This is a genomic window from Paenibacillus sp. NPDC093718, from assembly GCF_050279985.1.
Taxonomy (GTDB): Bacteria; Bacillota; Bacilli; order Paenibacillales; family Paenibacillaceae; genus Paenibacillus_AQ.
The window spans coordinates 115,343-230,685 of record NZ_JBNNUS010000009.1; the positions used below are offsets into that span (position 1 = coordinate 115,343).

At 50.6% G+C, this 115,343-nt stretch carries 94 protein-coding genes and 1 pseudogene (2 of these 95 running past the window's edge); 21 read left to right on the forward strand and 74 right to left on the reverse strand.

The window, feature by feature from the left end; translation table 11 throughout:
• On the forward strand, positions 1–738 hold the end of the coding sequence (locus ACQKPA_RS24750; protein WP_427495149.1) for a helix-turn-helix domain-containing protein. Its footprint begins 1,575 nt before the window's first position; only the last 738 of its 2,313 coding nucleotides appear in the window; its start codon lies beyond the left edge, outside the window; it ends in the stop codon at positions 736–738.
• 147 nt (positions 739–885) lie between these two features.
• A complete protein-coding gene (locus ACQKPA_RS24755; protein WP_427495150.1) occupies positions 886–2,460 on the forward strand; it encodes an FAD-dependent oxidoreductase in 1,575 nt (524 codons plus the stop codon).
• Positions 2,461–2,554: 94 nt separating this feature from the next.
• Here the strand turns inward: ACQKPA_RS24755 and ACQKPA_RS24760 are convergent, their stop codons facing one another.
• The gene (locus tag ACQKPA_RS24760) at positions 2,555–3,256 is read right to left on the reverse strand and encodes a 4'-phosphopantetheinyl transferase family protein (RefSeq protein ID WP_427495151.1); all 702 of its coding nucleotides are present in this window, start codon (positions 3,254–3,256) and stop codon (positions 2,555–2,557) included.
• Positions 3,257–3,514: 258 nt separating this feature from the next.
• Here ACQKPA_RS24760 and ACQKPA_RS24765 point away from each other — a divergent pair, with 258 nt between their 5' ends.
• Complete coding sequence (locus tag ACQKPA_RS24765) at positions 3,515–3,655, forward strand: aminoglycoside adenylyltransferase domain-containing protein (RefSeq protein WP_427495247.1); 141 nt, start codon at positions 3,515–3,517, stop codon at positions 3,653–3,655.
• 1,082 nt (positions 3,656–4,737) lie between these two features.
• The gene (locus tag ACQKPA_RS24770; protein WP_427495152.1) at positions 4,738–6,114 is read left to right on the forward strand and encodes a right-handed parallel beta-helix repeat-containing protein; all 1,377 of its coding nucleotides are present in this window, start codon (positions 4,738–4,740) and stop codon (positions 6,112–6,114) included.
• 262 nt (positions 6,115–6,376) lie between these two features.
• On the opposite strand, the gene ACQKPA_RS24775 is transcribed toward ACQKPA_RS24770, so the two are convergent.
• The 11 genes from ACQKPA_RS24775 to ACQKPA_RS24825 form a co-directional block, all read right to left on the reverse strand.
• Positions 6,377–6,859, reverse strand: coding sequence for a hypothetical protein (locus ACQKPA_RS24775; protein ID WP_427495153.1), 483 nt, complete (start codon positions 6,857–6,859; stop codon positions 6,377–6,379).
• A gap of 497 nt (positions 6,860–7,356) precedes the next feature.
• A complete protein-coding gene (locus ACQKPA_RS24780; protein ID WP_427495154.1) occupies positions 7,357–7,503 on the reverse strand; it encodes a hypothetical protein in 147 nt (48 codons plus the stop codon).
• 446 nt (positions 7,504–7,949) lie between these two features.
• Positions 7,950–12,599 (reverse strand): S-layer homology domain-containing protein, encoded by a 4,650-nt coding sequence (locus ACQKPA_RS24785; RefSeq protein ID WP_427495155.1) that lies wholly within the window; start codon positions 12,597–12,599, stop codon positions 7,950–7,952.
• Between the two features lie 124 nt (positions 12,600–12,723).
• Positions 12,724–14,262 (reverse strand): extracellular solute-binding protein, encoded by a 1,539-nt coding sequence (locus tag ACQKPA_RS24790; protein WP_427495156.1) that lies wholly within the window; start codon positions 14,260–14,262, stop codon positions 12,724–12,726.
• A 286-nt stretch (positions 14,263–14,548) separates the two neighbouring features.
• Positions 14,549–15,466 (reverse strand): carbohydrate ABC transporter permease, encoded by a 918-nt coding sequence (locus ACQKPA_RS24795; RefSeq protein WP_071222839.1) that lies wholly within the window; start codon positions 15,464–15,466, stop codon positions 14,549–14,551.
• Positions 15,467–15,482: 16 nt separating this feature from the next.
• Positions 15,483–16,451: an ABC transporter permease gene (locus ACQKPA_RS24800; protein WP_427495157.1), complete on the reverse strand. Its 969-nt coding sequence runs from the start codon at positions 16,449–16,451 to the stop codon at positions 15,483–15,485.
• A gap of 953 nt (positions 16,452–17,404) precedes the next feature.
• A complete protein-coding gene (locus ACQKPA_RS24805) occupies positions 17,405–19,015 on the reverse strand; it encodes a response regulator transcription factor (RefSeq protein ID WP_427495249.1) in 1,611 nt (536 codons plus the stop codon).
• A 37-nt stretch (positions 19,016–19,052) separates the two neighbouring features.
• A complete protein-coding gene (locus ACQKPA_RS24810) occupies positions 19,053–20,840 on the reverse strand; it encodes a sensor histidine kinase (protein ID WP_427495158.1) in 1,788 nt (595 codons plus the stop codon).
• 32 nt (positions 20,841–20,872) lie between these two features.
• The gene (locus ACQKPA_RS24815) at positions 20,873–22,429 is read right to left on the reverse strand and encodes an extracellular solute-binding protein (RefSeq protein ID WP_427495159.1); all 1,557 of its coding nucleotides are present in this window, start codon (positions 22,427–22,429) and stop codon (positions 20,873–20,875) included.
• Positions 22,430–22,742: 313 nt separating this feature from the next.
• Entirely contained in the window at positions 22,743–23,174 is a 432-nt protein-coding gene (locus tag ACQKPA_RS24820; RefSeq protein WP_427495160.1) for a zinc ribbon domain-containing protein, read from the reverse strand.
• 425 nt (positions 23,175–23,599) lie between these two features.
• Positions 23,600–24,223 carry a stalk domain-containing protein gene (locus tag ACQKPA_RS24825; protein ID WP_427495162.1) on the reverse strand — a complete coding sequence of 208 codons (624 nt, stop codon included), beginning with the start codon at positions 24,221–24,223 and terminating at the stop codon, positions 23,600–23,602.
• Between the two features lie 213 nt (positions 24,224–24,436).
• Here ACQKPA_RS24825 and ACQKPA_RS24830 point away from each other — a divergent pair, with 213 nt between their 5' ends.
• From ACQKPA_RS24830 to ACQKPA_RS24850, 5 genes are all read left to right on the forward strand, one after another.
• Positions 24,437–24,628, forward strand: a complete 192-nt coding sequence (locus ACQKPA_RS24830; protein WP_071222831.1) for a hypothetical protein — start codon at positions 24,437–24,439, stop codon at positions 24,626–24,628.
• Between the two features lie 141 nt (positions 24,629–24,769).
• A complete protein-coding gene (locus tag ACQKPA_RS24835) occupies positions 24,770–25,114 on the forward strand; it encodes a hypothetical protein (RefSeq protein ID WP_427495163.1) in 345 nt (114 codons plus the stop codon).
• A gap of 235 nt (positions 25,115–25,349) precedes the next feature.
• Complete coding sequence (locus ACQKPA_RS24840) at positions 25,350–25,841, forward strand: cation:proton antiporter regulatory subunit (protein ID WP_427495164.1); 492 nt, start codon at positions 25,350–25,352, stop codon at positions 25,839–25,841.
• A 3-nt stretch (positions 25,842–25,844) separates the two neighbouring features.
• Positions 25,845–27,089: a cation:proton antiporter gene (locus ACQKPA_RS24845; RefSeq protein ID WP_427495165.1), complete on the forward strand. Its 1,245-nt coding sequence runs from the start codon at positions 25,845–25,847 to the stop codon at positions 27,087–27,089.
• Positions 27,090–27,106: 17 nt separating this feature from the next.
• Complete coding sequence (locus ACQKPA_RS24850) at positions 27,107–27,976, forward strand: YitT family protein (protein ID WP_427495166.1); 870 nt, start codon at positions 27,107–27,109, stop codon at positions 27,974–27,976.
• 199 nt (positions 27,977–28,175) lie between these two features.
• On the opposite strand, the gene ACQKPA_RS24855 is transcribed toward ACQKPA_RS24850, so the two are convergent.
• From ACQKPA_RS24855 to ACQKPA_RS24875, 5 genes are all read right to left on the reverse strand, one after another.
• A complete protein-coding gene (locus ACQKPA_RS24855; RefSeq protein WP_427495167.1) occupies positions 28,176–28,376 on the reverse strand; it encodes a DUF2905 domain-containing protein in 201 nt (66 codons plus the stop codon).
• Between the two features lie 112 nt (positions 28,377–28,488).
• Complete coding sequence (locus ACQKPA_RS24860; RefSeq protein ID WP_071222826.1) at positions 28,489–29,322, reverse strand: carbohydrate ABC transporter permease; 834 nt, start codon at positions 29,320–29,322, stop codon at positions 28,489–28,491.
• A gap of 2 nt (positions 29,323–29,324) precedes the next feature.
• Positions 29,325–30,218: a carbohydrate ABC transporter permease gene (locus ACQKPA_RS24865; protein ID WP_427495168.1), complete on the reverse strand. Its 894-nt coding sequence runs from the start codon at positions 30,216–30,218 to the stop codon at positions 29,325–29,327.
• Positions 30,219–30,296: 78 nt separating this feature from the next.
• Complete coding sequence (locus ACQKPA_RS24870) at positions 30,297–31,625, reverse strand: ABC transporter substrate-binding protein (protein WP_427495169.1); 1,329 nt, start codon at positions 31,623–31,625, stop codon at positions 30,297–30,299.
• Positions 31,626–31,784: 159 nt separating this feature from the next.
• Complete coding sequence (locus ACQKPA_RS24875; protein WP_427495251.1) at positions 31,785–33,272, reverse strand: alpha-N-arabinofuranosidase; 1,488 nt, start codon at positions 33,270–33,272, stop codon at positions 31,785–31,787.
• A 422-nt stretch (positions 33,273–33,694) separates the two neighbouring features.
• Here ACQKPA_RS24875 and ACQKPA_RS24880 point away from each other — a divergent pair, with 422 nt between their 5' ends.
• Positions 33,695–34,612 carry an ArsR/SmtB family transcription factor gene (locus ACQKPA_RS24880; RefSeq protein WP_427495170.1) on the forward strand — a complete coding sequence of 306 codons (918 nt, stop codon included), beginning with the start codon at positions 33,695–33,697 and terminating at the stop codon, positions 34,610–34,612.
• A gap of 284 nt (positions 34,613–34,896) precedes the next feature.
• Here ACQKPA_RS24880 and ACQKPA_RS24885 read toward each other — a convergent pair whose 3' ends face one another.
• From ACQKPA_RS24885 to ACQKPA_RS24960, 16 genes are all read right to left on the reverse strand, one after another.
• Positions 34,897–35,757: a MurR/RpiR family transcriptional regulator gene (locus tag ACQKPA_RS24885; protein WP_076320497.1), complete on the reverse strand. Its 861-nt coding sequence runs from the start codon at positions 35,755–35,757 to the stop codon at positions 34,897–34,899.
• 94 nt (positions 35,758–35,851) lie between these two features.
• Positions 35,852–36,547: a hypothetical protein gene (locus tag ACQKPA_RS24890; RefSeq protein WP_427495171.1), complete on the reverse strand. Its 696-nt coding sequence runs from the start codon at positions 36,545–36,547 to the stop codon at positions 35,852–35,854.
• A 12-nt stretch (positions 36,548–36,559) separates the two neighbouring features.
• Positions 36,560–38,707, reverse strand: a complete 2,148-nt coding sequence (locus ACQKPA_RS24895; RefSeq protein ID WP_427495172.1) for a hydantoinase/oxoprolinase family protein — start codon at positions 38,705–38,707, stop codon at positions 36,560–36,562.
• Positions 38,708–38,768: 61 nt separating this feature from the next.
• Entirely contained in the window at positions 38,769–40,061 is a 1,293-nt protein-coding gene (locus tag ACQKPA_RS24900; RefSeq protein ID WP_256720371.1) for a citrate transporter, read from the reverse strand.
• Positions 40,062–40,107: 46 nt separating this feature from the next.
• Complete coding sequence (locus ACQKPA_RS24905; RefSeq protein ID WP_427495173.1) at positions 40,108–41,466, reverse strand: FAD-dependent oxidoreductase; 1,359 nt, start codon at positions 41,464–41,466, stop codon at positions 40,108–40,110.
• 392 nt (positions 41,467–41,858) lie between these two features.
• Complete coding sequence (locus ACQKPA_RS24910) at positions 41,859–43,046, reverse strand: sn-glycerol-1-phosphate dehydrogenase (RefSeq protein WP_427495174.1); 1,188 nt, start codon at positions 43,044–43,046, stop codon at positions 41,859–41,861.
• Positions 43,047–43,106: 60 nt separating this feature from the next.
• Positions 43,107–44,777 carry a ribulokinase gene (locus tag ACQKPA_RS24915; protein ID WP_339295959.1) on the reverse strand — a complete coding sequence of 557 codons (1,671 nt, stop codon included), beginning with the start codon at positions 44,775–44,777 and terminating at the stop codon, positions 43,107–43,109.
• Positions 44,778–44,822: 45 nt separating this feature from the next.
• Positions 44,823–45,512, reverse strand: a complete 690-nt coding sequence (gene araD, locus ACQKPA_RS24920) for an L-ribulose-5-phosphate 4-epimerase (RefSeq protein ID WP_427495175.1) — start codon at positions 45,510–45,512, stop codon at positions 44,823–44,825.
• Positions 45,513–45,606: 94 nt separating this feature from the next.
• Entirely contained in the window at positions 45,607–46,695 is a 1,089-nt protein-coding gene (locus ACQKPA_RS24925) for a GntR family transcriptional regulator (RefSeq protein ID WP_427495253.1), read from the reverse strand.
• A gap of 101 nt (positions 46,696–46,796) precedes the next feature.
• Positions 46,797–48,284, reverse strand: coding sequence for an L-arabinose isomerase (araA, locus tag ACQKPA_RS24930; protein WP_260064382.1), 1,488 nt, complete (start codon positions 48,282–48,284; stop codon positions 46,797–46,799).
• Positions 48,285–48,549: 265 nt separating this feature from the next.
• Entirely contained in the window at positions 48,550–49,245 is a 696-nt protein-coding gene (urtE, locus tag ACQKPA_RS24935) for an urea ABC transporter ATP-binding subunit UrtE (RefSeq protein ID WP_427495176.1), read from the reverse strand.
• On the reverse strand, positions 49,223–50,062 hold the full coding sequence (gene urtD / locus ACQKPA_RS24940) for an urea ABC transporter ATP-binding protein UrtD (RefSeq protein WP_427495177.1): 840 nt from the start codon (positions 50,060–50,062) through the stop codon (positions 49,223–49,225). The genes urtE and urtD overlap by 23 nt, the downstream gene beginning before the upstream one ends.
• On the reverse strand, positions 50,037–51,125 hold the full coding sequence (urtC, locus tag ACQKPA_RS24945) for an urea ABC transporter permease subunit UrtC (protein ID WP_427495179.1): 1,089 nt from the start codon (positions 51,123–51,125) through the stop codon (positions 50,037–50,039). The genes urtD and urtC overlap by 26 nt, the downstream gene beginning before the upstream one ends.
• 15 nt (positions 51,126–51,140) lie before the next feature.
• Complete coding sequence (gene urtB / locus ACQKPA_RS24950; RefSeq protein WP_220686106.1) at positions 51,141–52,046, reverse strand: urea ABC transporter permease subunit UrtB; 906 nt, start codon at positions 52,044–52,046, stop codon at positions 51,141–51,143.
• 58 nt (positions 52,047–52,104) lie between these two features.
• On the reverse strand, positions 52,105–53,364 hold the full coding sequence (gene urtA / locus ACQKPA_RS24955) for an urea ABC transporter substrate-binding protein (protein WP_427495180.1): 1,260 nt from the start codon (positions 53,362–53,364) through the stop codon (positions 52,105–52,107).
• Between the two features lie 307 nt (positions 53,365–53,671).
• Entirely contained in the window at positions 53,672–54,571 is a 900-nt protein-coding gene (locus tag ACQKPA_RS24960; RefSeq protein ID WP_427495181.1) for a glycerophosphodiester phosphodiesterase, read from the reverse strand.
• Positions 54,572–54,842: 271 nt separating this feature from the next.
• Here ACQKPA_RS24960 and kduI point away from each other — a divergent pair, with 271 nt between their 5' ends.
• From kduI to ACQKPA_RS24980, 4 genes are all read left to right on the forward strand, one after another.
• Positions 54,843–55,676, forward strand: coding sequence for a 5-dehydro-4-deoxy-D-glucuronate isomerase (kduI, locus tag ACQKPA_RS24965; protein WP_427495182.1), 834 nt, complete (start codon positions 54,843–54,845; stop codon positions 55,674–55,676).
• 40 nt (positions 55,677–55,716) lie between these two features.
• The gene (locus ACQKPA_RS24970; protein ID WP_427495183.1) at positions 55,717–56,466 is read left to right on the forward strand and encodes a DeoR/GlpR family DNA-binding transcription regulator; all 750 of its coding nucleotides are present in this window, start codon (positions 55,717–55,719) and stop codon (positions 56,464–56,466) included.
• Between the two features lie 74 nt (positions 56,467–56,540).
• A complete protein-coding gene (kduD, locus tag ACQKPA_RS24975) occupies positions 56,541–57,293 on the forward strand; it encodes a 2-dehydro-3-deoxy-D-gluconate 5-dehydrogenase KduD (RefSeq protein WP_427495184.1) in 753 nt (250 codons plus the stop codon).
• A 258-nt stretch (positions 57,294–57,551) separates the two neighbouring features.
• Positions 57,552–58,436, forward strand: a complete 885-nt coding sequence (locus ACQKPA_RS24980) for a transporter substrate-binding domain-containing protein (RefSeq protein WP_427495186.1) — start codon at positions 57,552–57,554, stop codon at positions 58,434–58,436.
• A 77-nt stretch (positions 58,437–58,513) separates the two neighbouring features.
• On the opposite strand, the gene ACQKPA_RS24985 is transcribed toward ACQKPA_RS24980, so the two are convergent.
• The 12 genes from ACQKPA_RS24985 to ACQKPA_RS25040 all read right to left on the reverse strand — a co-directional run bounded on the left by ACQKPA_RS24985 (position 58,514) and on the right by ACQKPA_RS25040 (position 74,853).
• Positions 58,514–59,143 carry a 50S ribosomal protein L25 gene (locus tag ACQKPA_RS24985; RefSeq protein WP_194541542.1) on the reverse strand — a complete coding sequence of 210 codons (630 nt, stop codon included), beginning with the start codon at positions 59,141–59,143 and terminating at the stop codon, positions 58,514–58,516.
• Positions 59,144–59,350: 207 nt separating this feature from the next.
• A complete protein-coding gene (pulA, locus tag ACQKPA_RS24990; protein ID WP_427495255.1) occupies positions 59,351–61,702 on the reverse strand; it encodes a type I pullulanase in 2,352 nt (783 codons plus the stop codon).
• 343 nt (positions 61,703–62,045) lie between these two features.
• Entirely contained in the window at positions 62,046–63,767 is a 1,722-nt protein-coding gene (gene ptsP / locus ACQKPA_RS24995) for a phosphoenolpyruvate--protein phosphotransferase (protein WP_427495187.1), read from the reverse strand.
• Positions 63,760–64,035 (reverse strand): HPr family phosphocarrier protein, encoded by a 276-nt coding sequence (locus ACQKPA_RS25000; protein WP_071222804.1) that lies wholly within the window; start codon positions 64,033–64,035, stop codon positions 63,760–63,762. Before ACQKPA_RS25000 ends, ptsP begins: the two co-directional genes overlap by 8 nt.
• Before the next feature lie 58 nt (positions 64,036–64,093).
• Entirely contained in the window at positions 64,094–66,169 is a 2,076-nt protein-coding gene (ptsG, locus tag ACQKPA_RS25005; RefSeq protein WP_427495188.1) for a glucose-specific PTS transporter subunit IIBC, read from the reverse strand.
• A 281-nt stretch (positions 66,170–66,450) separates the two neighbouring features.
• The gene (gene glcT / locus ACQKPA_RS25010) at positions 66,451–67,308 is read right to left on the reverse strand and encodes a glucose PTS transporter transcription antiterminator GlcT (RefSeq protein ID WP_427495189.1); all 858 of its coding nucleotides are present in this window, start codon (positions 67,306–67,308) and stop codon (positions 66,451–66,453) included.
• Between the two features lie 147 nt (positions 67,309–67,455).
• Complete coding sequence (locus ACQKPA_RS25015) at positions 67,456–68,991, reverse strand: flotillin family protein (RefSeq protein ID WP_427495190.1); 1,536 nt, start codon at positions 68,989–68,991, stop codon at positions 67,456–67,458.
• A 4-nt stretch (positions 68,992–68,995) separates the two neighbouring features.
• Positions 68,996–69,529 (reverse strand): protease, encoded by a 534-nt coding sequence (locus ACQKPA_RS25020; protein WP_194541537.1) that lies wholly within the window; start codon positions 69,527–69,529, stop codon positions 68,996–68,998.
• A 204-nt stretch (positions 69,530–69,733) separates the two neighbouring features.
• Complete coding sequence (locus ACQKPA_RS25025; RefSeq protein ID WP_427495191.1) at positions 69,734–70,897, reverse strand: iron-containing alcohol dehydrogenase; 1,164 nt, start codon at positions 70,895–70,897, stop codon at positions 69,734–69,736.
• A 177-nt stretch (positions 70,898–71,074) separates the two neighbouring features.
• A complete protein-coding gene (locus ACQKPA_RS25030) occupies positions 71,075–72,664 on the reverse strand; it encodes a UDP-glucose--hexose-1-phosphate uridylyltransferase (protein WP_427495192.1) in 1,590 nt (529 codons plus the stop codon).
• Between the two features lie 19 nt (positions 72,665–72,683).
• Positions 72,684–73,673: a UDP-glucose 4-epimerase GalE gene (gene galE / locus ACQKPA_RS25035; protein ID WP_427495193.1), complete on the reverse strand. Its 990-nt coding sequence runs from the start codon at positions 73,671–73,673 to the stop codon at positions 72,684–72,686.
• Between the two features lies 1 nt (position 73,674).
• Positions 73,675–74,853, reverse strand: coding sequence for a galactokinase (locus ACQKPA_RS25040; protein WP_427495194.1), 1,179 nt, complete (start codon positions 74,851–74,853; stop codon positions 73,675–73,677).
• Positions 74,854–75,046: 193 nt separating this feature from the next.
• Between ACQKPA_RS25040 and ACQKPA_RS25045 the strand changes: the two genes are divergently transcribed.
• Complete coding sequence (locus ACQKPA_RS25045) at positions 75,047–75,907, forward strand: AraC family transcriptional regulator (RefSeq protein ID WP_427495196.1); 861 nt, start codon at positions 75,047–75,049, stop codon at positions 75,905–75,907.
• Positions 75,908–76,039: 132 nt separating this feature from the next.
• Here the strand turns inward: ACQKPA_RS25045 and mgrA are convergent, their stop codons facing one another.
• From mgrA to ACQKPA_RS25060, 3 genes are all read right to left on the reverse strand, one after another.
• Complete coding sequence (mgrA, locus tag ACQKPA_RS25050) at positions 76,040–77,056, reverse strand: L-glyceraldehyde 3-phosphate reductase (RefSeq protein ID WP_260064453.1); 1,017 nt, start codon at positions 77,054–77,056, stop codon at positions 76,040–76,042.
• Positions 77,057–77,180: 124 nt separating this feature from the next.
• Positions 77,181–77,933 (reverse strand): NAD-dependent protein deacylase, encoded by a 753-nt coding sequence (locus tag ACQKPA_RS25055; protein ID WP_071222794.1) that lies wholly within the window; start codon positions 77,931–77,933, stop codon positions 77,181–77,183.
• Between the two features lie 37 nt (positions 77,934–77,970).
• On the reverse strand, positions 77,971–78,738 hold the full coding sequence (locus tag ACQKPA_RS25060; RefSeq protein ID WP_427495197.1) for an HAD family hydrolase: 768 nt from the start codon (positions 78,736–78,738) through the stop codon (positions 77,971–77,973).
• Between the two features lie 209 nt (positions 78,739–78,947).
• On the opposite strand from ACQKPA_RS25060, the pseudogene ACQKPA_RS25065 reads away from it, so the two are divergent.
• Together ACQKPA_RS25065 and ilvD are read left to right on the forward strand one after the other, a co-directional pair.
• Positions 78,948–79,187 (forward strand): annotated as a pseudogene (locus ACQKPA_RS25065) (KGG domain-containing protein); the annotation flags it as partial.
• Between the two features lie 237 nt (positions 79,188–79,424).
• Positions 79,425–81,113: a dihydroxy-acid dehydratase gene (gene ilvD / locus ACQKPA_RS25070; RefSeq protein ID WP_427495198.1), complete on the forward strand. Its 1,689-nt coding sequence runs from the start codon at positions 79,425–79,427 to the stop codon at positions 81,111–81,113.
• Between the two features lie 136 nt (positions 81,114–81,249).
• Here the strand turns inward: ilvD and ACQKPA_RS25075 are convergent, their stop codons facing one another.
• Positions 81,250–82,632 carry a polysaccharide deacetylase family protein gene (locus tag ACQKPA_RS25075; protein WP_427495199.1) on the reverse strand — a complete coding sequence of 461 codons (1,383 nt, stop codon included), beginning with the start codon at positions 82,630–82,632 and terminating at the stop codon, positions 81,250–81,252.
• A gap of 142 nt (positions 82,633–82,774) precedes the next feature.
• Between ACQKPA_RS25075 and ACQKPA_RS25080 the strand changes: the two genes are divergently transcribed.
• Complete coding sequence (locus ACQKPA_RS25080) at positions 82,775–83,938, forward strand: AI-2E family transporter (protein ID WP_427495200.1); 1,164 nt, start codon at positions 82,775–82,777, stop codon at positions 83,936–83,938.
• Here ACQKPA_RS25080 and ACQKPA_RS25085 read toward each other — a convergent pair.
• From ACQKPA_RS25085 to cymR, 15 genes are all read right to left on the reverse strand, one after another.
• Positions 83,887–85,677: a peptidoglycan D,D-transpeptidase FtsI family protein gene (locus ACQKPA_RS25085; protein WP_427495201.1), complete on the reverse strand. Its 1,791-nt coding sequence runs from the start codon at positions 85,675–85,677 to the stop codon at positions 83,887–83,889. The genes ACQKPA_RS25080 and ACQKPA_RS25085 overlap by 52 nt on opposite strands.
• Before the next feature lie 174 nt (positions 85,678–85,851).
• Positions 85,852–88,026 carry a methyl-accepting chemotaxis protein gene (locus tag ACQKPA_RS25090; RefSeq protein ID WP_427495202.1) on the reverse strand — a complete coding sequence of 725 codons (2,175 nt, stop codon included), beginning with the start codon at positions 88,024–88,026 and terminating at the stop codon, positions 85,852–85,854.
• Between the two features lie 215 nt (positions 88,027–88,241).
• Positions 88,242–89,585 (reverse strand): peptidase U32 family protein, encoded by a 1,344-nt coding sequence (locus tag ACQKPA_RS25095; RefSeq protein ID WP_427495203.1) that lies wholly within the window; start codon positions 89,583–89,585, stop codon positions 88,242–88,244.
• Between the two features lie 12 nt (positions 89,586–89,597).
• The gene (locus ACQKPA_RS25100; RefSeq protein ID WP_427495204.1) at positions 89,598–90,530 is read right to left on the reverse strand and encodes a peptidase U32 family protein; all 933 of its coding nucleotides are present in this window, start codon (positions 90,528–90,530) and stop codon (positions 89,598–89,600) included.
• Between the two features lie 108 nt (positions 90,531–90,638).
• On the reverse strand, positions 90,639–91,682 hold the full coding sequence (gene mltG / locus ACQKPA_RS25105; protein WP_427495256.1) for an endolytic transglycosylase MltG: 1,044 nt from the start codon (positions 91,680–91,682) through the stop codon (positions 90,639–90,641).
• A gap of 94 nt (positions 91,683–91,776) precedes the next feature.
• A complete protein-coding gene (locus tag ACQKPA_RS25110) occupies positions 91,777–92,091 on the reverse strand; it encodes a DUF1292 domain-containing protein (protein WP_427495205.1) in 315 nt (104 codons plus the stop codon).
• Positions 92,088–92,390 carry a DUF1292 domain-containing protein gene (locus tag ACQKPA_RS25115; RefSeq protein WP_071222779.1) on the reverse strand — a complete coding sequence of 101 codons (303 nt, stop codon included), beginning with the start codon at positions 92,388–92,390 and terminating at the stop codon, positions 92,088–92,090. The genes ACQKPA_RS25110 and ACQKPA_RS25115 overlap by 4 nt, the downstream gene beginning before the upstream one ends.
• 17 nt (positions 92,391–92,407) lie before the next feature.
• Positions 92,408–92,821 carry a Holliday junction resolvase RuvX gene (gene ruvX, locus ACQKPA_RS25120; protein WP_194541519.1) on the reverse strand — a complete coding sequence of 138 codons (414 nt, stop codon included), beginning with the start codon at positions 92,819–92,821 and terminating at the stop codon, positions 92,408–92,410.
• A gap of 12 nt (positions 92,822–92,833) precedes the next feature.
• Positions 92,834–93,094, reverse strand: a complete 261-nt coding sequence (locus tag ACQKPA_RS25125) for an IreB family regulatory phosphoprotein (RefSeq protein WP_006208869.1) — start codon at positions 93,092–93,094, stop codon at positions 92,834–92,836.
• Positions 93,095–93,322: 228 nt separating this feature from the next.
• Positions 93,323–95,950, reverse strand: a complete 2,628-nt coding sequence (gene alaS, locus ACQKPA_RS25130) for an alanine--tRNA ligase (protein ID WP_427495206.1) — start codon at positions 95,948–95,950, stop codon at positions 93,323–93,325.
• Positions 95,951–96,371: 421 nt separating this feature from the next.
• The gene (locus tag ACQKPA_RS25135; protein ID WP_071222776.1) at positions 96,372–97,439 is read right to left on the reverse strand and encodes an AI-2E family transporter; all 1,068 of its coding nucleotides are present in this window, start codon (positions 97,437–97,439) and stop codon (positions 96,372–96,374) included.
• Positions 97,440–97,597: 158 nt separating this feature from the next.
• Complete coding sequence (locus ACQKPA_RS25140) at positions 97,598–97,807, reverse strand: hypothetical protein (RefSeq protein ID WP_071222775.1); 210 nt, start codon at positions 97,805–97,807, stop codon at positions 97,598–97,600.
• 11 nt (positions 97,808–97,818) lie between these two features.
• The gene (locus ACQKPA_RS25145) at positions 97,819–98,340 is read right to left on the reverse strand and encodes a PRC-barrel domain-containing protein (protein WP_071222774.1); all 522 of its coding nucleotides are present in this window, start codon (positions 98,338–98,340) and stop codon (positions 97,819–97,821) included.
• Positions 98,341–98,479: 139 nt separating this feature from the next.
• A complete protein-coding gene (locus ACQKPA_RS25150) occupies positions 98,480–99,625 on the reverse strand; it encodes a cysteine desulfurase family protein (RefSeq protein ID WP_427495209.1) in 1,146 nt (381 codons plus the stop codon).
• An 11-nt stretch (positions 99,626–99,636) separates the two neighbouring features.
• Positions 99,637–100,056 carry a cysteine metabolism transcriptional regulator CymR gene (cymR, locus tag ACQKPA_RS25155; protein ID WP_071222772.1) on the reverse strand — a complete coding sequence of 140 codons (420 nt, stop codon included), beginning with the start codon at positions 100,054–100,056 and terminating at the stop codon, positions 99,637–99,639.
• Between the two features lie 299 nt (positions 100,057–100,355).
• Between cymR and mnmA the strand changes: the two genes are divergently transcribed.
• The gene (gene mnmA / locus ACQKPA_RS25160; RefSeq protein WP_427495210.1) at positions 100,356–101,465 is read left to right on the forward strand and encodes a tRNA 2-thiouridine(34) synthase MnmA; all 1,110 of its coding nucleotides are present in this window, start codon (positions 100,356–100,358) and stop codon (positions 101,463–101,465) included.
• A gap of 74 nt (positions 101,466–101,539) precedes the next feature.
• Here mnmA and nrdG read toward each other — a convergent pair whose 3' ends face one another.
• The 4 genes from nrdG to ACQKPA_RS25180 form a co-directional block, all read right to left on the reverse strand.
• Positions 101,540–102,043: an anaerobic ribonucleoside-triphosphate reductase activating protein gene (gene nrdG, locus ACQKPA_RS25165; protein ID WP_427495211.1), complete on the reverse strand. Its 504-nt coding sequence runs from the start codon at positions 102,041–102,043 to the stop codon at positions 101,540–101,542.
• Positions 102,040–104,274, reverse strand: a complete 2,235-nt coding sequence (locus tag ACQKPA_RS25170) for an anaerobic ribonucleoside triphosphate reductase (protein ID WP_427495213.1) — start codon at positions 104,272–104,274, stop codon at positions 102,040–102,042. The genes nrdG and ACQKPA_RS25170 overlap by 4 nt, the downstream gene beginning before the upstream one ends.
• A 233-nt stretch (positions 104,275–104,507) precedes the next feature.
• Positions 104,508–105,047 (reverse strand): PCYCGC domain-containing protein, encoded by a 540-nt coding sequence (locus ACQKPA_RS25175; protein WP_427495214.1) that lies wholly within the window; start codon positions 105,045–105,047, stop codon positions 104,508–104,510.
• Between the two features lie 57 nt (positions 105,048–105,104).
• A complete protein-coding gene (locus tag ACQKPA_RS25180) occupies positions 105,105–106,412 on the reverse strand; it encodes a replication-associated recombination protein A (protein ID WP_427495215.1) in 1,308 nt (435 codons plus the stop codon).
• Between the two features lie 243 nt (positions 106,413–106,655).
• Here ACQKPA_RS25180 and ACQKPA_RS25185 point away from each other — a divergent pair, with 243 nt between their 5' ends.
• On the forward strand, positions 106,656–106,961 hold the full coding sequence (locus ACQKPA_RS25185; RefSeq protein ID WP_427495216.1) for a hypothetical protein: 306 nt from the start codon (positions 106,656–106,658) through the stop codon (positions 106,959–106,961).
• 2 nt (positions 106,962–106,963) lie between these two features.
• The gene (locus ACQKPA_RS25190; protein WP_427495217.1) at positions 106,964–107,092 is read left to right on the forward strand and encodes a hypothetical protein; all 129 of its coding nucleotides are present in this window, start codon (positions 106,964–106,966) and stop codon (positions 107,090–107,092) included.
• 119 nt (positions 107,093–107,211) lie between these two features.
• Here ACQKPA_RS25190 and ACQKPA_RS25195 read toward each other — a convergent pair whose 3' ends face one another.
• From ACQKPA_RS25195 to ACQKPA_RS25220, 6 genes are all read right to left on the reverse strand, one after another.
• A complete protein-coding gene (locus tag ACQKPA_RS25195; RefSeq protein WP_427495218.1) occupies positions 107,212–109,389 on the reverse strand; it encodes a HelD family protein in 2,178 nt (725 codons plus the stop codon).
• A gap of 257 nt (positions 109,390–109,646) precedes the next feature.
• The gene (locus ACQKPA_RS25200; protein WP_113061422.1) at positions 109,647–110,402 is read right to left on the reverse strand and encodes a tRNA threonylcarbamoyladenosine dehydratase; all 756 of its coding nucleotides are present in this window, start codon (positions 110,400–110,402) and stop codon (positions 109,647–109,649) included.
• Positions 110,403–110,437: 35 nt separating this feature from the next.
• Positions 110,438–112,213: an aspartate--tRNA ligase gene (gene aspS / locus ACQKPA_RS25205; RefSeq protein ID WP_427495219.1), complete on the reverse strand. Its 1,776-nt coding sequence runs from the start codon at positions 112,211–112,213 to the stop codon at positions 110,438–110,440.
• A gap of 46 nt (positions 112,214–112,259) precedes the next feature.
• Entirely contained in the window at positions 112,260–113,513 is a 1,254-nt protein-coding gene (hisS, locus tag ACQKPA_RS25210) for a histidine--tRNA ligase (protein WP_427495220.1), read from the reverse strand.
• Positions 113,514–114,314: 801 nt separating this feature from the next.
• Positions 114,315–114,770 (reverse strand): hypothetical protein, encoded by a 456-nt coding sequence (locus tag ACQKPA_RS25215; RefSeq protein WP_427495221.1) that lies wholly within the window; start codon positions 114,768–114,770, stop codon positions 114,315–114,317.
• Positions 114,771–114,854: 84 nt separating this feature from the next.
• Positions 114,855–115,343, reverse strand: partial view of a type 1 glutamine amidotransferase domain-containing protein gene (locus ACQKPA_RS25220; protein ID WP_009592768.1) — the 3' portion only. The gene runs 18 nt beyond the window's last position; 489 of the gene's 507 nt are visible here — the last part of the coding sequence; the start codon falls outside the window, past its right edge; the stop codon is at positions 114,855–114,857.

Below are 115,343 nucleotides of genomic sequence, written 5' to 3' on the forward strand. Positions count from 1 at the left end.
CACCGCATCAAGCTGGGTACCGGCGTCATTATCCCTTATTTCAGCCTGAACTCCGGCAAGCATACCCGGGTCTATTTCTACCCGATGCAGGTGGAGAACGAGCTGATTGATGCCATCAAGCTGGCTGATGAAGATCGGGCCGAAGAGCTTCTGAAGCAGTGGTTGCACGAAGTGTTTCGCAAGGATCGGACCCCGCATGATTATCAAATCTCACTGATCCGGCTGTTGAATGATCTGATGATCGTGATGCAGGAGAATGGCATCATGCTGGAGCAGCTCGACATCCGGGACAGCTCTCTCGTGGAAGAGCTTCTTCGGCTCTACACCAATCCCGATATCGAAAGCTGGTTTAAATCCCGGATTATCCGGCCAATGGTGAGTGTATTCCGGGATCGCCAGGATTCTCAATACCAGAATCTCTCCGAGCAGATGATCGAGATCATCCGCAATGAGTTTGACCGCAATATTACGCTCGAGGAATGTGCTTCGCGCCTCCATTACAACAATTTTTATCTAAGCAGCGTGTTCAAGAAAGAAACCAATATGTCCTTCAGCGAGTACCTGTCCCAATACCGCTTCAAAATGTCCAAAAAATGGCTTGTCGAAACTGATATGCCCATTAAGGATATTGCGGAGAAGCTGAGTTACAACAATTCGCAGAACTTTATCCGCTCCTTCCGGAAGCTGGAGGGGATGACACCCGGGCAATACCGCAGCAAATACAAAACCGGACAATAAACCTTGTAATACGGCATCAGATTACCAAAAAAGGTCACCTGTGTCCCGTACTTTTCCTAAGGGTAAGCATCTACAATTAGAAATAGTCACTTGTGGTGCTGATCTTGTGGATCATTTATGAAACTATCCCAAAAGGAGAATCTGTCAATGATACGAGAAATGCAGGCCGATATCGTCATTCTCGGCGGAGGGACCGGGGGAACAGCCGCCGCGCTTGCCGCCGCTAAATCAGGAAAGACGGTCATCATGACCGAGGAGACCACTTGGATCGGGGGACAGCTAACCAGCCAGGCGGTTCCGCCCGACGAGCATCCGTGGATTGAATCCTTTGGCTGCACGCGCAGCTACCGTCAGTTCCGGGAAGGTGTCCGCCAGTACTACCGCGATTTTTTTCCCATGACGCCCAAGGCCAGATCCAATGTGCAATTGAATCCCGGCAGCGGCATCGTTAGCCGGCTGTGCCATGAGCCACGTACAGCTCTCGCCGTGCTGCATCAAATGCTGGCCCCGTACATTCATAGCGGACGGCTTACGATCCTGTATCAATATGCGGCGGAGTCTGCCGACGTTTCAAAGGATCGCGTGAACAGCGTAACCGTTCGTCATCTTGAAACGCAGGATCAAATCGCGCTTATCGCCCCGTTCTTCGTGGACGCCACCGAGCTCGGCGATTTGCTTCCGCTGGCGGGCATCGAATACGTTACCGGCGCCGAGTCCAAATCCCAGACAGGGGAACCGCATGCCGTTGACGGCGATCCGCTGCCGCAGGACATGCAGGGCTTTACGTATTGTTTTGCCGTGGATTATCTGGAGGGGGAGGATCACACGATCGAGAAGCCTGCCCTTTACGATTTTTGGCGGGAGTATAAACCCGACTTCTGGCCGGATAAGCTGTTAAGCCTGACCGCCGTCAAGCCGTCCACGAATGAGCCGATCGAGTACGAGATTTTTCCGGGACACGGCAAGTTCCCGCTCTACCAATACAGGCAAATCCTGGATCCAAAGCATTTCGCCGAAGGTACGTTCGAAAGCTCGGTGTCTCTAGTGAACTGGCCCCAGAACGACTACTGGCTGGGCTCCATTATCGATGTTCCGAAGGAAGAGGCTGACCATCATATCTATCAAGCCAAACAGCTTAGCTTGTCCCTGCTGTATTGGCTGCAGACCGAGGTGCCCCGGCCGGATGGCGGGCAGGGCTACCCGGGGCTTCGCCTGCGTCCAGATGTGGTCGGAACGGAAGACGGAATGGCGATGTATCCTTACATCCGTGAGTCGAGAAGAATTCAGGCCGAGTTTACGGTCCTGGAGCAGCATGTGGCAACCGAATCGCGGCCGGACGGCGCTTCGGAAACGTTCCCTGATTCCGTTGGCATCGGCTGTTACCGGATCGATCTGCATCCGAGCACGGGCGAGCGCCCATACATTGATATCTCGTCCCTGCCGTTCCAAATCCCGCTGGGCAGCTTAATTCCGAAGCGGATGAAGAATGTGCTGGCCGCCAGCAAAAACATCGGGGTCACCCACATTACCAATGGCTGCTACCGGCTGCACCCCGTAGAATGGAACATCGGCGAGGCCGCCGGATACTGTGTCAGCTACTGCCTGGACCATGATATTCTTCCGACGGAAGTCCGGAACGACGAAGAAAGACTCGCCAGCTTCCAGCAAAAGCTCGTCAATGAAGGCATCGAGCTGGCATGGCCGGCACTGCGCCCTGTCTGATCCACCACCATTATAGAAACGCCAAGAAACCAGCTCAAGGGCATCGTCCTTCGGCTGGTTTTCCTGGTTCCGTTCATAACTCATATCTCGTAACTCATAACTCCTCAGCGGTTACGAATCGGACATCCTTAGGGAAATGACGGCTAATGCCGCACACCGACAGCTTGTAACCTTCTTCCACCGCATACTGTTTAAAATAGTAGGTCTCTCCGTTCTCGCCAAGCACAGGTGCCCACACGCTGCCTTGCAGCTCCAGCGCAAAAGAATCCAAAGGTAAATGAAGGCCTTTTCCAACGGCCTTGATATAGCTTTCCTTTAACGTCCATAGATCAAAGAAGCGGGAAAGCCGGACGGAAGGATCACAGCTTAGCAGCGCGTTAAACTCAGTTTTATGGAAATAGCGTTTAGCGATATCCATATCGATGGCTTCCATTTTCTCCACGTCAATCCCAACCGGCTCGTGGCTAACAGCGCACACGATCCAATGCCCGGAATGGGAAACGTTAAAATGCAGGTTGTCATGCTCCTTTAAGAACGGCTTGCCATATGCGTTCCTTACGATTTCTATATTCATCGGATCTAGTCCCAGCTTATCCCGAAGGATTCGATGGACCATGGCATCACCAAGCACTGATCGCTGGTAATCGCTCGCTCTTCTGAATTTGGACACATAGTCCTGCCGATCGAGCGATAACGTCTTGAACAAGGCACGGAACGTCTCATCGCGAATTTGGTCCGAATTCTTAATTGCATATACTTCAATATGGCTTGGTTGGTCAGCATGAAAAGTATCCATAACTCCGTCCTTTCAACAAAACATAGTCATCGTGTTCACTTCGATATGTACGTTCTGATCCCCTGCTTCCTTTATTAGACCCCCTTTCCCCAATTCCATCTGTAAACAGACGAACGGATCGATGGATTGACAAAGGAAAGATTTCCTGAACATATGGATGAATATCATACAGGGTGAAAGGTGTGGGGTTCGATTGGACACGCAATGGGTTTTGGATCAAGCGGTCGACTTGTTTAAGGAGGCCATGGGGGCATTACTCTGTACGGCAAACCGGTTCAAGAGGTCTTTACACCCGTTGACCGCCAGTATTACATACAAGCTATCCTCCATGACGTGGAGGGTGCGACACTGGACATCGCTGGCTCCCCTATGTACTCACAAATACCAGTGCTTGAATAAGCACAAACACTACGAACCAATTCCATAATCCGGGAAGTTTACTTAATCCAATATATAGCAAGAAAGGAGTTAACCAACAGAGCGAAAAAGTAAAGTGAGTTGGTTTCTGTATATGGATGCACGACAAATTGGAGCATACCGCAACGCTATGCCCCTTCTCTGCTGTTTCCCTGACTTGTTCCTCCACTCCCCCGCTCACGAACAATAACCATCAATCTCTGTGGCAAAATTTTATTCATTAACAAATATAAAATCGGTATTGTAATAAAGTACGTGATACAAATTACTCCCAAACATATCATTATCTTGATAACGAGGATCGTTTATAATCGATGATGTTAAACATCCCATTACACCCCTCCTAAATCTCCGATATCACAATTCGACATCAAGAAGGTTTTCCCTGCTTCACACAAGGCCGTCTACTGCAGAACTGCTTCGTCCCTTTCATCATCCTGGATCAATCCGAATGTCCTCTGAAGCTGATGGGTGTAAAACTGATATCTCTCTGATATACCCAGCGCTGCTTTTCAATCAGAATCGTAGCTTTGGCCGTCTTATCAGCATGCAGATCCTCCTGAACGATGCAACGAGCTGCTTCGCCATCAAAGGCCACTTGTTTTAAATCTTCTTCGAATTTTTCAAAAAATCCTGCATGAGCATCGTCATTTCTTTATATTTTCCGAGCAGGAATTTTTTTCGTTGGATCTCCGCTTCATTTACTTTTTGGAAAGAGCTCTCCTTGTCCCCACTTCATCGCCATTCCTCTCAACCCCCTTTATGCTATATTATTGGGAGGAATATATTGCCGATTGCCCCCCGCCCCGGCCAAGGATTAGGGGGTCTTACATTTTCACTTAAGTCATGTCCTCTCAACCATAGCGAGCCGATTGGGTACATATATCTGTACTAAATTGGTAATTATCAATAATAAAAATAAGATCTTCCCGGTCAAAGCAAGTTAGTAAAGTCTGCCTACCATCTCTATCTTATACAGTATTGGATCACTGTGAGGTTATAGCACAAGAAAGTACTATAGAATCTTCATATATATAACCATACTAATTAAAGGGGGAGATTTCTTGGCTACTATAATTAATGTCCCAGCTGATCAACCAACAATTTCTGCAGCTGTCACAGCCGCTGCACCTTTTGACACAATACAAGTTGCACCCGGCATCTACAACGAAATCGTTGTAGTAAATAAGCCAATTCAACTTCTTGGTGCCCAAGCCGGTGTAGATGCCCGGATTAGACCAGGAACTGCTGCTGCAGAGTCAATCATTACTGGTGTAAATGCAAGTGGTATAGTTCAATTGACAAACGAGCGTGTCGTGGTTGATGGGTTTACCATTCAAAACAACACAGCAGGTCCAGGTATTTTTACAGTTGGTACAGGATCCGGATACTGGATATTTAATAATATTATCCGGAATAATGTCCTTGGTATTTATATGTTATCTAACGGTACACTAGAAACACAGGTTCGTTATAATTTCTTTATGTCAAATAATCAGGCTGGAGCCGCTAGTGGTAACGGTCTGCTATCAGAAACAGGTTCGAATTTTTGGGTAGATAATAACTTGTTCACTGGACACACGACAGCTTCTGTCAACTTATCACCTACCTCACTAACGTCAGTTAATGCCATTGTATCGAACAACAGGATGGTTACAGATAATTCAATTGCCTTAACCAACACAACTAACGTAAAAATTGCTGATAACACTCTGACAAATACCCAAGGCAGCGCTATATTCTTTGGTGGGAATACGGCGAATACTGATATCGAAGGAAATGTGATTCAAAATGGAATCTCAAATGGTGTCAATGTAACAACCGCATTTGTTGCTGTGCCTAATACTAACATTCGTATGAAAAACAACAATATTTCCGGTAATAGCGTGTCTGGTCTAAATTTACCTGCGGGTACCTATGCTGTTGGTGGAACGAATCTTCCATTGGATGCAACAAACAACTGGTGGGGGAGTCCAACCGGGCCTTTTCCACTCGGAACAGGTGATGCAGTCATTGACCCAAGTGGTTCTGCAGTCATAACACCTTTTCTAACAACACCTCCTAATTCACAAATCATTCCACAATCCACTCTTACTACGGGTCCTATCATGGTATCGAGTTCACCCATCGAAACTGCTGCCGTCCTTTTACTAAACGACGATTCCATATCCAATATGCAGGTTAACGTAACAGCTTTCGACATCTCAACAGGAATCAAAGTTGCCTATAATATATTCAACCTTACTATTCCCCCGCAAAATGTAAGGTATCTTGAAATTCCAGTTGGCTTCACGTATGTTTACGAATTGGTTTTCAATGTAGTCGGAACAACTCTGGCCGCAATATCTGTATGGAATCTTGATTCGATAAAGGTACAAATACCGGGCCAGCATCTTGTTGCTTCAGAAGAATTAGTACTTCAAAGGCTATCACCTCTCTAAGAATTACGCTCCTAAACAGCAATAACAGTACTCCCCTCAAATGAAAGTTAATCATCCCGGTAAGCATTTACCGGGATGATGACTGCACTCTTCAGGCTGCTCCTCCGTCTCTCATCATCTTGGTGACCATTTCCTTATACTTCTTCCACTTCGGCTGAATTTGGCTAGAAGGGATGCCGGTAATCTTTGAAATCTCAACCCTTGTCTTACCCTCATTTAGACGATGTTTTTCCAAAAACAACGGGAAATCCAATGGAATATCTTAAAAAGAAGGACGTTCTTTCAGAATGAACTGTTCCAGCTCCTCTTTGCTGATCTCTTCATCGCTGGATGTCTGAGGCTCCTTAACCTCAGAAACACCATCAGTTGCAGTATTCTGATCAGAATCCTCAAAGTTCATCTCTTGTCCATCCGGTTTTTCCTCATGCTGCTGTTCCTGCATCCATTCCGGGAGGTCGGAACCTTCTTGTGTTGAACCCTCGCCCATGATCTCCTTTTCGTAATCGTTCAGCTCGTCGCCTTCCTCTGCCGGCGGCGGGTCCCCTGCAGGATCCTCACCTTGTCCATCACTGTGTTCAACGGTTCCCTCTGATCCGGATCCTTCGAGGTCCAGCTCAACCTGATTCTCATCCTTTTGCTCATCCGGTTGTTCAACGGCTGTCACCACACCGGAAGCATCTGCAGTTACGCGACGACCACCTTGGTAAAGCTTGTAGGCGTCATCTTCTTCGAAATCGAATGACATTTGCGGATCTCCAAGGAATACGTTGAGTTCTTCCCCTTGATTGTTGTGCTGTTCGAAGCGACTTGGAAGCCCTTGATCTTTGCTCCAACTGCTGCTCTACTGCATTCAATCGATCTTTAAGCTCTTGAATTTCATTGCCTTGTCCCATTTCAGCCTCCTTTAACCGTTCTTCAAGCTATGTATCCGCTCAATAAATATGGACAGGTACCCGACCAAGGATGATTACATATGCGGATTCAGGAGCACCAACCTGACCGCTCTTCACACTGTACCTTATAACCCCCTTTATGATACAAACTGTTCATAGGAATATATTACCATGTTCCCCACTCCGATCAAGGTTATAGCTCAATGTTTTCATCAATTGCAACAATTATGTAGCATGCTTTTTCCTCCCTTGGAAGGACGCCAACAATTGCAATTGAATCAGCACTTGTTCAAGGAGCTCTAATGGGTCATCTGAGTCCTCCATCTGCTCACAAATTCGATAGCTTCTTCTACTGCTTTACTGAGTTCATCTGCACGTTTTTTCTCTTCTGCTGTTTGCTGGAGCCAGTATTTAAAACCTCCGGCGAAATGAAACTCTGGCCTTTGTCATCTAACCTACTGCAATACTCCATATCCTCATGCCAATCTCTACTCATTCCGCTACCTCCTGAAGTTCTAATTCATTTCACTCACGCTTTCTTCTGCTGAAAACTCCGCATTCCAAAATTCACACTTGCTTGTACATATACTACTTCCTATTTACTGGAACTTCCATTTAATCCCTGCGTATTTATCTTTAAGAATATGATTCGATACGAGTCGAACAAATTCATTTGAAATGAGGTTCATCATATGAAAAAGATTAACTGGCCTGGAAGAACAAAATTGGAGAAAATGGAGGCGACTACTACTCTCATTTTTGATGTCATCCTCTACATCCCACGATTGATCATGAAGCTGTTTTGAGGATCCCCTCCCCCACGGCGACCAGTGCGACATCTTCAAAAAAGATAGTACATCCATCAAGTTCACTGTTACGTTACTTCAAAAGCCTTATGTATAACAAAGGCCCGTTCGTTATTAACGAACGGGTCTTCTACGTTTAACGGTTAATGAATTCTGCCATCTGCAGCATTCGGGTTAATACGACCGCGCCTTCAGCCCGGGTGGAATTAGCTTCCGGAACGAACCGGTCAGAAGAACGTCCTTCCATCAACCCTGATTTGACGATGGCCGACACGGCCTCTTCGGACCAGGACGCAATGCGTTCGCGATCCTTGAATCCTTCCAATATGGAGTCCGAAACTCCTGTCTCCAGATCCGTACCGGCAAGCTTCAGTGTACGGAGCAGCAGGACACTCATCTGCTCACGGGTAATCTCCTCGTTCGGACGGAACGTACCATTGCTGAAGCCTTCGATAAGTCCATGCTCCACTGCCGTAGCAACAGCGGCTGCATACCAATCGTTTGCCTTCACATCCTGGAAGCTCGCATGATCTCCCTGATCCTTCAACCCTAGCGCACGGACGAGCATCGCCGTGAACTGCGCTCTCGTGATCGTCTCATTTGGACCAAAACGCGTATCACTTAATCCCTCGATCAATTGTTTCGAGGCCAGCAGCGAAATGTCCTCGCGGGCCCAATGGCTGCTTAAATCCTCAAATGTCTTCTCTTGGAAAACAACGGAGTAAACGCCGCCTTCCCTCCACTTAAACTCCGCTTGGGATTTGCCGTTCGACGTGCGAATGAGCGTCGGTACAAAGACCAGCTTGCCGGATGCCGGATCCATCCGCAGCACCGTCGTTTGGGATGGACTGACGACACTGGATAGAACCTTGGTAAACTTAGCATAAGGTCCTTTAAGCGCCGGCAACGCAGTTAACGTATCCCCCTGTTTCCAAGCCAAGATTATGGAAAGTGATGCATCCAGCTTGGAGGCTCCTGCCTCCAACGCTGCCTTTACCCGATCCTCTTCCTCTTTTGAAGCTAAACCGACGCGAATTTGCAGACTTTCCGCCGTTCCCCGTTGTTGTAAAGCTCCCGTCAGCGAATGCAGCGGAATTTCCAATCGGCCTTGGGAGGATTCCAACACGATGGAGCCCCCCGGCAGGTCCTTCACGGCAGCGCTCAGCCCCTGAACCGGCAAGTGAAGAACGACGGAATCCGAAGCGTCGGTCACCGAATACGTAAGCACGCGTGAAGCCGCCGGCTGCTTGCTGAGCCGTTCCACGTCGCCGAGCATGCCTTTCTCGCTCGCATCCGCTACGATGACCGTCCCACCGCCCGGTGTTGTCTCTTTCTTGATGCTCAACCGCTCGGGCTCTGACGGTTTAGGAGGTGGTGTTGTCGATCCTCCACCGGGTGAACCGGATCCTCCGCCCGGAGTTCCCGGATCGGATCCGCCGTCTCCCGTAGTAGTCCGGATGACCTCAAACGTCTTGCTGTTTGTTTTAAATTCGTCAACGAACACGTCCACCGTAATCGAATTGACGCCCGTTTGCAGCGGCACATTAGCTGTAAATTCACCTTTCGCCGACAGGGTCGCATCGGCACCATTCACCTTCACGGCCGCTTGGCCGGGTCCGAGAACTTCGACCAGCCCTTGCAACGCAAGCTGGCTGTCGCGCGTCTCTTTGCCCTCGTCGTCCATCAGCCCGCTTAATACGGCTGAACGAACCTGATCCCCGGTATTGTAGGCATTGGCAACGAGCTGACGCAGCGTTCTCGTGCCTGACGGGTCCAGGGTGGAAATGACAAAACCTCCCTGCGGAATAACGCTGTTATTCTCTTCCGGCGCTCCCCAGCTCCAGTTGATCGCTTGGTTCCGGTTGACCACGCGCGTCACGTGACCCGTGTTATCAACAACCACTTCAACCCCGAAGCGGTTCGTGCCCGTGGAGTATCCGAAAGCTTCCGTCATCACGTTGACGTTGCCCTCGATCCGGTTGATATTATAAAAATTGCCTTCAAGGAACGAATCCGGGCTTCCCGGCAAGCTCATGCCGAGCTGGTAATCCTTCACCCACTCCTTATCTTGGAGAGCAGCCGCTGCGATCGGCCAGTTGACCTGGGATGCGTCAAACAGCATCAGTCCGTTCGTGGACTTCAGCCCCGCCTGGAACACTTCGCGCTGTACGGCCGGCGCCTGCACATTGTTCATGGCAATGCCTGCATACAGCGGGATTTCCCCGTTCGTTACGATATTGCCGAGCGTAATGTATTTCTGGATTTCCTGGCTTGTGGTTTGATAAGCCCCGATCATCAGAAAATCCAAATGCTCGATATACCCGGTTTCATAATATTCCGGCGTATACACCGATTCGTCCGGCATGCCGAGTGCGGGATTGAATCGGAAGTTCTTGCTGCCCCAGTTCACGCCGTTCAAATAATACGTTTCATACCAGGATCCAACATAAGAGGATACCTCGATCTTTCTGCCTGTTGAATTTTCATAGGAATCCACCAGCGCCTTCACTTCGCCGAAGAAGCTCTGAATCGTTCCCGAGCGGAATTCCCACCAGTCCTGAATCAGCGGGCCGTATACACGAACATTGTTTTCATAATAGAAAATATCGTTTGGCCAATTGACAAGCTGCTTGCCCCGGGCCTGCAAAAACTGCTCGAACTTTACTCGGGTCTCGTCGCTGAAATCAGCCCCCTCGTTGTCGTATCTGCTCCGATCATGAACAACGCCGTCCACATTGTAATTCTTAATGATTTCTTCGAATGTTCGAAGCTGATAATTGCGAACCTCGTCATTGGACGGGTTGACGAAGGCTACCAGGCCCTGCTTTTTGCTTTCGCGCAGACGCTTGATCTCGCCATTGTTCTCCGCGAAATATACACGTTCCTCCCAATCGAGATGATCGTTCAGAACCGCGTACTCGTTATGGGCAATCGATCCTTCGGCAAATACGTTGATCGCCGCATGAATCTCTAATCCCAGTGCATGACCATGATCAATAAACTCCTGCAGGAGGTCAAGATCCGGGCTTGCGCCTGCTTTTTCGGGTGCCTTGATCTCGCTGACATAAGGTCTGCCCGTCAAATCGTTCTTCTTATAAGAGACATAACCTTCAACGCCTTTTACATCAAATGCCACCGAGGTAACGCCCGTTTCCTTGGCTTTTTGCAAGAATGCCAAAACATCCTCGCTCGTTTTAAACTTTCTGACATTGGAAGCCTGGTCCACCCATAGAATGACTTCTTTTTCCGGGGAGAAATCAGGTCTTGCAAACACCGCAAGATGACGTACATCCTGCTCGATGTCATTCTTCATCACTTTGACTTCGATATAATTGGTGCCGTTAGTCAACGTGTAGTTATGCGTGAAGGTACCATCCGCTTCAAAAGGCACCTCGTTACCGTTCACAAGAAGTTTGATCGCGGTAATGTCGTCCATGTTGTCGATGCGCCCCGTGATAGCGGTACTGCCTTCCGTTACAGTGTACATCGTCTGGTTATCCAGCGTGAGCCTTGCAATGAGGCCGTTGCCGCTCATGATGTCGCGTACCTGAACCACTTCCCCGTTCTTGCGCAGCTTGATCATATCCCCGACCTTAAAATTCTCGGCCAAATAGCGCTTGATGTTATTACCTGCGTAGCTGTTATCCTGTGCCATCAGCACATAACCGCCTTCGGGGATTTCAAGCTCGGTCGGACCGGTCCATACAGGCGGCTTCCCGTTAATAGAAGGATTGATCACCCGCAATACGCGGTTGTTGGCATCCACCTGCACGGCGACATTGGTCTGGGGAATCGTGATGGAGCTGCCGTAATCTCTTGTAAAAATCGCCACGATGTTTGGCACGCCCGCAACATCCTTGTCGACATAGTCCAGCTTCTTGCGTGGACCTTCGATGTCGATCGTAATATCCTTCGGCGCCGCTTCGACTTCAATATAATCCTGGTTCTCGATCGGTTCGTACACGATGTTCAGCGTTTGAACGGCCAATTCGCCGTCTCCCTTAAACAGCTTCACCTCAGCCGCGTTCGGGCCCGGCTCCAAATAAACATTCGTGCGAAACATGCCTTCCGCCGTAAGCGCAGTCTCATCGCCATTAACCGTTACGCTTAAATCCTGATCCGCGGTATAGTTCGCCACAAAACCTGCAATCTCAATGACCGGTATATCCACGGTCGTATCATTTTGCGTAATCAGATGCAGCTCGGGTGGCAGCGGATCCGGCCCTGGACCCGGCTGCTCCGGCAGGAAATCAACCGCAGTCACTTCTTCACCCGCCCGCATCAGCTTCACCATATCTCCCGTTTTGTTATGATTGAAGAGAGGTTTCTGAAAAACAGATTGATCCCATCCGGTGGTTCCGCCAGCCACTACAACGTAACCACCGGCCGGAATCGGAAGCAGCGTTCCCGGATCCCAAGTAGTCGGAGGATCGCCGTCCGGTCCGAGAATGTCCAGCACTTGACCGCCTGCATCCACGGAGACCGCGACATGAAGCGTAGGCACCCACACCTCATCGGTATATACGGAACCCGTAACCGTTGCGCCGCTGGTATACAGCGCCAAATAGTCGTTTTTCCCTTCCACCGTGTCGCCTGCTACGTTGATATCCGTGAACTCCAGACTCTCTCCGCCTTGGGAGACCAGGGTAACCGGTTCTGGACCCGCGCTTTGAGCCGGGGGAATTTCGTTATCCGCGAACGCGGAAGAACCAACCGGAACAATGAGAGAAACGATCAGTGACAGACTGAGAAACAGCGCGATCCGCCTGCGAAATAAACGATACATCAAGGAATACCACCCTTCTTTTATTCAGAATGAACGATCGAGTGAATATAAATTCAACAGTCACCCCCTTTACGAATTTTGAAAAAGCAGCTGCTTGCGCAGACTGCTTTTTCGCATAGGTCATTTACTTCGTGGACTGAAACCATTCATTTGCTGCGGTCACCATATCGGCTCCACCCTCGGCTCTCCATTGAGCCAGGAATTGATCATAAGCATCAATCGGCTTCGCTCCGGAAATGAATTGCAGCACATTGTCATCGAGCATGGTCGACAATTTCAACTGATTTTTGGATACAGCTTCAATTGGCGGGGCCGTTGACATCGGATCCACTACGATAATGCCCTCGGCATTTTTCTGGAAGGCTTCGAAATGCGCTTGCAGAATCGGATCCTTACGAACGCGTGCCTGCCAGTAAATCGGATACTTCTCTTCGTCTACCCCGGTTAGAAAATTGCTTGCGTTACTCAATTCATCATTGAAAATCGGCAAAATCGGATAGTACTTTCCGTCCTTCACTTCATGATGGACGCCCTCTTTACCCAGCGCGATGCCTTTGAATGTCTCCGGCTCCAACTTCGCGTTCAGGAATTCCATGGCGGCTTCCTTGTTCTTCGAGGATTTCAGGATAGCCACATACCAAGTGGTGTTCGTTTTAACACCGACAACGGCTTTGTCGTCTTTACCTTTCAAATAAGGAATGATGGACGTTTTGGCATCCGGGAAGTTTTTCGTCAACGCATCAATCGTCGTTCCGGCATTCCACCAGGCCAGCTCATACATCGCAGCTTTACCGCCCGAAAATTTTTCAATGGATTTCTGTGCGGTATTAATCGGAGTCTCGGTATCGAGCAATCCTTCTTTATACAGTTTATTCATAAAGGTGAGATACTCTTTCATCTCCGGCTGCTCGGCACGATGCACCAGCTTACCGTCGACCTCTTTCCAATCCGTCAAAACGCCAAATGTCGTGGCAATGTTGCCATAAATAGCAGGGGCCTTATTGCTCACCGTGAGCGGAATGACATTCTTCTTCTCTTTGATCGTTTTGAGCACATTGTACAGTTCATCGGCGTTTGTCGGTGTGGACAGTCCTAATTCATCCATCCAATCCTGTCTAACCACCAGTGCCTCCCCTATACTTACGCCTGCCCCAGTCTCGGGAATGCCGTAAATCTTCCCGTCGATAGTGGCACTGCCGAAGGATTCCTGCTTAATGGATTGCTTAATATAATTGCCGTGGGATTCCAGCAGCTCATCGATCGGCTCGAGCGCTCCCGCAGAGGCCAGATTGTAGAACTGGAGTGCATTCAATTTCACCAAATCATAGTTATCTTTGCTGGATACGAGCAGGTTCAGCTTCTCATCCGCGTTCTCGGCCGGCAGCAGTTCGTATTCCACATTGAATCCGGTTCTTTCCTGGATGTACTTGGCCACATATTCAGTCTTCGGATCAAACAATCCATATTGCATGATCATGCGCAGACCCGGTTTTTCGGCCGTTGTGTCTTTGTTCCCCTCATCTTTCGGGGTGCTTGCCGGTGTGTCCGATGGTTGAGCCGCCGGCGTGTCCGTCGTGCCGCCTCCCCCGCCGCCGCATCCGGACAGCGCCAGCGTGAATCCGAGAATCCCGGCCAGTACCGCGGATTTTTTAATCTTGATCATGGATAACCCTCCTTGTGATTGAGAAATTCAATGAATTCTGCCATCTGAGCAATACGAAGCGCATCACCACCTTTATAAGATAACCCCACAAAGTGGGGCCTTGCTCTGAAGTCTATTCAGGTACTTTGCGGGGACCCCGGAAATTATAATAATGTTAAGAAAAACGTCTATCGACGTACTCCCAAAGAAGACAGACCTCGTTTAGCGGTAGTTTTTCTTGCGCTATTCAGCCTGCAGATCCTCCAAAGTTTATACTTCCTTATCTCTTAAGAAACACCTGATAAACCTAGCCTTTAACCGAACCTACAAGCACGCCTTTGACAAAATACTTTTGGAGGAATGGATACACCAGCAAAATCGGGATCGTTGCCAGCAGGATCGAAGATGCTTGTATGGACTGAGGTGTTGCGTTAATCGCGGCGTCGACATTATCCTTCAGGAAGTCCCCGCTGGACGAAACCAGCAGCTCCTTCAGGTACAGCTGCATCGGTTTGATTGCCGGATCGGTGATGTAGATCATCGCCGCAAAATAGTCATTCCAGAAAGCGACCGCAAAGAACAATCCGATCGTTGCCATGACGGGAAGCGAGAGCGGCACTATGACCGAGACCAAGATGCGGATATTCCCCGCACCGTCCAGCTTGGCGGACTCCTCCAGCTCATCCGGAAGCCCCTCGAAATAGTTTTTAATGATGAGCATGTTGTACACGTTCACCATCGCCGGCAGGAATAACACCGGGAAGGAGTTCACCAGATTCAAATTCTGCATGAGCAGGTACGTCGGAATCAGTCCGCCGCTGAAGAGCATCGTGAATACGAAAATCAACAGAAGCCCTTTCCGTCCGCGCAGCCGGTATTTGGACAACGGATAAGCCGTCAGCGTGGTCAGAAACAAGCTGCAAGCTGTTCCGATGATCGTCAGAAAAATGGATACCTTGAGCGAATTCAAGAACATGGAATCCTGCAGCACATACTTGTACGTTTCGAATTGAACCCCGACCGGGAGCAGCCCAACCTGACCCGATATGACGGCTCCCTCGCTGCTCAAGGATTTCGCGATCAGGTTCATGAAAGGAAGCAGGGTCGTTAAGCCCATCACGATGAAGAACGTATAATTAAATACCGAGAAGCATTTTTCTGAGAACGACGTTTGGATGACACCTCGGGTGGTGTTTGTTCCTTCCAAAGCTTTTTTGTGATCCATTTGCGCCACCCTTTCTTTACCAAATCCCGCGCTGTAAGTATTTTCTGCTCATGGCATTGCCCATGATGACCAATGTGAAGGATATAACGGCTTCGAACAATCCAACCGCGGTCGAGAAACTGTAATCCTGGTTCCCGAGACCCTGCCGGTATACATAGGTTCCAATGACATCCGATACATGGTACACCACCGGATTGTACATGACGAGAATCTGTTCCGTTCCCGCTTCCAGCACGTTTCCGAGCCGCAGGATAAACATCAGGACAATAATCGGGGCGATCCCCGGGAGCGTAATGTGCCACAGCTGCTTCCATCGTCCGGCCCCGTCGATCTTCGCGGCTTCATACAGCATCGGGTCGATCATTGTAAACGCTGCTAAGTATACGATGGTGCTCCAGCCCGTTTCCTTCCAGCCTGCCGAGGTGATCAGCACGCCTCGGAACACGCTGTTATCCAGGAAAAACGCAATCTGCTCCATCCCCAGGGATACCAAAACTTTATTGACGATTCCTCCGTTCGTTGAGAGGATATCGATAAACAATCCGCCGACGATGACCCATGACAAGAAATGCGGAAGATAGATGACGGTTTGCACCGTACGCTTAAATACCATATTCCTCAGCTCATTGAGCATCAGGGCGATAACGATGGGGAGCGGAAACAAGATCACGATTTTCAGGAAGCTGATGATGACCGTATTTTTGAATACCTGAGCAAAGTCCGGCGACGTAAACAGCTTCTCGAAGTGCTTCCATCCCACCCACGGGCTGTCGGCAAATCCGGTGAATATGTTGAAATCCTTAAATGCAATCGTTATGCCGTACATCGGCGTGTACTTGAACAGCAAAATGAACAAGATGCCCGGTACGAGCAGCAAATAAAGATCCCACTCTTTCCATATGTCTGACCCTAAACGGCCCCAGTACCCTCGTTTTTTCTTCATCTCTCTATACGGTGCCGGCGATGGTTCTATCGTGGGTTTCATCGACTCGTCTCCCCCTTTCTATTGATTCAATCTCCTTGGTTACTACAAATTGTAATTCCCGGCGCAGGGACTGAGTAGGAGAGGATCATTACTATTTATGGTAATATGATGTTGTGTTGGGGCATGGACGTCAGTAATTGTGCCATGAGGTTACGGCGGGTGTTTCATGATGTGTTAACTTATCACGATCGGCTAACCGTTGCTCCCCTGAAATTCAAAACATTTGCTTTCAAAACCCCTAAGACCATTTGAACCCTAGTTCCAACATCGAAAAAAGAGGATTGTTCATCACTCCGCATGCGGATTGTTCTTCCGATCCCTGTTACCCCCGGATTTCTTCCGAATGAGAGAAACAATGTGGAAATCCGGGGATAAAGGGGACCGCTGCCGCTTCTCCAGAACAATTCCGCCTGCTCCGTTGAAGCTTACTCAAGAATGAAGTTGGCATTCGAAGCACGGAATTGCCGTGTTTCGTCGCCATATAGGAGGCCTCGCAGCTTTCTGCAAATCTCGGCCTTCGCCCCTCACCCATACTGCGCGGGTGATCACTTCCGCCCTGCCGATGGTTGAGGCTGGGGGTGTAAACCAAACGAGCCGTTCGGGATATACGCCCCGAACGGCTCGTTTGGTTAGTTTATGTAACTGCGCACGCTCTGCTGCGCTGCGTTTTGCCCCCCTCCCCCCATCATCATGGGGGAGGATGGGGACCCACACGTACCAGCGGAGCGGGCTTTCAATCTCCCCCTTTCCCCAACCTCAAGGGGGAGGCTTTTGGGTGGTTTGGACCCTCGCGAACCAGCGGAGAGGACGAATCGATTCCGGAAAAGCGTAGCGGTCGCCTTTGTTTCCAAATTTCCACCACAATAAAATCGTTCATGAAATTTGGAAACAACAGCGATTGGAGGAACGATACGACCGCGCAGCGGCATAGAGCAAAGGGTTTTCACCAAAGCTCACCCCTTAAACTCCCCCGGATTCACCCCCCAATACTTCCGAAACACCTTGGTGAAATAACTGACATCGCGGTACCCGACCAGCCGGGCGGCATCGTAAACCTTAAGTCCCTCCTGCAGCAGTGACTTGGCCCTCTCCATTTTGCGTTCCAGCACATAGGTCGAGAAGACAACCCCCATTTCCTGCTTGAACAGCCGGCTAAGATAGGACGAATTGACATAAAGCCGGTCCGCCACCGTATGGAGCGTAATTTCCTGATCCATCTCCCCCTCAAGCAGGTTCAGAATATCCTTCACCACCTGATTGCTCGTCGTTTTCCGCTGCTCGCTCATAAAGGAGACGATATGCTTCACCGTGCGCTCCAAGAGCGACCAGGTTTGCATTTTGGTGCTCAGCAGCTTGACGTTATGAAAATATTCGATATCCTCGCCGACGACTTTTTTTACCGTCCAGCCCTGCTTCTGGATCATCCGGGTAAAGAAGCTGTTCATGTACAGAACCGCCTCATGAAATTCGTCCGAGGATTCGGATCTGGAGAAGGCTTCTTCCCATAACCCCTTCAGCGCCTTCAGGGCTTTCATCTCGTCGGCCGTTTCCAGCGCGATCTCCAGCGTCTTCTCCAGATTCTGCTGCACGATCACGCCCTGGATATCCCGCTGGAGCTGCTCCCGGTAAGGAATCGCAAGGTCGTGTCCGTACACGACCCGGTCCTGAAGCGCCCGGCAGGCTTGCGCATACAGCAGGCTCATATCTTCAATTGCCCCGATGGAAGCACAGATGCCGGCACTTGCCGTCAACTTCAGCACTTCCTTCGTCTGGGAGAGTAGCTTGGATACATCAGCATTCAGCCGCAGCATGGCCTCCTTGGCGTCTTGGTTTTCCTCCACGATCCACACCATCAGCAGCATACTGCCAGAATCCGACGTGATCCAGAGAGAGGGATGAGACAACAGCTCCTTGGCCAGGCACTGCATCGTAAACTGCAGCAGCTCGACATCCCCTCGTTGAAAACGGGTCTCATGCTCCGGCAGCGGGTCTAGATCGACCACAGCTACCGCAATACGGTCGTCCTCCTTCAACGGAATATATAATTCCTTGCTCTTATGAAGAACATCCTGTTTTGCATATCTACCGTTGACCCATTGAATAAAAAAAAGATTTTGCAGATGCGGAAGATTGTCCTTCCATTTCTGCTCCAACGCCGCCTTGCGCTGCCACTGATCCAAATCCTCCCGCAGCTGCTGCCTCGCTTCAAGCACCGCTTCGAGAATATCCTCCTCGCCGGCGGGCTTCAATAAATATTTGGACACCCCGTATTCCAGCGCCAGCTGCGCAAACTCGAAGTTGTCGTGTCCGCTCAGAATGATCATTTTTGTCAATCGGCTGATGTCCTGCCGGCTTCGCAGCTCGCCGAGGAGCGTCAGTCCATCCATTTCAGGCATCTGCACATCGATCAGCATAATATCCGGTTTCTTCCGACTTACAAGCTCAAGCGCCTCGATGCCATTGGAAGCCATACCGACTACTTCAATACCATGCTTGTCCCATGGGATATTGTAAGCAAGTGCATTACGAAGCCGGGGTTCGTCTTCCACAATTATCAGATTCATCATGTCCTCCCCTTTCGAGCGATCTATATATGAGTACCTACATCAGGTTAACTTCCTTGCAGCGATCCAGCGGAATGGAAATCGTGACGGTTGTGCCTTCGCCTGGGACACTGTGAACCGTGAGTTGGGCTTCCCTGCCATAATACAGCTTCATTCGGCTCAGCACGTTCCGAAGGCCGAACAGATCCTTCACATGGTCCTCATCCCGGGAAGACGCCGGTACGCTGCGGGAGCCCATCATCTCCAGCTCATGCTGGATATAACGCAGCCGTTCTTCCCTAATCCCCGGCCCGTTATCCTGTACGCTGATGACCACGGTCTGCCCCTTTTCGATCCGGCTGGATATATCCAGGCTCCCTCCTGAGGATTTACCCTCCATGCCATGTATGATGGCATTCTCCACCAAAGGCTGAAGCAGAAGCTTGAGGAGCGGAACATCCTTACTCTCTTCCGAAATGTGATAATTCACGGTGAAATTGTCCATGAAACGAAGCTGCTGAATTCGTAAATAGTAGTGCAGATGGGTGATGCTCTCCTCAATCGTGAACACCTGCCTCCCCTTGTTCAGGCTCAGCCGGAAAAACTTCGACAGATTCATCACCATCTCGCTAATCTCATCCGCATCGTAATTTTTGGCCGTCCAGTAAATCGAATCGAGTGTATTGTATAGAAAATGCGGGTTGATCTGGGATTGCAGAAACTTCAGTTCCGTCGTCGTTAATCGCAGCTGCTGCTCATAATGATCCTCAATCAGATGTTTCTGTACGACGGCCATCTTATTAAACGACTGAATGAGAAAGCCGAACTCGTCCTTCCGCTTGGTATCGACATGAATATTCAGCTCCCCGCTGCTGAGCCGCTTCATCCCGCGCGACAATTTCAGCACAGGGGAGGCAATCCCGCTGTAAACCACCCATGAAATAATGATGGCCAGCAGGACGCTCAGCCCGATGATCGCAACCGTGAATAGGCGCAGCTGATCGGTCTCTTTGTACAGCTCGCTCTTCGGCTGTACCAGCGCGAGGCGCCATGTGGAGTAATCCGAGTCAATCGTTACGGTCATATCCTTGTCAGAAATGTTATCCTCATGCACTCTGCCAGTCTCCACTACCACTTCTCCCTTTTCGTTCAACAGGGCGATACGGCTGTTCTCGGAGGGAAGCAGCGTCTTGATGATATTTAACAGCTTGCTCTTGTTAAAGGACACCACCAGCAGGTTCGACTGCCGCTCGCTATTGTACAGGTCCATGGCCCGAATCAAGGAGACGCTGTCCGTATTCGTCATCTGGCCAAAAGTGATGCCCTCAGCCACTGGGGATTCCGACATCACGTAGGAAATCCCCGTTCCGTTCTTTCGGGCAGCTTCGACAAGCCATTCCTGCTGCGTCTCACCCGTCAGCTCTTTGCCTCCGTAATGGGTAGAGATAAACCTGTTGGACGCCCGATGATACACGGTAATTTGGGATACAAACCGGTTCACCGACACCGAATTCGATAACTGATCCAAAATATGCTTGAAATCCACGATCGATTGAGGAGAAAAGTTGGTGCTGTTTTTGTTCAGCAGCTCATTCATTCCAGGGTCGCTTGCAATCAGGGTTGATATCTCTTCCACGTTTTGCAGCGCCAGATCAAAATGATTCATCGCCGACGAAAGCGCCATCTCCGTACGCTCGACCGCCTGTTCATAGAGAATATCCCGGGACCGTTCCACCGCAAACAGGCTGATGATGACCAGCGGCAGCAGCATCAGTAGAAAATAACCGGTCAAGCGGGTTTGAATATTTTGCGAAAACCGATCCCGGATCCAGCGAAACAACGACATTATTCGAGTCCCCCCTCCTTTGGCGGCCGACATCATTGTTTGGAGTACCATTCATTCACTTCCTTCGTGATTTCATCTCCTCCTTCTTCCTTCCACGTCTTCACATAATCATCGAAGGCATCCAGCGGTTCCAGCCCCATAATGATCTTCGTAAACACATCCTCCAGATTTTTTAGCTTATTGCTGTACTTTGTCATGGCAGGTGTGGGAACTCCGTAGAATGCGTTAGGAACGATATGCTGATTAATCATCTGCAAGTTGTTGTATAAATTGAAATCGCCTAGGGAGTCAAGCCGCTCCTTAAACAGCAATTGGTCCGGCACATCAACAAGCGACTGGTAAATGCCACGGTACAAATGCTTGTCGTGAAGCGCAAAATCCGTAACAATCGCCCCGTCCTCCCAATGCCAGATTTCGTTCTCGAAGCCGAGCTTCAGCGTCTTATAGTCGCTGGCGATAAAGTCCAGAAACTTAATCACTTCATCTGCTTTCTCCGATTCGGCGGGAATAACATTGTAGCCACGGATAATATCCTTACCTTCTACCCCTTTAAATCCGTCCGGTCCCGTGGGATACGGAAGCGGCATCCATACAGCCTCCGAGTCTTTGCTCATATTGGCCGCAATCGGTCCCCGCGTGTCGTACCATGCTGCAGAGAACAAGCCCACCGTGCCATTTTCTATTTTTTCAAACACATTATTTTGCAGGTTAAGAGGAAACTCCCGATCGAGCAGATTCTCTTGATACAACTTGGCAAAAAACGCAAGGGTCTCCTTCGTTTCAGGCAGAATGCTTCCGTTCACCAGCTTTCCGTCCCGTTCAAACCATGTATTCCGCTGTGTGCCGAAGGCGCCGAAGAACGGGGAAGACCTGCCCAGATTCGATGTCAGGGTAAGGCCGATCGTATCCTGCACGCCGTTGCCGTCCGGATCATCGAGCGTAAAGGCACGGATGACTTCGTAATATTCCTCCAGTGTTTCGGGCGGCTCGAGCCCAAGCCGATCAAGCCAATCCTTTCGGACATACATCAGCTCTGCCCCGGTCACCTCATTCAAGCTCGGAACCGCATAGATTTTACCGCCATATCGAACCCGATCCCAGACCTCCGGCGGGATTTTCTCCTTGAGATGGGGACCGTACTTGTCAATTAACTCATCCAACGGCATAAATGCCTTTTGCTTGACATAATTGTCGAACCACACCGGTTCATACGTATGAAGCATATCCGGCAAGTTGCCGGAGGACATAATGACATCCAGCTTCTCGTTGTATACCTCAGGCGGCGGAAGATTAACTCCGATATCTAGCCCCGTGCGCTCTTCAATGTAATTTAGATACGGATTGTCATTCTCGTCCATCCCGGCAGGGAACGTCATCCCGAGACTGGAAATGACGATGCTGATGGATGCGCTCTTCGGTTGATTCTCCGGTGGATGTTCTTCCACAGGGTCCGTACTATTACACCCGGCAGCAACGAGCATCAGAAATACACAGACGGGAAGCAATAGAACGTTACCTTTAAGCAGCCTTGACACCCTTCGATTCCCATGTTGAAATAACTCATCATTACAGGCCTTGTTCATCGGCATATGTCCTCACTCCCTCAGCTAGTAAGCTACTATTACTATATAACGATTTTATGGTGAGTTAGCTCACCTTAATAATCATTCTGTAATGTTTTGCAGCTTCCTTCACCCCGGATAAAAAAGAAAAGAGCCTTCCCCGGTATTCCTAACCAGGGTGCGGCTCTATCTTTAACAAAAACATTCATCCTGACATCAAGGCCCATGACGTCCTTTTCACTGCTCGTGTTATTGTTCGGCACAACACGCATGCAAGAATAAGCTCCCGCTCCAATTGATCGGCCCACTCAAAATAGTAAGGACAATTAGACCAACAATACTATTTCGGTTCCTCTTGTTCGCTGCCGTCTTCCAGAAGCGGAATTTCTTTACGCTGCTCTTCCGATTGCACTTGGATCACTTCGAACGTACGGCCACAGTGGGCACAAAACTTAGCGTTCATAGCAGAGCTGTTCCCACAGCCTCTGCATACCTTCTCATCCGTAAGATTGGCGATTTGAAGCAGATTTTGTTCGATTTCAAAATTCAATTGATGAATCTTGGCCACGTAGCTCTGAATACTCGCCTGATCAGGCGGCCACTCCCCAGCTTCGGTTGCAGCAAATACAACCTTGCCAATTTCCAGAAGCTGTTCATCGATGTCGCTTTTTTTACCGTTGTTTTGCAGTTTTAACCGATTGATCTCCACCAGCGTTTTAGCTTTGTTTCCGGCGTCGGACACACCGGCTTTAAATTTATCAAAAAAACTCAAGTATGCTCACCTCTCTCTGTTCACCCGTTTGAAGCAGTATTTATTTTATTCCTATAAGAGGTTGTTCAAAAAGTCCTCTTTTGATAAGAAAACCAATCGAGGTCAATTCAAGGACGAGCGACCGCGATTTAAAGGTAGGTTTTCTTGCGATACAGAATTTCATCAGCGTAGCAAGATAATTTATAAATTCTATATCTAACACGAAGCGAATCAGGAAGCAGCTCGGCATCGAATCTTGAATTCAGCCGGGCCTAAGTGGATGCTTACGAAGTCATGTTTCCTGCGGAAACATCTTAGGTGCTCACGTACCCAAAACGTACGCTCCGCTCCTGACGTTCCTAGCTTCATCCAACTGAAGCGTTTTGAAGAAACGCACATCGGAAGCATAGGCTTTAGTGCTGAAAATCGACCTTTTTGAACCCGCACTACAAGGAGATTCTCAGAATTTTATCATGATCGGTATAGTTCACGCCAGCACCAAGGCCCCTTGTAAACACCTGAATCGGAACGTAAGTCACGCCGTCGATCACTTTGGGAGCGACCGTAATGGTTTCCGACTTACCGTTATAAAAGACGGTCTTGCTGCCAACCGTCAGTGTTATCTTATGATTGCCTCTTTGCACGCCAATACTGGCCGCTTCGCGATTCCAGGTAACCTCAGCTCCCATTCCTTCGGCGATTTCCCGCAGCGGCACCAGATTGATATTGTTATACACCAACGGCTCACTGCCAAACTTCACCACGCTGCCGTTAACGAAAACTTTAAGACCCGACTTGGCATAAGCCGGAGCTGCCGGCTTCGGCGCAGTGGATTTTGTCGTACTGTTCTTCGATGATTTGGCTTTAGGCGTCGATGAAGACGATTTACTGCCTGAAGAGCTTCCTCCGCCGTTATGATAATGATACTCGCCATAAGACAGACCCCAGCGTTCGCAATTGGTACGGCAGGTATGCCCACCATTGGCATCCGTTCTTCCTGGATGAGCAGAAACAACCGAACCGGACACAAGCAATAATGCGATGGTGCAGCACAACATTTTTTTCTTCATAACTAACTTTACCCCCTGGTATAATATTCCTAAACTACATTCTAGCATATTTCTTATATAGCAGATGGATATATAGAGTTACACAATATAGAAGAAAGACTATTGCCATGCTGATGCTCGCTTGCCTTGTTTCATTTTCACCCCCCGCGTTTATTCGTTACATATAACAGATCCTTTTGTGCCAAAATACTGCCAGAAAGGAATGAGACCCTGATGAATAAAAAGAAACCTGAATATGACGGACAGTTCCCCGGCGTTGACCCTATTCCCGAGCCCGATCGTCCGGATCAAGCCGCCACCGACAAACTCGACGATCTAGTCCTTGGCGTTTTGGAAGACAAAGATGAATCGAAAATTGATATCGATCCCGATACGGAAAATTACGATAAACTTCGTAAAAAGTAAGACAAGTCTCGCTTCAATATAATGTAAAAAATGAAATCCATCTGTAAAAGTGTTCAAAAATAATTTATCGTTCTCATTTTGAGAACGATTATTTTTATGTTATGATTAACATAGAAGCTTGGGACGAAGGGAGGAGTAACCGTGAACTGTTTCTTAAAAACAGCAAGAATTCTATGGATGCTGGTACTAGTTCTGGTTACGGCATTTGCCCTTTACATTCCCGTCCAGGAGTACTACAGCAGCGAAACCCATGATGAGCGGTATGTATACAAACATGACCATCATCTGAAAGCGGCTGTTCTGAAACCCTCTCAAATTCTCTCCAAATTTAAGGCAGCCGGCAATGCCTTGCCGCTGTTCTTGTTGATGTCGGCCGTTCTCATGCTGCAGGCTCCCAAAACACGTCTGCCTTATCGGCCGATCATTCCGCTTCGGCTCCGGCTTTTATTATTATTCCCCATCAAATACACGTCGAAGTTCGTTTAGTATCCTCCTTTTTTCGCACTTAAACTGACTGCGGTTTCTTAAATTCGCCCAATTTTTCATTTCTCAGGGCAACCCTACGATCAACCTGTGATGATTTACGTATGCACAGAGGTTTATTAAAGACTGCGCAATTTCATCCTGAATGAATTGTTTTATTTGGCTGCGTATATTTTTGATATCCGTGTGACCGGTCTGCAAAAAAACTAAACGAGTATTTTTAGGAGGATTTTAACCTATGCATGTTCGCGAAACAGATTTGCCCGGAATTGGTAAGAAATTCGTAATCGATACCCGCGGTGGCGATAAACTGGTCATTATCATCCACGATGACGGCCGCCGTGAAATGTACCATTATGAACATGACGATCCGGACGAAAGCATCTCCATGATATCCCTGGATGATGATGAGGCTCGCCAAATTGCTGCGATCGTTGGCGGTCTCACTTATAAACCTAAAGCGCTGGAAACGATCGACATGGCGCTGGACGAATTGATTATCGAATGGTATCGCATCGAGCCCCATTATTACGGGGCAGGTAAATCGATCGGTGATTTGGGCGTACGCCAAGCCTCAGGTGCAACCATCATTGCGACAGTTGATAAAAACAATAAACAAATCAATCCCGGACCTGACGTTATTATTACGCCGGACTCGACACTCGTTGTCGTCGGTGAACGTCAACAACAGCGGCTATTTAAACAAATCTTGATGAACGGACGTGGTTGATGAATGGATCATTTGGTTTTAGAAGTTGGACTGGCGATTTTCCTGATCGCCCTGGCGGGGTTGTTATCAGCTAAACTCCGGTTTTCCGTCGTCCCTTTCTACATTCTGGTAGGGATGGCGGTAGGGCCTCATGCTTTTCATTTTGGATCATTCGATTTTCGTTTTATAGAAAGTGCTCCGTTCATCGACTTCATGGGTCGCATCGGCGTACTGTTCCTCCTGTTCTATCTTGGCCTCGAATTCTCGGTCGGCCGGTTAATCAAATCAGGGAAGTCCATCGTTGTCGGAGGCAGCATCTATATTGCCATTAACTTTACGCTTGGACTGATGATCGGGATCTTCTCCGGATTCCCCGTGGCGGAAACACTCATTGTTGCGGGAATAACCACCATCTCCTCAAGCGCGATCGTGGCGAAGGTGCTGGTTGACCTGAAAAGAACGGCGAATCCCGAAACGGAAATGATTCTCGGTATTATCATGTTCGAAGATGTTTTCCTGGCTGTATATATCTCTATTCTTTCCGGCCTCGTATTGAGCGGTTCATCATCGCTGGGCGGAGTACTGATATCTGCGGTGATCGCCCTCGGATTTATGCTGCTTGTCCTTATTATTGGCCGTAAAGCCGTACCGCTTCTGAATAAAGCATTAAATATACGGTCGAACGAATTGTTTGCCTTGGTTGTTTTTGGCGCGTTGTTCCTGCTCGCAGGATTCGCCGAAACAATTCACGTTGCCGAGGCCATCGGGGCTCTGCTCGTCGGGCTTGTCCTGGCTGAGACAGAGCATCGTGAACGCATTGAGCATTTGATATTACCATTCCGTGATTTCTTTGGAGCCATATTCTTCTTTAGCTTCGGTTTAACGATTGTACCTTCCGAGCTTGGCGGAGCTGTGTGGTTATCGCTGATCGCCGTGATCATCACGCTTCTTGGTAACTTTATTGCAGGCATGCTTGCAGGACGCAGCGCGGGATTGTCCTCCAAAGCATCCTCCAATATCGGTCTGACCATCGTATCCCGCGGAGAATTCTCCATTATTCTCGCGAATATGGGTAAAGCGGGCGGGCTTGCAACCTTCATCCAGCCGTTCGCAGCCTTGTATGTGCTTATACTGGCTATACTCGGACCGCTGCTGACCAAGGAGTCCAAACATGTATATAACTTCTTAAACAAAATCATTAAATTTAAAGACTATAAGGAGAAGAAACCGGTTAAACCGAAACTAAAGGATGAAAGTGCTAGCGGATAAAGGAGGGTACATTGCCTATGGTTCAATCCCCGGTTCGGGTAACAAACGGTCCGCAAAAGGCCGTAAATAAGGCAAGTACACGAAGAAGAATGAGCATGGCTGCCATCGGAGGCCTGGTAGCGGCGTTCGCTTTAGATTTATTTCTTGTTCCCAGCGGCATCGTCGCGGGCGGCGTCACGGGAATTTCCGCGCTCGCTTCGCATCTGACGGGACTTCATACCGGCATGTTTCTGTTTGCATTAAACCTGCCACTGCTCCTGCTGGTCTATCGTGGGGCCAACCAAGAAAAAGCCGTCATTGCTACCGTCGGGCTGCTTACTTTTTCCGTATGCTCGATCCTGTTCTTTCCGTTTCCCGCTCTCATCGACAGCAAGATCGGGAGCGCAGGCATCGGCGGCATTTTCCTGGGACTCGGCATCGGCATCGGCCTTCGTTACGGCGTCGTCCTTGACACACTCCAAATGCCCAAGATGCCGCAGCAGATATCGTATCTGCTAACCCGCTTGAAGCTCCCGTACGTTCATATCATCGTCAATACATCCGTACTGACATTGGCAGGACTGCTGCTCGGCTGGGAACGAGCGATGTACTCTGCGATCGCATGCCTGATGGCGCTGGAGACCGGACGTATTACGACTTCAAGCTTTCCGCTTAAACGAGAGGTCAGGATTCGCAGCGTGAGCGAAGCGGAAATCAGGCACAGTATGAAAACCATCATGGGGCATGTATCCCAAGCTGCTAGCACGAAAGATAAAGCTATGCATGATGGTGACACCATCGGTTCAACGCAGCTGATCTATCAGGTACACATTCTGGAGATGCCCAGGTTCAAGTCCATCGTGAGAAGCCTGGATCCGAATGCCGAGATTACCATCATTCAGAAGTAAGTTTCTCTCTAACATGTAAACAGGCCGGCTAAGGTTTTGCCCTAGCCGGCCTGTTTTTTTAAAATATCAGAAAGTATAAACTCCGAAGCTTAGGCCTTCCTGATATCGCAAGAAAAACATCCCCTAACCGCGGTCTGTCTACTGAGAAAGTACGTCGATAGACGTTTTTCTTATGATATCCCTGCTATTTGCGAAACTGCTAGATCAGAAACAGAATCAACGAGCCCACCACGCTGATGACGAGGCAGGTTACAATCGGAAAATAAATTTTGACATGGGGTTTATCCACCACGATGTCACCTGGCAGCCGGCCGACAAATCGTCCAATGACAGGCCACAGCAGCCCGATCACAATTAGAGCGCCACCTATCCATAAAAGAGCCCGAGTTACAGGATGCACGATACGGTCACCTCATTCATCAAATCAAACACGTAAGCACGCAGGTTTCCTTGTATCATAGCGGATTTGGGGTGCCGTCTGCAAGGTCGGGTCCTTCCTGTCAATCAAGGGATTATCCTTTAACTGCCCCCGCCGTCATGCCGTCGATAAAATACTTCTGGAAGGCCATGAACAAAATAAAGATCGGAATGATCGAGAAAAAGGAGCCGACAATCAATAAATCATAATTGTTCCCGTAAGGGGTCAAGAGCGTCTTCAATCCGATCGGAAGGGTATACTTGCTATCGTCGCTGAGCACCATGAACGGCCACAGAAAGTTGTTCCAGCTGTTCATGCCGTTCAGGATCGCCATAGCAGCGAAGGATGGCTTCATCACAGGCAGGATCAGCCGCATATAGATTCCGTATTCCGTCGCGCCGTCCACCCGCCCTGCCGCAATCATTTCTTTTGGAACCCCTCTTAAATACTGCCTGAAGAAGAAAATCGTGGCCGCGCTTGCGATCCCCGGCAGGACTATCGCCGAGTATGAATTCATTAGGCCCAGGTTGTACGTCAGGGAGTATAGCGGAAGAAGAAGAATTTCAAAAGGAACCATCATAATCAGAAGCACGCAGATAAACAAGAAGTTCTTGCCGATGAAATCGTAGGCTGCAAACCCGTAGGCAACGGTTGCACTGACCAGCAGGGTTAACGTAACCTGCACCACCGTAAGGAGCAAGGAGTTAAAAAACCACATGAAGTAGGAGTGATCGCCCGTAAACAGGTAGGTGAAATTGTCCAGGCTCATCACCGACAGGTCAAATTTCAGATTCAATCCATACCGGATCAAATCCTCGCCGGGTTTAAAGGAGGCAATGGTGACGGCATAGAAAGGGACCAGGATTAGAAAGCACAGTATGGAGAACAAAATGAAGAGGATTATTTTAACCAGCGTTTCTCTTCTCATCCTCAATCCTCCTTCTTAAACATGCCAGAGAGCTTCAGCTGCGTCAGGTTAATGAGCATGGTGATTGCCAGCAGCACAATCCCTACAGCGGCCGCATAACCCAGATTGTTCTTCTCAATGCCCTGACGGTACAGATAACCGACGATCGTGAGGCCGATGTTCTTCGGAGAGTTGTTGCCGTTCCAAAGCATCATGCTCTCAATAAACATGGCAAGCCCCGCATAAATGCTGATCGTTAACACATAAATCGTGGTTGGCTTCAACAAAGGCATCGTGATTTTGGTAAACTTCTGATAGGCCGAAGCCCCATCGATGGATGCCGCCTCGTAATATTCGCCCGGGATGTTTTTGAGCCCCGATAAAAAATAGAGCATATTCACTCCCGTCCACCGCCATGTGGCAAGAGCCACCAGAGCAATAAAACCGGTAACCTGTCCCTTCAGAAACTTCACCGGGTCGATCCCAAACCACCCCAGTATACTGTTAATGAGCGACCCTTCCATCTCGCCGAACATCAGCCGAAAAATGGTGCCTGCGACAACAACCGACGTCAGTGCCGGAAAGAAAAAGGATGACTTGAAAAACTCTCTTCCCCACATAAACTTATTGTTGATCAGCACAGCGAACAGCATTGGAAACGGAATCAGGATAAGGAGCGTCAGGATCATGTATATCGCGCTGTTCGTCACCGCCTTCAGAAAGACGCCGTCCCCCATCAGCTTCCCGTAGTTAGCCAAGCCGATCCAATCCGCCTCCTGCCCCAGCTGCGTCTTCTGAAAGCTCATGCTAAACGAGCTGCCCAGCGGAAACACCCAGAATATGAGGAATACCAGAATAAACGGCAGGACAAACACGTAAGGAGCAACCTTTTGCGAGTACAGAAATTTTTTAATCATGATTCTACTCCTTTAATGAGAGCCGCTCACAGACGATTCCATGAGCAGCCCTTCGTTTTTGTACCGTATGAGCGAGTGTCATTTCAATTCCTGTTCAATTTGCTTCTGGGCATCGTTCAGAGCTTCGGTAATGTCCTTGCCATCCTCAAAAATCTCGTTGAAGGTCGTGGTGCACAGGACGTTGTTGATGGTAGGCGATGCGGAGGTCGATTTGATTAACCGGATTTCATCCCGGATCTCATTCAACACATCAAACGGGTTATTGACAAAATATTTCACGAACTGATTCTCGGCATTGTGCGTAACATCCTTCATATCCCAAACGTCCATATTAACCGGGTCGAATCCAAGCGTGTTCCAGATCTCTTTATTGGCATCCAGGGACAGCTTGGCGAATGCCAGAAAGTCTTTCGCCAGCTGTACGTCTTTGGCGGTCTTGGTAACGACCGTGCCGGTTCCGCCGCCGCCAACCGATCTTGGCATTCCTTCTTCAATGACCGGAATCGGCGCGATGGCTATTTTCCCGGACAAATCGGACATGTAGTTGGTGTATCTGGACATTTGCCACAGCGGCATAAAGGCCGTAGCGTAATTTCCTGCATTAAACTCTCCATATGCTTCTTCGGTATCAGGCTGGCCGCCGGCAATGGTCGCGATGACATTGTTATCCTGCAAGTCCTTGAGCAGCGTCATGGCTTTCACCATCGCTTCCGAGTTCACGATCGGATTGCCGGAATCGTCCGTCAAATCCGCGCCTTGCTGCGCCAATAACATGGAAGCTTGCCAGGCTGCGCTTGTATCGGCTGTTCCCATGTACTTGCCCGTTTTTTCATACACCTGGATACCCGCCTGCTTGAAATCCTCCCAGGTTACGATATCCTGATAATTGACCCCGGCCTCCTCCAAAATCTCGGTGTTATAGAAGGCAACGGATGCTCCAACATGGGTCGGGATGCCGTAATTCACATCTTCCTTGCTGTATAGGTCAATTCGGGATTTGACGATGGTGTCCCGGTATGGATCAATCACGTCATTGAGTGGTTCCAGCTGCGGCGTGCCGGACAGGAAATCCGGAAACTTCCCAAGCTCGATATCCGCAATGTCGGGTGCCCCTGTCCCCGATTGAACCGCAATGGACAATTTGTTATGCATGTCGTCATACGGCATGACCGTCACGTTGAGCTTGATCTGGCGTTCGGGATTCTCAGCATTCCATTTACCCAGCATTTTCTCAAAATGCTGTCCGTGCAGCTCAACAAATGTCCAATAAGACAACTCCGTAGCGCTTTCCCCTGCCCCCCCATCCAGAACCGAGGTTTCGCCGCCAGCATTGTTTGATTTACCGCACCCCCACAGAAACAGCGTCAAACATAACACCATGAATACAACCATCCATTTTTTCATCATCCTACTGGACCTCCCTTAATGTTCGTTCATACAAACCTACACTTCAAAAATCGGTACTTCTGCTGCCCTCCAGAAATAAAGCGCTTTCATAATGTGTGTAATTTGATATGAGTATTTGGGAGATGGGGCAGTCCATGGTTGAACTGCCCCTAAATTTCCTTAAGCTTTTTTCAAGCGAATAACGTTCCATGATGCTTTGCCAAGCCTTGCGGCAACCATGCCATTATCGAGCTTAGCACCACCCTGGTGATGAGGCTTGACTCTTTCCTCGGATGCGGTATTCACCGCTTTCAGATCCTCATGCTCCATCACGATATGCTCCAGCAGCCGGTAGCCCTCAAAGCTGCGCACGTCGCATTCGAGCTCCAATGCTTCCTCCAGATGACGATTCACGGCAAAGATCGTAATTTCTTCATCCTCTTCGTTATGAACAACCGCGCTATCCAGATACGGAACATCGGTAAAATCCTTGGAATCATACTTCGGTGACTCGACGATTGGCAGCAGCGATACGCCCCGGCCAAATTTGGAAGCGTGAAGATACGGATAAAAGATCGTCTGCTTCCAAGAACGGCCGCCGTTCTCGGTCATAATCGGCGCTATTACGTTTACGAGCTGTGCCAGGCAAGCCATCTTCACCCGGTCTGCGTGGCGCAGGAAGGTGATCAGCATGCTGCCGACAAGAATGGCATCCTCGAAATTATACACATCCTCCAGCTGCGGCGGAGCAATGCTCCATGGATCAATCTGCCTGTCGGCATCATTGGAATGGTACCAGACATTCCACTCGTCGAAGCTGAGATACATCGTCTTTTTGCTGCGTTTCTTAGCCTTGATGTAATCGCAGGTGGATTTGACCGTATGAATAAAGTGATCCATATCCAGGGAAAGGGCCAGATAGTTGGCGGTATCGTTATCGCGGTTACCGTAATATTGATGCAGCGATATGTAATCAACCGCCTCGTACGTATGATCCAGCGTCACGGCTTCCCATTCAGGGAATGTCGGCATCCCCGTGCTCGAGCTTCCGCATGAAACCAGTTCAATGGTCGGGTCGACAAGCCGCATGGCTTTGGCCGTCTCCAGCGCAAGCCGGCCGTATTCCGTCGAGGTCTTATGTCCGATCTGCCAAGGTCCATCCATCTCGTTGCCAAGGCACCAGGTCTTGATCTTGTGCGGCTGTTCATAACCATGACTGCGTCTTAGATCACTCCAGTATGTGCCTCCGGGATGGTTGGTGTATTCCAGCAGATTTCTGGCGGCGTCGATCCCCCGAGTACCCAGGTTCACGGCCATCATGACATCCGAGCCCACTTCCTTGGCCCAGGATATAAACTCGTTCGTGCCGACATCGTTGGGCTCCAGCGTTCTCCAGGCCAGCTCCAGCCGCTTTGGCCGTTCGGCAACAGGACCTACGCCATCTTCCCAGTTATAACCCGATACAAAATTCCCGCCGGGATATCTTATAATCGGGACACCCAGTTCCTTGATCAGTTCCTTCACGTCGTTACGAAAACCGCCTGCATCCGCGGTTTCATGGCCGGGTTCGTAAATCCCGCCATATACAGCGCGGCCTAGATGTTCAATGAACGAACCATAAATACGGTTATCAACTTGTGCGATCCGAAACGACTTATCCACGATCATACGTGCTTTCAATTTCTCAGCTGCCAAGTCCTTCACCTTCCGTTGATATAATTATGAAACAATTCAAATAATATTGAATGAATTCGTTTTCATGTATAAAATATCATATGAGAGGTCGGCTGTAAATACAGAAATATAAAATGATTTATATAAATTAGAAATGAATTGCTTTTATCCTTAAAAAGTTGTTTAATCCTGCCCAAAATCACCATTTCCCAGTATGTTTCGAGTTATTATTTTCATAATAATTTCAAATAAATTGAGTTATCACTGATCAATTTCTTGTTTTTCCAATGAAATTTAGGAAGAATTAGATGGCATCTTTATTTCGCGCTCATATTGATTTATAATTATTTGAAATAAACGTCTTTCCCCATACCATTGTTATATAATCCTCTAATTGGAAGAAGGTTTGAGATAAAATGATCTACATTAAAGATTTAATGAGCGGGCTTGATATCTTTAAAGCGCTCAGCTCGGAAATTCGCATTCAAATTCTGGAACTGCTGGCCAAGAACCAAAGCTTGAACCTTAACGATCTTGCGAACAGGCTGAATCTCAGCAATGGCGCTATTACCATGCATATCAAGAAATTGGAGGATAGCGGCCTGATCGAAATCAATACGACTGGCGGGAAGCATGGCATTCAGAAGATCTGCTACCTGAATAAAGATACCCTCATGGTTGATCTTCGCAGCAAGGATATTGATAACTTGTACGAGGTGGAGATTCAGGTTGGCCATTACAGCGATTATCAAGCGATCCCGACCTGCGGGCTTGCGACCAAGGACAGCATTATCGGAGATTTTGACGATCCGCGCTATTTCGCCGATCCGGAGCGGATCAACTCAGAGATCATCTGGCTTACCGAAGGATTCCTGGAATACCGGATTCCGAATTATTTGAAGTCCAACCAATCGTTCCGCGAGATCCAATTCTCTCTAGAGCTTGGCTCCGAGGCGCCGGGATATTGCGACAATTATCCATCGGACATTTTCTTTTACGTAAACGGAATCGAGATTGGCAGCTGGACAAGTCCGGGGGATTTCGGGGACAAACGCGGGACCTTCAACCCTGAATGGTGGCCGCCGCATTTGAACCAATACGGCATGCTGAAGCTGATCCGGATTAACAAGGAAGGCAGCTTTATCGATGGATGCCGCATTTCGGATGTCGGTCTGCACCAGATTCAGCTGGATTACAAGAGCGAGCTCACCTTCAGGATCGCCGTTAACGAGCGATCTGTTAATAAACGCGGTTTAACGATTTACGGCAAGCATTTCGGCAACTACAGCCAGGATCTGTTGGCCCGCGTGCTGTATGATGTAAAGGAAGGCTAGAGAGTCGAATGAATAGGGTGAACAAGAATCACTATAGTAGGTTAATATCTGCATTGGTTTGATACGTTTATCCACTAAAGTATGGAAAATAGCAGGAGCAGGGACACCCTGCTCCTGCTTGTTTGTGCGGACATGCTGAAAGCAGGCGCGGGCTTGAACGATAAGAATATCGAATATCTGCTCGCTCTCCCCATTTCCCACACCGCCAAAACAACAAGTCATAAGCAGCATTTAAAAACGCCCCCGCCGCGCATTTGCGCGACAAGAGCGTTTTGTTTCTACAATCACAGAAAATAATTCGTTATCGATTGATCGCTTGCCAGTATTCCTTCGCTGTCCAGCTTTTTCTTCAAATACTGCTTATCCGATGAAATGAAAACGCTCATAATGAGATCGACGACAAACAGAAACGTGATATGGTTGGACATAAAAGCGCTGTTATTGACCGAGATTTTATCTGGCGCAATAATATCGACCACCGCATTTTCTGTAATCGCCGATGAGTCATAACAGGTGACTGCCACGGTCTTGGCCTGATTGACCTGCGCGATGTTGACGGCATCGATAATCTCCCGGGTCGAACCTGATCGCGAGAAGGCAATTACGACATCCTCGGGACCGCATTGGGAGGCCGCGATTTTCATCTCCCTGCTGTCATTGATTGCATCAGCATGAACGCCGATAATCGCGAGCCGGTTCTTCAATGCCATGGCCGCGAGGAACGAATCGAACAAGCCGATGAGGAGGATTCGGCGCGCGCCCTTCAGCAGCTTGACCACTTGATGAAGCTGATCTTCCGTAATGAGCGCCGAAGTGTTAACGATCAGCTCGTTATAGTCGAGTGCCAGCGCATCAATGACGTTAATCTCGCGTCTCTCTTTCTTCTTGGCCTGCATATCCCGGTAAAACGCATCCTGGGCGAACGCGATTTTAAAATCGTTGAACCCTTTGAATCCCACCTTTTTGCAAAAACGGTTGATGCTTGTCTCGGACACACCAATTTCATTCGCGATGGCCGTAATGGTGTTACGGGTGATGAATTCCGGATTGTGTATAACAAAATTAGCGATCTGATTTTCGCCGTATGTTAATTTTTGAGTTTGCGATACAATTTTTGCGATAACCGCCGGAACCTGTGAAGACATGGTACCTCCTCCTGACTGCCAATGGGAAAAATACGAATCCGGTAACTTTGCCAGTACACCCCATTATATCATATCAAGGGAAGCAATGATAAAATCAGACCACCATCATCTTCCATTGTTCCACCCGCCGGCTAAGCTCAGCTGCATCCATCACCCTCGTTTCTACAAGAAACGCGTAATCAAGCGCATTCGGCAAGCAGGGCAGGCCCAGTATCGTTTTGCAGAACGCATGCGCAGCGATTTCACTGCATTTCACAATGCTTGACCTTTTCGTATACCAGCTTCCCAGCTTAAACATATCAATCGGCTCCAGCGTCTCATTCGTGAACTGCCCCGCCCGGTATTCCGTATAATGAAAAAACTCATGCGCTAAATGAAGGTCGATCAGCCGCTCCAGCTCCTGTTCCCGCTCCTCGCATCCATTCCCCATCACCGTCCGGTACGCCTGCCGCATATCGCGGAGCGACGAGGCATAGATGATAATCGCCGGCGGGCTCTTCGCGAAATCAATCTGCGCGCGGAAGCTGACGTTGTGGAAAGTGCCGGACCGATTCGTCACTTGATACTGTAAGCCTTCCATCTGACACAGCTCCCGGATGGACTTGCCTTTGTTCTTATAGCCAGCCGCCGTCTCTCTGCCCCGTTTAAGTGACATGCTTACATAGTACGCTATTCGATCCTTCGGTATTTTGTGGAAAAGAGGGTCCTGCTCCAGCTCCGCGCACGCCAGCAACTCATCAGCCCCCTCCTCTTCCATCAATCGGCGAATAACCTCGTCCGGATCCGGCATACCTTCCCCTCCTTATTGATAAACAACGACGATCAATTCTTCTTCCTGTGTCAGCATCTCCGTCTCGATCTCGAGAATCGACATCAACTGCTCCTTCGTCTGCATTCCGGTCAAATCGAGCATCTTCTCCCGATAAAAGACGAATACCTTCGGGATCGTTGCGTTTGCATCGGAGTAGATCGTATTGTCATCCAAAAAATCTTGTAATCGGTCCCCGAACTGAGCCTTGGTCAGCTTCGCGAAGTGGACGTTCCCCTTCTTGAACCGGACGACGCCTTCCCGATCGAGCACGCTCACATAGGTCGTTTTCTTCTTGATCAGTCCGAAAAATGATTTCTTCGTCTCCTCGCAGGCGAATAGGCTCCATCGGCCGCACTGGGACGCTAGCTTCATGCTGGCCGCCGGTTGATCGACTGAGCTAGCGGCTATGACGGCCATCTCCTCGACAGACAGCGCTTGCTGACCCAGATCTTTGGAGCGAAGCTCTGTCGAGCCGGTAGCGACGGCCCGCAAAATATTTTTTTGGCTATCAATCTCGATCGTTACCTCGACCGTATCCTCACTGGCGCCGGATTTGACGATGCGCTCGACGATCTCGGACCGAATGCGCTTGATATCCTCTTCCGTCGGATTCACGACGGTTCTCTCCAACTGCTCCTTCACCATCGCAAGGGCGACGCCTATGGTTGATACATATGGCGCGTTATTCGCGATCTGGAAGCGGAACCGCTCCCGTTCCGCCATCGCCGGAACAAGCACGGCCCCGCTGCCTCCGCCGCCGACCAACTTCACAAACGAGCGATCCAGCTCATAGTCTTCGATCATCTCATTGACGGTCTTCATCGTCTTATCAATCGCGATATTCATAACCTGTCTGGCGGCCTCCTCGATGCTCAGGCCTACATGGTCGGCAAGGGCTTCCCATGCCCGCACGGCCGCTTCCTTGTTCCCTCGCGCGTAATCGCCCTCCGGAATATAGCCGAGAATGTTGGCCGCGCCGGCCAGTGTGTAGGAGAATTCCTTGCCTGTCTCACTCTCCAAAATAATATATTCGGCTGGATCCCCTTCCCGCGGGCTGACGAACTTGACCTTCGGATTGACGATCTGCTCCGCCCCGGCGAACGCCTCGTATTCCTGGCCCGCAATATGGGCGCTTCGCGGGCCGACATCGATGATGTTCCCGTTCGCCACCTTAATCATGCTTCCGCCGGCAATGCCAAGCGTCCGGACATCCAAGGACTGCAAATAAGTCCGGTGGCCGCCGACTTGGGCATTCTTGATCATGACCTTCCCGTTTTTGATGACGGAAATATCGACGCTTGTGCCGCCGACCTCGAAAAAGATGCCATCCGACACCTTTTCATACATCAGCACACCGGCAACACCGGCGGCAAGTCCCGACAGCATCGTCAATATCGGACGTTTGCGCACCTCGTCGATACTCATAACGCCGCCGTCGCAGCGCATAATCATGAGCTGGGATTGAATATTTGCATGTTTGACGGATTTCTCTGTCATATTCGCCGTTTCCATCATTTTCGGAATGAGTGATGCATTCACGACCGCCGTTCTTGTCCGTGTCTTGAGTCCATACAACTGGGAAATTTCATGCCCGCCGGTAGCATACATGCCTTTGCGGCTCGCTATCTCAACGACACGAAGCTCATTGGCCGGATCATCAACGCTGTACGCCTCGGAAGCGACGATCACTTCCGCCCCCTGCCGCGCAAGCTCGTCAATCGCCGCTTCGATATCCTCATCCCGCAAATTTTTGGAATCAAGGTACGTATGGTACGTCTTCAAATACTTGCCCGGCGCCAGCTCAATGTCCCCGGGATTCGACTCCGAGCGTGCGCTCATCCCATCAAGGCCGGAACCCATGCCAATAATGCCGACACGAGCCACATCCCCCTCCAGCAAGGCGTTCGTCGCTTGCGTCGTCCCGTGGGCGATAAAGGTCACATCGTCCGGAGCAATGCCCTCGCTCTCCAAAATCCGCTTCAATATTTGTACAATCCCTTTCGCCACACCATCTTCGTCATGATGTGTCGTCGGAATTTTCATCTTCCCAATAACCTCGTACGTCTCATTGTCAATGACGGCCGCATCCGTGAAGGTGCCTCCGACATCAATCCCGACCCTTACTTTTCTTCTCTCCATCGTTCTCCTCCTGCGACAACGGGCAGACACTCGCAAGTCTCCGCCCGGATTCTATCTGCTTCTAAAAGACCATGAATGAACCCAACACCATCGAAATCAGCACCGCAACCATCATCCAAGGAAGCGTCTTTTTCAAAATATCGTTAATATCACTCTTCGTAAAATCCGCGACCCACACATTATGCGAGTTGGTCGGGTCGGATACGGCCTGCACGTTGCTGACGACGCGCAGCGCCAGCATCGCCGCGACCGGGGTCATACCCGCCGTGACGAACAGAGCTGCAATGCCGCTGCCCAGGCCCCATACGTTCAGCGGCCCACGGTAGATGGCGAGCGGAGATAGCAGCGTAAAGAACAGAATGTACATCAACGGATTGGTCGGCAGCACAGCTTCAATCAACGGACTGATCAGTGCCGACACCTGTGGCGCCATAACGGAATTCAACAAAATGCCGATGCCGATCATGAGCGCCATCGCGCCGGCAACGTCCTGAATCCCTTCCACCAGCGCACTGGACAGGACATGAATCGGCCGCTTCGGCCAAGTCAGCAGTATCGTAACCAACGCGCCGATGACCACCGCCGGGACAATGTCGAGCTTGAATGCAAAGACGAGAATGACCGGCACAAGCGGGCTGATGAGGGCAAAAGCAGGCACTTTTTTGCCTTCTCCTCCGGAAGCAGTCGGCATCGCCCATGCTTTGCGGCCTTTGCCGTCCCGCTTGATGTAGAATATAATCATCCCGAGCGACACAAGAATGAGCGGCAGCGCGGCGACCAGCGTATAATCCGCAATCGTCTGAACCGAGAGGCCCAGCACATCGACATAAACGGCCCAGTTGGAGACGTTGAACAGCGCGCCGACTCCAACGGCGGAAATAACAACGATGGATGCGACAAACTGGGAGATGCCTGCCGTCAGCATAATCGGAATGACGATCGTACCGACCAGGATGACCATGCCCAGTCCGCCGGCCGCCGAGAAAATAATGGATGCGGTTGCGAAAAACAGGACGGCAATCAGCATCGGCTTGTCACCTGCAAGCTCGGCCGCTTTTCGAATAATCGACTTGGTAATGCCGACTTTATTCAAAATTTGTCCGAACCAGGCCCCGAACACCAAGCCTGCGATGGCACCCGATAACCTCATCGAGCCGGATGACAGAATCGTCTTGGCAATCGTGGTCGTCTCGGGATCGTTCGACATCCACGGCACGCCGGCAATGACGGCAAACAGAATCGCCATCAAGGGCAGTGCCAGAATGGTCGGAAGCTTCCGGGTCATCATTAACCCGACAAACACAAGAAAAACTAGTAAAATGCCGATGGCTTGAACCCACATGAAAGATGTCACGTTGTATTCTCCTCTCGAATCAAGTTCTCAATAGGCTTATCTTCATCTATATTTCTAAATAAGCGCCCTGTGCTTTCAGCACGGACTGCACTTCCTTGATGTCCACATCCCGGACGCGAATGCCTTTCTTCGCGGCCAACGCGGATGCTACCCCGCCGGCATGGCCGATCGCCCCCGTCGTCGGTGTCGTCCGCATCGCGGCCTGCGCTTCGAAGGTGGCCGAAATGCATCGGCCGATAACGATCAGGTTCAGCACAGAATCCGTGACCATACAGGAGTAAGGAATGCTGTACATACCGCCCCATTCCAGCTTCTGATGCTTCGTACCTTCGCCGTCCGGACTATGAATATCGATCGGGTAGCCAGAATGCGCGATCGTATCTTCGAACAGCCGCTGTTCCAGCAAATCATCGGCCGTCAGCGTGTACACGCCCTTAATCTGACGGGATCCCCGAATGCCAATATTCGGGCCGGTCGATTCCACGACCGCATGCTCAAAGCCCGGAATATACTTACGCATGAACAGCTCTAACTCGCGGCACTGCTTCCGCCCTTCCATCTCCGCCTTGCTCAGACTGAACGCATCCGTCGGATCATGACCGAGGATCCGGGTCGTATTCAGTATGACCTCGCCCGGGTTATTGGTCTCGAAGAATAGCACATTCTCTCGCGGAATCGAGATCTCGCCCCTCTCCTTCGCCAGTTTAAACAGACTGTCGAACCCGCCTACCGACAAGCGAGGCGCCTTCTCGATGATGGACGTGTCGCCCTGATACAGTGGAAAGTCTTCAGGATGGGCGTGAATATATTGTTTTACCTTCGGAATGTCGACGTTGTACATCTTCATCTTCAACGTCATCGGCTGCATGGCCCCATCGGATTCCCTGCCCTTGGTGAACTCGGCCCCTGCCCCGACGGACAAATCGCCGTCTCCCGTCCCGTCGATAAACACAGACGCCTCGATATCGCTCAAACCTGATTTATTGCATACTGTGATGCTGACGATTCGTCCGTCCTCGGTCCTCACGCCGGCCAGCATCGTATGATACAGAATCTCCCCTCCGTTCTCGGTGACCATCAGCTCCAGCTCATGCTTCATCGCTTCGGCATCGAACGGGGTAACCGAATACGTAAAGCCAACCGTATCGAAAATATGCCCCGGCGACTTGCCCTGCTTCTTCAGCCGTTCAATCAGCTGATCTGTAAACCCTTGAATGGCAAGCTTCTCTCCCGCATGGAATGTCATCATCGGCCCTACCCCATTCGCAGTAAGTGTCCCGCCAAGAAACCCATGGGACTCTACGATCAGCGTCTTCACCCCTAAACTCGATGCCGCAACGGCTGCCATTGCTCCCGATATGCCGCCGCCCATGACCACCACATCATACTTCAGCCTGTTTCCCATATCATCCTCGCTCCTTCTGATTTAGTGATGTATGATTTGCTGCTTTACCCATAGCCTATCAAACAAAAAGTTAAATGTAAATGCTTACAAGAAAATAATTTTCTATATATCCGTAAATTATGTTTATTATTTTCCAAGCGTTCTGAATCCATCTCTTTAAGCATATGAACTAAAAAATCACCGAAGCCTACTCCGGCGATCTGCTCCGCGCGTCCAAGATAATATACTGAATTTCAAAACACAAAAAAGGGACTTTCAATGATCATCGAAAGTCCCTTTCTTCTTTGACAAAACATAATCTCTACTATAAAGATGCGAATAGCAAAACCAGAATCGATCACTGTGCAAGCTTTAGCTCGCATCCTGCAATCCGCTTAAAATAACTCTCCTTATTACCTCACACCAACCTTGGCCTCGTTCAAAGCCCTCAAGATGGTATGGCGGTCGCGCAGCGTGTGCGCCTCACGCAGACTCTCCCGGAACAGCTCGTCATCAATGCCAAGCTCCTGCAGGGTTGACGGACCTCCGGCTTGCCGCAGCAGCTCGGCGATCTCCTCCTTCGAAGGGACCTTACGCAGCCACTCTTGAACCTGCTCTTTATATGTCTCCCAATGTGTAGGCTCGGCATTAGGATACACGCCCTTATCGGCCGCGTCGTGATAAAGGCTCGATATTTCGCTGCAGGCCACCCCCACCTTGGCACCATGCAGCAGGGCCCGGTTGCCCCGGCGCAAGTACTCCATCTCCCAATAATGCGACAGATGATGTTCCGCCCCGGAGGCAGGATGGGACTGACCGAACAGCAGCATCGCGATACCCGACTCGATCAAAGCCGTCATCAGAATGCGAATCCCTTCCTCCGTACGCTGGCCAATCGCCTCCACATGCTGAATGCAAGCCTCAAGCGCCTTCTCCGTAATGGCTGCTACCTGATCATCATAGGGCTCGCCGGCCGTGGCCGACGAGAATTTCCAATCCAGCAGCGATGTATATTTGCCGAGCATATCGCCAAAGCCTGCCGCTACCAGCGGCTGCGGTGCCTTCACAAGAATGTCCGGATCGGCGAATATCGCGATCGGAGCCGTAGCCGCAAAGGTTTGCTTGACTCCCCGGACCACGATCGGCGCTCCCGCCGAAGTAAAGCCGTCGACCGAAGGTGCCGTAGGTACCGAGATGAACGGCTTGCCGCTCCGATGACTCACAAAGCGGGTAATGTCATGAATGGTCCCGGACCCCACAGCGATTAAGCATCCTGTCCCTTCAGGATCCACTTCGATAAACAGCTGCATCAAGGAGCGTTCATCGGCCACAACATCGCCTTGCTCATCAGGCTGAATCAGACACAGCCGGGGCTTCTGACCATCGGCTTCCAGGCTCTTCACCAGCTTTTTACCCGCCGCTTCATACGTATTCGCATCTGCAACAACGATTGGTGAACTGAGGCCCTGCCGTTTAAGATGCGAAGGCACGTCTTGCACAGCTCCGGGCTCAAGCACCATGGTTTCTAGTCCGCGGAACGTCGGCTGCCGCTCCCTAATCCGGTTCATTAAACCTTTTGCATCGTTCAAGTAATCCGTCACATTCGTTCTCTCCTTCATCCCATCCTGCCGTATTTATTCAGGCTTCTAGTCTGACAGGGCCTATTCAGCCGTTTGCTTAATCCGTTTCAGCCGTTTCATCACGTCGTTTTCGCCCCGGCCAAAATAGTCATGCAGCTTGCTGTATTCCTGATACAGCTGCTCATACACTTCCACATGCTCCGGAATCGGTTTGAAGGTCTCTTCCTTCACCCGTGCCATCTTCTCGGCGGCATCGATAATCGAATCATACCCGCCCTGCGCCTCGCCCGCAGCGACTGCAGCGAACATCGCGGCGCCAAGCGCCGGCGTCTGTTTGGAATCAGCCACCATGATTTCGCGATTCGTAACATCCGCATAGATCTGCATCAAAAGACGGTTCTTTTGAGGCAGTCCGCCGCAAGCATACAGAACATCCACCGCGACACCGTTCTCGTGAAAAGCGTCCACGATTTTGCGCGTGCCGAATGCGGTCGCCTCAAGCAAGGCGCGGTAGATTTCCTGCGGCTTCGTCAACAGGGTCATCCCTAACATCAGCCCGGTCAGATCCGTATCCACCAGCACGGAACGGTTGCCGTTCCACCAGTCCAGTGCAAGCAATCCGGTTTGACCCGGCTTATAGGCAGCAGCTTCTCGCTCAAGCCATTGATGCACGCCGATTCCTTCCTCGGACGCAGCTTCTTTTACATACGCGGGAAGCGCTTCCTCGACGTACCATTCAAAAATATCGCCTACTGCCGATTGCCCGGCTTCATAACCGTATAATCCGGGAATGATGCCGTCCTCGACGACACCGCACATCCCTTCAACCTGTTTCTCTTCGGTACCGAGCAGCATATGGCAGATGGATGTGCCCATCGCCATTACCAGCTTGCCCGGAGTGACGACACCGACCGCAGGCACCGCAGCATGAGCGTCAACGTTGCCGACGGCCACGGCAATCCCTGGAGTTAAGCCCATCATCTCCGCCATCTTCTCAGTAAGACCGCCTGCGCTGCTGCCGAGGGGACGGACCTCTCCGCGCAGCTTCGTATCGGTCAGATCCTCCAGCCGGGGATCCAGCGCCTTAAAATATTCCTTGCTTGGATATCCGTCTTGTTTATGCCATATCGCCTTGTAACCCGCCGTACAGCTGTTGCGGACAATCTGGCCGGTCATTTGGGAAATGACCCAATCGGTCGCTTCCAGGAATCGGTCCGCACGTTCATAGATTGCCGGTGCCTCATCAAGAATTTGCCAGACCTTGGCAATCATCCATTCGGAAGAAATCTTCCCGCCATAGCGGGGCAAGAAGGCTTCTCCGCGCTCGGCGGCAATCGCGTTGATCTTGTCTGCTTCTGGTTGGGCGGCATGATGCTTCCACAGCTTAACCCAGCTGTGCGGCTGGTCGGCCAGCTCCGGTTGGAAGCAGAGCGGCTCCCCAAGCTCGTCAACGGGCAGCATGGTGCAAGCCGTAAAATCAATGCCAATGCCGATCACATCCGCCGGATCTATACCGGATTGCTGAATAACGGCAGGCACGGATACCTTCAGAACCTCCAAATAATCCCCTGGATGCTGAAGCGCCCAGTCGTGCTCCAGCTTCTTACCGGAACCTGGCAAAAACTCATCGATGACATGATGCCGGTAAGGCGTAACATGATCCGCCACTTCCTGCCCGTCAGCCAAATTAACCAACACCGCACGCCCGGACTGCGTTCCGTAATCGACACCAATGGTGTATTTATTCCCCATCTCATTTCCTCCTACAGATGAAATCATGAATGATGAATACAATCGTTACTTTTGACCGTAATAGGCATTAACTCCATGCTTCCGCAAAAAATGGCGATCCAGCAGCGTCTGATCCATCGGTTCGGTTTCCGGATTAATTTGCTGCATCCGGGCTGCAATCTTGGCGCACTCCTCCAATACGACCGCATTATGCACCGCATTATGCGGATCCTTGCCCCACACAAATGGGGCATGCGAATGGACAAGCACCCCGGGCACCATGTTCGGATCCAGGTCCGCGAATCGCTCGACAATGACGTTGCCCGTCTCCAGCTCATAGGCTCCCTCAATTTCTTCGCGGGTCATGGGCCGTGTAACCGGAATCTCTCCGTAAAAATAGTCGGCGTGCGTCGTTCCGTAGGCACGAAGCGCACGTCCGGCTTGAGCCCAGCTCGTTCCCCATGGAGAGTGGGTGTGCACAATTCCGCCGATCTCTTTAAAGTTCTGATATAGGACCAGATGAGTCGGGGTATCGGAGGAAGGGCGCATATCCCCTTCAACGACATTTCCCTTCAAATCCAGAACGACCATATCGGCCGCTTTTAAATCCTCATAAGGCACACCGCTTGGCTTAATGACAAACAGTCCACGTTCACGGTCGATGCCGCTGACATTTCCCCATGTAAAGGTAACGAGTCCGTGCTTCGGAAGCTCCAGATTCGCCTCCAGCACCTGCTGCTTTAAATCCTCCAACATGAACAACCGCTCCTCTCTATATTTGAAAAATATAGTTGTACGTACAAGTTGGCAGACAAGGGTCCGAAACTCGGACCTTTTACTCCCTTATTCTCTACCGTTTCTTCACCGAGTCTCTCTCCACCAGCTCCGGCTGAAACACCGTATCCTCTATAACGGTATGAAACTCAATCATACTAATTAATTGTCTGGCCGCCATGATTCCCATCTCTGTTTTCGGGTGGGTCATCGTCGTCAGCTTCACGCCGGAAGCAACGGCAAGCGTCGAATCATCGAAGCCGACCATGGACACGTCCTGCGGAATTTGCAGTCCGCATTGCCCGGCAGCCTCCGCTAAAGATACAGCCAGCTCGTCGTTATAACATACAAACCCCGTCGGTCGCTGCTCCTCCGGCTGCTTCAGCAACTGGATGGCCTGATCATACGGAAGACTTCCCTTCTGTTCCGTTGTATACGTAACCACCCGCTCCGGTGAAACGGGAATTCCAGCCTCGCGATGCGCACGTAAGAAGCCTTTTAGCCGGTTCACGCCTTGAAGATCATCCCGCTTGAAGAATCCGGCTATCGCTTGGTGTCCGTTCTCGATCAAATGACGTGTGGCCTTGTAACCGCCAAGCTCATCATCAAGCTTCAGACAAGGACATTCCAGCTCCCGATACTTCTCATTGATCATCAAAAACGGAATTCCCTTCTCCTGCAGGGACAGGAAATACGTCAAATTCGGGTTCCCCTCCGCACTCTTGGTCGGCTCGATAATGAGCCCGCTGAGCGGCTGGCTGGTCATGAGCTGAAGACTCTCCATCTCCTTCTCCTTGTTGTTATCGGTACTGGAGAGCAGCAGTCGATATCCCTTGCTGCGCAGCTCCGCCTCCGCTCCCCGAACGATATGCGGGAAGATATAATCCGAGATGTAAGTTGTAATGATGCCGATCGTCTTAACCTGCTCACTCTCCCGCCGGTCGGGATTTCTGGCGAACGTCCCTTTGCCCTGAATCCTTTCCAGCCAGCCCTCCTTCTCCAACTCGCCGAACGTTTGGCGGACCGTCTGGCGGCTTACGCCGAACTGGTCGGCGATTTCATGCTCCGAAGGAACCTGTTTGCCTGCTTGAAGCCTTCCGGATTCAAACCAGGAGAGCAGTTCGTTTTTTAATACAATATATTTGGGTATCCGTCTATTATTCATCATTCACCTCTAGCCTCACGCACTCATTATGTTAGGATCACCTGCAATCCTAAGTTATCTCGCTATTGTAACACAGGCCAGGGGAATGCCGACAGAACCAGTTACCGCAGACGGTATGCGGCTTCACTCCAACGGAGCTCGTTCTTGAAGCGCGGTATCGTTGTATCCTTATCAATAATGACCGCTTCAATGCCGACCATCTCCGCCCAATCGCTCAAATGCTCTGCCGTCATGGCATAAGATAGAACGGTATGGTGCGCTCCGCCAGCCAAAATCCACGCTTCCGCAGACTCGCGAAGGGATGGCTGCGGTTTCCACAGCACACGGGCGACCGGCAGCTTCGGCATCGGCTGTTCAACCTTGACGCCATCCACCACATTCACCAGCAGTCTGAAGCGGTGCCCGAGATCAACCAGAGAAGCATTCACAGCTGGGCCGTCCTGGCCGTTAAACACGAGACGCGCCGGATCTCCCTTGCCCCCAATCCCGAGCGGATGAACCTCCAGCGTCGGTTTATCCAATGCGATGGTCGGACATACCTCCAGCATGTGCGATCCAAGAATCATATGATTCCCCGGCTCAAAGTGATAGGTGTAGTCCTCCATGAAGGAAGTGCTTTTATTGCCGGCAAGCACCTTCAATACACGGGTCAAGGCAGCTGTTTTCCAATCCCCTTCCCCGCCGAAGCCGTAACCCGACTCCATCAGACGCTGTACGGCGAGTCCCGGAAGCTGCTTCATCCCATGCAGATCCTCAAAGGTCGTCGTGAATGCGCCAAAGCCGCCTTCCTCAAGGAAACGACGAAGCGCAATCTCGATCCGGGCTTGGTACGCAATCGAATCGCGTACGGGGCCATCGCTAAGCCCTTCCTTGGTTATCGAATACAATTCGGCATATTCATTCAAGAGGGCTTTTACCTCATCATCGCCGACTTCATTCATGGACTGCACAAGATCGCCGATGCCATAACCGTTCACGGACCAGCCAAGCTTGATTTGCGCTTCTACTTTATCTCCTTCGGTTACCGCCACCTGGCGCATATTATCGCCGAAGCGGGCCACCTTCAGCCTGCGGCTTTCGGCATAGGCCGCGGCGGTCCGCATCCAGCCGGCAATGCTGTCGCGAACCTCCCCGTCTTCCCAATGGCCCACAACCACCTTGCGGGCAATGCCCAGACGGGCACCGATATGGCCATACTCGCGGTCGCCGTGTGCAGACTGGTTGAGGTTCATAAAGTCCATATCAATCGTTTCCCAAGGGATATCCCGGTTGAATTGGGTATGGAAATGAAGAAGCGGCTTCTGCAATTGGGCTAGCCCCGCAATCCACATTTTGGCCGGGGAGAAGGTGTGCATCCAGGTCATAATGCCTGCGCAGGACTCATCGTTGTTAGCCTCAAGAATCAGGTTGTATATTTCATCGGGTGTCGTTACGATCGGCTTGAACACAATGGGGTAGGAAAATACAGGATCTTTATCAAACTCCGTTGCCACGATGCGGGAATGCTCGGCTACCTGCTCCAGCGTTTCGGGACCATACAAGTGCTGGCTTCCGGTGACGAACCAAAAAGAATGCGGTTTCAATTTCATAATAATAACGCCTCCTGTATGAATGCTTGCTCACTAACTTGTACATACCTATATACAATAATTATCAATATACTTATAAATGTACGTACAAGTTGAATCACTCACATTCTAACCCCGCATCTCAAAAATAGCAAGATCAAAATAAAAAAAGAGCTGCCCCTGCAGGTGAAAAAAACGAACCCATACAGGGACAACTTCCTATTTTTTCAAATGGTGATGATACTTTACTCACAACGCCAATGAACTAGCGCATGAATACTCTTACTTAGACCGTCAAATAATGCTCGAACTGCTCCATATCGATAGCATCCTGTACCCCTTCGGCAACAATTGTACCTTTATCCATCACATAGATATAGTCGGCTACGCTCCGGACGAACTCGATGCTCTGCTCCACCAGAATGACCGACGTTTCCCCTTTGGCTTTAATCCCCCGGATGACGTCTTGAATTTCCTCCACGATGGAAGGCTGGATTCCTTCGGTCGGCTCGTCGAGCAGCAGCACCTTGGGCCGGGAGGCAAGCGCCCTCGCGAAGGCGAGCTGCTGCTGCTGTCCGCCGCTTAAATCGCCGCCCTGACGGTGGTACATTTGCGGCAGCACTGGGAACAGGGCTAACACATCCTCCGGGAATGCCTTCCTCCTCGGCACGCTTGGCTCGAGTCCGAGCAGCAGATTCTCCTTCACCGTAAGCTGAGGAAAAATCTCTCGCCCTTGCGGGACATACCCGATGCCGCCTCTCGCCCTTTTTACGGAATCCCAGCCGGTAACCTCCTGCTCGCCAAGAGTCATCCGCCCCTGCCGGATTTTCAGCTGCCCGGTTAAGGTCCGCATGAGTGTGGTTTTCCCGACGCCGTTGCGCCCTATCAGACATACGACCTTGGCCGGGTCGACAACCATGGTTACACCGCGTAGTACGGGACTCTCCCCGTAGCCCGATTCAATGCCCTGCAGCTTGAGCATTCGCCTCCCTCCTTTTTCCCAGATAAACCTCGGCTACCAGGGGATCACGCTGAATCTCCTGCATGGAGCCTTCCTTCAGCAGCTTCCCTTCATGCATCACGGTAACCTTGGCGGCAAAAGAGCGCACAAACTCCATATCGTGCTCGACCACAACGACGGAGCATTCCTTGGCGATACGCTGGAGGAGCTCACCGGTCTTCATCGTCTCCTCGTCCGTCATCCCGGCTACCGGCTCATCGAGCAGCAGAAGCCGCGGCTTCTGAAGCAGCAGCATGCCGATCTCCAGCCATTGCTTCTCCCCATGCGACAGAGAGCCTGCCCGAACATAAAGCCTCTCGGGCAGCCCGATCAACTCCAGAACCTTCTTCATCTCGAATGTGGTGCACCGATTTCTCCTGGCCTTCAGCGCACGGAACACGCTTCGATCGGGATCGACGGTCAGCTCCAGGTTTTCTTTGACGCTCAGGTTAGGAAATATCGACGGCGCTTGAAATTTGCGTCCCACGCCGAGGCGGGCGATTTCATACTCCCGCTTTCTGGTGATCTCCATGCCATCCCCAAGCAGCACCCTTCCTGCGGCAGGCTTAGTTTTCCCGCAGATCACGTCCAGCATCGTGGTTTTTCCCGCGCCGTTCGGGCCGATCAGAAAATGCAGCTCATGCTGACGCAGCGCCAGATTCATATCGTTCACCGCCACAAACCCGCCAAAAGTGACCGTAATGTTCTCCGCGGACAGCACGATAGGGGAAATACCGATGTCCCTGACTTCTCCATGGACGGCTAGCGGCATATCAACTCTCTTCGCGTACGGCTGCATGGACAGTCCCTCCTCTTCGGGATAATGACGAAACCACCTTGCTCCACAATCCGGTCAATCCTTTCGGCATCAACACAACAACGATGACAAATAAAGCACCCAATACGAGCAGCCATCCTTCCGGATAAGCCTCGCTGATCCCGGTCTTGGCTGCGTTCAACAGCACGGCACCAATAATAGCGCCGATCAGCGTTCCCCTGCCGCCGAGAGCGACCCAGAGCACCATTTCAATGGACGGAACGATGCCCATCATGGACGGCGAAATAATGCCGACCTGAAGGACAAACAGCATGCCTGCAAGCCCGGCCAGACCGCCCGATACGGAAAAAGCAAAAGTTTTGTAGCGGGACGGGTCAAATCCCAGAAACCGGACCCTGTTCTCTCCATCCCTGGACGCTTCCAGCACCTGGCCCACCCTACTGTTCACAATTCTTCTGCATAGAATATAGGTTCCTGCCAGAGCGGCCAGTGTAACAAAATACAATCCGATTTTCGTTGACGGCGCGTTCAGATTAAAACCCAAAATGGAGTTGTAACCCGTAAGCCCGTTCGTGCCTCCCGTCCACTCCTGCTTGCCTACAAACAGCGTAACCACGATCATGACCAGAGCCTGCGTCAGGATCGTAAAATAAACGCCAACGATCCGGTTGCGGAACGTAAAATATCCGAGTATTAACGCGAGCAGGGCCGGAAGCAGCATCCCGAGTAGCAAGGCCACGGGAAAAGATCGGAACGGCTCCCAGAACCATGGGAGCGCCGTCACTCCGCTCCATCCCATGAAATCAGGCAGGGACGCGCCGCTGGCGTCCAGCTTCAAATACATGGCCATGGCATAAGCGCCTAATCCAAAGAACACACCGTGCCCCAGGCTTAGAATGCCGCCATAACCCCAGATCAGGTCAAGCCCAACCGCCAGGATCGCCAAAGCCAGAAATTTCGTCAACAATCCGAGGCGAAAAGGGGTCGTAAACAAGGGAGCCATACACATCAAGAGCAATACCACGCTCCACAAAATCCGTTTCGATCGGCTGCCGGGATTTCCTGTCAACCATTTCAGCACCATACCATCCCCTCCTCTCTAATCCAGGCTGCGTGTTCGTAGCGCAACAAGCCCGCGTGGCTTCCACTGCAGGAATGCCACGATGCAGGCGAATACCAGCACTTTGCCGATAGATGCCGAAGTGTAGGTCTCAAACAGCGTATTAAACACGCCGATGCCCAGCGCCCCGGCAACCGTGCCGATCAATTTCCCGACGCCGCCGAGGACCACCACCATGAAAGCATCGACGATATAGTAGGTTCCTATCGAGGGACCGATCGGGCCGAGCAGTGTCAACGCACAGCCGGCAATGCCGGCAATGCCCGAGCCGATCGCAAACGTCAGGCCGTCCACGCGTCGGGTTGAAATACCGAGACACCCGGCCATGCTTCGATTTTGCATCACCGCCCGCATTCTTCGGCCTTGGACCGTTCTGTAAATATAGAGATACATGGCTGTCAGCACGACGGCCACCAATACGATGATGAACAGCCGCTTGTATGGAAGGACGATGCTTGAAGTGATCGCCAGCCCGCCGTTTAGCCAGGACGGGCTGGTAACAGCCACATTCGGCGCGCCGAAGATGAATCTTGCGATTTGCTGGAGCATCATCCCGACGCCCCATGTGGCGAGCAAACTATCCAGCGGCCTGCCGTACAGATGCCGTATGAGCACCATTTCAAGCAGCCATCCGACGGCGGCTGCAACCAAGAACGATACAAGCAAAGCCGCGATGAAATAGGTGTCGAACCAGGATTTCGGCATATACGCGGTAAACAAACCCTGCGTGACGTACGTTGAGTAAGCACCGATCATGATCAGCTCGCCATGGGCCATATTAATGACATTCATCAAGCCGAACGTCACTGCTAAGCCAAGAGCGATCAATAATAGGATCGAGCTGACGCTGAGTCCGTTAAACACTTGCAGGATCGTCATTTCCATCCGGGTGAACCTCCTTTCACGAAAAAACCCGAAGGCCTTCCATGCATGAGATGAAGCTTTATTCTCCGCTTAATCCCTTCGCCCAATCATAGGTTTTCAGATAGGGATCCGGTTTAACGGGTTCTCCCGAATTCCAGAGCTCCTTGAATTGTCCGTCAGCCTGCACCTCGCCGATGCGAACCGTTTTATGAATATGCTGATTCTCGCCATCAATGGTTACTTTTCCTTCCGGAGCGGCGAACTCAATGCCTTTTGCCGCTTCCTTCACCTGGGCCACCTCTGTTGTTCCTGCCTTCTCCACCGCGGCCTTCCATAAGTACACCGCGGTATACCCCGCTTCGATCGGGTCGGCCGTCACGCGGTCAGCGCCGTATTTTGCTTTGTATTTGTCAACAAAAGCCTTGTTCTCCGGAGTTTCGGTAGACTGATAATAGTTCCAGGCTGCCAGATGTCCCTCCAGTATGTCCGCGCCGATGCCGCGGATTTCCTCCTCCGCAACACTAACCGACAGCGTGGTCATATCTTTGGAGGTTATGCCCGCATCCTTCAGCTGCTTGAAGAAGGCCACATTGCTGTCGCCGTTTAGCGTGTTATAGACAATATCGGGCTTCGCCTCTTTGATCTTGGCTATGATCGTGCTGAAATCGGTATGGCCCAGCGGCGTGTATTCCTCGCCAGCCAGTTCGCCGCCCTCGGCCGTCAGCTGGGCCTTGATGATCTTGTTGGCCGTTCTCGGAAACACGTAATCGGAGCCGAGGAGGAACATTTTTTTGCCGCGGTTCTCCAGCAGCCAGGTCACCGAGGGTACGATCTGCTGATTGGTTGTTGCACCCGTATAAAAAATGTTAGGTGAGGATTCCAGCCCTTCATATTGGACCGGATAGAATAAAAGGCCGTTGTTCTGTTCGAAAACAGGGAGCATGGCTTTCCGGCTGGCGGAGGTCCAGCCTCCGAAGACGGCGGCAACCTTGTCCTGCTGCAGCAGTTTGCCCGCCTTCTCCGCGAAAGTCGGCCAATCCGAGGCACCGTCCTCGATCACGGGTTCGATCTGCTTGCCAAGCACGCCGCCAGCCGCATTGATTTCTTCGATGGCAAGCATCTCCGCATCCTTAACGGATACTTCGCTGATGGCCATCGTTCCGCTGAGTGAGTGAAGAATGCCAACCTTAATCGAATCGCCTGCGGCTTCTACCGCCGGACCCCCGTTATCCGCTCCGGCGGTTGGAGCGGCTTCCTTTTCCGTCACGCAGCCTGACATCAAAATCGCACATAATACAAATGAGGCCCAGCCTTTAACGATCACGCTTTGTTTCTTCATTCGCTCCCAACTCCCTTTTTTTACGTTTCCGAACATTCTATCTGCAACCTGACTTCTCTGTTCGTTATCCCACATTATAGTTGCCTTATATTTCTTATGTCAATAATATTGACATTATTTTATTCATTTTTACGATAATAATAAAAATTTAGCTTATTTTTCATATCATTGAGTTATATTATCTAACATAATTATAAAAAAAACTGCGATTTAATCTGAATTTCGATTATTGTGTTATATTTACTTGCACACAAATAAAAAAAACAACCCTTGATTTCTCAAAAGGTTGTCAACGACGTTATGCCATTTATCTGATCATTTTCCTGTTCGAAATCGAAATCGGTACCCGATCCGGATAATCCGTAATAATCCCATCCACGTTAATTTGAAGCACATAAGGAATTTGCAGCATATCCCGGATGGTCCAGACCATCGTTTTGAGCCCGGATTGATGTATCTTTTGAACCAGCCCTTTGGATACCAGCCTCATCGATACATTCACATACTCCGCATAAGTCTTCATTTCTTCCAGCCGCTGCTTGGATAAGTCGCCCGCACTGGTGATAACAACGCCCAGCGGGATATCGGGCATCAGCTGACGGAATCGAAGGAGAGAGTCCGTATCTGCTGACTGCACGATGATCAGGTCCTTGTATCTCTCACCACCATCAGCGCCGATGATATACCTTTTCAATTCGTCTGCGACCCTCTCCTCTATACCCGGATACCGGGAGGGAGATTTCAATTCGATCAACAGCCCGATACGCCCGGCGAAATGCTCAAGCACCTCCGCCAAAGCGGGAATGACTTCTCCTTTAAACGTCGAATCGTACCATGAACCTGCATCCAGCATACGCAGCTCCTCAAAGGTTAAATCGCCTACTTCTCCCTGCCCATCGGTGGTTCGTTCAACCGTGGAATCGTGAATCACAACGACCTGTCCATCCTTGCTCAATTGGACATCCAATTCCAGCATGTCCGCTCCCATATCCAATGCTTTAACAAATGAAGCCATCGTATTTTCCGGTGCATAACCCGATGCCCCCCGATGGGCAATATTAACCCAGGCCTGATCGCGCTCATTCTCCGACCTCATCCAGACTTCCTGTTCCCTGGTTTGATGATAAGGATAATGCGGGACATCAGTTGCATTTTGAGAACCGGTCACTGCGAGCACAGCTGTTAAGATTACAATCATTCTTTTCATCGGGTTATCAATCTCCTAGTCGTACCTTGTTCACTTCATAGCTAGCCTTGCTGAAGAATCATTTCAGGGCAGCCTGCCCATCCCCATTGATGCTAGTTCTTCCCTTTCTGCTCCAAGTTCAGTCAGATATAAATGAAGTCGGCTCGATGTTCACCAGGTATATTTATGGTTCATTTTGTATTTAACTCTTGTAATGTGAACGTAAATGGAGTAATTTGTACTTATATGAACATTATGAATTCATTATAATAGAATGAGGAGATGAACGAACATGGAAAGACGTTATGCATCACACCCTAATGAAGTGAAACAATATGACACAGAAAGACTCCGCAAGGAATTCCATATCCCCGTCCTGTTTACGCCTGACAAGCTGGAGCTTGTCCTGACGCACGAAGATCGTATGATTATCGGTGGCGCCGCTCCCGTTCAAGAACAAGTCAAATTGGAAACCGACCTTAAAGAGCTGGGTGTTTCCTCATTCCTGGAACGCCGTGAGCTTGGCATTATCAATATTGGCGGACATGGTACCGTGCTGGTGGACGGTGCGGAGCATGAGCTGAACAACAAAGAATGCTTGTACGTTGGCATGGGCACGGAAGAGGTTATTTTTAAAAGCACGGATCCAACAAATCCGGCTAAATTCTATTTAAATTCTGCTCCGGCGCACCAATCATTCCCGACAGCCAAGGCCACTCTGGAGGAAGCCGATTCCAGCGCTTTGGGCGATATCAAAAATTCCAATGATCGCGTGATCTATCGTTTCATCCATCAAAAAGGCATTGAGAGCGCCCAGCTTGTTATGGGTATGACCCTGCTCAAAGAAGGAAACATGTGGAACACGATGCCTGCCCATACCCACCCTAGACGCATGGAGGCTTATCTCTATTTTGATTTACCGGAAGAGGCGGTTGTCATCCATCTGATGGGTGAACCCAATGAAACGCGGCACATCGTCATGCGCAATGAACAGGCCGTGATTTCGCCAAGCTGGTCGATCCACAGCGGCGTAGGCACAAGCAACTATACCTTTATCTGGGGCATGGCCGGAGATAATAAACGTTATGATGATATGGACCCGGTGTCCATAAAGGATTTAAAATAGAGGGGATTATCCATTAACCCACGGAAGAGTTGAGATTCATATGAACCCGTTACGACGCTATGAAAAAATAATGGAGTACCTTCTAACCCATAAAGAAGTGACTGTCGCCGACCTAAGCCAGCAGCTTCAAGTAACCGGAAAAACCATACGCGAGGATCTGACCAAGCTGGAGGAACAGGGTCTAATCGTTCGTGTGCATGGCGGAGCTGTCCTTGCGCACAGCGATCAATTCGGTATCCTGCCGTCCAAAGAACCGCTTGCCAAACATCCGACTGAAAAGACCGAAATCGCGCTGAAAGCGCTGAAGCATATCAATACCGATGACATCATTGCCTTAGACGGAGGCAGCACCACGTTGGAGATTGCCCGCAGGCTGGAGGATGTGCCTCTGACGGTCATTACGAACGATGTGTATATCATCAGCGAATTGGCGAGCAAAAATCATATCCGTTTGGTCGTTCCGGGGGGCTACCGGGTCCGAAATATGCTCGCTGGCCCTGAAGGTGTATCGTATGTATCACAGCTGAACATTCAAAAAGCCTTCATATCCGCCACGGGCGTCCATCTTGATCATGGATTGTCCATATATACCGGGGACTTGATCCCTTTCAAACGGGCATTAATCGAAACCTCGCTGGAGGTTTATGCCGTTGTCGACCATCACAAATTCGGTCAAACGGCATTAAGGACATTTTCATCCCTGCAGGAGATCAGCGGCATCATGACCGATGCGGGACTGTCACCCGAGACGATCAAACAATATGAAGGTGCCGGCGTTACCATGCTGTAAACGCAACATGAAACTCAAAACCCGCCTAACTTCATCATTACTAATAGAGAGCAAATGAGAGGGGATACTGGAGCATGAACAGGTTTGACTTATCAGGCAAAACCGCAATCGTCACCGGCTCCGCCAGAGGACTAGGGCAAGGCATAGCGATAGCTCTAGCCGAAGCCGGCGCGGATATCGTTGCCGTGTCCATGAATACAAGCGCCGAAACGATAGAAGCCATCACTTCACTCGGCAGAAAAGCTTCCGAAATTCAGGCCGATCTAAGCGACCAGAGTAAACTCCAGCAAACTTTTGACCAAGCGCTGGAGCTGACGGGGCATGTGGACATTCTCGTAAACAATGCCGGCATTATCCGCCGGACGCCCGCCAAAGATCATGGTACTCAAGATTGGCTTGACGTGATTGACTTGAATCTGAATACCGTATTTTTGCTGTCCCAACTTGCCGGAAGACATATGATTGAACGCGGCAGCGGCAAAATCATTAACATTTGCTCCATGCTGTCCTACCAAGGCGGAATCAATGTGCCCGGTTACACGGCCAGCAAGCATGGCGTTGCCGGCTTAACCAAGGCTTTGGCCAATGAATGGGCAGCCAGCGGCATTCAGGTAAACGGAATTGCTCCCGGTTATATCGAAACTGATAATACGGCAGCCATCCGTCAGGATGAGGAACGACGGACTTCCATTACGGAACGTATTCCTGCCGGACGCTGGGGGAAACCCGAGGATATTGGCGGACCCGCCGTATTCCTCGCTTCCGCCGCTTCGGATTACATGAACGGACATGTGCTTTGTGTTGATGGCGGATGGATGGCCCGTTAAGAAGCATAAAGTGTGTATCAAGAGCATGTCAACGTTTGCTTCAATTCTATCTAGCAAAAATAGGCTGTGCTTTTCCGCTGCTGCTGCAGACGGAGATAGCACAGTCTATTTTCAATCTCCTCTTATTTCCGATTAGAGACCTAAGTTCTTGCCGTGTACCGACATTTCACGAATATACGAACCATCCTTTGGGACATCCTAACATTACGAAATGGGCCTCGAAGGACCGTGAATAAAGAAAGGATGGGTTCTGGAATCATGCGCGGAACAAAATCGTTACGTTGGATCAGTCTTGCCTGTTTATTCACACTGATCGGTTCAATTGTACTTACCGGATGCACGCCTGACAGCAATGACCGGGTGCCAACCCCCAACATGGGCGTAAATCCTTATCGGGTAAACACCGGCTTCCTGCTTCGGAATGCCGTGGAGCGCGGGACCCTGCGAATTGCAACGGAACGGGATTATCCCCCTTTCAGTTACCATGGAACGGGCGGAAGACTTACAGGTTTTGATGTGGAAATCGCTGAAGAGGTTGCCCGTCATATGGAGCTAAGAGCAGAATTCGTTGAAACCGAGTGGGAGAATCTGCTGCCAGGATTGACGGAAGGCAAATACGACGCCGTCTTCAACCAGATTGAAGACAAGCCGGACCGGCGGGCCCTCTATGATTTTTCCGTCGCTTATCTATCCTCAACCCCGGTTCTGCTTGTGCGTTCCACGGGTGAAGATCAGATCCGCACCTTCTCGGATATCAAGGGCAAACGTGTCGGCCTGAACCCAACCGGAATTTATAAGGAATTGGCCAGGAAGCATGGAGCGGACATCGTCCCGATCAAGTATGTATCAGACGCAGCCAACAAGCTCGCAAAGGGAGAGCTGGATGCCGTCATTTCGGACCAGTTATCCGTGACCAATCTGAAGCAGCAGTTCCCGGACCTGCCGGTTGCTGGCGCCGAATCCGCCGATCAGGTGTCTGAAATTTCCGCAGCCTTTGTAAAAGGGAATCCGGATCTCGTGGCCGCCGTTGATAATGCACTGGCTACCATGCAGCAAGACGGAACGTATCTGACCATTTGGAACAAATACTTTGGAGACGCACCGATGAGTTATAAAGGCATCCATGATCGAAAAGTTAAATAGAATTTTCTAATTTCCTGACAAAAAGGCGCCTGCTCCGCTGGATCCCAGCATAGCAAGCGCCTTTTTAAATGTGCATATTATGATTCTTCGGTTGTCTCTCCCGCATCCGCTTCCTCAGCGTCCGCTTCATCCACCGTCTCTGCAGCCTCAACGGCGCGTGGCACGATGACGGTTGCGAGAACCTCCTCATCCGAAGCGTGCAATGTAATACCTTCCGGTACTTTAATATCTGCAACCGTAAGCTTGTCGCCAATCTCCAGAGCGGAAACGTCCGCTTCGAGGGTAGTAGGCAGCTCGCCTGGCAATCCCTCTACTTCGACTTCGGTCACCTGGGTTTGCAGGATACCGCCAGATTTCGTTCCGGCAGCAGTACCTTGATAATCCACCGGTATGCTGACACGAACCGGCTTGTTCATGGAGATCCGCAGAAAGTCCACATGGGATACAGTGCCGCGTCTCTTTTGAATGTCCTTAATCAAAACCGGAATTTTACCGGAGCCTGGAATATCAAGCTGAAATACCTCTGAACGTCCAGTGTGGAACAGCTTCGCCGTATCCTTGAAATTAACAGCTACGGGGATGCTTTCCTCGCCCGCGCCGTATACAACGCCGGGGATTCCGCCATTTTCGCGAAGCACTCGGCGAGAAGCCCGGGTAAATTCATCACGAACATCTGCTTGGAGTTGAACTGTGTTTCCTTTTGACATGAGTGACATCCTCCTTTATCGAAAACAAAGTCTATCTCATTATTACCCTATTTACCTGCTAACTAATCATGAGTTTCAGATGTTTTAAATTTCAATCCTGTGGGTAATAAACTGTACCCCTTTTGAAATATAAATAACAGGAGCCCCCTTTTCAGTACAAAAGGAGGGCTCCTGATTTTTTAATTTTACAATCCTTATATACAATCCTCAACTCGCCATATCCCGCTGCTCTTGGCCCTCGGAGCCGTCGTCTTTGACGCTTAGCAGCGAGATCCGTACCTTGGCTTCGTCTGGCGGAATATCGATAAACCAGTCATTCTCGCCTTCCCGATCTTCCCAATCATTCAACCTGACGATACAGCCGACCCGCTTGGTTCCGGAAGCTGCGTAGAAGACCGCTCGAGCTTTGCCGCCGTCCACTCTTGAGAATGGCACGTTGCCATCCTCCACGCCCGTTCCCCACACCCACACGTTCCAGCCATTATATGCTTGATCACGTCTTTCATATTCAATCTCAACGGTAGTCAAGCCTTGCTTCTTCTGAGCCTGGTCTTCGTACAACACCATCAGCGACAGCCCTGGGACCGCTATAGCCCCTTGGTCCAACATCTCGATCGAATCCGTACCTGCCTGACGATCATTCACCACGATGCTCCAGCGGTAAGGTGTTGGCGGCAGATCAACCGTCATTTCATGCTCATTCCCGTTCACGATCACTACAATCTGGCCCCAGCTATCTTGTGGATGATGCGTTAATCGGTAGGCGATAATCCGATCGCTGCTGCGCAGCACTTCCATATGTTTCTCGATCTCTTCTCTTGCTGCCATACGAAATGCCGGATGAGCTTTGCGCAAGGCAATAAGGCCTTTGTAATAGTCAAACACGGGTTTGAATCGTTTCTTGTTCGACCAGCGGATGGCATTAACGGCATCGCCGCTGCGGTAGCTGTTATGATCGCCAAATTTCGTGCGAAGCATCTCATCGCCGGCATGCAGCAGCGGAATCCCTTGAGAGAGCAGGACAATCCCGTTAGCCAGCAAGCTGCGGCGAACAGCCGCTGCCGACATTACATCTTCTTCAGGGATACCGGCATAAGGTGTTGAAGCAGCCGTTGCCTGCCATACATCGCCACCGTTAACCAGCTTCCCATCCGTCATACGAAGCAGACCTGCCTGTACTTCCATCCCGCTCGCCACCAAAATTTTGTCCCACAGATTCAAATTATCATGCACGGTGACATAATTGACCGTCTCATCCGGATGAAGGGCAAAATCATGAATCGAGCCCATCATCCCTTCAACGACAGCACCCTCATACCACGGTTCGCCCGTAGCAAACCCTCGGCCGCGCCCGTCATTATCACCCTTGATGGCATGCCGGAAATGATCATTGAATACAGCGAAGCCTTGACCCTTCTGGCTTCCTTTGACCGTTTGCTCTGTCAGCGGACTCATTCCTCCCGTCCAGGGCTCACCGTAGAACAAGAGAGAGCTATCCACCTCACTACGCAGCTCGCTTACAATCTCTTTCATCGTTGTTGTATCGATCAGAGCCATCAGATCAAATCGAAATCCGTCAATATGATACTCCTTGGCCCAATACCTTAAGGAATCCTTGATATATTTGCGTACCATTGGCTTCTCCGTAGCCAGTTCGTTGCCTACACCTGAACCGTTCGATAAATGTCCATGTCCATCCTTGCGATAGAAATACCCTGGCGCGAATCGTTCAAACGGGCCGTCATCCACCGTATACGTATGGTTATAGACCACGTCCATGACGACACGGATTCCCCTTGCATGCAGAGCCAGAATCATCTCCTTCAGCTCCCGGATGCGCAGGATCGGATCCATAGGATCTGTCGCATAAGAACCTTCAGGGACATTGTAATTCTGCGGGTCATACCCCCAGTTATACTCGCGGCTCAAGCTGCCGGTTGCATAGCCGTCCAGCTCATTGACCGTTCTAAAGTCAAAAATCGGCAGAAGATGCACATGGGTTACACCTAATTCTTCAAGATGATCCAGTCCAATGGTATTCCCTTCGGAATCCCGCAGGCCACCTTCCGTGAATGCCTTATATTTACCTCTATATTTCATTCCCGAATCGGTATGAATCGAGAAATCGCGTACGTGAAGCTCATAGAGCACCGCATCCGTAGGCTTCAACAGCTTGGGTCTAACATCCTGCTCCCACCCCGGCGGATTGCTCTTCGCCAGATCGACAACCACCCCGCGGCAGCCGTTGGCTGACACCGCTGTTGCATAGGGGTCAACGGCATAATGCACGTTGCCGTCCGCTGACTCGATTTGGTACATATAATAGGTTCCGTGAAGATCCCTGTTTACGACAGCCGACCATATGCCGTCGCCATTACGTTCCATCAAATATAATGTGTCACTCTCGTGATCCGTTACGCGACCTTGCTCGTTATACTCTCCCGGACTTTCATACAAAGCCAGTTTCACATGAACCGCATCCGGAGCCCACACCTGAAAGGCCGTTCCCTCTCTTCGGTAGGTTGCCCCCAGCTTAACACTTGTGCAGCTCTTGATCATGTCCATAGTCATCATCACCGTCACTTATAAGTAGATTTACTTCCTAGTATGGGCGCCTGAATCATAAGACAGACCTCTAGCACATGAATGTAGAACGCTTTCATATATCATGATATGCCAAAAGCCCTGATTTGGTTTGGGTTTGATGCCAAATAACTATATATTTAGGCTATTATACTAGCAAATATGCCAGGTGTCTTTCTTTTGACAAAAAAAACATCTGCCCAAATGGACAGATGTTGTCAATGTAAAGCTATCGTGGAAAAAGATTGGTAGAGTCCCCAAAAAACAAACGAAATACGTCACTGCATGGATCGATCAAGTCGTTAAGTTGTCTTCCTTCTTACTCAGCTGCCGTTTCTATGGATTCCACCAGAGCCACAACTTCCTCTGCGGTACCCATTTCAAGCGCCTTGGCAGCGAGTGCCTGCATATCACTGCGGGACAGCTTCCCGATCTGGCTGCGCGCCGGCAGAATGGATGTAGCGCTCATGCTAAACTCATCCAGCCCCAAACCGAGGAGAATCGGAATCGCCGTGGCGTCACCCGCCATTTCACCGCACATGCCAACCCAGCGGCCTTCGCGATGAGCGGCATCGATGACCATTTTAACCAGTCGCAGAATCGCCGGATTATAAGGTTGATACAAATAAGCAACCCGTTCATTCATGCGGTCAGCGGCCATCGTATACTGGATAAGGTCATTCGTTCCGATACTGAAGAAATCAACCTCTTTGGCAAACTGATCCGCCAGGACCGCGGTAGATGGAATCTCCACCATGATCCCGAGTTGGATCTCCTCGGATACCGGAATGCCTTCGCTTACAAGCTTGGATTTCTCTTCCTCCAGAAGCGCTTTGGCTTCGCGGAACTCACCGAGCGTCGCGATCATAGGAAACATGATGCGCAGATTGCCGTGGACGCTTGCGCGGAGCAGTGCCCGAAGCTGGGTTCTGAAAATATCCTGACGGTCCAGGCACAGCCTAACGGCCCGGAATCCCAGGAACGGATTCATTTCCTTAGGAAGATCCAAATAAGGAAGCTCCTTGTCCCCGCCGATATCGAGCGTGCGGACAACAACCGGCTTGCCTTCCATTTTCTCCAGTACCGATTTATAGGCGACATACTGGATCTCTTCGGAAGGAAGTTTATCTCTGCCCATGTACAGGAATTCCGTACGATACAGTCCTACCGCTTCTCCGCCATTCTCCAGCACGCCGGTTACATCGTTCGGTGTCCCGATATTGGCGGCCAGCTCCACATGGATCCCGTCCTTGGATACCGTTGGTTCGGAGCGGAGTTTCTTCCATTCCTCGACCTGTTTGGCGTAGGCATCCTGCTTCGCACGGTATTGTGCCACGATGGCTTCCGTAGGATTAATGATGACATCCCCTTCCAGTCCGTCAACGATGATCAAATCCCCGTTTTGGACCGAAGAGAGCACGTTTTTCGTTCCGACGACAGCCGGAATTTCAAGCGAACGGGCCATGATGGCAGAATGCGAGGTGCGCCCGCCAATATTCGTCGTGAATCCTTTAACGTAGTTGCGGTTCAACTGCGCTGTATCCGATGGAGTCAAGTCCTCTGCAACCACAATTACTTCTTCGCTGATTTCTGAAGGACTGACATAATTCAGGCCGAGCAGATGCTTAAGAATACGTTTGGTTACATCGCGCATATCCGCTGCCCGCTCCTGCAAGTAAGCACTCTTCATGTTCTCGAACATTTGAATGAATTGGGTTGCCGTTTCATTTAAGGCGTACTCCGCATTAACCGAATCGGAAGCGATTTTCGCTTTGACTGGTTCAATCAATTCCGGATCATTCAGGATGAGAAGGTGAGATTCGAAAATCTCAGCCTTCTTCTCCCCGAGTTCCTGAAGCGTTCGGGCTTTGATCGCTTCAAGCTCAGCCTGGGACTGAGCCAGCGCCGCATCCAGCTTCGAAAGCTCGGCATCCGTGTCAGCCACTTGCTTTTCCGTAACAGAATAATCAGGATGCTCCAGTGTAAAAGCACGTGCAATCGCGATGCCCGCGGAAGCCGCGATTCCTTTCAAATTATTCATGAAGCTCGCCTAACCCTTCGTTCACCATCACTTCTTGCAGTGCTGTCAGCGCTTCGCTCTCATTGCCGCCTTCCGTGATCAGTGTCAATGTATCACCTTGCTCCAATCCGAGGGAGAGAACGCCCAGGATCGATTTCAGCGTTACTTTTTTGCCGTTAGCTTCGGCAAATGAATTGGTGTCCTGGAATTTGTTAGCCGTATTTACCAATGCTGTTGCCGGACGTGCATGAATTCCATCTTCGTCAATAATTTTGAATGTTTGTTGCATGTTCATCATCCTACTTTCGTATATTTTAATTTTTTAGAATCTTGAGATCATCGTGAAGTTAAGGCTTCGATATGGTGATGATCCCTTTTTCACCGCTTTTTACTTCACCGGTCTTGTTCAGCTTCACGGAAGCTCCCTCCGGCAAATTCGAGAAGATCACAGGAGAAATAATCGATTTGGCATTCTCCTTCACATAATCCAGATCCACCTGCATGATCGGTTGGCCCGTGGACACCAGATCCCCCTCTTGTACAAGAACTTCAAAACCTTGCCCCTTCAGCTTAACGGTATTGACGCCGATATGGACAAGCACTTCCTTACCGCCATCGGACATAATGCCGACCGCATGCTTGCTAGGGAATACGTTAAATACGGTTCCGTTAACAGGAGAAGCGATCGTTCCGTTATGAGGTAATACCGCAAATCCATCTCCTGTCATTCGTTCTGCAAACACAGGATCAGGCACATGGGAAATATCCATTAGCTCTCCGTCGACTGGAGATACGATTTCCTCTATGACAAGCGTTTCCCCGTCCTGACCAGCCTGCTGCTCCTCTTGAGCAGTCGGCATCGTCTTCGGATCCGCTGGCGCGGTTGTCGGCGTTATTCCCGACATAATGTCCTGGATTTGCGATTTGATGGTATCGGAACGTGTTCCGAATATCGCCTGGATATTATTCCCCACCTCCAGCACACCTGACGCACCCAGCTGTTTCAGCCTTGCCTTATCGACGTGGCCCTTGTCTTTCACTTCTACCCGAAGACGGGTAATGCAGGCATCCAGATGCGCAATGTTAGGCTGGCCGCCAAGCGCAGTCAGAATGTTAAGCGGCAGATCATTTTTGCTGTCACCGCCTGCTCCCCGGGAACCTGATTCCGACTCCGTTGCGGAAGCTTCCTCCCGGCCCGGCGTCTTCAGATTGAATTTCCGAATGACAAACCGGAATCCGAAATAATAGATTACTGCCATGATAGCACCAACAATGAGTACATTCCACCATGGCGTCCGGTTCGGAATGACACCGAATATCATGTAATCGATCAGACCGCCCGAGAAGGTCATGCCTATCTTGGTACCCAGAATATGCATGGTCATGAAGGACAGACCTGCGAACAATGCATGTACGGCGAACAAGATCGGCGCGACGAACAGGAAGGAGAACTCAAGCGGTTCCGTGATCCCTGTCAAGAAGGAGGTCAGCGCTGCCGAACCCATAATACCGGCAACAAACTTTTTGTTCTCCGGTCTCGCTTCATGATAGATGGCAAGCGCAGCCGCAGGAAGACCAAACATCATAAACGGATACTTACCCGTCATGAAGGTGCCTGCCGTAAACTCGACGCCATCCCGAAGCTGAGCCATGAATATATTTTGATCACCGCGCACCATTTGACCTGCCTGATTCAAATATTCCCCGAACTCAAACCAGAAGGGAGAATAGAAAATGTGGTGCAGACCGAACGGAATCAATCCGCGTTCCACAACGCCGAACACAAAAGCGGACAGCGTCAGATTTTGTTCCAGCATGAAATGGGATGCAGTGTTAAGCGCAGACTGGATCGGAGGCCATATAAAGACCATCAACAGACCAAGCAAAACGGAGGTTGCAGCCGTCATAATCGGAACAAACCGTTTTCCTGCAAAAAAGCCCAGATAAGACGGAAGCTCTATTTTAAAAAATCTTCGGTACATGCTTGCCGCTAATATACCTACAATAATCCCGCCGAATACCCCAGTGGCTAAGGTCGGAATGCCAAGCACGCTGGCATATTCATAATTCGTGCCAATCATCGATGGCGTCACGCCGATCACGCTGCCCATGGTAACGTTCATGACGAGGTAACCGATGATCGCAGCAAGCCCGGCCACACCTTCGCCTCCGGCCAAGCCGACGGCAACCCCTACTGCAAACAGCAAGGATAAATTCGTGAATACGATTTGTCCCGCATTCATCATGACGGTGGCAGCTGCTTGAACCCAAGCCGCATCGAGCCACGGCGCATACTGCAAGAAATCGGGGTTGACCAGCATATTGCCAAGGCCGAGCAAAAGTCCGGCCGCTGGCAATATGGCCACAGGCAGCATCAGAGCTTTACCGACCCTTTGCAGTACGCCAAAAAGCCGCTTAAACATGAAAATTCTCACCCTCTATCTAGTTGTGGTCACAAGCTGAATGTAGAGCATCATAAAACAACCAAATCAAAAAAAGGCATGAGTAACCACGGGAAAATGGATGGCTAATCTCATGGATTAGATTACCCAGAAATGGGTAATAACAACCAAATTCCTGCAATACTCATGCCTGATCGAATCAGTTACACGTTTGATTTGAAGTTTTATGCTTCATAACTGTTCGTATTGTAACACCGTTCATTTTTCGTTGCAACCACATGGTAAGGGACTTAATAAAATCTTCACATTTGCTCGCCCTGTTCTTTGCGCTGGACCAGCCGCTCCAGATGAATGGTCAAATAACCAGCCTCGGCGGGATATACGGGCTTCTTCAGCCGCTGCTCCATCATCTTCGTCAGTTTCCATGCCAAGGAATACGTCTCGGGATATTCGCGCTTCAGCAGACCATCCAATGAACTCGTCTCGTTCACCGCTTCTCCCCGCCGAATCCGCTCCAAGGCAAACCGGAGATGAGTCAGCAGACGGGAATAATCCAATGTATCCCTCGGGATCGCATAATCCAGCTGCTGTTCAACGGTACGTACTAAATCCGCAATCAGCTCCGAATGCTTGCGAACCTCCGAAATGTGCTGGTTTGTGAGGGCACCGTGAAAATGAAGTGCAATGAATCCGATTTCCTCTTGGCCCAAATCGACCCCAAGCTTCTCCCGGATGGTACGGACGGCGTATTCCGCCATCTCGTACTCTTCAGGATACATCTCTTTGGTTTCGTATAAAAAAGGATTATGGATATAGAGACCTTGGGTATGACGCTTAATGGCAAATGCAATATGATCAGTCAACGCTATGTGGATATGCTCATTAAGAGGAGCGTCGCTGGATTTGGCAGCATTCAGAATAATGTCATTCATCGCCTCAATCAGCTTCTCATCGATGTGAGGCACCAGCTGCTTATACTGCTCCTGCTCCTCCGGTTTGGTCAAAATGAACATCTTCTCGGCAGCGGTGGCCGGGATAAGGTCTTTATTCTTCCGGTTAAAGCCTATTCCCTTGCCAATAACAACAACCTCGCCATGTTGAGGATGCTTCGCTATGATTACATTATTGTTCAACACTTTAGCCACTTGTAAGCTGCTCACGTTTGCACCTCTTTTTGATTCATACGCGTATACTCGGATATCTTATCAGAAATATAAGTGCGCGGCAAAATCATATGTGGTTGCCAAAATCTCCAAAGTGCCGTACCGCTGCCTGAACCGCTATCCCAATCCTACTTGCCGTTCGTTCTATTCTTCCTTCGCAGCACTTGTCTCTACAGCCACCGGTACCGGGACAAGCTCCTGCTCAACGGCTACCGGCTTTTGGACTGGAGCAGCTTTCTTCGTCGTCAGGCCCTTAATCAGTTCTTCCACATCAATCCCTGACACACTCTTCAGCATTTCAGGCGCCGTGGACATCAGCTCGGTCACATAATTGCTCACGCGAGCCGCACCTTCGCCTTTGCCTGTATCTACAACCGTCAGCTTGTCGATGGACGAAATTGGCTGAGCAATCTTGCCGGCAAGCTCAGGCAGCATTTTCACGATGATATCGAGCACGGCAGCTTCTCCGAACTTCTGGAACGCTTCGGCGAGTTTCTCTTTGGCATCGGCTTCGGCAATACCGCGCAGGCGAATGACTTCAGCTTCAGCCGTACCTTTGGCACGCTCGGCATCCGCAACGGCCAGACCATCCAGGCGCTTCTGTTCGGCAGACGCTTTGGCCTGCGTTTCGATGGAGTACTGCAAGGCATCCGCCTCGCGCATCTTACGGGCCTTATCCGCTTCGGCCGCCTGCTCAACGGCATAGCGATCCGCTTCGGCTTTCTTCTTCACGTCCGCGTCGTACTGCTTCTCGCGAATCATGATTTCTTTTTCCTGCAGATCGATTTCGCGTTCCTTACGAACGAGCTCAACCTTCATTTGTTCCTCAACTGCCGTCTGTCTGGCACGGGCTTCCTGGATATGGTAGGCCTGGTCCGCTTCGGCCTTGGCCGTATCCTGCTCCTTCTTAAAGGAAGCGACCTTCAGCTCCCGCTCCTTCTCGGCTTCCGCGATATTCGTATCGCGTACGACCTCGGCCTTCTGTCCTTCTTCCTCCGCGCGCGCTTTCTGAATCCGCGCGTCGCGCATCGCTTCGGCTTCGGCAATCTCCGCATCCCGCTTTACCGTAGCGATCCGCGGTTTACCCAGCGCTTCCAGATATCCATGCTTGTCGCGAACGTCCTTAATGGTAAAGGATACGATCTGCAGACCCATCTTCTTGAGGTCTCTTGCAGCGACACCCTGAACCTCCTGCGCGAACTTGTCGCGGTTACGGTATACTTCCTCTACCGTCATGGAACCGAGAATGGCACGAAGATGACCTTCCAGCACTTCCTGGGCTTCGCCCTTCAGCGCCTCAATCGGCTTGCCCATGAATTGCTCGGCTGCCGTTGCCACGTCTTCGATCGAGCTTCCCACTTTTATGATGGCTACCCCATCGGCCATAACCGGAACGCCTTGCTCCGTGTACACTTCAGGCGTCATAACATCCAGCTTATGAGATAAAAGCGATACAAATTCGGAGCGCTGAAATACGGGGAGTATAAAAGCGCCGCCCCCTCGCACGATTTTGATTTTACGGCCGGATTCATCCTCCGATAAATTTTTACTTCCCAAAAAAGAACCGGTTACGATCATCGCTTCATCCGGACTCACCGTTTTGTAACGGGCCCAGAACGCAAGTCCTAACACGACAATGACGCCTACAACAATTGACGGAATTACTAAGTATTCTGGCATTAAATCAATCCTCTCCTTTTCGTTCTTCCAGTTCGGACACTCTCAGGACACCCTCAACAACGTCAACAACCACCACGCGGACTCCTGCGGGAAGATTTTGGCGATCAAAGCTAGACGCGATATGCGTTGTGTTGCCTGCGCCAATCTTGACCATCACTTCACCGAATCCTTCTGCAGGAAGCGGTACGGTGACAACGCCGATCATTCCAGCCAGCTCCTTGATGGAGAAGCCCGTCGAGTTCTCGCTGTTCTCCATCGGTTTCACGTACCCGAAATAGACGAGAATCGAAATGACGATAGCAGCTAAAATAGACAGCGTTACATGGGCACCTGCCGCCAATTCCGTGTATTTCGTCAGCATGATTCCGGTACCGCCAAATACGGTGATTCCTCCAGCGATCACAACCGGATTGAAAAAATCCACTGACAAAAAGTCCAACAATCCGTCAAGCGCCGAGCTAAGTATGTCGCCAAGCACCACGGTTACGATGGCAAAGATCACGCCTCCGATCAGACAGCCCCAATATAACGCTTCCATGTTGATTGCCCCCTCTGGAATTCCTTACTGTGTATAACAAGTAATACGGCAAAATGTTTGCTAAAGTTTCAATTATTTCCCTCAAACGTATGAAAATCTCTTCATATCTATATTCGACACACCCACAAAAAAAGCCTGCACGGGCATGAACCGGCAGGCTTTAAAACCATTTCAATTCCTTGTCATATAACGACAGGACAACCCTTATAGCGACATCCGATAAATCTCCACGACGTCTTCACGCTGCAGCTTGCGGAAGTTGCCAAAAGGACCAAACCGCATCGCCTTATCGGCCATTGCCTCGATCTGGCTGTCGTCAATATCGTACGCTCCCAGCGTGCTTGGCGCACCGATGGAAGTCCAGAAGCTTCGAAGCGCTTCGATCCCTTCCAATCCGATGACTTCATCGGTTTTTCCTGCCGGGTCAACTCCGAATACGTTCACGGCAAGAGACTTAAAGCGCTGAGGATCCGCACTCCGATTATATTTCATCCAATTCGGGAACAGGATCGCCAAGCCGCCGCCGTGCGGAATGTCGTATACGGCAGATACCGCGTGCTCGATATTATGGGTTCCCCAGTCACCGGCCATCCCCATATTGATCATGCCGTTCAGCGCCATCGTACCGCAGTACATGATCGTCTCGCGGAGCTCATAGTTCTCCAGGTCCTCAACCAGCTTCGGCGCCGTATCGATAACGGTCCGAAGAATCGTTTCGCAGAAGCCGTCCTGCACGGGCGTATTGGTATCCTGGTGGAAGTAGTGCTCCAGTACGTGAGACATGATATCCACGATACCGTACACCGTTTGATCCCGCGGAAGGGAGAACGTATGTACAGGGTCAAGAATGGAAAATGCAGGGTAAGCATGAGGGCTACCCCAGCCCATCTTCTCTTGGGTTACTTCATTGGTGATGACCGAGCCGCCGTTCATCTCGGATCCGGTCGCAGCCATCGTAAGCACGGTTCCAAGTGGGAGACCCGCTTGCGGGACGGCTTTGCGTTCGACGAAATCCCACATATCTCCGTCATACTCGGCCCCTACGGCGATGGCCTTGGAGCAGTCAAGGACGCTTCCGCCGCCAACGGCCAGTATAAGATCAATGTTATGCTCCCGGCACAATGCCACACCTTTGTGGACCGTCGACAGGCGCGGATTCGGTTCCACACCCGCAAGCTCCGTTACCACCGCATTCGCTTCCTTCAGTAACGCGATAACCTGATCGTACAGTCCGCTGCGCTTGATGCTGCCGCCACCATATACAAGCAATACGTTCTGGCCGTATTTAGCCACTTCACCACTTAAAGCGCTCAGCTTGCCCTTACCAAAAATCAACTGAGTCGGATTATGAAAGACAAAAGGTCTCATGTACATTACCCCCATCGCATCTGGTTCGCATCTATATTTTTTCTTGCATGCTTTTTCATTCTATACCATTCCCCTTATGCAAAACAAACAGCCGTCCTTCTCCAGAAAGATCGGCTGTTTGCATGATGATCAGAGGTATCGTTAACTTCAATACATCGTATATCCATTAATGAATGTCTATTTGCTGTCCGGGACGTATCCCATACGGCTTAGGAATCGCTGAAATGCCTGTTGTCCTTCTGCCGTCTGCTTATATACCCCGGCATGCTCCAAAATCGTCGTGAACTTGTGGCCGACCTCCCGGCGAATCAGCTCGATCGCCCCGGCTTTATCCGGCGCGGCTGTTTCCTGTCCACGCAGCTCCTCGATCCAATCCCCGTGGACGGCAAGCGGATGGTCCGCAGCCTTGCTGTCCGCGTACAACTCCTCGTTCCCCGCAAGGATGTCGGCGATTTGATCGAGCTCTTCCTTAAGCCTGCCCGGCAGGATCGCCAGCCCCATCACTTCGATCAGGCCGATGTTTTCCTTCTTGATGTGGAACATCTCCCGATGAGGATGGAAAATCCCTTCCGGATATTGCTCATTCGTGCGATTGTTCCGCAGAACCAGGTCCATCTCGTAGATGCCCTCGTCATTTCGGCGGGCAATCGGAGTAACCGTATTGTGGCGGACCCGCTCTCCATCCACTTCGCTGAACGCTTCAATGTCTGCTGAAGGATCACTGTAGATTTTCCATGACTCGTAAATGCCGTTCGCGCATTCAAGAAGCGAATTCCGATCGCTTGAGGATAGCCGGATCACCGACATCGGCCACTTCACGATGGCCACGGATACGTCTGGATAATCCGCGTGCGTAAACCCGGCCACCTTCGGTGCTTTCTGGATCGGGAAGGTATGCCGTCCTCCCTGGAAATGATCATGCGTGAGAATCGAGCCCCCGACAATGGGGAGATCCGCGTTCGATCCGAGAAAATAATGCGGATAAGCATCAACAAAACTCAAAAGGCGGGCAAGCGTCGCTTTGGTCAGCTTCATCGGCACATGGTCATGATGGAATACAATGCAGTGCTCATTATAGTAAACATACGGCGAGTATTGGAAGAACCACGGTTCCCCGTTTAACTCCAACGGAATAATGCGCAGGTTTTGCCGTGCCGGGTGGTTGACTCTGCCTGCATAACCAACATTCTCGCGGCAGAGCTGGCATTTCGGATAAACCGGCGGAGGCAGCAGTTTAGCCATGGCGATTTCCTTCGGACTTTTCTCCGGCTTGGAGAGATTGATGGTAATCTCAATATCGCCATACGAGCTGGCGTGCCGCCAGTATTCGTTTTTGGCTACGCGATCCATTCGAATGTAGTTGGAGTCGATGCATAGATTGTAAAATTGCCGAGTTGCCGCAACAATCCCCTGCTCCTGCTGGACCGTCCGGAACTGAGCCGTTACGTCCGAAGGTCTCGCCATGAGCCGACCCATGATTTTGGCGTCCAGCAGATCCCGGTACGTATCGGTATTCTCGGGAATCATTCCATGCGCTGCGCCATAATCAATCATTACGTCGAGCATAGCCTGCGGACCATCCGGTACCGGGCCGTTCACTTCGTCGCCATACGGTTCGCTGAACCCGAAATCCTCCAGCAGCAGATTGCGGCTGTAATCCGCATCCGCTGCCTGGATAAGACCTTTATGAAGTGCAAAACGCACGAGCATTTCAATCGCATGAAGAACCTGCTTGGATTCGGGAGTTCCTGATGTTGCTGCATACATGGTCATCGTCCCCCTTGGATTAATTGTCACCGTAACCGTCCGGGTGACTGCTGTGCCATTTCCATGCGCTCTCGATAATCTCCTCCAGCGTCGTTCTGGATGGGGTCCATCCGAGAACAGTACGTGCTTTATCCGAAGACGCTACCAACACGGCAGGGTCACCGGCACGCCGCGCCTCCATGACAACCGGAATGTCAGCACCCGTCACCTGCTTTGAGGTCTCGATAACCTCCTTAACCGAAAACCCGAGTCCATTGCCGAGGTTGAACACATTGCTGGACTCTCCACGGCAAAGGTAATCAACCGCGCGCAGATGAGCGTTCGCAAGATCGCTGACGTGAATGTAATCGCGGACACACGTGCCGTCAGGCGTTGAATAATCGTCGCCAAACACTGAGATGCTTGGGCGCTGTTTCAAGGCGGTTTGCAGCACTAGCGGAATCAGATGGCTCTCCGGACGGTGATCCTCGCCGATTTTTCCGCTGGCATGCGATCCGGCCGCGTTGAAGTAACGAAGGGACACATACTTCACGCCAAGCACGGTATCGAACCAGGACATCATCCGTTCCATCATCAGCTTGGTTTCCCCGTACACGTTCGTCGGCTGCGTTCGGTCCGTTTCCTCGATCGGCACCTTCTCAGGCTCGCCGTAGGTTGCTGCCGTTGACGAGAAGACGATCTTCCGGACACCCGCTTCATTCATGGCTTCCAGCAGGCACAGCGTTCCGTATACGTTGTTATCGTAATATTTCACCGGATCCTTCATACTCTCGCCAACCAGTGAATTCGCGGCAAAGTGGATAACCGCATCAATATCATTTTCCGAGAATAGCTGCTTCAGCAGCGCCTTATCGCGGAGATCGCCGACATACAGCTTTCCGCCCAGCAGCGCTTCGCGATGCCCCGTCTCCAGGCTGTCGATCACAACAACCTCTTCCCCTTGCTCCAACAGCTCCGCTACGGTATGAGAACCGATATAACCCGCACCGCCAGTCACTAAAATAGCCATATTATTCGGCCTCCTTCACTTCATGAACACCTTGACCTACGCCGCATACATAAAAGTCCGGCTTCAGTCCCGTTCTGGCTTCGTACTGCTGCCCCACTTCCGCGATAAAACGCTCCACCGCATCCTCGTGTACAAGAGATACCGTACAGCCTCCAAAGCCGGCTCCCGTCATTCTGGAACCCAGCGTGCCCGGAATCCGCTGTGCTTCTTCCACCAGCGCATCCAGCTCGTCGCCCGTTACTTCGTACAGATAACGCAAGGAGTCGTGGGACTGATTCATATATTGTCCGAATGCTTCCAGATCTCCGTTCCTCAAGGCCTTTACGGAATCATGCACACGCTGGTTTTCTTCAACGACATGCTGGGCACGTCTACGGACGGTTTCATCCCGGATGCTGTCCTGCAAGGTAGCGAATTGATCCGGATTCAGCTGAGCGAGATACGATAACGCCGGCAGCTCCTTCTGCAAAATTTCCAATGCGCGGTCACACTCGCTGCGGCGTTCATTGTATTTGGAATCAACGAGTCCACGCCGTTTGTTGGTATTTGAAATCACGATTTTGTAAGCTCCGGTCCGGAATGGCACCAGTTCATATTCGAGCGTATCGCACATTAACAGAATGGCATGATCCTGCTTGCCATTAGCTACGGCGAATTGATCCATAATGCCGGAGTTGACGCCGACGAACAGGTTCTCCACCCGCTGCGAAAGCTTCGCAATCTCCACCGTATCCGTCTCCTTGCCTTCCATCTTCAAGAAGGCGTAAGCCGTGACCACTTCGATGGACGCCGAGGACGAGAGACCCGCGCCGTTCGGTATATCCCCATGGTAGAGCAGGTCGTAACCGCTGCTAAGGTTACAGCCGATTTTATTCAGCTCCGTTATGACGCCAACCGGATAATCTGTCCATTGATCGCTTTTGTAGCCGTAATCCTCATCCAGGCTGATCGTTAATTCATAGGGGATATTGGTGGATGAAAAGCTCACCTTGTTGTCGTCGCGAGGCCTTATAATCAAGGTCGTGCCAAACTCCAAGGCGGCCGGGAGCACGTAGCCTCCGTTATAATCCAAATGCTCCCCGATCAGGTTCACGCGGCCGGGCGCGTTAAATATGCGAACCTTATGCTGGCTCTCACCGTGCTTGTCCATAAATCTTTCCATAAGCTGTTCCGTCGTCACTGCCCATCACTCCATCCTGTACATATGGTAGTTTTACTGTCTTCAGTATAATGGAAATCTCGTTAACCGATAATGAAATCTTGTGCGTTACATATGGATTTATGTGACTTTTGGAGGTACAATAAATTCATAAAATCAACGCTGTCTTCACAGTTCCTCTTTTTCCCAAACTTATTGTAAAGGAAAATGAATAATGAAACCAACCTATTCTGTTGCTTCCAATCCTGCGCAGCAAGGCAGCGATTCGCTTCACGTCCGATTCGCCGGCGAGAGCCAGACCCGGCCGGAGCATGCATTGGGTCCGAAAATATACGATCATTACTTATTGCATATCATCGAGTCGGGACATGGCATATTTCGAACCGAAACCGACAGGTATCAGCTCGGCCCCGGCGACTGTTTCCTGATCCATCCCGGTCAGATTGTCAGTTATGTATCTGATGCGAGCCATCCCTGGCGTTACCGATGGGTCGCCTTTGATGGAGAACACGCCGGCGAAGGTGTACACTGTTCGGGACTTACGCCCGAAAAGCCTGTCCTCCATCTCATGGAGAACAACCCGATTCCGGGCTACGTGTCCCTCATTCAAAGCCATTTTCAATCCAGGGAGGAGAGCTCCCATATCGCCGCTATCGGTTATCTGCATTTAATCTGGGCCGAGATCATGAATCGGAGTGACCGACCGTCCCGTTTAACACTGGCAGAACCGCAGGTTCAGCGCACGGTGAAGCAGATGATCAATTACATGGCTTCCCAATACGCCCATCCCGTCTCGATTGAACAAATGTGCGCAAGCCTGGGCTACAACCGCGCGTACCTGTCGCGCATCTTCAAGCAGGAAACGGACATGACTCCGATTACGTATCTGCTTAAATTAAGAATCGACCAATCCAAGCGGCTGCTGCGCGAACGTCCCGATTTGTCCATCGAGCAGGTTTCCGCATCTGTTGGACTCACCGATCCGCTCTATTTCTCTCGTCAGTTCAAGCGTCTCGTCGGTCGATCCCCTACAAGGTACCGCAAGGATATCCTCTCATCATCCACACTTTCTTAACGATATCGTTTGCCCGATATATCTGAACGAAAAAGGAGCGCCTGTCAGGTCTGTCATCCATCCTGAAGCGCTCCATTCATGTAGCTTGGTATCTATGTTATGTGTTCAGCATGCAATCCTTAGTGGTAATCATTATCCCTCTGCAGAAGAGGCGTTCTCCGTTTTCAGAATCGCTTCAATGCGATCCAGTTCTTCCTTCGAGAACTCCAGGTTGTTCAAGGCAGCCACATTGTCTTCGATCTGGCTCACCTTGCTTGCCCCAATCAGGGCAGATGTCACCCGGCCGCCGCGAAGGACCCAAGCGAGAGCGAATTGGGCGAGACTCTGGTTCCGCGCTTGGGCGATTTGGTTCAAAGCTCTGATCTTGCGCAGCACTTCTGGCGTGATGTTGCTTTCGTTCAAGAATACGGATGCGCTTGCGGCGCGTGAATCGCCGGGCACACCATTCAAATATTTGTTGGTCAATAGTCCTTGAGCCAGCGGAGTGAAGGCGATGCTTCCGACCCCGTTCTCTTCCAGGACATCGAGCAGTCCGTTCTCCACCCAGCGGTCCAGCATGGAGTAGCTTGGTTGATGGATGAGCAGCGGAGTTCCCAGGCTTTTCAGAATCGAGATTGCTTCCCGCGTCTTCTCCGGCGAATAATTGGAGACTCCGACATATTGCGCCTTGCCTGAACGAACAAGATGGTCCAGCGCTACCATGGTTTCCTCAAGCGGCGTTTCCGGATCCATCCGATGATGATAGAAAATATCGACATAGTCCAGGCCCATACGTTTCAAGCTCTGATCGAGACTTGCAACCAAATATTTACGCGAACCGAAGTCGCCGTAAGGTCCCGGCCACATATAATAGCCCGCTTTGGACGAAATGACGAGCTCATCACGGTATGCCTTAAGATCTCTTGAGAGAACTTTACCGAACGTCTCTTCGGCAGAGCCTGCAGGCGGCCCGTAATTGTTCGCCAGATCGAAGTGGGTAATACCCAAATCGAAGGAGCGCGTAATCATATTACGCCCGTTTTCATACGTGTCGACACCACCGAAATTATGCCATAATCCAAGGGAGATCGCCGGAAGTTTCAATCCGGATCGCCCCACGCGGTTATACTTCATTCCTTCATAGCGGTCTTCGCTAGCCACATAGGTCACTTGCAATCCCTGCCTCTCTAAGTGATAGGTCCATTGCTAAATTCCATCTTATCGTGTTTGGTCGTCCTTTGACAAGAAAACGATTACAGTCATAGGTGCAGCAGCGCGCCCGCCGCTATCGCCGTTACGTGTTAATCAGCTTATCCACCTGCGTCAAGACCTGACCGATCCGATCTGCAATCAAAAGGCCTGCGCGGTGATCGTAAGGGGTTGGATCTGCATTCAGCAAAGCTACCTTGCTCCCATGAAAATAGGATATCAAACTCGCAGCGGGGTGTACCGTCAGGGAAGTCCCGCCAATAATCAACAAATCTGCCGTCGATATTTCCTGGATCGAGCGCATGATGATGTTCTGATCCAATTCCTCTTCATACAGCACGACATCCGGACGCACCAGTCCTCCGCAATCCTTGCAGCGCGGGACGGTTTCCTTGATGTCCAGAATATCCTGGAGGCTGTAGAACCGGGAGCAATCCATGCAATAATTGCGGTGCACAGAGCCATGAAGCTCCAGCACCTCGGAGCATCCCGCGGTCTGATGCAAACCGTCAATATTTTGCGTGATCACCGCCTTCAGCTTACCGTCATGCTCCAGTCTCGACAACAACCGGTGACAGCCGTTCGGCTGCGCATGCGGGTGAAGCATCTTGCTTCGGTAAAAGTCGTAAAACACTTCCGGATGTTTCATGAAAAAAGTGTGGCTGAGCATGACCTCCGGCGGATACGGAGATTGGTGCTCGCTCTGGTATAGTCCCGCTGCCGAACGGAAGTCAGGAATCCCGCTCTCCGTGGAGGTACCGGCTCCCCCGAAAAAAACAATGTAGTCGCTCGCTTCGATCCATGTTGCCAACTGCTCGATCTTTTCCCTGTTCTCCACTCTTTTACACCTCCGTACAGCCCTTAAAATAACACGTCTACCTGTACACGTCTAATTCATTATAATCGGATATGACGACATCGGCATCTGTCAGATGTACAGGTTCCCCTTCATCTGTCATTAAACCCACAGCCAGAGCGGCGCCTGCTTGCTTCGCCATTTGCATATCCGCGTTGCTGTCACCGATCACCACCGCTTCCTCGGGCATAATCCCAAGCAGGCGGCAAGCGGTCTCCGTCATTTCCGGGTGCGGCTTGCCGTTTCGAACCTGATCTCTTCCCAAAATGGCTGTAAAGGAAGTGTGTAGCCCCATCCACTCCAGCTGTTCCTTGGCATTAGAGGTGTCGTCCGAAGTAACCACGGCCATCTTCACGGACGCCAAGCTGCATTTCTTCAGGAAATTCTCCAGCCCGGGCATCGGGAATGCCGGCTTCTGCTGACGAACCTCATACATGGCGTTTTTCGTAATCTGATGGACCTGCATAATCGCTTCGTTCCAGGGCATTCCTGCAGCGTACAGCTGCCAAGCCAGCAGCCCGTTCGTCTCCTCCACGGTACCCATGGAAAGAGGACCCTGAACGTCGTACCCCGTCACACGTCCGCTTGCATCATGCTTTGTGCCCAGCACCTGCTCTTTCGGCAGCGTGAAGCCGGCTCCCATTAATCCCAGCCGTTCCTCCATGAACTTGAGCACATAATCGGCCCATCCTCCCCACAGCGCCATAAAATGGAGCAGCGTTCCGTCTTTATCAAACAAAATCCCTTTGCAGGGAACGGTTCGTCCCTTCACTTGAACAAACGGCAATGTTAAAAAACCTCCCTATCCTATTCTTGATCATACTCTTATTAAACCATGAAATAAACTCTGATTTAAGCGGAAATAACGCCGGACTCTGAAATCGATCCGAAATGGAAATTTACCAATCTTTAGTCGAATGTTTTGATTCATGACAAATAAGCCGTGGTAAGTAACATATACGCATAGCAAATACGACGGTAAAGGAGTGATCTGTGATGGCAAACAACAGCAATCGAAAGATGACACGCGAAGAAGCAGGACGTCTTGGCGGCGAAGCGACCGCGAAAAAACACAGCCGAGAATTCTACCAGGAAATCGGTAAAAAAGGCGGCAAAGCGACGTCCAAGAACCATAGCCGCGAGTTTTACCAGGAAATCGGTCAAAAGGGCGGCGAAGCCACCTCGCGGAATCATAATCGTGAATTCTATCAGGAAATTGGCCGCAAAGGCGGCAAGAAATAGCATCACCACTCAAAAAGGAGCCTGATTCCACCCAAGGGAAACAGGCTCTTTGCATGCCATCACAGCTGGCGTCTTTCCATCGCTTCCTATTAATATCATGTAGAAAAACCTACCTTTTTGTGATAGACTCATTTAAAACCTATTCGCTGATTACAGGTACCCGGCTGCTTTGCCGGAAGACCGCGCTAAAGCGTAACAATTTTATAATAGATCTGGGGGGAAATCGACATCATGACAACCAAAAAAATGCGTTCAGACATGATCAAAAAAGGCTTTGACCGCGCGCCGCACCGCAGCCTTCTGCGTGCAGCAGGCGTTAAGGAAGAGGATTTCGGCAAACCGTTCATCGCCGTATGTAACTCTTACATCGACATCGTTCCGGGTCATGTGCATCTTCAGGAATTCGGTAAAATCGTGAAGGAAGCGATCCGTGAAGCTGGCGGCGTTCCGTTCGAATTCAACACCATCGGCGTGGATGACGGAATTGCCATGGGTCATATCGGCATGCGCTACTCGCTGCCAAGCCGCGAGATCATAGCGGATTCCCTGGAAACCGTCGTATCGGCTCACTGGTTCGATGGCATGGTGTGTATCCCGAACTGTGACAAAATCACGCCCGGCATGCTGATGGGTGCCCTGCGCGTCAATATCCCTACGGTGTTTGTCAGCGGCGGGCCGATGAAAGCCGGCGTGGACAGCAAAGGCCGCAAATTGTCCCTAACCTCCGTATTTGAAGGCGTCGGCGCTCACCAGGTCGGCAAAATCAATGATGATGAGCTCCTGGAACTGGAACAATTCGGTTGTCCAACATGCGGTTCCTGCTCCGGCATGTTCACCGCCAACTCCATGAACTGTCTAGCCGAAGCGCTGGGTCTTGCTCTCCCGGGTAATGGTACCATTCTTGCCATCGCCGAAGAGCGTAAAGAATTCGTCAAGCAATCCGCCAAACAATTGATGGAGCTCGTCAAATTGGACCTCAAGCCGCGTGATATCGTAACCATTGAAGCAATCGACAACGCGTTTGCGCTGGATATGGCGATGGGCGGCTCCACCAACACCGTGCTTCATACGCTGGCTCTCGCACAAGAAGCCGGTCTCGATTACCCGCTGGAGCGGATCAACGAAGTTGCTGACCGCGTTCCTCACATCTCCAAGCTGGCTCCAGCTTCGGATTACTTTATTGAAGACGTACACTTGGCAGGCGGTGTGAGCGCGGTTCTGCATGAGCTTCTCAAGAAGCCGGGCGCACTGCACGGGGATTGCATCACCGTAACAGGCAAGACGCTGGCCGAGAACGTAGCGGGCTGTGAAATCCAGGATCAGAACGTCATCCATCCGATCGATTCCCCGTATTCCGAACGCGGCGGTCTCGCGGTACTGTATGGCAATCTGGCTCCTGAAGGTTCTATCATCAAAGTGGGTGCCGTTGATCCATCGGTTGGCGGATACCATAAAGGGCCTGCTATCTGCTTTAACTCTCAGGACGAGGCGCTTAGCGGAATTGCCAACGGCAAGGTCAAGGAAGGTCATGTGGTTGTCATTCGTTATGAAGGGCCTAAGGGCGGACCGGGTATGCCGGAAATGCTGGCGCCGACCTCACAGATCGCAGGTATGGGACTTGGAGCCAAAGTCGGTCTGATCACAGACGGACGCTTCTCCGGTGCTTCCCGTGGTATCAGCATCGGACATATCTCGCCGGAAGCGGCGGAAGGCGGACCTATCGCTTTCGTTGAAGACGGTGATATCATCGAGCTTGACCTGAATAACCGGACCATTCAATTGCTGGACGTTTCCGATGAGGAAATGGCTGTACGCCGCAGTAAATGGGTTGACTTCGAACCAAAAGTGAAGACCGGTTATCTTGCTCGCTACTCGAAGCTTGTTACGAACGCCAGCTCAGGCGGCGTATTGAAAATCTAATTTATCATTCATACAAAGCAAAGGGGTTATCCCTCGCAGGCATTGATAGGCCTGCGGGGATAACCCCTTTTTTATATCCACATTACATCTATGAGATAATCCATACATAATGACAGTAAACCATCGGTTCGATGAACTACATGCCCTGCGATGCACCGGCAACCGCCAGGTCAGCCACTTGTTCCTGTTGTATTTCCTGCTGCTCCTCGGATGGAGGCTGAACCTGACTCTTCTGCTCAGCATAACGCCCGATCAGAACATCCACCGGCATCATCAGCATTTTTGGCTCCATGATCTGACTGCCCTCTTTAAGACGGGCCTGCCCTTTCGGATGAATGACGCTAAGCAGCAGTTTCAGATACAATCTGGACGAGCTTGCAAACAGTCCCCGCGGTAAATCCATGACATGAAATCCGAATTGCTCCGGTCCCCGTGAAATCATGGTTACAGCATACAATCCCTTGATATCCTTGTACTCAGGCCGTTCCAATACCATATTAGCCAGAGAAGGCAGATCTTTCTGCACGGCACGAATCATTTTAATGGCGAGCTGCACTTCCGAACGGGAGCGGCTGCCGATCTCAAACAATTTTTTGTTATCAAAATGGAGCTCCAGCACCTGGTCTCCCTTTTCAAGCTGGCTGCCATCTTCCATCACAACCGTTTTGCCGGTAAAAGCGCGCTTCCGGAAATGCAGCATCGGATCTGCCGGCGAGACCGTTTTGAGCGCAAATACCGCATGAAATCCTTTTTCCCACAGAAGCCATAACGAGACGATCATACGCTTCAGAGGAGACAGCTTCTTCGCTTTCGCTTTGCTTTCCTTTGCCATCATATCGTCGATTCGGATGCTTCTCATTCCCTTCTGCTCTGCGACTTTCAGAACACGTTCCAGCGCGATCAGCATTTGCTCAGGTGCATCGGGATTCGCCCCCATCGTCGTGCCGCAGTCATGTAGGAGCATAACCTCACCACCGTTAAGCTTGGAAAGCATTCGCTGGGTCAGCTTGTCGGCGCCGATCTTGCTCCGCCAATCATTAAACATCGAAGACCATAGGATGATGCGGCAGCCGGCATTCTTGGCAAAATCGAATAAATTCACGATTCCCCACGGCGGTCTGTAATAACTCGATCGTTCACCGGTGATGGAGTAAATAATATCATCCGTGCGCTTGACTTGTTTACGGACGGTCACCGGCCGCATGAACCAATTGCTCTTGTGGACATAGTTGTGAATCCCGATCAGATGACCTTCACTATGAATGCGTTTTACAACTTCTGGATGTTTCTCGGCATGGGAACCCACCAGGAAAAACGTCGCCTTCATATTATACTCCTTCAAAAGATCCAGGAGTCTTGGTGTATAGAGCGGATCAGGACCATCATCAAAGGTTAAGGCAAAGTCGTTCGAGCCTGTTCCCCTGCGAAATACTCGGAAACCAAATATCCGGGTCAAGATGCCGGGAATAAATGCATAAAAAGATGAAAGGTAAAACAACCATAGCAGTAATGTTTGCATGCTAACTCCCCGCTTTTTATTTCTTTTTCTAATGAACCCACTATTATTATTTTAGCATAGCACTTAAAGAAATAGGCTTTTTTTTCACAAATCGTGTACAATGATATCAATTAATACAGTATAAAGGAGCCGATATCCCACTATGCTTCCCTTGTATAAAAAATATTGGAGAACCGCCTTTGATATAGGTTTAATCGTGCTTACGGTTTACCTCATCATGTTCATATTCAGCAAGCTGTACCAAATTGCGGCTCCGGTGTTTTTATCTTTCCTCGTTTTCCTGATTATCGAGCCTTTCTCCAAATTTTTGCACCGCAGGGGGCTCCCGAAACCATTTGCCGCGGCAATATCCGTTCTGCTCTTCCTGCTCATCATCTTGGGCGTCCTGTTCGGAGCAGGGGCTCTCATCGTGTCGCAGTTCATGAACCTGCAGGATAATTTGCCGGGTTACACCCAAACGATCCAAAAACATTTTTCGGAAACCCTCATATTCCTGCAGACCAGGCTCGACGCCCTGCCACCGGATCTGACAGAACGTCTGAACGGATATTTCCAGGACATCACTACCTTTGCCCAAGGTGCTGCAGAATCATTTTTCCATTATGTCGTCGGATTTATGGGATCGTTCTCCTCGTTTATCGCGAATTTCGGGGTTGCGATTATCCTTGCCTTCTTCCTGAGCATTGAGATCGGCAGCTGGCGGAGAATCGCCAAAGACAAGACGCCGAGAACCCTCAAGACCGCTTTTGTTTTCCTTAAAGATAATGTATTCAAGGCGATTGGCTCCTATTTAAAAGCTCAGATGAAACTGGTCAGCATTACCTTTGTTATTGTATATATAGGACTTCTGATATTAGGTACGGGAAATTCCCTGTCCGTTGCGCTCATCTGCGCTGTGTTCGATGTATTGCCGCTGCTGGGTGTTCCCGTTATTCTTATTCCGTGGATTACCTATTTGTTCATCGTCGGGAACACGGGACTCGCCATTGGCTTGATCGTGCTGCTTGCCGTGGTTGTCATTTCCAGACAGCTGCTCGAGCCTAAAATTACGGGAAACTCGATCGGCGTATCCTCTGCATTTCTGATGCTTTCCTTTATGATGATCTCGCTGTCCATTTTTGGAGTTGCCGGCTTGATTCTGGCTCCCATCCTGCTGATTCTCATCAAGGAACTGCTTACGCAGGGATATCTGAAGCAGTGGATCCGACTGCCGAGCGAAGAATTCGATGTGTCTCCATGGGACATGTCCCGCTCTTACGCAGAGCCGGAGGCCGATTCAACCGAAGCCAAGAAATCGGAAACCTGACCGAATATGTCGGTTGCCTGATTGCTGCTGTTCGGGCTCCGATTTTCAACCAATACAGCCACGGCATAACGTGGCTTCTCCACTGGGCCGTACCCGACAAACCACTGGTTGTTTCGGGCACGGCCTTCCACTGTTACCTGGGCCGTACCGGATTTACCTGCAAGAGTCCATAGGCGATTTTTTAATGTACTGCCTGTTCCCTCTTCGACAACCTCCTCCATCCACTCGAGCAGAGTGGATGAGGTTTCCCGGGAAATACCTTTTCCAGATGTTCGCTCCTTTAAAGGATCCGTATCTTGCAGCAATTGCCCGTTAGCATACCGGATCTGCTGTAAAATACGGGGCTGGGTCTTCACCCCGCCATGAAGCAGCGTTACCATCGCATTGGCGGCTTGCAGCGGGGATACGGCAGCGTCCCTTTGGCCTATGCCTGTCTGGACTCTAACACCTGCATCAGAGGCGTCCGCCGAGCTGGAAAATACCGTGCCCTTCTCTTCATGATCCAATGGCGCAAAGGAACGGAGCCCTAGAAACTGCTGGGATTTCCAGCCTACCGTTTGCCCGAATCCCAGTGCGGCGGCCGCCTCCGCCATTTGCTGAGCGGACAGTCTCTCCGCAAGTGTAGCAAATACAACGTTGCATGATTCTGCGAAGCCTTCACGAAGATTAATCGTTCCATGCCCCCCCTTTTTCCAGCAGGACATTCCGAACTTACCGTATTCACCATCACAATGGAAATGTTCGCCTTCAGAGCTTAAACCATGCTCAAGTATGGCTGCAGCCGTGACCAGCTTGAAGATGGACCCTGGCGTGGCTGCTTTCAACCCGCGATTCTCCCACTGACCACCCTTCGGATGAATCTGCTCCGGATTGTAGAATGGTCTTGAAACCATGGCCACGATATCCGCATTTCGGGCATCCAGCACAACTACCGCCCCTTCTTTCATGCCCGCTTTTTCCGTTATGGCCTCAATCCCTTGTTGAATATCGATATCAATCGTGGTGGATATCCGTAACGGATAGTACCGATTATCAGGCGCCTTCACCATGGGCTTGATATCCTGAATGACTTCATTGGTGCTATTAACCGGAAAATAGACGATGGTCGGCCCTTGCCCCCGTATCAACGAATCCATCGTTTTCTCCAATCCGCTGGTTCCGGTAACCACTGGATTATCGTCAAAGAACAGGCTTTCCTTACGCTGACCGGACACAAACCCAAGCCACTGCATTCCCGATTTGCGATTGCCGTATCGCTGCTCATAAGGAAGAACCTTGAGTTTCGGAAGTTCAAGCTCTTGAATCTGCGCAATCTCATCCTTGGTTAAGGAACGAGGAATGAGGGAATTGTCCCCATGCCACAATTCTGGTTCCTTTAACTTACCCCAGGTCTGTATCAAATGATCCTTATTCGTTCCCAGTATACGGGCCAGCTTCACTAACTGATGATGGGAGTTCTTTAGTTCCTGCTCGCCAGCAGGAAACATCACGGCTGCCCAGATGAGTTTGCCCGTGAGCGGTTTTCCGTTCCGATCCGTAAAATGACCGCGACCGGAATCCAGCACAATGCCCCGCTCCCTCTGGATCAGCGATGCCTCTACCATCGTATGCCGGCTGCCGGGAACCCGCTGATGCTTCATCACGAGCTGCACCCATGCAAGACGCAGCGTCAATACGGCGATTAAAAGCGTGAGTATCAGCCATCCGTATGTAATTCGCTTATTGCGGATAAGCCTCATGTCTTGCTCCTCCAATATGGTCTATTATCTCATCATTATTTCCATATGGAAGCTGGCTCAATCAGCGGCTTCACCGCATGGGCTGCAGCGAATGGAGTTTTCCTCTTTAAAGTTAAAAAAAGGCTGCCCATCAGCTTAAACTGATGGAACAGCCTTTGAATTATGAAATTAATCTTACAGTCTAAAACGAGACAAGGTCTCTTTGAGATCATTCGATACATTCTCCAGCTGCGATGATAGATTAACCAGCTGACTGCTGACGCTTTGCTGCTCTGTAGAGAGAGAAGCCACCTCTTCCGAAGTTGCGGAGGATTCTTCGGCTACCGCGCTCACATTACTCATCGCTTCCGAAAGTACATTCTGAGATTCATTCAGTTCATCAATCGAATGCGTTACCGAATCCAAGGACTCGATAAAATCGACCATCTGCTGCTGAACGGATACGAAGATATCATTTGTCTCCTTAACAGCATCCATCTGACCTTTGAAGAGTGGATTCGCATCGAGCAATACCTGGACGGTTTCATTCATCTCGGTCATGATCTTGTCTGTAATCTGGCTGACCATATCGATGGACTGTCTGGATTGGTCTGCCAGCTGGCGGATCTCATCGGCCACGACCATAAAGCCTTTACCAGCTGCCCCAGCACGGGCAGCCTCGATTGTTGCATTCAATGAAAGGATATTCGTTTGTTTTGTAATATTCTGAAGTACGTCCAGCACTTTGACAACCGATGAAGTCGTCTCCTTCAAGCCATCGACCTTGTGCATCATCGAGCGGGTCATATCCTCTGTCTGATGGGTCTTATCCAGCAAGTCACTCAAATGCTTCGTTCCAAGCTCACTCGCGCTTTCCACGTGACGGGCCGATTTGCCCATCTCTTCGTTGGCTGAAACGACCATTTGCATCTGCTTCGAGATATTGTTGGTCAGATCGCTGCCGCGTTCGGCTTCAACCGCTAGACTGCTGGCACCGTTGGCAATTTCCTCGGTTGCTACGGCAATTTCTTTGGCGGAAATCGCCGTCTTCTTCGAGGCATCGCTTAACTCGGTTGCCGTTCTAAGCACTTCTTGAGCGGTATTGCTCGTTTGCTGAACGAGTCCGGTAATCTGCTCCATCATATCGTTAAAGCTTGCGGAGAGCTGACCGATTTCGTCCTGGCTCTTATGGTCTGTGCGAACATTCAAATTGCCTTTGGCGCCTTCCTTCATCAACAGGTTAAGCTTGCCTAATGGACGGGCAATCATTCTTACCATCCAAATCCCGATCAGAATAGCAAAAATAACGTCGATGGCAGCCACGATAAGCGTGATGACCAGTATGCTTGATGCATCCTTCGTCAGCTCGCTGGTTTGGACAGATCCTACGAGCTTCCAATCGTTGGTGTTCAGCGTATTATAAACCGCCAGTACACTTCTTCCTTCCTCATCCTTCGTTCTTACGTCATCCGTTTTGGTGTCGGCCGGAAATTCCTTCGCAAATGTCCAGGCGGTTTCCGAACCCACAATGGAGGACTCGCTGGAGGAAACAACGATGCCTTCCGGACTGATCAATTGCAGTTGGCCGTTCTCACCCAGGTTGATTCCCTTCAGCTGCGTGTCCAGCACCGAGGCGTTAAGCTCAAACATCACCACATACGTTGAAGTCAGATCGTTCATAGACCCCAAAGAACGGGCGATCGTGAAATATGGAGCCCCGCTGTTCTGCATCGTTGGCAGCCACATAATCTTCTTGTCGCCTTCCTTCAATTCGGTATACCAGCTTTGCTCAAGGACGGTTTTCGAAGACTCCGAGGCTTGACCTGCCGATATGATCTTCTCACTCTTGGTAGGGATCAAATAAATGGCTCGAATCGACGAATCCGATGTGATCTGATTGGATAGTTTATCCCGAATGCTGCGCTCCACCGTAAAGGCGTCGTAATCGCTTAACTTTTTATCCGTGTATTCAGACAATAACTTCTGCAATTCGATGTCATAGAAGATTTGTCTACCGGCATTCTCGTACTTCTCCAGAATGATGTCGATTTTCTCAGAGGTCTGAATGATTGTCTGCTGATTGCCGTTTGCAGCATTCTTCTCAATCGTGCTCTTCGCCTTATCGTAGGACAGATAACCCAAGACGATCACAAAAAATACAATCGCTGACAAAAAGGTCAGGAACAACCGGATTCCGACGGATTTCGCCGGGTTCATCGGCATCCGGCTTATAGCCGTTCCCACGTTTGAAAAAAACGACTTGGCAGTATGTATCCCTGTTGATGCCGAAGGTTTTTCCTTTTTCTCTTTGGTACCCCCGGGCTTCTTGCCCTTTTTCGGCTTCTTATCATGCTGCACAACTTCTGACATTAGCTGTTCACCTACCACAATCATATTATTAATACGTCGGTCCAATCCCTTGAAACGTATTCGTTACTCTTTATTTCGACAATTGGAGGTGTTTTCCTTTGGGTTTTCGCAAAAAAACAATTCTTAATCCCTAATTTTTTTACAAACAAAAAGAATCCAAGGTCCATCCACAGACCCGGATTCTCAATTGTGTAGTTCTTTAGAATTATATTTTGTTATCCTTTACGCTTTCTCATCATATCAAAATGGCGCACCGGCTGATCCACCTTCATGCGAATGAGCTGCAAAGGATGGCGAGCTGCATCAAGTTCATTGCCATTCTCATCCTCAATAGGACCAACTGCCTGCTTAAAGAAGGTTCCTTCCGGTCCGAAGAACTCGATTTCATCCCCTGGCTTAAAGTGGTTCCGCTGCTGAATGACAGCCGTTCCCGACTTCTCGTCATACTCCATCACCAGGCCGGCGAAGTCATAAGGAACCGCCTTCTCTTCGGGTTCATAGATATGATCCTCATGGTCCGGTGTATCATAGAAGAACCCGGTATTCAGCGGTCGATTGGCCGCTTTATTAATTTCTTCGATCCATTCCGGCTTCAATACATAATGATCAGGGTCAGCCATATAGGAATCAATCGCCTGTCGATATACATTAACCACAGTCGCTACGTAATGGATCGATTTCATCCGTCCTTCAATCTTGAAGCTATCGATTCCCACCTCAATCAGATCCGGAATATGCCCCAGCATGCAGAGATCCTTCGACCCCATCGTAAACTGGTTGTCTTCCGGCTGGAACAGCGGGATCTGTGTAACGCCCGGTTTGAATGGGGACGGAGCAGGGGCCGGCTGTTCCATCAACTGCTGCTCTTCCGATACCCACTGGCCTTGCTCTTCTCTTCCATCCACAAACAAATCGTATTTCCAACGGCAGGATTGGCAGCATCCGCCCCGGTTGGAATCACGATCCGTAAAATGATTGGACAACACGCAGCGACCGGAGAACGAGGAGCACATCGCGCCATGGATAAAGGCCTCAATCTCAATATCGACATGCTCTTTAATCGCCGCGATTTCCTCCAGACTCGCCTCGCGTCCAAGTACAACCCGCGGCAATCCTTCATCCTTCCAGAACTTCACGGCCTGCCAATTAAGCGTGGATTGCTGTGTGCTCAGATGAACTTCGAGCTTGGGCGCGGCACGTTTGGCCACTTCAATAATTGCCGGATCTGCGGCGATGATTGCCGCAATGCCTGCTTCCTCCAAACTTCGCAGGTATGCTTCAATTCCCTCAATGTCCTCATTATGCGCATATATGTTGGTTGCCACAAATACTTTGGCGCCGTATTTCTTGGCGAACTCCACGCCTTCTTTCATTTCTTCAAAGCTGAAGTTGTCCGCATTTGAACGAAGCCCGTATTTCTGACCCCCAATATATACCGCATCGGCGCCATAATGCACCGCAAATTTCAGTTTTTCCAGATTACCCGCCGGGGCGAGCAATTCCGGCTTGTCCAGGCGATAGCGTTTGCCCTTGTACTTTGGCTGTGCCATTGCTTCCATGCTGTCCACTCCTTAATAAACTTGTTCCTTATAGAAAAATCCAAACGACAATTCACGTTCCGGATCCTGAATCGCGCGAATTCCGTCCATCCACTCTTCCTGAAAAGCATAAGTGGATGCATCTGCAGCATATAAATCAATCGCTTGGCGATAGGTTCGAATCACCAGCTCATTGTAATGCCGCGGCTTCAGCAGCGTCTCCACCTTAAAGCTGTCCATGCCTGCTGCCATTAACAGATGCAAATCCTCCAGAATGCAAATATCCTCCGAACTCATAATATGGGTTCCATTGATATCTTCATAGATCGGATATTTCTCTTCTTGACGCTCAGCTTCAATGAGAAACAAACCGCGCTCCTTGCCAAGGCTGCCTTCATTCACCGGTCTGCCCTGCTGCTGCATATAGCTGTTCACCAGGCGCCGCTTGGAATGATAGATGTTGGTCATGCCATGAACCTGAACCTGTGCTTCCAGCTGAAGCTGCGGCTTCATGTCCGTTACCTCGTCCATATTTAATTCACGCGCAAGAATAACCCGGGAGGCGCCTTTGCTTCCCCAGTAATTGGCCGTTGAATAGTTGGTGGCGGTCATTTCTGCGTTCCAATGAAGTTTTACCTGAGGAGCCAGCTCTTTTACGGTAGTGAGTACGGATGGATCGTTAAATTCCACCGCGTCTACTCCGATTTCTCCGAGCGCCTTAACATAGGCAGGTAGCTCGGGCAGCAAATCATTCGTCATCAAGTTGTTCAAGCTGACGTTCACTTTGCTTCCTCGTTCATGAGCAAGCTGTACGACTTGGGATATTTCGTCCAATGTCAGACTGCCAGGCAGTCTCATGCCGAATCGATCCTCGCCAACGAGCAGTGCGTCGGCTCCCGCTTCCAGGTAAGCAGCGGCATCAGCCAGAGACCCGGCTGCTGCCAATAATTCAGGTTTGATACTCATTTAAAAATTCCTCCCTACTTAGAGGTTGTTCAACAAGACTCTTCTGAGTACGAGCTGGATCTGTTCCTTGTCACTCAGCGTATCAGCGGACTTGCTCAACACGTAATATTATTGTTGTGCCATCTTCTTGCTGGTCTCGATATTCTTCAAATGCTCTTTATACGTTTTGGCAAACAGATGCTCTTGTGTACCGTCTTTCTTTGTTACATAGAACAAATAATCGGATTTCTCCGGATTCAAAGCAGCCTGAATCGATTCCAGGCTCGGGCTCGAGATAGGGCCAGGCGGCAGACCCTTTTGACGATATGTGTTATACGGGCTTTCAACCTCAAGGTCGGCATAAAGCAATCGTTCCTTCGGTTTATCCAACAGATATTGAACGGTTGCATCGATTTCCAGCCTCATGTCCTCTTCCAATCGATTATATATAACGCCAGCCACCAGGGCACGCTCCTGATCTGCAACCACTTCCCGCTCCACCAGCGAAGCGACGGTCATGAGTTCATGGAACGTTACGCCGCGAGCCTCCAATTGACGCTCCCAACCCGGAATTTCGGCCAAACGCTTCTCCGTTTCTTTCAGCATGGTTTCTACAATGCCTTTTGCCGTAATATCCTTCTTCGGCAGTTCATAGGTCGCAGGGAACAAGTATCCCTCGAGATGATGCCTGAGGTCTGCTTCCTGGGGAATTTCTCCAGTAATCGGAACATCCCAGCCGGCAGGCTGATCCACAACCTTCAAGAATTCCTTCTCATCGATTCCGCTCTCTTGAGCGATGGTCTCCGCCATTTGAAGGATCGTATATCCCTCAGGGATCGTGAAACGAACCATCTCCTCGGGCTTCACTTCGCCTTTGTTCATCTTCGATAACAGTTCCTTGAACGGAGTGCCTGGGGTTGCCTCATAGGTTCCTGCCATCAGACGGCTTCCTTCCCCGCTAAGCTTTAAATAACCTTTAAGTATAAGGGCATTCTTGATCAGTCCCTTTTCCTCAAGCAGATCGGCGATAGAGGACGTGCTCATGCCGGACTCCACAGTGAATTCGACGGGAGTTTCCGAGCTTTGAACGGGCTGTAAACCATTCCATACGTAAAATACGGCCCCGCCCGCAAGGAGGATCAGGACCAATACTGCTATTGCCAGTTTCTTCAATCTACTCATCCCTTCACACCAAAAGGGGCGGACAGCTCCGCCCCTTCCTGAACTTTCATTTGAAAATTAAGCATGTGCTCCTGCAGGAGGGAACTTAATCCTCGTCTCCTTCGGGAAACGTCAGCTCATCATAGAGCTCTGACACATTCTCCCATTCCTCGTCGTCGTCAATGGTTGCCAGCTGCAATCCGCCGTCCTCGCCCTTGACGATACGAAGCACCTCGTACGCCTCATCGGTTCGATCCGGCTGAACCAGAATGGTATACCCTTGACCATCCACTTCAAATTCGGCGGCAATATCATAAACCTCGATATGGCCTTTATCGTCCTCAAGCTCGACACTCTCACCGAATGCTTCCTTAAGTACTTGGGTCCATACGATATTCTCAACCGAAAAATCAGACATCATTCGTCTCTCCCGTCCAGCTCTTCCACGAGCGTATTGAAGGTTTCTTCAACAATGGCCCATTCTTCATCGTCTTCAATCATAAACAATTTCAAGTCGTCACCGTCTTCCTCATAACGGAAGGCGTAGACCTCGTCTGTCTCTTCGTCGGCAGACTCCCTTGGTACGACCATCATATATTTAGCATCCGAGCCATCCACTTCGAATTTCATGATGACTTCGAATTCTTCCTCGTTGCCCTCATCGTCGGGAATATAAATAATTTCCGGTTCTTCTTCCATACCAATATGCTCATTAGCCATTGTAATCACCCTCACCTTTACCTTTTAGAATCCAAGTAGTTTTGCAAAATCAAGCTTGCCGCCATTTTATCTACAACCTGTTTTCGCTTCTTTCGGCTGACATCGGCTTCAAGCAATGTCCTTTCAGCGGATACTGTTGATAGCCGTTCATCCCAAAGGTGAACGGGTAAGGATAGGGACTCTCGCAATGTGCTTGCGAATTCCATGCAGATTTCGCCCCGCGGACCAATCGTGCCGTTCATATTTTTAGGCAAGCCGACCACGATTTCACCGACCTCGTTATCTTTGACGAGTGCGGCAATTCTGTCCAGTTCGCCTTCATCACGGCGGCGCTCGATAACTTCAACCCCTTGGGCCGTCCATCCGAACGCGTCGCTTATGGCAACACCGATTCTGCGGTCCCCGTAATCTAATCCCATGATCTTCTTCATCCCTGTGTGCTCCTAACGGTGACTGGCTAAGTAGAACCGGACCAGTTCTTCAATCAATTCATCTCGCTCTTTTTTCCGGATCAAACTTCTGGCATTATTGTGCCGAGGTATATAAGCGGGATCCCCGGACAAAAGATACCCTACGATTTGGTTAATCGGATTGTACTCCTTCTCTACCAGCGAATCGTATACCGAAAGTAGAATGTCCTGGGCGGAAGCCTCCTTTTCATCACCTTTTACATTGAACTTGACAGTCTTATCCATGGAGTCCATGTGTGACACACCTCGCTTCTTCAAAGAACATGTTTACCATGCTTCGTCGAATAAATATTTACCAGCTTGATCTAGTTATATCATAACATAATCCTAAGTCTCTACGGAAATCGAAAGCGAAATATTTAGAGAGTGTTCCAAAAAATTCGGGATTGTGTACAGCAAAATGTTGGATCCCGCTTACGATTGCTTGCTGTACACATTCTGTACACATTCTGGACAAATCTGTTACACGCCCCGGGCTATGAGATCCTCGGCGTGCTGCAGCGCCTGGATCAGTTTGGAAGCATCCTTGCCCCCGGCTTGCGCCATATCCGGACGGCCTCCGCCGCCTCCGCCGCATATCGAAGCCACTTCTTTAACGAGTTTGCCGGCATGATAGCCCTGCTTCACCAAATCCTGCGGAACGGCTACGACGAAATTCACCTTGTCGCCTGCTTTGGAGCCGAGCACGAGGATCGTCTCCGGCAGCTTGCCCTTCAATTCGTCAGCAATGCCGCGGAGTCCGTCCATGCTGCCAGCCTGCACTTCAGAAGCAAGCAGCGACGTGTTTCCGACCTGCTTCACTTTATCGGTCAACTGGCTAGCCTCAATTGCTCCGAGTTTGCCTTGCAGGGACTCGTTCTCCCGGGCAAGATCCTTCACCTGCTGGTTCAGGCCTTCAATCCGCTTCGGCACGTCCGCAAGATTGCTCTTCAACAAGCCAGCGGCTTGCTTGAGCAGGTCCATTTGGCCTTCCAGATGCTCATAAGCGTAACGTCCCGTTACGGCTTCAATGCGGCGAACGCCGGAGCCGATGCCGCTCTCGCCAAGCAGCTTGAAGATTCCGATCTGGGAGGTGTTGCCCACATGGCATCCGCCGCACAGCTCGATGCTGTAATCTCCGACCTGAACGACACGGACGATATCTCCGTATTTCTCTCCGAACAGTGCCATGGCGCCCATCGCCTTCGCTTCATCAATGGCCTTGCGCTCGATAACAACCGGAATGCTCTTCCATACCTGTTCATTCACGCGGCGCTCAATATCGGCGAGCTCCTCCGGCGTAATGCTCCCGAAGTGGGAGAAGTCGAAGCGCAGACGCTGCGGTTCAACAAGAGAACCTGCCTGATTGACATGATCGCCCAGCACTTCCTTCAATGCTTTATGCAAAAGGTGTGTAGCGGTATGGTTCTTGACGATATCATTGCGCATGGCGGAGTCCACTTGCGCCTTGACCGTATCGCCCACTTTAAGCTCGCCGAGCTCTACGGTTACGAAATGCACATGCTGTCCATGGGGAGCCTTGAAGAGACCTTCCACTCTGGCACGAACGGATCCGCCTTCCAACATCCCCTGATCGCTGACCTGGCCGCCGCTTTCGGCATAGAACGGGGTAACGTCCAGAATGACCTGACAGGTCTCGCCTTCACTGACGCTGTCTGCGAAGCTGTCACCGGAAACAATGGCGAGCACTTTCGCCTCGCTGACGGTGTCATTATATCCAACAAATTCACTTTTAACCGTATAATCGGAAAGAACGCCGCCTTGAACCTTCATGCTTTCCGTTTCATGACGGGCCGCACGCGCACGGTCACGCTGTTCCTTCATCGCAGCATCAAAGCCTTCACGGTCCACGGTTAATCCGTGTTCGGACGCATAATCCTCCGTTAAATCAAACGGGAAGCCATACGTATCATACAATTTGAACGCGTCGCTGCCGCTAATGACCGATTTGCCTTGCTTCTTCGCTTCGGCGCTAACGTCAGCCAGGATGTTCAAGCCGTCGGAGAGCGTTTTGTGGAACTGTTCTTCTTCCGTTGCGATGACCTTCTCGATAAAGGCGCGCTTCTCAACGACCTCTGGATAGTATACGCCCATAATATCGCCTACGGTTCCGGTCAAAGTATACATGAATGGTTTGTCCAGCCCGAGCACCTTTCCGTAACGAACCGCACGGCGGAGCAAACGACGGATGACATAGCCGCGGCCTTCGTTGGAAGGCAGCACGCCATCGCCAACTGCAAATGCAACCGTCCGGATATGGTCTGCAATGACTTTCAGCGCGATATCGTACTCCGTCTTCTCATTGTATTTAACGCCGGCAAGCTCTGCCGTCTTCTGGATGATCGGCTGGAACAGGTCGGTATCGAAGTTGGATGCTACGTTTTGCAGGATGGAAGCAAAGCGCTCAAGCCCTGCACCCGTATCAATGTTCTTGTTCGGAAGCGGTGTATAGCTGCCGTCCTTGTTGTGGTTGAACTGGGAGAATACGAGGTTCCATACTTCGAGCCAGCGTTCATTCTCACCACCAGGGAACATTTCGGATTCCGGAGCATCCGTGTCGTATCCTTCACCGCGATCATAGAAAATCTCGGTACAAGGTCCGCAAGGTCCTTCGCCGATATCCCAAAAGTTATCCTGCAGCTTAATGATGCGTTCCTTCGGAAGTCCGATTTTTTCGTTCCACAATTTAAAGGCTTCCTCGTCTTCCGGATACACGGTGACGGACAGCTTCTCCGGATCGAAGCCGATCCATTTCTTGTCCGTCAGGAACTCCCAAGCCCAGGTGATAACCTCTTCCTTAAAATAATCCCCAATGGAGAAGTTGCCCAACATTTCGAAGAATGTATGGTGGCGGCGGGTTTTGCCGACATTCTCAATATCATTGGTCCGAATACATTTCTGCGAATTCGCAATTCTCGGATTCTCCGGCTTCACGCGCCCGTCAAAATAAGGTTTGAGCGGAGCCATGCCTGCATTAATCCAGAGCAGGGACGGGTCATTGTGCGGAACAAGCGATGCACTTGGCTCGATATTGTGGCCTTTCTCTGCAAAAAACTCTAGCCATTTGGAACGGATTTCACTAGCTTTCATCTCTACACTTCCTCCAGTCATAATATAGCGCCCGGATCACTTGGTTCCGAACACAAAAAACGCCCCTGAATTGAATTCAGGGACGATGTTCTCGCGGTACCACCCTGGTTATCGTCCATTTATCCTCCAGCAGGGTTCTCCTGGAACAACATAAGTGACGATCGCCTCGTAACGGCTGGATAACGGGGGCCACCCGGTGAATTTGAATCACACTCAAAAATTAGCATTCGGCTTAGGTTCGCTTCCAGGTTCTCGCAGCCAGCCGGAAACTCTCCGGGCAGGAACCTGTTCTCTGGGCAAGGTACGCAAAGCCTACTTGATTTTCTCATCGATTTGTACGTTTATAGGTTTATCATTTCAAGTATATATAGGGCGAAACTATCTGTCAATGCATGAACATTGCCGCTGCAGACTGGAGTCTTCAGCCGGATTTCCTTCTGACATAATAAGCAAAAAAATGCTGCAGCAGCACCTTGATGACGGCAAAGACGGGAACAGCCAAAATCAAGCCCACGGTTCCTGCGATCTGACCGCCGACAAGGAGCGCAAAAATGATCAGGAGCGGATGCATATGCAGCTTTTTCCCCACCACTTGGGGCGAAATGATGTTGCTCTCCAGCGTCTGGCAGATCATATTAACGGCCACCACCAGCAGCACCATCTTCCAGGAAATCGTGGACGCCATCACAAGCGCAGGAGCCGCCCCGAGAAAAGGGCCCAAATACGGAATGATGTTAAACACCGCCACGATGCTTGCCAGCAGCAGTGCGTACGGCATACCAACGATCATATAGCCTACATAAGCCAGTACACCGATGATTAAGCATACCAGGAATTGTCCGCGGACATAGTTTCCAAGAGCCGTGTCGATTTCCTTAAGCAGCGTAACAATCGACTTCCGGCGGCTCCGCGGCAGATAGGATACGGCGGTTCGCTGGAACACCTCAAAATCTTTTAATATGTAAAAGATCAAGAATGGAACAATTAACACGTTAAACAGGATATTAATCGTGTTGCCGATATTGTCCATGAAATCCGAGATCCCTCCGGCCAGCCTCGATTCCATCTGCAAGAACCAGCTGTTGACGCCTGTCCTTACTCCCGGGGGCAGCAGCCTGCTGTCCAGATTGGTCATCAAACTTTGGGCGTTCATCGTTAATTCAGGCAAGTGCTCATTGAGCTCCTCCAGCTGCCGAATCAGCATCGGAATCATGTTCATCAGAATGACGGCAAGCGACGTGAGAAAGACGGCATAAATGAGCAGCACGGCCATGCTCCGCGGAACTTTGCGGTCAGAGAGCATGCATACAACCGGATTGAGCACATAAGATATGATCATGGCAACCAGAAATGGCGCCAGGACAGCTTTGAGAAATCGATAGACATCCAGAAACAGCGGACGCAGCAGCCAGACAAAGTAAAGAGAGATGAGTCCGAGCATTAACCATACCAACAATCGAAACCATTTGTTCTCGGTCAGCTGTTCCACACAGGCACCCTCCTTTTTCGAAAGCTACCCTGTAGTATATGTACAAGCATCCAGAAATAAACTAACATTTCCGCCGGACAAAGTGAAAAAGACTCCTGCTTAGTCAGCCATACAGGCCTTCAGCAAGGAGTCGTTATCTTGCAATATGTACGCGTTTCTTAGGAAGACGCGTGCATTGGAGGGAAATCCGGCTGCATTTCATCACCGAAGAACAAATCATCCAGCGAGCTGAGCGTGCCATCCTCTTCTACCTGGTATACGGACATTTTCTCTCCGTTGACTGTCAATTCGATAAAGCAACCCCAGCAATAAAACTGGTGGGAGCCGATTTTCCCGATATCTTTGGAACTACAGTTTGGACATTTCATCCTACCTCACCCTATCCGTTCACAGAATTAATGGCTTTTTCCAGACGCTGTTCGCTCATCGGGGGTACCATAACGGCACTTTCACCGATAGCCATTTCCGCTGTGCAAGGCAGCCATTTGCGACCTTCGATCAAATCCGAGACAAATCCATCGGATATTTCCAACCCTAGTATTGTATTGCCCTGTTCCTGCTCAAAATAAACATCCGATATACGCCCGAGCAGGATGCCATCCTCTGTCAAGACCTGCATCTCTTTCAGTTTGCGCTTGCCCAAAAGGTACGTAAGCGGTATATCATTGGCGCCCAGCTTGCGGACAGCCTCTTGGCTCCGGATCATGACGGCATCTTCCCCGTATGCTACGATATCTTCCCATGAGACGCTTTTCACATGCGAGGAAAACAAAGCCTTGCCTTCCAGCTCCAACCCGGTAATCAACCAGTTCTCATCTAGTATAAAATCGTGGATTTTGCCGATTTCCTTACCGTTCTCCACGTCGAATACAGCCAGTCCAATCATTTCTTGAAGTTTCATATACAGTGGACACCTCCTCATCCTTCATGGTTTGAAATCAGCCGCCGGTCAAAATTTCGTTAGCCTGACGGGCCATTTCCAAGGATGAAATGGACGAACGCATACCCCCTATTCCCTAGAAGGAGAAATCCCTTAACATCTATTTACGTAACCGATTAAGGATGGTTCCAATTTTTTGGGCAGTGTACTCCATTTCTTGTGTAGTATTACCCAAACCGAAACTAATACGAATCGCGGAGCGCAAAACAGGATCAGAAAGTTTCATTGCTTGGAGTACATGGGATATTTCCAGAGATCCCGACGTACAAGCCGAGCCGCTTGCCGCCGCAATTCTTTCCATATCGAGGTTCATCAGCATCGTCTCCGTATTGGCACCGGGAAAGCTGATATTTAGGATGTGAGGTAGGTAATGTTCCGAATTTCCGTTGATCACAAAAGCATCCTCGCCAATCTCCTGACGAAGTCCTTCGAGCAGCGTCGATCTCAGCTCGCGATAATGCTGGATACGCGCCTCCATATTCATAACGGTCCATTCCACTGCTGCCGTAAAACCGGCAATTCCAGCCATATTCTCTGTTCCGGCGCGACGCTTCTTCTCCTGCAGCCCTCCGAACAGACGCGGAGATACGCTGAGACCTCTGCGGACAACCAATGCTCCGACGCCCTGGGGTCCGTTGATTTTGTGGGCGGAAAAACTCCACATATCCACAGGCAGCTCGCGGCAGTTGATCGGTTCCGATCCCAAGGCCTGAACAGCATCGGTATGGAACACGATGCCCCGGCTCCGGCAGAGCTCGCCGATTTCGAAAATCGGCTGAACGGTGCCTACTTCATTGTTGCCATACATAATGGTGACAAGCACTGTGTTGTCCTGAATTGCGCCCGCAATGTCCTCCACAGAGACACGCCCAGTAGAGTCGACGGGGACATAGGTAACCTCACAGCCCCGCCGTTCCAGCTCATGGCATGTATGAAGCACCGCATGGTGTTCAATCGCCGACGTAATCACATGCTTGCCCTTCACACCAAGCGACTCCAGCAATCCAAGTATAGCCAGGTTATCGCTCTCGGTTCCGCCGGCGGTGAACACCAGCTCGTCCGATTGGCATCCTAAAAGGGACGCAATTCGATCACGCGCCCCATTCACGATCTTCTTCGCTTCCCGTCCAAAAGCATGAACGCTTGAAGCATTGCCGTATTGGCTTGTCATCACCTTCATCATCCGCTCGGCAACCTCCGGATGAACCGGGGTTGATGCGGCATGATCCAAATATACTGATCTCATATCCGTCACCCTTAAATGTAAAACATATAGTTGTCTGCAGCAGACTGTTCCTGATAGTTGATCAGATAATCCAGCGTCGTGGAATCCAGCACTTCAGCAATGCTGTCGCGGATACGGAGCCACAGATCCCGCTTCGCCGGATCGTCCTCTTCCGTGAAATCCACAGGAGATATCGGTCCTTCCAGTACGCGGATGACGTCCCCGGCCGTTATGGATGCCGGATCACGGGACAGGATATAGCCTCCGTATGCGCCGCGGATGCTTTTGACCAGCCCTGCATTCCGCAGCGGTGCGATCAGCTGCTCAAGATAATGTTCCGACAGCTGGTTCTTCTCGGCAATGCTCTTCAGCGAAGTCGGCCCTTCACCAAACCTGGCGGCCAGCTCCATCATAATGGTTAATCCGTATCTTCCTTTTGTTGATATCTTCAAAGGTGACACCTCTTTCGGCAATTTGTATATTATGTCCATCCTGTACATGAATTGTAGGTGGCGGGTGAGCGACAAATACGGCATAATCCACGTGCGAAGCAGCTTATCCTGTGTTTTTCTCCGTATTCCGATCATTACCCTCAGCTTATGGTAACATATCCTGAACCTCAATGGGTAATATTCCAATCGGAAACCTGAAAAATGTTCACCCTGAGTGGACAAAATGAAACGTGTGAACCTTGTTCCAATATGTTAAAATACCTCCATGGGCACAATTCAATATGAAAATGGTGATAACGATGTCAAAAGAAAAACATAACACTCGTATCGTTGTCGGCATGTCGGGAGGAGTCGACTCCTCCGTAACAGCGCTCCTGCTCAAACAGCAGGGCTATGAAGTGATCGGCATCTTTATGAAAAACTGGGATGATACCGATGAGCTTGGCTACTGCACAGCTGAAGCGGACGCTGAAGACGTGCGCCGCGTGTGCGAGCAGCTCGACATTCCCTACTATACCGTCAATTTCGAGAAGGAGTACTTTGATAAAGTATTTTCCTATTTCCTCGATGAATATAAAGCCGGGAGAACGCCGAACCCCGATGTCATGTGCAACCGTGAAATCAAATTCGGCGAATTTCTGAACAAGGCAGTGGATCTGGGAGCCGACTATGTAGCTACCGGCCATTACGCCCGCGTCATTGAAGAAGACGGACAGTACCGTCTGCTGCGCGGTGTCGACAGCAACAAGGATCAAACCTACTTCCTCAATGCGCTGAGCCAAGAGCAGCTCTCCAAGGCGATGTTCCCGATCGGGCATCTCCCGAAACCCGAAGTTCGCCGACTCGCTGAGGAAGCCGGACTGTATACCGCCAAGAAAAAAGACAGCACCGGCGTTTGTTTCATCGGCGAGCGGAATTTCAAAGAATTTCTTGGACAATACCTCCCAGCCCAATCCGGCGATATGGTGGACATTGTCACCGGTGAGGTAAAAGGCCGCCATGATGGCCTGATGTATTACACGCTGGGACAACGCCAAGGTCTTGGAATTGGCGGCTCAGGCTCCGGAGAGCCTTGGTTCGTTGCCGACAAGGATTTGACTAACAATATTCTGTACGTTGTTCAAGGCGATCATCCGTGTTTGTATTCAACCGGACTCGCTGCCTCCGGAATCAACTGGATTGCAGGACAAGACGCTATGCCCAAAGACGCCTACACCTGCACCGCGAAATTCCGCTACCGTCAGCCGGACCAGGAAGTAACGATAACTCCGCGCGAAGACGGAACCGTTCATGTCGCGTTTGCGAAGCCGCAAAAAGCAATCACGCCGGGTCAAGCCGTTGTCTTCTACCAAGGGGACGAATGCCTTGGCGGCGGAACGATCGAAACGGCGGATAAAGTTCCTTATTAATCCGCTGGCCTAAACGAAAAGAGCACACGCTTAACACGGAAGATTCCGTGAAGTGTGTGCTCTTTTTTTACATGTTAGCGAAGAACATATTCTACCGTTTCTCCGCGTTCTAGGCTGGCGGATACGTCAATGAAACGCTGATTCGAGCTGCCTCGAAAGGGAAGCGAGACATCCCTTAGCTCCAACTGGAATTTGCCATCCACGATAACGTCGCACTGTTTTGCCAATTCGCGCAGCTTCGGCTGCCTTATCAGCGCTTCAAAGGTGAAGCCCGTGTAGGCCCATATACTTTTCCCGGGACAGAGGGTCCTGAGCTTGCGAACAAATGCCGCGCATTCCTCCGGCGAGAAGAACGGGTCCCCACCGCATAAGGTCACGCCATCCAGCAAAGGGTTGTCGACGATATCCTGCAGTATGGACGCGGACAATTCTTCTGTAAACGGCTCCCCCGCTTCAAAGTCCCAGGAATCCGTATTAAAGCATCCGGCGCAGGCATGACGGCAGCCGCTCACGAATAGAACTGCCCGAAGTCCCGGGCCTTCATTAATGCTCTCGGGGATATATCCGCACACATTCACAGATGCTTCACCCGATCCCTGACCTCAGCCTGCTTGGCCGAATTGAAGCGCTCCGTATAATTGCCCGTTAGGTATCCCGTCACCCTCCGCAGCCGCTGGAAGTCCCCATTATCTTCCGTAGCGCCGCATCCAGGGCAAAAGCTTCCGATGATCCCTTCGTAGTTGCATGCCGGACAGCGGTCGACGGGATGGTTTACGGAGAAATAGCCAATGTTCTGCTTCAAGGCAAACTGCACAATGTCCCGAAAAGCAGCTGTATTCTGCCGGGCATTGCCGTCCAGCTCCACATAAGAAATCGCTCCTGCATTACACAGCTCATGGAAAGGAGCTTCGGAACGGATTTTCCGGTACGCGGCCATTGGATAGTACACGGGTACATGAAACGAGTTCGTATAATACTCACGGTCTGTCACACCCTCGATCACACCGAAGGTTTGCCGGTCAAGCTTCGTGAATTTTCCGGACAGCCCTTCTGCCGGCGTGGCAAACAACGTAATGTTCAGGTCGTATTTTTCACTGGCCGCATCGCAGAACTGACGCATATGTCGGATGATTTCGATTCCCAGCCTGCGGCTGCTCTCGTCCTCTCCGTGATGCAGTCCGGTCAAAGCCTTCAGGCATTCTGCAAGCCCAATGAATCCAAGTGCCAGAGTGCCGTGCTTAATCAGTTCGCGTACCTTGTCCTCCGGGGCCAGATCTTCGCCGCCTTCCCACACGCCTTCCCGCATCATAAAATCGGACGCTTTGGCCGGTTGGTCCGCTTGCAGCTCGTAGCGGTGAATCAAACCCTCTACCGCAATCGTCATATACTGATCCAGCTGCTCGTAGAAGAGGCTCAGGTCGGGCATATCCCGCTTGCCTTCGATGATGCCATGCTCGATGCCGAGACGAACCAGATTGATCGTATTAAAGGACAAGTTGCCTTTTCCGCTTAGGCGGTTTCGCCCGAACCGGTCTGAAATCGTCCGTGTCCTGCAGCCCATGGTGGCAATAATCGTGTCTGGCTCGTCCGGCTTATAGTAGACCAGATTAAACGACGCATCCACGTTGACAAAGTTCGGGTAGAGCCTGCGGCTGGAGCACTCAACGGCTTTCAGGAACAGATCGTAATTGGGCTCCCCTTCCGCCTGGTTAACCCCTAGCTTGCACTGGAAAATATGCTGCGGAAATATCGGCGTCTCTCCCCCGCCGAGCCCTCTCATCGTGGCATCCAGCAGAGCGTGGGATACCAGCCTTCCTTCCGTTGACGTGCACATGCCATAGTTCAGCGATGTAAAGGGAATCTGTCCGCCCGCCCGGCTGCTCATCGTGTTCAGATTGTGAATCAGGGATTCCGCGGCCTGCTTTACTTCATTTACCGTTTCGTTATATGCGTAATGATATATTCGCGGATAAGAGTCCTTCAACTGCTCGTTGTCTATGTATAATTCGTTATCGGGAAGAACTCGTACATTCGGTCTATGCTCGCCCTGCTCCACCTCTCCGAAGTAGGCAAGCCCTTTCCGAAAATGCCGGCGAAACGATTTGCCGACATACGGGGCCAGATCCCAATCGATTTTATTTCCGGACACGCCGCCGAATTGACTGTTCTGCTGAGATTGAAAAATGATGGCTACCAGCGCCATCGCAGTCATGATGCTCTGCGGCGGCCTGACCGATCCGTTACCGGTATTGAATCCCTTGGCCAATAGACGATCAAACGGGATGAAAATACAGTTCGTCGTTCCGAGTGCATACTGGTCCAGGTCGTGTACGTACACATAACCATCCCTGACGGCTCTCATGAGCTCTCCGGGCAGGATAAATTTGCTTGCCATCCATTTGGCGTACTCGGAGCCGATCCGACTCATTTTTCCACTGAATGATTCCCCGTTCAGATTCGCATTCTCTCGCAGCAGATCCAGATTCGTTACCCCAATCACATCCCTGCTGATCTTGTAGAGCTCTCCCCGCCGCATCCGCTCCAGGTCACGGGCTTCCCTGTAATGTTGATAAGCTGCCGCGGCCTCTGCATAACCTGTGCTTTGCAATTGCTCGACAACGATATCCTGAATTTCCTCCACACTGACCTGCTCCATCCCCGCGGTGGCGCGGACAACCTCCTCGCCAAGCTGCAGGGAAGCCTCCTTGCGGGACACTCCCTCAACTGCTATAAAAGCTTTATCCACCGCCTTTACAATCCGGCTTATCTCAAAATTGACCAGGCATCCGTCTCTCTTCATGACTTTCATGAAATCGATCAACTCCTTCTTCTCAGAACATTAAAACACTATATATAGTTTCGTTTAATCAATTTACATCCATATATAGTTTAGTGCTGTGAGATAGATCACGCCTATTGATCCTATGAAGCGAATCAGCGATTCCTGATAACGTCCATAAAGGACATGAATCCCAACAGAAAAAAGGCACTCGAGTGATCCATTGATCACATCGGGTACCTTCTTGCTTAGCCGCAGCAGGATTAACTTTCTGCTGGCGGCATCGGGGTAGGTGTCGGCTTAGCATAACCTGTGCTGTATTTCTCGTCGATTGCGGTCCGAATCTCCGTCAGGCTCTTGCCCTCGCTGCTCATTTTGGCAGATTCCACGGCAATGTCCAGGCATACCCCGCAGCGGGTGCCATGATCGTCCCATACAACGGTGCCGTCCTCCTGGATCTCATCAATAAAACAGTTCAGGTTGCTCTCATGACCGGCACTGTCCCCACAGCCGCAATAACAAGGAATGTATTTCAGGACATCACTGACCTGCGCGGACAAGGCATAGATCGTTTGGAGTTCGCTGGTCTGGCTCTTCAAAAAGGCAGGCAGCTCATCAATCGAAGCTGTCGCCTCCTGGATATCCCCGTTGGACAGCTGCGTCTGATGTCCATGCTCATGCGCTGCCTCGGTTGCCTGTCCACTTACGACCTGCTCCTGAGCGCTTTTCCCCGAACAGCCGCTGAGCATAAGACCGGCGGACAGCAGCAGGATGACAAACCGTTGTTTCCCTGTTTTCATCATTCGTTTCCTCCATTTAACTAAACTAGCGGCCGTAGATCCCGTTATCGCAGTAAGACCCTATTCTTCGCGTCGTAATCGCTGGTTGTGAGCGATCTTGGCTTCGTTCCCCTGCTCGGTCGCCTGATAGAACACCCGGCGGGAGAGCTCCTTCGGCAAATATTCCTGCTTCACGTAATGGCCCGGATAATCATGCGGGTACTTATAGCCGACATGTCCCAGCTTCACCGCCCCCGAATAATGCGCATCACGCAGATGAAGCGGGACCTCCGCCGATTTTACTTCATCCATGGCGGACATCGCACGTGATATGGCGGTCACAACGCCATCGGATTTTGGACTTTCCACCGCAAACAGGATAGCCTGGGCGATATTAAGCTTGGCTTCCGGCCAGCCGTTATTCCGGTAGGCGTCCAGTGCGCTTACTGCCTGCACCATCGCTTGCGGATTAGCCAGCCCGATATCCTCGCTGCTGGCAGCAATCAAGCGGCGGATGAACACCATCGGGTCCATCCCCAGCTTTTCGACAGCATACAGGAACCAGAACAATGCCGCATCGCTGGAACCCCGAATGCTTTTATGAAAGGCGGACAGCACGTCATACTGCGTAGACTCGTCCGCCTTGACGAGCGGCTTGCGTATCGATTCCTCGGCCACATCCAGCGTAATATGGGCCGTACCGTCTGCATCAGGCGGGGTCGTCATCGCAGCAAGCTCAAGCGCATTCAGTGCACGCCGGATGTCGCCGTTCGCCATCGTTGCAATATGCTCCAATGCTTCCTCATCTGCCTGGAGATCCATGAATCCAAGGCCTTTATCCGGATCGGATAGCGCGCGCTGCATCGCGATCATGGAATGGTTCTTATTTAGCGGCTCAAGCTGGAACAAGGTTGAACGGCTCATCAAGGCCCCATTTACGTAATGAAAGGGGTTCTCTGTCGTCGCGCCGATAAATATAATCGTGCCGTTCTCCACGGCAGGCAGCAGCGCGTCCTGTCTTGAGCTGTTGAAGCGATGAACCTCATCCAGAAACAGGATCGTTTTGGTGCCGTACAGACTGCGGTTGCTCTGGGCTTGCTCAATGACCTCCCTGACGTCCTTTACCGAGGCCTCCACCGCATTCAGCCGAACGAAGTATCCCTTCGTTTGCTGTGAGATAATATGCGCAAGCGTTGTTTTGCCGCATCCCGGCGGGCCGTACAATAAAATGGAAGAGACCTGGTCTGCCTCGATGGCCCGTCTGAGCAGTTTACCCGGACCGATAATATGTTCTTGTCCTATATATTCATCCAGCGACGAAGGGCGCATCCGATCAGCCAGCAGCCGGGAATCCCGGTCCCCTTCACGCCCGATACTGAATAAATCCATTGCTACACTTCCTTGTCTGATATCAATGTAGAGATAAGCCGGTTTCAATCAATTCCGTCACACTCTATCATACCATATTCAATTTCGCCCTGCCTGCGGCTGCGGCAAGTTCCTGTCCTACGCTTCACCTTTCATAGATCCATCAATATTTGCGGCTTATTTCAACCACATCCCAACTTTCATCGATTTGGAGCGTTTAATATAATAGGGAAATATTGAAGAACCTGATCAGGGGAGAATGTTATGACGACTCGCAAAAAATCGGTGCGCAAAATGTATAACGCGGCTATCCATATGACGTTTAGTATACTGGGGCTCTACCTTCATGTCAGTACTCATAATCTATTACAAGAAACATTCGGCCCCGGATACCTCGACAATGAGAGAATCACGTTAAACCTGTTGTATGCCGTCCTCATCCTGCAGTTCCTGCTCGGCTTGTATGTCTTCATCCGTTTAGCCATTATTCTCTATGAATATAAACAGGGTATCCGCATCGAGGAAGACGAACTCTCATTAGACCATGAGAGTTCGAAGGGAGGTTTTTGAAATTGAAACGAAAACCTATGCGAAAAATGACCCTCTATATCATCTTGGCGGCTGCACTTTCCATCCTCGCCGTTTGGACCTTGATCCGGTTTATCGAGAATTTGGGCTCTTCCTACCAAATGCTTGGTTAAGCAAAAGGCAGAAAAAAAAGTCCCGCAGAGAAAGCACATGCAGACATGTGCCACCCCACGGGACATCTTCCAACATTTCCATTTCACACTTACATTACAACGTCAGTAACACAATCTCGTTACTCCACGGGCCAGCCGCTGGCCGTAATTTCTGAGGTCTCCGTCCTGATATAAGTTGGCAGCGGCTCCCCATGCAGCAGCCACAGCTCATGCAGTGCCCGCGTACATCCCACATACATCAGCTTGGCATCCCAAGCTTTCTCCGCGTAATGCACCTGATCTGCATCCGCCACCACAACCGCATCGAACTCAAGCCCCTTGGACAAATAAACAGGAAGAACGGAATAACCGCCCTGATACGTTCCTTTGCTGCCATCGATCAGATTCAGCGTCGGCCACGCAGTAATGAATTGCTCATGCAGCTCTTGCGCTTCTCGCAATGTCCGAGTGAGTATAGCGACCGTCCGATATCCCTTAGCGATGAGTGCCTCCATCGCACGTTCCAAATCTCTCGTTCTGGATTTCGCCGAATCATAAGGAATGAGGCGAACGGCATCGCCGCTTCGGAATACAGGTACGGCGAGCAGATCACTGCTAACCCCCTTCTCCAAAATGCCGTTCGCAAATTCGATAATCTCCATCGTGGAGCGATAACTGCGTGTCAGCGCAAAATAGGCTGTCTCCTCTTCCTTAAATAGGGAGCTCATCTCTTCCCACGCATGAACGCCGCGATAGGCATGAATGCCCTGCGACAAATCACCTAATATGGTGAAGGAATGTCCTCTGACGAACAGGTCCAGCACAGCCACCTGGAATGGCGAGAAATCCTGAGCCTCATCAATAACGATATGGTCAAAACGCTGCTCTCCGGTAATATCATTCAATAAACAGTGGAAATACAGCAAGGCAGGCAAATCCTCTTCGCGGACCACGTTCTTCTTCAGATCTTTACGCGTTGCGGCGAGCACCTCGGACGGAATCAGAGCGGATAGCTCTTCAAACCACGATCCGGTTGCCTTAACCGCCCCAAACAATTGTTTATATAGTGAGACCGGCTCAAATTTCGGCCATCGGTTTGCATAAGCCTTTTCTCGTTGAGCCGCTTTTTTCTTTCGTTCTTTCATCACGACCGCTGATGGCGATTTCTTCAGTTCCATCTCGACCCAGCGGTGCAATCTGGCCAGCAGCCGTTCCTTCCGTTTGGCCAGTGGATACGGTTTATATTCCTGGTAGAACCATTCCGCGATCGTCTCCTGTTTCAGGATAGCCCCATCCCATGGAGAGAAGTCCCCATCCGGAAGAGCCTCCGCTTCGATGGACTCCACGCAGCGCCGGATGATCTCCATCAGTCTCAATGAGCCTTTGTAACGCCCGCTGACATTATCGTCAATATCCGGGGTACCCTGACCCGGCTCTGTCTCGAACCATTGATGAAGCGTCTGTGTTTGATCATCCGAAGCGAGCTGAATATCGAGCAGCTCGGCTGCCCAATCGCCAAACGTGCGCTGCTGTATATCGCCAACTCCGAGCTCAGGCAGCACGTCGGATATGTAATCCAGAAACATCAGGTTGGGTGCGAATATGATCATTTTCTCCGCGGTTACCTGCTCCTTGTACTGATAGAGCAAATAGGCCAGCCGATGCAGCGCCACCGTCGTTTTTCCGCTTCCCGCCACCCCTTGGATGATAAGTGCGGTATTTTTGGCAGCCCGGATAATTTTGTCCTGCTCGGCCTGAATCGTGGATACGATATCCCGCAGCCGGTTATCCTTGTTCTCCCCGAGACGGTAAACCAAAAACTCATCGGATACCGCAGGTCCGCCGCTTTCCCGATTGTACGTATCCGATACCCGTTCCAAAATTTGCTTCCGGATCACGACGTTGCGTTTTAAGTATACTAGCCCCTCGATGATTCCTTCGGGTGCTTCGAACGAAGCAGGATCGGTACCGCCGGTAAACGAATAAAAAAGACTCGCGACCGGAGCTCGCCAATCAATCACCATCGGGTGATCTCCGGCATCTTCCTTATCGAAGCCGATCTTCCCGATGTAGAGCGGTTTCTTCGCTCCCGTTCCGCTCTCCTGAAAATCCAGCCTCCCGAAGTAAGGCTCCGGCAAACTTTTGGCGAGGGCCTGCCGTTTCTCTTCACGCCCCGCTTCAAGCACCTGCTCCGTAAAATCATGACCCGTGTATACCGGAATCCCGCGCAAACGTTCAAGCTGACGGTCAATTTCAACGATAACCTCGTTTAGCCTTGACTCTTCTTCTTGATAGGCACTTTGAAAAGATTCTGACACTTTCAGTTACCTCCTAAGAAACATATTTTTTCGCATCGAAAGTCTGGCTTTAAGGGCCGTGACACAAAAAGGAGTTTCATTGTAGCACAACTGGCCCGGATATACTAGCAAAGCTCTGTCACAGGAATTACATGTGCCGGTTTTCTACATATATTCGCGCCTCGTCGTTGACGATAAAAACGCAGCGTCCATTGCTTTGGACACTGCGTTTTATTAACCACTCTATGTTTGGGTCAGGCGCTTTTCGCCCTGCCTCGTTACAACGAGACGCCGCCTTTTTCGAGCAGCTCTTTCACCGTTACGCTGACCATAATCAAACCGGCCACAGGCGGAACGAATGCATTGCTTGCCGGAGGCTGCTTCGCTTTCCGGATTTCAGGAGCATTCTCGGGTACGATCTTCTCCGTAACGTCCTGGCGGGGCTTCATCGGCTCCTCTAGTGAGAATACGACCTTGACCCCTTTCTTGATGCCGTCTTTGCGCAGCTTGGTGCGTACAATACGGGCAATCGGATCCATGGACGTTTTGGAGATGTCAGCTACCTGGAACTTCGTGGGATCCATTTTGTTGGCTGCCCCCATGCTGGAGATGATCGGAATACCGCGCCGCAGGCATTCCTTGATCAGATGTACTTTATAAATAATCGTATCCGACGCATCGATCACGTAATCCAGATCGAACTTAAACAACTCTTCATACGTCTCTTCGGTGTAGAACATGTTCAGAGCGATTGCTTCACATTCCGGATTGATCAGTTTGACCCGATCAACCATCAGGTCCGCTTTCTTCTGGCCTACCGTGGTCGTTAACGCATGAATCTGCCGATTGATGTTGGTAATATCCACCACATCTTTGTCGATCAGAATGATACGGCCAACCCCGGTACGGGCGAGTGCCTCCACCGCAATGGACCCCACGCCGCCGATACCAAGCACCGCCACCGTGCTGTTTTTCATGACCTCAAGGCCCTCAGGACCTATGGCTAATTCCGTACGGGAAAATTGGTGCAGCATAATTCAGGCAACCTCCTTTATCAAGAACAACGGACTTATTTCTCGTCGCCCGGCTTCTTGGCGAGTTTGATATGCAGCTGCTCCAGCTGTCCTCCGTCCACCTGGGAAGGAGCGTCCATCAACAGATCCGTTGCGCTTGCCGTTTTCGGGAATGCAATCGTTTCACGCAGGTTCGTGCGTCCGGCAAGCAGCATCACCAAACGGTCCAACCCGAAGGCGATTCCGCCGTGTGGAGGAGTACCGTACTCAAAGGCGTCCATAAGATAACCGAATTTGTCGTGCGCCACTTCCTGCGACATACCAAGAGCCGCAAACATTTTCTCTTGGATCTCGCGTTTGAAAATCCGCATGGAGCCGCCGCCTACTTCGTATCCATTCAGAACGATGTCATAAGCTTCCGCGCGCACGGCAAGCGGATCCGTATCCATCAACTCCAGATCTTCGTCTTTTGGACGGGTGAACGGATGATGCTCGGCCACATAGCGCTTCGCCTCTTCATCATAGCTGAACAGCGGGAAGTCCAGAACCCAAGCAAACTTGTACTCGTTGTCGTTGATCAGGCCAAGCTGACGTCCGATTTTCAAGCGGAGTGCGCCAAGCACGTCGGCAACCACTTTTTTATTGTCTGCGGAGAACAGCAGCAAGTCGCCGTCTTCGGCTCCTGTGCGTTCTCTTACCGCTTCAATTTCCTGCTCGCTGAAGAATTTCACGATCGGCCCCTTGAACTCGCCTTCTTTTACTTGAATCCAGGCAAGACCCTTCGCCCCGTAACGGGCTGCATATGGCCCCAGATCGTCAATTTCCTTACGTGTCCAAGTCCCGCAGCCTTTAGCGTTCAAACACTTCACTTCGCCGCCTTTTTCAATGACGGAAGAGAAAACTTTGACGCCGCTGCTTGCAACGATATCGTTCATTTCGATCAATTCCATACCGAAGCGGAGATCCGGCTTGTCGGAGCCGTATTTACCCATCGCATCAGCGTAACTGATACGCTGGAATGGCGTTGCAAGCTCAACGCCGATGGTTTCCTTGAACAGCTTCACCATCAGCTGCTCCATCATGTTCAGCAGGTCGTCGCGCTCCATGAAGGATGTCTCGATGTCGACCTGGGTAAACTCCGGCTGACGGTCAGCCCGCAAGTCTTCGTCACGGAAACAGCGTGCAATTTGGTAGTAACGTTCAAGCCCGCTCACCATAAGGAGCTGCTTATAAATTTGTGGAGATTGCGGAAGCGCAAAGAATTCACCTGCGTGTACGCGGCTCGGTACGAGATAGTCGCGTGCGCCTTCCGGGGAGCTCTTGGTCAGAATTGGCGTCTCCACATCCACGAAGCCCTCGTCATCGAGGAAGTCGCGGAATACTTTCGACGCTTTGGAGCGCAGCATCAGCGTTTTTTGCATCTCTGGACGACGAAGGTCCAGATAGCGATACTTCAAGCGAAGCTGCTCATCCACTTCCACGCCGTCTTCGATAAAGAACGGAGGCGTTTTGGCTGCATTCAGCACTTCAATGCTTGTCACTTGAACTTCGATTTCGCCAGTAGGCAGATTCGGATTGAACGTTTCAGGATCGCGCTTTACGACTTTACCGGATACAGCCACCACGAATTCGCTGCGGACCTTATCAGCAACAGCCAAAGCTTCGCCTGAGAAATCCGGGTTAAATACGATTTGCATGATGCCGCTCCGATCGCGAAGATCGATGAACAGCACGCCGCCCAAGTCGCGGCGGGTTTGTACCCAGCCGTTCAGTGTTACAGTTTCTCCAATGTTCGCGGTTGTCAGATGACCGCATTGATGCGTCCTTTTCATCGTTTATCATTCCCCTTTACTATAATTAAGTCGTTTCATGCGACGATTAAACCAATTCTTGAACCAGACGGTCCAATCTAACCGTACGCTGCTCGCCGGTCTCCATCGACTTCAGTGCAATCTCCCCGCGCGCCAGTTCGTCTTCACCCAAAATGGCGGTATAACGAGCTTGCAAACGGTCTGCGGATTTCATCTGGGCTTTCATTTTCCGGCCAAGGTAATCGCGTTCGGCAGCTACGCCCTTGCTTCGCAGTTCGTAGATCAATTTTGCCACTTCCCGCTCAGCGGCTTCACCCAGAGCCACCAGATAGACATCCAGCTGCTTGGCTGCCGACAGATTGACCCCTTGGTGCTCCAGAATCAATTGGATTCGCTCAAGACCAATCCCGAACCCGATGCCAGGCTGATCCGGTCCGCCGATCTGATCGACCAGTCCGTTGAACCGCCCTCCGCCGCCTACCGTATCAATCGCGCCGATGCCCTGGGCCTTGAATTCAAATGCGGTATGCGTATAATAGTCCAATCCCCGAACCAGTCTTGGATTGATTTCATACTCAATGCCCATTGCATCCAGGTACCCTTTCACTTTCTCAAAGTGTGTGCTGCATTCTTCGTCCAGGCTGTCCAGAATCGAAGGGGCATCATCGAACTTCCCTTGGTCCTTCTTGCAGTCCAACACGCGCAGCGGGTTGCGTTCCATGCGCGACTGGCAATCCGAGCATAGGTTCTCTTTCATCGGTTCCAGGAAAGCAAGCAGCGCACTGCGGTAAGCCGCCCGTACCTCAGGCGTCCCTACAGAGTTAATCTCTGCTTTTACCCCGTTCAGCCCAAGCTCCTTGTAGAAGCTGTATCCCAGCGCAATTACCTCGGCATCGATAGCCGGATCTGCCGTCCCGAACACCTCAACGCCGAACTGATGGAACTGACGGTAACGTCCCGCCTGTGGACGCTCGTAGCGGAACATGGGACCCATATAGTACAGTTTCGTGACGTCAGGCTCTCCATACAGCTTGTTCTGCACGTATGCCCGCACGACGCCTGCCGTTCCTTCTGGACGCAGGGTCATGCTGCGATCCCCTTTATCCTTGAACGTATACATTTCCTTCTCTACGATGTCGGTGGTTTCGCCCACCCCGCGTTCGAACAACTCGGTCTGTTCAAAGATCGGTGTGCGAATTTCGCGGTAGTTGTATCTCCGGCACAAATCGCGTGCCTTCTCCTCGATAAACTGCCATTTCTCGACGGCACCTGGCAGGATGTCCTGCGTGCCTGTCGGTTTCTCGAATTTCTCGTTTGCCATCTTCATCCCTCCACGTCCTATGACATCTTCACCCTTGGAACATGTCCATTGCCTTGATCTGGTTCAATACTTGGAACTACCTTTAGAACTAACTATGGAAAAACTCCTGGGAGTCATTTCGCAATAAGCCGCGAAAACTAAAAAATCTCCCGCCCCGCTGTCCGAAGACAACAGGGACGAGAGATATTCATATAATCACCCGTGGTACCACCCACATTCCGGCGTTGACACACTGAATCAGTGCGTTCAATCATCCGCTTCATCCGTATAACGCCCGGCCGCGCAGTTCGGCTACTGTCTATCCCACCGGTTAACCGGTGCTTGCTTCGCCGTCTGTTCTCGGGGAGGTCATTCGTCCACTCATCAAGCGAATCCTTACAGCCAAGGGATTCTTCTCTGGTCTTGTGGGGATGGAGTACTTGTTCCCGTCATGAAATCTGTTATTGATAAATATAGTATACCCAAAACATTATATTTTTAGATTCTAATGAACTACCACGCTAAAGTCAAGAAACTTTGTTGAAATTGCCCGAAAAAAGAAAAAAACCTACAAACCACGTTGTAGGTCCAAAACATATATTATATAAAAAAGGGGGTCATGCTGTTATTATAAACAGGGAATATTAAAGGAACATTGAACAAACATTACAGTTATGTTACAAGCGAGAAAGCGCTTTTAATGTTATAACCACAAAAAGGCTGCTCCATCAGGAACAGCCCTTTTGCGTTCCGAGAGACAGCTCCTCCAGAATGATTATCTGCTATCTTCCAGAGGGATAACGCAGCTAGCTTCTCGCTAAATTAATCAAATCGCTCCACATAAGCGTTATTCGCCCGCAAATCATGTACGATCTGATCGTAATCCTCGTCCCTTACCTTAACGGACAGCGTATATCTCAGATCATCATAGTCCCGGTCAGTCACGTCCGCTTCGCGCCACGCGTCGCCCAGCGTGTCATCGCCGTGCAGCCGATCTTGCGCTATATCGCGGTTGTCATTGGCGTCCCGGGAGCCCACGATGACCCCGGGAGCTCCGACGACTCCGCCGGGCGCTCCCATCGTTGTAGCCCCTGCAGTCGCTCCACCCGTGCCGGCATTGCCCCACGGCACCAGCGGCACGAGGATATTGCCTCCGCCTCGAACCGGATCCTGAAGCTGTCCCACCTCCAGTTGCTCCGTGTTGTACGTTAACAGCTTCGTCCTTGCGCCTTCAGCTTCGTCTTCCGTTCTGAAATACGCTTGAATTTGTCTAGACATGTCCATTCCTCCTTTTTTTCAACCCACATGTTTGAAAGACCGGTATAACATGGACAACCATCGCAGCTTGCAGCTGCTATCCTCTTACAGTGCCTTTAACAGCTCGCGCACAAAGGCCGGCTCGTCTTTCGGCGTCCGGGAAGTAATGAAATTGCGATCCACGACGACTTCCTCATCCTTAAAGTTAGCGCCGGCATTTACCATATCATCCTGAAGCGGAGGATAGGAAGTAATCGTGCGTCCCTTCAGCAAGTCGGCACTTGCCAGAATTTGCGGCCCGTGGCATATCGAGGCAATCGGTTTGCCTGCCTTGTCTGCTGCTGCAACAAACTGCAATATATGGGAATCCAGACGCAAATTTTCCGGGGAAGAGCCGCCTGGAATAACCACCGCATCATAATCGTTTATATTGACGTCGGCAATGGCTTTATCCGTTGTATACGATGCCTTGCCTTGTTTACCCTTAACCTCTTGTCCTTGCTTCAACCCAATAATATCAGCTTGATGCCCCGCTTCCTTCACGGCATCATAAGGAGTTTTCATCTCGGAATCTTCGAATTGGTCAGCTAGTAG

Bases quoted from the DNA above. Each gene is read 5' to 3' on its own strand.
- ACQKPA_RS24755 (WP_427495150.1), top strand. From the start codon at position 886: ATGATACGAGAAATGCAGGCCGATATCGTCATTCTCGGCGGAGGGACC.
- ACQKPA_RS24760 (WP_427495151.1), bottom strand. From the start codon at position 3,256: ATGGATACTTTTCATGCTGACCAACCAAGCCATATTGAAGTATATGCA.
- ACQKPA_RS24775 (WP_427495153.1), bottom strand. From the start codon at position 6,859: ATGTCATTCGATTTCGAAGAAGATGACGCCTACAAGCTTTACCAAGGT.
- ACQKPA_RS24780 (WP_427495154.1), bottom strand. From the start codon at position 7,503: ATGAGTAGAGATTGGCATGAGGATATGGAGTATTGCAGTAGGTTAGAT.
- ACQKPA_RS24785 (WP_427495155.1), bottom strand. From the start codon at position 12,599: ATGTATCGTTTATTTCGCAGGCGGATCGCGCTGTTTCTCAGTCTGTCA.
- ACQKPA_RS24790 (WP_427495156.1), bottom strand. From the start codon at position 14,262: ATGATCAAGATTAAAAAATCCGCGGTACTGGCCGGGATTCTCGGATTC.
- ACQKPA_RS24795 (WP_071222839.1), bottom strand. From the start codon at position 15,466: ATGGATCACAAAAAAGCTTTGGAAGGAACAAACACCACCCGAGGTGTC.
- ACQKPA_RS24800 (WP_427495157.1), bottom strand. From the start codon at position 16,451: ATGAAACCCACGATAGAACCATCGCCGGCACCGTATAGAGAGATGAAG.
- ACQKPA_RS24805 (WP_427495249.1), bottom strand. From the start codon at position 19,015: ATGAATCTGATAATTGTGGAAGACGAACCCCGGCTTCGTAATGCACTT.
- ACQKPA_RS24810 (WP_427495158.1), bottom strand. From the start codon at position 20,840: ATGTCGTTGTTTCGCTGGATCCGGGATCGGTTTTCGCAAAATATTCAA.
- ACQKPA_RS24815 (WP_427495159.1), bottom strand. From the start codon at position 22,429: ATGCCGATGAACAAGGCCTGTAATGATGAGTTATTTCAACATGGGAAT.
- ACQKPA_RS24825 (WP_427495162.1), bottom strand. From the start codon at position 24,223: ATGAAGAAAAAAATGTTGTGCTGCACCATCGCATTATTGCTTGTGTCC.
- ACQKPA_RS24830 (WP_071222831.1), top strand. From the start codon at position 24,437: ATGAATAAAAAGAAACCTGAATATGACGGACAGTTCCCCGGCGTTGAC.
- ACQKPA_RS24840 (WP_427495164.1), top strand. From the start codon at position 25,350: ATGCATGTTCGCGAAACAGATTTGCCCGGAATTGGTAAGAAATTCGTA.
- ACQKPA_RS24845 (WP_427495165.1), top strand. From the start codon at position 25,845: ATGGATCATTTGGTTTTAGAAGTTGGACTGGCGATTTTCCTGATCGCC.
- ACQKPA_RS24850 (WP_427495166.1), top strand. From the start codon at position 27,107: ATGGTTCAATCCCCGGTTCGGGTAACAAACGGTCCGCAAAAGGCCGTA.
- ACQKPA_RS24860 (WP_071222826.1), bottom strand. From the start codon at position 29,322: ATGAGAAGAGAAACGCTGGTTAAAATAATCCTCTTCATTTTGTTCTCC.
- ACQKPA_RS24865 (WP_427495168.1), bottom strand. From the start codon at position 30,218: ATGATTAAAAAATTTCTGTACTCGCAAAAGGTTGCTCCTTACGTGTTT.
- ACQKPA_RS24870 (WP_427495169.1), bottom strand. From the start codon at position 31,625: ATGATGAAAAAATGGATGGTTGTATTCATGGTGTTATGTTTGACGCTG.
- ACQKPA_RS24875 (WP_427495251.1), bottom strand. From the start codon at position 33,272: ATGATCGTGGATAAGTCGTTTCGGATCGCACAAGTTGATAACCGTATT.
- ACQKPA_RS24880 (WP_427495170.1), top strand. From the start codon at position 33,695: ATGATCTACATTAAAGATTTAATGAGCGGGCTTGATATCTTTAAAGCG.
- ACQKPA_RS24885 (WP_076320497.1), bottom strand. From the start codon at position 35,757: ATGTCTTCACAGGTTCCGGCGGTTATCGCAAAAATTGTATCGCAAACT.
- ACQKPA_RS24890 (WP_427495171.1), bottom strand. From the start codon at position 36,547: ATGCCGGATCCGGACGAGGTTATTCGCCGATTGATGGAAGAGGAGGGG.
- ACQKPA_RS24895 (WP_427495172.1), bottom strand. From the start codon at position 38,707: ATGGAGAGAAGAAAAGTAAGGGTCGGGATTGATGTCGGAGGCACCTTC.
- ACQKPA_RS24905 (WP_427495173.1), bottom strand. From the start codon at position 41,466: ATGGGAAACAGGCTGAAGTATGATGTGGTGGTCATGGGCGGCGGCATA.
- ACQKPA_RS24915 (WP_339295959.1), bottom strand. From the start codon at position 44,777: ATGGGGAATAAATACACCATTGGTGTCGATTACGGAACGCAGTCCGGG.
- araD (WP_427495175.1), bottom strand. From the start codon at position 45,512: ATGTTGGAGGATTTAAAGCAGCAGGTGCTGGAGGCGAATCTGGAGCTT.
- ACQKPA_RS24925 (WP_427495253.1), bottom strand. From the start codon at position 46,695: ATGAATAATAGACGGATACCCAAATATATTGTATTAAAAAACGAACTG.
- araA (WP_260064382.1), bottom strand. From the start codon at position 48,284: ATGAAATTGAAACCGCATTCTTTTTGGTTCGTCACCGGAAGCCAGCAC.
- urtE (WP_427495176.1), bottom strand. From the start codon at position 49,245: ATGCTCAAGCTGCAGGGCATTGAATCGGGCTACGGGGAGAGTCCCGTA.
- urtD (WP_427495177.1), bottom strand. From the start codon at position 50,062: ATGCAGCCGTACGCGAAGAGAGTTGATATGCCGCTAGCCGTCCATGGA.
- urtC (WP_427495179.1), bottom strand. From the start codon at position 51,125: ATGGTGCTGAAATGGTTGACAGGAAATCCCGGCAGCCGATCGAAACGG.
- urtB (WP_220686106.1), bottom strand. From the start codon at position 52,046: ATGGAAATGACGATCCTGCAAGTGTTTAACGGACTCAGCGTCAGCTCG.
- urtA (WP_427495180.1), bottom strand. From the start codon at position 53,364: ATGAAGAAACAAAGCGTGATCGTTAAAGGCTGGGCCTCATTTGTATTA.
- ACQKPA_RS24960 (WP_427495181.1), bottom strand. From the start codon at position 54,571: ATGAAAAGAATGATTGTAATCTTAACAGCTGTGCTCGCAGTGACCGGT.
- kduI (WP_427495182.1), top strand. From the start codon at position 54,843: ATGGAAAGACGTTATGCATCACACCCTAATGAAGTGAAACAATATGAC.
- ACQKPA_RS24970 (WP_427495183.1), top strand. From the start codon at position 55,717: ATGAACCCGTTACGACGCTATGAAAAAATAATGGAGTACCTTCTAACC.
- kduD (WP_427495184.1), top strand. From the start codon at position 56,541: ATGAACAGGTTTGACTTATCAGGCAAAACCGCAATCGTCACCGGCTCC.
- ACQKPA_RS24980 (WP_427495186.1), top strand. From the start codon at position 57,552: ATGCGCGGAACAAAATCGTTACGTTGGATCAGTCTTGCCTGTTTATTC.
- ACQKPA_RS24985 (WP_194541542.1), bottom strand. From the start codon at position 59,143: ATGTCAAAAGGAAACACAGTTCAACTCCAAGCAGATGTTCGTGATGAA.
- pulA (WP_427495255.1), bottom strand. From the start codon at position 61,702: ATGATCAAGAGCTGCACAAGTGTTAAGCTGGGGGCAACCTACCGAAGA.
- ptsP (WP_427495187.1), bottom strand. From the start codon at position 63,767: ATGAATAATTTGAAAGGAATCGCGGCTTCCGCGGGCATCGCGATTGCA.
- ACQKPA_RS25000 (WP_071222804.1), bottom strand. From the start codon at position 64,035: ATGCAACAAACATTCAAAATTATTGACGAAGATGGAATTCATGCACGT.
- ptsG (WP_427495188.1), bottom strand. From the start codon at position 66,169: ATGTTTAAGCGGCTTTTTGGCGTACTGCAAAGGGTCGGTAAAGCTCTG.
- ACQKPA_RS25015 (WP_427495190.1), bottom strand. From the start codon at position 68,991: ATGCCAGAATACTTAGTAATTCCGTCAATTGTTGTAGGCGTCATTGTC.
- ACQKPA_RS25020 (WP_194541537.1), bottom strand. From the start codon at position 69,529: ATGGAAGCGTTATATTGGGGCTGTCTGATCGGAGGCGTGATCTTTGCC.
- ACQKPA_RS25025 (WP_427495191.1), bottom strand. From the start codon at position 70,897: ATGAGACCTTTTGTCTTTCATAATCCGACTCAGTTGATTTTTGGTAAG.
- ACQKPA_RS25030 (WP_427495192.1), bottom strand. From the start codon at position 72,664: ATGTATGCAGCAACATCAGGAACTCCCGAATCCAAGCAGGTTCTTCAT.
- galE (WP_427495193.1), bottom strand. From the start codon at position 73,673: ATGGCTATTTTAGTGACTGGCGGTGCGGGTTATATCGGTTCTCATACC.
- ACQKPA_RS25045 (WP_427495196.1), top strand. From the start codon at position 75,047: ATGAAACCAACCTATTCTGTTGCTTCCAATCCTGCGCAGCAAGGCAGC.
- ilvD (WP_427495198.1), top strand. From the start codon at position 79,425: ATGACAACCAAAAAAATGCGTTCAGACATGATCAAAAAAGGCTTTGAC.
- ACQKPA_RS25075 (WP_427495199.1), bottom strand. From the start codon at position 82,632: ATGCAAACATTACTGCTATGGTTGTTTTACCTTTCATCTTTTTATGCA.
- ACQKPA_RS25080 (WP_427495200.1), top strand. From the start codon at position 82,775: ATGCTTCCCTTGTATAAAAAATATTGGAGAACCGCCTTTGATATAGGT.
- ACQKPA_RS25085 (WP_427495201.1), bottom strand. From the start codon at position 85,677: ATGAGGCTTATCCGCAATAAGCGAATTACATACGGATGGCTGATACTC.
- ACQKPA_RS25090 (WP_427495202.1), bottom strand. From the start codon at position 88,026: ATGTCAGAAGTTGTGCAGCATGATAAGAAGCCGAAAAAGGGCAAGAAG.
- ACQKPA_RS25095 (WP_427495203.1), bottom strand. From the start codon at position 89,585: ATGGAAGCAATGGCACAGCCAAAGTACAAGGGCAAACGCTATCGCCTG.
- ACQKPA_RS25100 (WP_427495204.1), bottom strand. From the start codon at position 90,530: ATGAGTATCAAACCTGAATTATTGGCAGCAGCCGGGTCTCTGGCTGAT.
- ACQKPA_RS25110 (WP_427495205.1), bottom strand. From the start codon at position 92,091: ATGATGTCTGATTTTTCGGTTGAGAATATCGTATGGACCCAAGTACTT.
- ACQKPA_RS25115 (WP_071222779.1), bottom strand. From the start codon at position 92,390: ATGGCTAATGAGCATATTGGTATGGAAGAAGAACCGGAAATTATTTAT.
- ruvX (WP_194541519.1), bottom strand. From the start codon at position 92,821: ATGAAGAAGATCATGGGATTAGATTACGGGGACCGCAGAATCGGTGTT.
- ACQKPA_RS25125 (WP_006208869.1), bottom strand. From the start codon at position 93,094: ATGGACTCCATGGATAAGACTGTCAAGTTCAATGTAAAAGGTGATGAA.
- alaS (WP_427495206.1), bottom strand. From the start codon at position 95,950: ATGAAAGCTAGTGAAATCCGTTCCAAATGGCTAGAGTTTTTTGCAGAG.
- ACQKPA_RS25140 (WP_071222775.1), bottom strand. From the start codon at position 97,807: ATGAAATGTCCAAACTGTAGTTCCAAAGATATCGGGAAAATCGGCTCC.
- ACQKPA_RS25145 (WP_071222774.1), bottom strand. From the start codon at position 98,340: ATGAAACTTCAAGAAATGATTGGACTGGCTGTATTCGACGTGGAGAAC.
- ACQKPA_RS25150 (WP_427495209.1), bottom strand. From the start codon at position 99,625: ATGAGATCAGTATATTTGGATCATGCCGCATCAACCCCGGTTCATCCG.
- mnmA (WP_427495210.1), top strand. From the start codon at position 100,356: ATGTCAAAAGAAAAACATAACACTCGTATCGTTGTCGGCATGTCGGGA.
- ACQKPA_RS25170 (WP_427495213.1), bottom strand. From the start codon at position 104,274: ATGAAAGTCATGAAGAGAGACGGATGCCTGGTCAATTTTGAGATAAGC.
- ACQKPA_RS25175 (WP_427495214.1), bottom strand. From the start codon at position 105,047: ATGATGAAAACAGGGAAACAACGGTTTGTCATCCTGCTGCTGTCCGCC.
- ACQKPA_RS25180 (WP_427495215.1), bottom strand. From the start codon at position 106,412: ATGGATTTATTCAGTATCGGGCGTGAAGGGGACCGGGATTCCCGGCTG.
- ACQKPA_RS25185 (WP_427495216.1), top strand. From the start codon at position 106,656: ATGACGACTCGCAAAAAATCGGTGCGCAAAATGTATAACGCGGCTATC.
- ACQKPA_RS25200 (WP_113061422.1), bottom strand. From the start codon at position 110,402: ATGCTGCACCAATTTTCCCGTACGGAATTAGCCATAGGTCCTGAGGGC.
- aspS (WP_427495219.1), bottom strand. From the start codon at position 112,213: ATGAAAAGGACGCATCAATGCGGTCATCTGACAACCGCGAACATTGGA.
- hisS (WP_427495220.1), bottom strand. From the start codon at position 113,513: ATGGCAAACGAGAAATTCGAGAAACCGACAGGCACGCAGGACATCCTG.
- ACQKPA_RS25215 (WP_427495221.1), bottom strand. From the start codon at position 114,770: ATGTCTAGACAAATTCAAGCGTATTTCAGAACGGAAGACGAAGCTGAA.